Raw genomic sequence first — 107835 nt, 5'->3', positions numbered from 1 at the left:
CCTGCATGCGCAAACTGCTCATCACGCTTAACGCAATGGTTCGCTCCAACACTCCCTGGCAGTCGGACTTCCATGACGCGTGACATTGCTCGTCTCAAGATAGTTGCTGTCGACGGCAGTTAGCGCTTCAGGCTTGCTGCCGTCCCATACAAGATGGTTTCTGTTTGCTTGCCTCTGCCACGACCAGTCGGTCGCGGTGGGCTCGTTGGTCCGGATTGTAGGGCGCTTTTTTCGGAATCTCCAATATGTGAGTGGTTGACTCATATATTGGGAATTCAGTATTTTGCCGTTCGCGGCCCTCTGCGCCGCGCCAAAGAAAAAGGGCCGCGTCAGCGGCCCTCCTGGGGTTAGCCGGTCAGTGCCGGCCTATCGCGACTATCGCGATCTCGGGATCGAACGCGTCACGCGCCGGCCGGCGCCTTATACGCCACGCAGTCCACTTCAACCCTGCAATCAATCACCATGCTCGACACCACGCACGCGCGCGCCGGCGGGTTGTCGCCGAAGTACTCGCGGAACACCTTGTTGAACGACGCGAAGTCGCGCGGATCGTCGAGCCACACACCACAGCGCACGACGTGTTCGGCGCCGTAGCCCGCTTCCTTCAGGATCGCGAACACGTTCTGGATCGCCTTGTGCGACTGCTCGACGATGCCGCCGTTGATCACCTCGCCGTTCTCCATCGGCGTCTGGCCCGACACGTACAGCCAGCCGTTTGCCTCGACCGCGCGCGCAAACGGCATGTGCTGTCCGCCCGTACCCTTTCCGCCTTCCACGCCATATCGCTTCATCGTTTTGCTCCTTGTGTTCATGAGTTCATGACGCCGCGCACGGGCCGATCCCGCTGCGCGGCTTCGATTGCTGTGACGGTTGTTGTGATAACCGCTGTGATCAATGCCGCGCTCAGAATGCGCCGTGCGCGTCGCCCTGCGAAGGCGCCCCGCGCGCGACGAAATGTCCTGCGCGCTCGCCGGTCGGCTGGCCGTCGCGATACGACAGCACGCCGTTCACCCACACTGCGTCGATGCCGTCGGCGGGCTGCTGCGGCTTGTCGAACGTCGCCACATCGCGCACACGCGCCGGATCGAACAGCACCAGATCCGCGTGATACCCGATGTGCACTTCGCCACGCTGCGCGAGCCCGAAGCGTCGCGCGGACAGCCCGGTCATCTTGCGCACCGCTTCCTCGAGCGGAATCAGCGCGACGTCGCGCGCGTAGTGGCCGAGCACGCGCGGAAACGCGCCCCACAGCCGCGGATGCGGCAATGGGTCATTCGGCAGGCCGTCGGAACCGACCATCGTCGCGGGATGCGACAGGATGCGCCGCACGTCGTCCTCCGACATGTTGTGATACACCGCGCCCGCCGGCTGCAGACGCTTCGCCGCTTCCTGCTGCGTGATGCCCCACTCCGCAGCGATCTCCTTCACAAGCTTGCCCGCCACCTCGGGATGCGGCTCCGACCACGTGATGGTGATGTCGATGTCGCCCGTCACCTGCGCCAGAGAGAGCGTCGACGAACTGCGGTTGTACGGATAGCAGTCGCACCCGATCGGCTGCAGCCGGCGCGCGCCTTCCAGCGCTTCGAGCACCTCGCCGCTGCGGCCCCAGTTAGACGGCCCCGCGCATTTCAGATGCGAGATCACGACCGGCACATGTGCATGCCGGCCGATCCGGTACGCCTCGTCCATTGCATCGAGAATCGCGTCGAACTCGGTGCGCATGTGCGTCGTGTACAGCGCGCCTGCGGCAGCGAGCGGCTCCGCAAGTGCCATCACTTCTTCGGTCGGCGCGGCGAACGCCGAGCCGTATGCAAGCCCCGAACTCAAGCCAAGCGCGCCGTGCGCGAGCGCTTCCTCGAGCTGCGCGCGCATCCCGTCGATTTCGTGCGGCGCCGCCGCGCGATCGAGCCGGTCCATCTGGTTGTTGCGGAGCGCCGTGTGACCAATCAGCGCGCCGACGTTGACCGCGGGCCGCGCCGCGTTCACCGCGTCGACGTAGGCGGCGAAGGTCGGATAGGCGAATGCGCTGCGATCGCCGAGCAGGTTCATCGGATCGGGCGGGTCGCCCTTCAGCGACACCGGCGAAGCACTGATCCCGCAGTTGCCGACGATCACCGTCGTCACGCCCTGCGAGATTTTCGGCAGCATCTGCGGCGCGCGGATCACGTGGGTGTCGTCGTGCGTGTGCACGTCGATGAAGCCCGGCGCGAGCGCGCGACCGTTCGCCTCGATCACTTCTTCGGCAAGCCAGTTCGACAGGTTGCCGATCGCGGCGATGCGGCCATCGCGCAACGCGATGTCGCGCTCGACCGGCGGCGCGCCCGTGCCGTCGTACAACTGGGCGCCGACGATCAGCGTGTCGGCAGCTTCGGGATGCGAATGCATGGGTCAGTCTCCTATCGGTTGTCGATCGCCGCCGCCGCGATGCGCGTCGAGCGCATGCTTCATCCGGCGCAGCAATTCGCGGCTCTCGTCGCCAAGACTGACGGCGAGTTCGGTGACGAGCACGTCGAGCGCCATCATCATCGCGTAACGCGATGATGATGGTTTGTAGATGAAATCGGTTTCGAACGCGACGATCGGGATCAGCCAGTCGGCGAGCTTCGCGAGCGGCGACGCGGGGGCCGTCAGAGCGATCAACGTCGCGCCGTAGCTCCGCGCGATCCGGCAGCTTTCGAGGATCTCCGGCACGTGCCCGGTCGCGGACAACGCGATCACAACGCAGTCGCGTGACACCGTGCTCGCGACCATCCGCTGCAGCAGACCGTCCTGGTACGTCGCGACCGGCCGGCCGAGGCGCACGAGCCGGAAGCGCATTTCGTCGGCGAGCGCCGTCGACCCGCCGCCCATCCCGAACACGTAGATCATCCGCGCATCGCGCAACGCGGCGGCGGCGCTCGCCAGCGGCGCGTGACACAGCACTTCATGATTGCGCGCGAGCGCGGTCTGCAATTCGTCGAAGACACGGGTCGCGAGCGGTTCGGGTGCATCCGCGGCCGTGCCGGTTTTCAGGAAGCGCTGACCGACCGCGGCCGCCTGCGCAAGACGCAGCTTCAGTTCGCGCACGTCGCGACAGCCGACCGCCTTCGCGAACCGCGTGACCGTCGCCACGCTGACGTCCGCCTGCTGCGCGAGCGCGCCGATGCTCGCGCGCGACGCGGCCGTCAGGTCGTCGAGGATCAGCGCCGCGACCTTGCGTTCCGCCGAGCGCAACTCAGGCGCGCGGGCGGCAATCCGCGCGACGATGTCGAAAGCTAGCGGCTCGGTGGTGGAATTCATCGTGCGGGGATAGAGTGGACTGCCCGAAGCCGACTGTCCGCGGCGCGATGCCTGCGAACGGGGTTCCGTACGACCGTGGTACTAAATAACATTTCGCAGACAATCGTACTTTCTGTACCATATTAAAGTCAACTTCGAATCGATTTAACTGCATGATGGAGCGGGATTACATGAAAGTTACAAACTATCAGGGCGCGACGATTGATCCTTATAGCAAGGGCTTGGGCATGGTTCCCGGCACCAGCATCCAGTTGACCGACGCGGCGCGCCTCGAATGGAATCTGCTCGACGAAGATGTGAGCCTGCCGGCCGCGGTGCTGTACGCCGAGCGCATCGAACACAACCTGAAATGGATGCAGGCGTTCGTCGCGGAGTACGGCGTGAAGCTCGCGCCGCACGGCAAGACGACGATGGCGCCGCAGCTGTTCCGCCGGCAGATCGAAACCGGCGCATGGGGCATTACGCTTGCGACCGCGCATCAGGTACGCGCCGCGTATCACGGCGGCATCTCGCGCGTGCTGATGGCGAATCAACTGGTCGGCCGGCGCAACATGCTAATGGTCGCCGAGCTGCTCAGCGATCCGGACTTCGAGTTTTTCTGCCTGGTGGATTCGGTTGACGGCGTCGAGCAACTGGGCCGTTTTTTCAAGTCAGTCGGCAAGCAGTTGCAGGTGCTGCTCGAACTCGGTGTGTCGGGTGGACGCACCGGCGTGCGCGACGATGCGCAACGCGACGCGGTACTCGACGCGATCGCGCGCTACCCTGATGCACTGAAGCTCGCGGGTGTCGAACTGTACGAGGGTGTACTCAAGGAAGAAGGCGAAGTGCGCGCGTTTCTGCGCGGCGCGGTGCAGACCACGCTTGAGCTCGCCGACGCGGGCCGCTTCGCGCGCACGCCTGCGATCCTGTCGGGCGCGGGGTCCGCGTGGTACGACGTGGTCGCGGAAGAGTTCTCGAAGGCAACCGACGCGAGCCGCGTCGAAATCGTGCTGCGGCCGGGCTGCTATCTGACACACGACGTCGGCGTCTATCGCAAGGCGCAGACCGACATCTTCGCGCGCAACCCGGTCGCGAAGAAGATGGGCGAAGGGCTGCTGCCCGCGTTGCAACTATGGGCGTACGTGCAGTCGATTCCGGAACCGGACCGCGCGATCGTCGGCCTCGGCAAGCGCGACTCGGCGTTCGACGCGGGGCTGCCCGAGCCTGCGCGCCACTATCGGCCGGGCAGCGACGCGCCGCGCGACATCGCGCCGGACGAAGGCTGGGAAGTGTTCGGTCTGATGGACCAGCACGCGTACCTGCGGATTCCCGCGGGCGCAGATCTGAAGGTCGGCGACATGATCGCGTTCGACATTTCGCATCCGTGCCTGACGTTCGACAAGTGGCGTCAGTTGCTGGTCGTGGATTCGAAATATCGCGTGACGGAAGTGATCGAAACGTTCTTCTGACGTTAGCCGGCAGGCTGCGGTGCAGCAGCGGCCACCTCGCCGATGCGCGCCTCGAGCAGCCCGAGCGCGCCCGACAGCGCGACGAGCGCATCGTCGGGCAACGCAGCCATTGTGTCCTGCAGAAACGCATTGCGACGCGGCAAGCTCGCTTCGGTCTGCTCGCGGCCGATGTCGGTGAGCTTCACGTTGGTCACGCGGTTGTCGCGTGTGTCCATGCTGCGCACGATCCAGCCCATCTGTTCGAGCGTCTTCAACTGACGCGTGAGCGCGCCCGGATCGATTCGCAGCCGCTCGACGAGCCGCTTCTGCGACGACTCTCCATTCTGCTCGTGCAACGCGAGCAGAATCCGCCAGCGCGGCATCGGGTGGCCGACGTGCAATTCGAACGCCGACATGAACGCCCGATACGTGCGGCCGAACTGCTGGACGACGGCGACGTGGTCGTGTTCTTCCATCTGCGTCAGTCCACGTGAACCGTCGGTTCGACCTGACGGTGAAGTTTGACCGGCGGCACGCGCCGGCTTTGCCAGACCGATGCGACCGCGACCAGCGCGGCAAGCGCAAGCCCCAGATGAATCGCGGCGACGAGCGCCTCGCGCGCCGCTTCGAGCAGCATCGCGCCGTTGTGGCCGGCATGCGCGAGCTGGCCGAGCAGCGTCTGCTGCGCGTCGCGGTTGATCAGGATCTGCGGGTCGCCGAGATCGCTCGACCAGTGCGTCGCGTGATCGCGTTCGAGCGCGTCGCGCACGCCGCTCGCGTACATGTGCGTGATGAGCGTGCCGGTCAGCGCCGTGCCGAGCATCCCGCCGATCATCCGCAGCGACTGCAGCAGCGCGGTCGCGATGCCGAGGTGCTCGCGGCCCGCGGTCTGCTGCGCGAAGATCGTCAGATTCGGCATGACGAAACCGAGACCGAGACCGCCGAGAATCATGAACGACATCAGCATCCACTGCGGCATCGAGCGGGTCGCGACGACTGTGCCGAAACACGCGAGGGCGACGAGCGCGAAGCCCACGTAAAGCATCAGATTCGGATTGCGCACCCGCGACACGATCCGCCCGTTCGCGATGCTGCCGATCGTGATGAACACGACGAGCGGCGTAATGACAAGGCCCGCTTCCTTCGGCGACATGCCGAAGCCGCCTTGAAACAGCAGCGGCGCGTAGAACAGCATCGAGAACATCGTGAAGCCGCCGAGCACCGAGAGCGTGAAGAGTGCGGAGAGGCTGCGGTTGCGGAACATGTCGATTGGGAGGATCGCCTGCGGGAACTGCTTTTCCCAGCGCCACAATCCATAGGCGGATGCGACGCTGACCGCCAGCAGCGCTGCGGCGCCGACGGTTACGCCGTGCTTCGGCAGCATTTCGACGAACAGTTGCAGGCAGCCGAGCGCAACTGCGATCAGCAACGCGCCCGGCCAGTCGAGCCGCATCTTGCCTTTATGCTCGACGTGCCGCAGATGCGGCAGATAGCGCCACACGAAAAACAGCGACAGCAGACCGACCGGCAGATTCACGTAGAACACCGACCGCCAGCCGTAGTACTGCGTGAGAAAACCGCCGAGTGAAGGTCCGACCGCGTTCGCGATACCGAACGCCGAACTCATCAGCACCTGCCAGCGCAAACGCACGACCGAATCGGGGAACAGATCGGGAATACACGCGAACGCCGTGCCGACCAGCATGCCGCCGCCGATCCCCTGAAGGCCGCGCGCGAGTACGAGGAACAGCATGTCGTTGGCGGCGCCGCACAGCACCGACGCACCGGTGAACACGACGATCGACGCGATCACGAACGGCTTGCGTCCGTAATAGTCGCCGAGCCGCCCGAAGATCGGCACGGTGATGACGGAGGTCAACAGATAGGAGGTTGCGACCCACGCGTACAGCTCGAAACCCTTGAGCTCGGAGACGATGGTCGGCAGCGCAGTGCCAACGACGGTCTGATCGAGCGCAACGAGCATCGTCACGAAGGACACGCCGAGCATCGCGAGCAGCGATTCCCGGAACGGTAGGACTTGCCCACTCGAATGGTGGGCGGCGGTATGGACGGGCATTTTTGATCGTGCAACAGTTGACGCGTCAAACAATTGGGAATCATACCACAGCGTTGCGCTCTAAACTGGCTTGGCCGGCGGTTAGTGCCGCCGTACGTTACTGTCGCGCATCGGCCAGATTGCGCGGCGCAAGACAACGACCGGGAGGTCCATGGAGTCGAATCCGCTCGCATCGTCCACGCTGTCGCCGGACGATCTGAAGGCGCTGCGGCGCGCGAAATACGAGCTCGAAAGCCCTGCGCTGACGATGAAACTCGCGGGCATCGTCGGCGCGCCGGTCGAGAAACTGATGGCGAGAATACCGACCTTCGCGCACGAGAAGGTCAGCGACGCGACGCAGCTTGCGTTGCGTAAATGTCTGCAGCTCGCGCTACGCACGCTCGGTCGGTCGAACGTGGCAGGTTTGTCCGCGCCTTCGCCCGACAAACCGAGCAACCTGCTGCACAAGTTCGCCGTCGCGACAACCGGAGCAGCCGGCGGCGCGTTCGGGTTGTTTGCGCTGCCGGTCGAACTACCGGTCACGACGACGCTGATGTTCCGCTCGATCTGCGACATCGCGCGCAGCGAGGGCGAGGATCTGTCTTCAGTGGAAACGCAGCTGCAGTGCCTGACGGTGCTCGGCATGGGCAGCGCGTCGAAGGCCGACGACGACGCCGATCTCGGCTATTTCATCGCGCGCGGCGCGCTGGCGCAGGCGGTGTCGAAAGCATCGTCGGAGATTGCGAGCAAGGGCTTCGCGACGCACGGCTCGGCCGCGCTGCTGCGGCTCGTGAATACGATCGCCGCCCGCTTCTCGGTGCAGGTCAGCGAACAGGTCGCGGCGAAATCGATTCCGGCGATCGGCGCGGTGCTCGGCGCAATGGTCAACACCGTGTTCATCGACCACTTCCAGCAGGTCGCGCACGGCCACTTCACCGTGCGCCGGCTGGAGCGCCAGTACGGCACCGACGCCGTGGAGGCCGCGTATCAGACCATCGACATCGCGCTCGACCGCTGATCGTCGCGCACTCGCGTGACCTGCCGCACGAAGTCCGCGGCACGGTCGAGCGCGCGGCCGGCCTCGGGAATGAACGGTGCCCAGATCTGCCACACGTGCGGCATATCCGGCCAGATCTCGAACTCGACCGGCACATTCACGGCGCGCGCCCGCTCCGCGACGCGCCGTGAATCGTCAAGCAGCACTTCAGTGCTGGCCGCCTGCATGAAGAGCGGCGGCAGCTCGCTCAGATCGGCGTAAAGCGGCGACGCATACGGATTCGTGGACGGCGTGTCGCCGAGATAGAGCTTCGCGGCCCGGCCGATCGCAGGGCCGGCGAACATCGGATCGGCGCCGTCGTTGGTGCGGATCGTCGCGCCGGTTGCAGCCAGATCGGTCCAGGGTGAAAACAGGATTGCACCAGCCGGCAGCGTGTCGCCGGCATCGCGCAGCGCGACCAGTGTGGCGAGTGCGAGGCCGCCGCCCGCCGAATCGCCGGCAATCACGATCGATTCCGCCGACGTCCCCGCAGCAAGCAACCGACGGTATGCGGCGAGCGCATCGTCGAGCGCCGCCGGAAAGCGATGCTCGGGTGCGAGCCGGTAATCGAGCGAGAAGACTCGCGCGTCGGCGCGTGTCCCAAGGCCGAAGACGATCGATCGATGAGTGCGCGGCGAGCAGAAGTAATAGCCGCCGCCGTGCAGATAGAGAATGACCGGAGTGGGCGCGAGCGCGGCGGGTCCATCACGTTCGAACCACTCGCCGAGCATCGGTGCATCGTCTGGCGCGTATTGCTCGCGCAGCGTCCAGCCGGCGGGCACACGCGGCGTCCATGCGCGTTTCGTGGTCATCGCGCGGGCGTGCTCCGCGCTGATCGTCGGCCGCAAGGTCTGCGGACGAAATTTCCTGCGCATGAACCAGCAGGCGACGGTGCTTTGCCAACTCATCGGAACGTGCTCCCTGAACGGCGAATCCGTCATGGTACGTGCGTTCCGCCAGGCACCGGTCGACAGCCCGCTCTAAACGCGGCCGCAGCCGCGACGCAGCCTGGCTAGTTGGCCGGCAGCACCTGCCCGCGGATCTCGCCCGACGGGTTTTGCGCGGTATGAACGTTGAAGTACCACTGGCCGGCCATCAGGTCCGTCACCTGCGGGTCGGTCAGCGTGGCCGAGCCCTTGATCGGACTGGCGAGCGCGTTCTTCTCGATCGGCACCTGCACCTTCGCGTTCTGGCCGACCGGCGCCGGTCCATGGAAATGAGCCATCGTCGCGGGACCAGACAGTCCGTCGTAAGTCACGTTCCACTGCAGCGTTTTCGTCGACGTGTCGAACGATGCATTGAGCATGCCGTGCCCGTGACTCACGCGCGGCGGCACTTCGCTCGACGGTTCGAGATCAGCCTTCAGCGCCACGGTATCGGCGAAGGCCGCGCCCGCCGCGAGCGCCCACACGACGACAGCCAGATTCAGCTTGCGAATCGCATTCATCCTGTTCTCCTGACGGTACCAACGATGTCGCGCCGTACGGGCTGTTGCCCGCACGGGGTTCCCCATACTAGGGCAAATCGGTGACAGCCGCGAACGTGGATACCACTGGACCGCGACAGCATGGTTCGTGCGCATACGGTGCGATCTCTGCCGATTCGCCAATAATCAATTGCGCGATTCGTATGCAATTGATCGCAGTTGCCCTGCTACCCTTCAGGTCGCGAGAAGTGACTCCTTCATCGAAGGATGTCTCCAAGCTTGAACGCGGCTTCGGCCGCGTTTTTTTTCGCCCCCGTTTTGTACTTGTTGGTACCTTTCCGCGTTTATTCCGCCAGTTGCGCGACTTGCCGCTCGATGCCGTCGAGCATCACGTCGCACTGCCCGGCCAGCGCGAATCCGTCCACCCGCAGCCGCTCCGCCGGCTTTGTCGCGATATCGCGGCGATAGGCATCGAGCGCGGCAAGCAGCGGTGCGTGTTGCAGCACGCTCGCCGCGCCCGCGACCCGGTGATGCCACGCGAGCAGGCGCTGCGCATCGGGATGGTCGAGCAACGGCCGCAATGCACGGATATCGTCACGCACCGCGACAACGAACGCCTCCAGCAGTGTCTTCACGATCGATTCGTTGCCCCAGGACTGTTTCATGCGCGTCAGATCGAGTGCGTGCATCGCCGGTCGCCTCGCAACGTTATCGCCGCCCAGATCGAACCAGCGGCTCAACGACGCGCGCAACGACTCGACGCCAACCGGCTTGACGATGCAGTCGTCCATGCCCGCCTCCCGACACGCTCGCAGAACGCCGCGATCGAGACTCGCCGTGATACCGAGGATCGGTATCCATTGAATATCGCCCGCAGCGGAGCGCTCGCGCACGCGCTTCGCGAGTTCATAGCCGGACAGACCCGGCATCTGGCAATCGGAAATCAGACATCCGTAACGCGTGCGATCGAGCGCGGCGAGCGCCTCGATGCCGCCGCTCACGACGTCGCAGGCAAGACCCAGCGCCGCCAGCCGATGACGGATCAGCATCCGGTTGACGGGATGATCGTCGGCGACCAGCACGAGCAAGCCGTCGGCGACTGCGCGATCGCGGCTCGGGAGCGAGGACGGTTGCTGCGTCGGTATGCTTGCTGGCGGTTGTTCGATCCGCAGCGCTGCCGCGCATGCGTCGCCGAACGCACGCCACGACAGCGGATTCGTACCCAGCCGAAGCGTCCCATCGACGATCCGGTAACCGGCCGGCGTCGGCTGTCGGGTCACGCGAACGACGCGCCTGGATTCACCATACGACAGCGCAGTATCAGCTTCGTCGATGAAGCATAGATCGGTGTCGGTCGGCGCATGTGCGCACGATGCCCCACGCGGGACGCACGTCACGTCGAGGCCGCGGGCCTGCGCGAAGTGCGTCAGCGCGGCGGCGGTCGCGGGGTCGTCGATTGCAATCAGCGCACGCCGGCCGTGCAGTTCGTCGTGCGGATGACGCAGTGTGTCGATCGGCATCGTCACACCCAGCGTCACGCAGGTTCCGATGCTGGGCTCGCTACGCAGATCGAGCGTCGCGCCGATCCGCGCGGCGAGTTCGCGGCAGATCGCCAGCCCGAGACCGGTGCCCGTGCCACCGGAACGTCGCGCGGTAAGCGTCTCCGCCTGCACAAATGGCCGGAAGACTTGAACCTGCCGATGCGGCGCAATGCCGATGCCGGTGTCGCGGATCGCAATCGCGACGGTCTGTCGGTATGCATCGTCGTTGTCGACCGACACATGCACGTCGATCGAACCGGCCTCCGTGAATCTGATCGCATTGCCGACAAGATTGAAGAGCAGTTGACGCAGCCGCATGCCGTCGCCGGTCAACCGTGCCGCGACGTCCGGCTCGATATCAACGCCGACGCGCAGTCCCTTCCTGTGCGCGAGGTCGCTCAACACGCCGAGCACGCCGTCGATCAACTCGCGCGGACCGAATGGCGTGTTCGACGACGAGGCGGTCGCCACGGCATGCACCGCTTCGTGCTTCGCACGGTCGAGCATCGTGTCGATCGTTGCAAGCAATGCATCGACGGTGTCACTCATCGTGTGAACCATTGCGCGCTGTTCGGTATCGAGCGGCGTTCGAGCCAGCACATCGAGAAGGCCGAACACGCCGCTCATCGGCGTGCGCAGCTCGTGCGCCGCCACCGCGAGCGGATCAAGTGGATCGTCTGGTGCAGCGGAAGCTCGCCACGCCGCGTCTTCAATCTCTCGCCGCTCATCCCGCTTCACCGTCCGACCTCCGCTCGACGTACCGCACGCAAGTGGTCCCGCATGCGTCGTCTGCCAGAAATAGTCGGAAGCCCAATCGATGGCAATTCAAGCGTCGTATCCGCAGCCTTCCTACGGAAGCCGAAGCCGCGCGTTACACGAGGCCGATCTGCCGCGCGTAATCGATCAGATCGGTGCCGGTCTCGAGACCCAGCTTGCGCAGCGCACTGCGCTTCTGCATGCTGATTGTTTTCGTGCTGCGGCGCAGGCGTTCGGCGATCTGCGAGACCGTGAATCCGCGCACGCAGTAACCGAACACCTCCCACTCACGAGCACTGAGCACACCGACATGCCTCGGCCTCGCGGACCGGCGAGTGCGCAGCTCGACGTGCCGTGACAGATAACGCCTGTGCCGCACCGCGGCTTCGATCGCGTGAATGAGCGCCTCGACGGTATCGCGCTTGTCGACGATCGCCGCGGCGCCGAGCAGCAGCAGCGCGTTCAGCACCGGCGGATGACGCAGCATCGTCAGAATCACGACGGGTGGACACGCGGGATGCCGCATCAACCGGCCCAGCATCGTCACGGCGTTGTTTTCGCCGTCGAAGCCCGGCATGCCCAGGTCGGCGACGATCACGTCGCACGGACGCGATTCGAACAGCGCCGCGAGCGACGGCGCATCGATGGCCGTGCCGACGAGCGACATATGCGGTTCGGCGGCGAGCAGATACGCGACGCACACACGGATCACGCTGTGATCGTCGGCGACGATGACGCGGATGTTCTGTTTCATATTGGTGTTCTGCCGATGACGCCCTGCACTACGTGCTCCCCAGGGCGTGAATCATTTGCGGCGACGCGCCACACAGCACGTCCCGCCGACGACCGTCACACAGGCAAACGGCAGCAAGCCGCCGCGGCCACGCGATCCGGCCGGCTCGTCCGATCCATGAAGGACGAGTCCGGTCGCGAGCATGACGCAGCAACCGGCCCAGCGACATCAGATAGTTCCGAAAATGGATGCCACGGGCGGGCGACCACCTGCCTAACGTGTGCCGGGCTCACGCACAGCAAGTTGACGCACGGCGGGCGGGCCCGCGGCAGGCATATGCGCCGCCGACACTAGAGCAGCCCGTTTGCACGCACGTAGATGAAGAGCCCCGCGTCGTTGCGGACGCCGAGCTTCACCATCGCGTCGCGCTTCTGCCGGCTCACGGTGCGAATGTCGCGGCCGAGCGTGCGCGCGATCCCCGAGATCGACTGGCCGTCCGCGAACAGCCGGACCACTTCCGCCTCGCGCGGCGAAAGTGGACGGCGCGCCGCCGTGCCAGGCGCGTCACCGCTCGTGGCGGCGATCGCATCGAGGATCGACTTGCCCAGATAAGCATGCCCGCATGCCGCGCGGCGGATCGCGACGATAAGTTCGTCCATCGGCTCGATCTTGTTGAGGATGCCCGTGACACCCTCGGCCAGAATCGCGCGCAGGATCGCGGCATTCGTCAGGCCGGTCAGCACGACGATGCGCAGCGCCGGCCAGCCGTGACGCACGCGCGTCAGCAGACGCAGACCGTCGGCGGTGCTGCCGTCCGCTTCGGGCATCGTGAGATCGGTGACCAGCACGTCGCACGGCGTGCGGCGCAGCAGATCGAGCAGCGCCGCGGGGCTGCCCGCCTCGCCGACGACCGCGACGTCAGCGTGCGCCGCGAGCGACACTCGGGTTCCGAGCAGGACGAACGGGTGGTCATCCGCCAGGATGACGCGAAGAATCACAAGGAGGTCCCCTCGCATTGCTTGATCTGAAATCACACCATTCGCCGCGCCGAATGCCCATCAGAGAATTCCGAATCGCGTGATCCGGTTGATTAGCGCAGCTCCGGCACTGAAGCCTGACGGGTCTCCCGTGCGACGCGACCACCGGACCGCGTCCGCGCCGCTTCCTCCACGAGCGCGGTCGTCGCGGGACGCGGAAATACCGGCAGCGCGATCAGCGCGAACAAACTCGCCACGGCCCACACGGCGGGCCACGAACCGATCGACAGCAGCGCCGGGATCGCGAGCGGCGTCAGGAACAGCGTCAGGAACGCGCCGGTGTTGCCCATCGCGAGCGCGGTGCCGGCGCGGTTCGTGCCGGCGAGTGTCGCAAGTTCCGTGAACGCGACGCCGTGCCACGCCGACGCGCACGCGCCGCCCACGACGATCATACCGGCGAACACCACGGTCATCGCGCCGTGCCGCATCCCAAAGCCGGCGACGATCAGCGCGAGCAAAGCGAACAGCACCGCCGTGATCACGCTGCACGCCCGCATGTACGCACGGCGATTGCCGTTGCGGTCGGTCCATCGGCCGCTCAGCACCCGGGCGACCGCAGCGCCGGTCTGCACGGCGGCCATCGTCGCGCTGATCGTCACGACGCCCGCATGGCCAAAGTCGTGCAGGAACACCGTGCCGAATGTGATGACCGCCAGCTGCGGCACGCACAGTGCGCCGATGCCGAGCGCGACCCGCCATACCGCGACGTCGCGCAGCGGGGATCGCGGCACCGACGCCGCGTCGCGATCGCGCGTCGCCATACCGGCAGCCGACGTCGCCAATTCGGCCGGCGGCTCGCGCAGCCAGCGATACGCAAACACGGCCGTTACCGCGCACAGGATCGCCAGCACGCCGTACACCGCAGCAAAACCGCCGTGCGCGGCCAGCGCCGGCAACGCGAGCGCGCCGAGGCCGCCGCCGGCGGGTACCGCGGTCTGCCGGATGCTCATCGCGAGGCCGCGTTCGCCCTCGCGAAACCACGCCATCACTGCGCGGCCGCTCGACCCGTTGACGCTGCCGCCAAGTATCCCGACCAGCAGCAGCCACAGCGCGAGCATCGGTACACCCGGCACTGCGGCCGGATGGGGAACGACGAGCAGTGTCATCGCGGCCAGCGCCGCCGCGGTCGCACCCAGTCCGAGCAGCAGCACGCGCCGGTCACCCCAGCGATCGGTGAGCAGCCCCCACGGCAGCTCGCTGAGCGCGATGCCGAGTCCGAGCATGCCGAGCACCAGCCCCAGCGCACCGTTGTCGAGGTGATAGCCCGAGCGCAGAAACACCGCGGTCGTCGGGATGCCGGAGAAGGCGGCGGAAAAGCTCGCGTTCGCGGCGAAGCCTACGCCGAGCACCTTCCACCGGTGATTACGCGCCGGGGCGCGGGACAGGTTCGATTCCATGACGACGGACTCCAGATCCAGAAGAAATTGAAGCCATCGTAGAAGTAGACCTTCCATCGGAAAAGCGGGAAGATATGATGGTATCCATCGATATCTCCGAATCATGAATCAGCGTGCTTTCGATCTGAACCAGTTGCGCACCTTTGTCGTGGTCGCCGAGGCGGGCAGCGTGTCGGCGGGGGCGGAGCGGGTTTTCCTGTCGCAGTCGTCGGTTAGCGAGCAGTTGCGCAAGCTCGAGGAACGCGCCGGCCAGCCGCTTTTCGTGCGCAGCAAACAGGGCGTCACAGCGACACCCGCGGGCGCGAAGCTGCTCGATCATGCGCGACGCATTCTGGCGATGAGCGAGGCGGCGCTCGAGGATCTGCAGGGCCGCTCACTCGACGGCGAGCTGCGTATCGCGATCACCGACTACTACCGGCCGCACGACATCGCGCGTGTGCTGAAGACGTTCTCGGAACAGCATCCACGGCTACGGCTGCACGTAACGGTGATGCCGAGCGCAGTGATCGACAGCGGCGCCGATGACAACGCGGCGTTCGATATCGGGCTGTCGCTGCGCCTCGTCACGCCGGGTAACCATCGCGTCGCGGTCGGCGCGCGCACGACGGGCACGGTGGTCCGGCGCGAGAAGCTGCTGTGGGTGAGCGCGGTCGACGTCGGTTCGCACGTGACGGCGCCTTATCCGCTCGTGCTGCTGCCGTCGACGTGCCAGCTGCAGCGCTTCGTCGTGAAGCTGCTCGACCAACGCAAGGTGCCGTATCTCATTTCACATTCGGCATCGGGGGTCGCGGGGTTGCAGCTCGCGCTGAAGGCTGGGCTCGGCATCTCGTGTCTGAACGAATCGTCGATCGGGCCGGGCGTTGTCGCGTGTCCGCCGGGCATCGGGCTGCCGCCGCTACCTGCCGTCGAATTCCATCTGCTGCCAGGCCGGGCCGGCGAGAGTCCGCTTGTTGCCAATGCGCGCGATGCGTTGACGCGTCTTTTCGGTTGAGCGTGTTTTGTGCCGCATCGACCGCTGTCATCGTTTTAACAAGCGTTTTCTGCACACTGCTGCGGATCGACAGCCGCAGAGGTGATGGATGAAAGTCAGCGTCCGGAGCTACGTCTCCCCGACACTCGTATTGCTCGCGTTCGACTGGCCCGAAGGCCACGCACGCGACGACTTCCTCGGATTCGCGATCCGGCGCACGCCGGGTTTTCTGCAGGCGGACGGACGCACGCGCGAAGCGAGCAGCTGGCTGCCGAACCGCGTGACGTTCGCCGGACCGGCCGCCGACACGCAGCACGATGCGCCGACCAGCGAAGCGCCGATCCAGAAGTTCATGTGGTGGGACGCGCGCATCGATCCGCCCGATCGCCGGAAGACGTTCGCCTACGAAGTGTGGCCGGTGGTCGGTACACCGGCGAAGCTGCAAAGGCTGGACGACGATGTCGGGCATGTTTCGGTCACGCTGCCGGCGCACGTCGAGGACGGCATCGGCACGTGGTTCAACCGGGCGGTCGTCAGTTCTCAGGCGTTCTCGCGGATGGTGAGCGCGATGAAGCTCGGCCGCGGCGAAGCGCCTTCGCCGGAGCAGGCGCTGACGCTGCGCACGTGGCTCGCGAACGATCTGGAACAGACCTTCGGGACCGTGTTCGACGGTGCGGCGCGGGCCGCGTCGGCGGTGTATCACCTGACCGATTCGCTGTGGGCGATTCCCGCGTTCGAAGCGTTCGGTCACGCGCACGGCAAGGACGCGCTCGCCGTGGTCTACGACGCGCACACGGTGCAGGAGAAGGGCAAGCCGCCGCAGCCGTCGCCGAACCAGCCGGCTGTCGATGCGCTGCGCGATCTCGCGCGCTGCCTGCCGCGCGACAAGACGCACATCATGCACGACAAGTTCATCGTGGCCGGCGACGGGGCGGCGAATACGCCACCCGACCGTGTGCTGACCGGGTCGGCGAACTTCACGACCGAGGGCATCACCGAGCAGGCGAACGTACTGCATCTGTTCGAATCCGCTCAGCTTGCGCAGCACTACAGCGATCGTGCGGCGGCGCTCGCCGGCAATCCGACGATTGCGGCGACGGCGGCACTCACGCCGGGCTGGTCGGACAGCATGCAGGTGGGCAGCGCGCAGGTGCGCGTGTGCTTTTCGCCGGAGCCGAAGAACCAGCGCACGCAGATCGACACGATCGTCGAAGCGATCGGACGCGCGAAGCATTCGGTCATGTTCTGCCTGTTCATGCCGACCGACGCGCCGCTGCGCGATGCGTGCTTTCAGGCCGGCGATCGCGGGCTGATGATGTTCGGGCTCGTCAATCACATCAGCGCGAAGTCGGCCACCGACGCCGAAGCCGCGCAACGCGACGGCAAGATCGTGAACACGACGCAGCTCGCGAATCTCGAGCTATATCACCGCAGCCGCGACCAGCGCGACGTGATCGACGCGAACTACTTTTCACCGGCCACGGTACCGGACGGCTTCGCCCCCGAAATGCAGGTGTTTCCCGGCGAGAAGGCACCGCCGTACGCGCCCGTCATCGTGCATCACAAGTTTCTCGTGATCGACGCGGAAGGCGCCGACCCGATAGTCTATTCGGGCTCGGCGAACATGAGCCAGAACTCCGAGCACTACAACGACGAAAACCTGCTCGAGATTCGCGACAAGCGGATCGCCGCGATTTATCTCGCGGAATTTCTGCGTCTGTACGAACACTATCGCGCACGTGCGATAGCTATCGAAGAACAACGCAGCGGCACGACGCATGAACGGTTGATCCTGCAACCGGACAGCGGCTGGTCGACGAAGTATTTTGTCGACGGCAGCGCTGAGGCGAAAGCTCGCGTGGCGCTCGCACACGACGCGCAATAGCCGTTCGTCGGATCACCGGCATCGGAATGGAGCGGCGACTTGCGCCTCGACGGCGCGTCGTCGCGGGACACGCTCGTCCTCTCTCGAGAATTCCGATTGCCCATTGATATTGTTATGTTATAACATCTCTCAACAATAGCGATCCGCCTGCTGGGCGGCATCGCTGTGCGCGGCTTCGATGTGATATCGACGCCGCGCGCGCATCGCATTTCCACCCGCTCCCAATCAAACATGAACCACCGCACGTTGATCGCGCGCGCCAGCATGCTGCTGTTCGCTCAGGCGCTTTCCGCTCATGTCTTCGCAGCCGGCCCGTCGACCGGACTATCGGGCGTCGTCACCGATGGACAAGGACATGCCGTCGCCAATGCGCAGGTGTCGATCCAGAATGCGCAGGGCGATACCGTCGGGCGCACGCAGACGGGCAGCGACGGCCACTTTGGTTTGCCCGGCATCGAGGCCGGCACCTATGCGGCAACCGTCGATGCGAAGGGCTTCGGCACCGCGACCAGCGTCGCGACGATCGGGAGCGGCGAGACACCGACGCCGTTGAACGTCGTGCTCAAGCAGGACAGCACACTCGACGTGACCGTCAACGCACAGCGCCTCGACCGCGCGCGCAACGGTCTGCTGCCCGAGGTCGGCGCGACCGTGTACAGAATCACGCAAGCCGACATCGACACGCTGCCGCAAGGCTCCAGCACGCCGTTCAACCAGGTTCTGCTGCAGGCACCCGGCGTCGCCAACGATTCATACGGCCAGCTTCACGTGCGCGGCGATCACGCGGATCTGCAGTACCGGATCAACGGCATCATCGTGCCGGAGCCAATCAGCGGATTCGGCCAGTCGTTCGATACGCGCATCGTCGACCAGGTCAACCTGATCACCGGTGCGCTGCCCGCGCAGTATGGGTACCGGACCGCCGGCGTCGTCGATATCCGCACGAAATCGGGCGACACCGGCAACGGCGGCTCGATCGACGTCTACGGCGGCAGCCACCAGACGTTGCGGACGAGCGCCGATGTCTTCGGCTCGCAGGGACCGTTGAGCTACTACTTCGCCGGCACGCTCGGCGTGAATAATCTCGGCATCGAGGCGCCGACGTCCGACGGCAGTCCGCTGCACGATCACACGCGGCAGGGCAACGGCTTCGGCTACATGTCGTACATCATCAACCCGCTCACGCGCGTGAGCGTGATGTTCGGTACCGCGAGCAACCAGTTTGAACTCCCGAACACGCCCGGTCTCACGCCCTCGTTCGCGCTGAACGGTCGCACCGCATTCAATTCTGCAGACCTGAACGAAACACAATCGGAGCTGAACAACTTCGCGTTGATCGCACTGCAGGGCACGAACGGCGGCGCGCTCGACTATCAGGTTGCGCTTTTCACGCGCTACACGCGTACGCAGTTCAATCCCGATCCGGTCGGCGATCTGATGTTCAACGGCGTTGCGTCGAAGGACTTTCATAGCAACCAGGCGAACGGCGTGCAGGCGGACACGACCTGGCGCCTGAACGACAGGCACACGCTGCGCGCGGGCGTCATGCTTCAGCAGGAGCACGCGGTATTCAACGACGACGTGTCGGTCTTCGCCACCAATCCCGATGGCAGCCAGGCATCGGATCAGCCGTTCACGATCCACGACTCGAACAGCAAAACCGGCTACCTGTACAGCGCTTACGTGCAGGACGAATGGAAACTGACGAGCACGGTCACGCTGAACTACGGTTTGCGCTACGACCGGATGGACGAATACGTGCAGGCAAGCCAGCTGAGTCCGCGTATCGGCATCGTCTATCAGCCGACCAACGCGACGACGATCCACGCCGGCTACTCACGCTACTTCACGCCACCCGCGTTCGAACTCGTTTCCGATTCGACAGTGGGCCTCTTCAACGGCACGACGAATCAAAGCCCGAACGCGCAGAACAGTCCGGTCAAACCTGAGCGCAGCCATTACTTCGACGTCGGCATCACGCAGCGCCTGACGCCCGCGCTCACCGTCGGTCTCGACGCGTACTACAAGAAGGCCTCGGATCTGCTCGACGAAGGACAGTTCGGTTCGGCGCTGATCTACACGCCGTTCAACTATCAGTACGGTCATGTCTACGGACTCGAACTGACCACGAGCTACCGGCAGGACAACGTCTCGGCATACCTGAACATCGCGTACAGCCGTGCGCAGGGCAAGAACGTCGAATCCGCGCAGTTCAATTTCGACCCGGCCGAGCTTGCGTACATCTCGAACCACTGGGTCTGGCTCGATCACGATCAACGCATCACGGCATCGTTTGGCGGCTCGTACACGATGGGCAGAACGACGCTGACCGCGGACGGCATCGTCGGTAGCGGGCTGCGCAGCGGCTTTGCGAACACCGACAAGCTGCCGTGGTACGCGCAGATCAACCTGGGCGTGATCCAGCGCTTCAACGAGCCGATGATCGGCAAGTTCGATGCGCGCCTCGTTCTCGTGAATGCGTTCGGACGCGTGTACCAGTTGCGCGACGGTTCGGGTATTGGAGTCGGTGCGCCGCAGTTCGGTCCGCAACGCGCGATCTACGCGGGCATCACGAAGCACTTCTGAAGGACCGACGATGAACGACTGGACGAATCTCGGCGACGCTGTTCGCCTCGGCGGCTGGGTAATCTATCCGCTGACGCTGCTCGCCGTGTTCGCGCTCGCGATCGTGCTCGATCGCGCGTACGTGCTGTGGCGATTCGCGCGTATTCCGCGAATGGACGTGCGCGAAGCCGCAGGCGGCCGCATGGATCGGCTGTCGGCGCAGCACGCGCTGCGTAGGGTCGCTGCGCTGTTCGAACACCGCGCGCCGTTGTGGCAAGTCGAGGCACGTCTTCAAAGCACCGCCACCACGATCGAACGCGATATGAGCCGCGGTCTCTGGCTGCTCGAGACGATCGTTACGGCGGCTCCGCTGCTTGGGTTGCTCGGCACGATCGTCGGCATGATGCATTCGTTCCGGTTGATTGGCGGCGATGGGCTCGTCAATCCGTCTGGAGTGTCGGGTGGCGTCGCACAGGCGCTCGTTGCGACCGCGATCGGTCTCGTCATTGCACTGGTCGCGCTGTTCGCGTTCAACTATCTGTCGCGTCGCATCGACCGACTGATGGATGAGCTCGAATCGTTCGCGAACGAATGCATCGGTGAACTCCGGCTCGCCGAAGAACGCGCGAACGCGCAAGACGAACGGATAGCGCAACCGTGAAGCTGCGTCGCTCGCGCGCGTCGAAGCGCGGTCGCATCGAGATCATTCCGATGATCGACGTGATGTTCTTCCTGCTCGCGACGTTCATGTTGACGTCGCTCGCGCTGCAACGACTCGACGCCGTGCGCGTCGACCTGCCGCAGGGCCGCGCGCAGACAATGTCCGAAACGGCGCCACTAACGCTTGCTGTCACGCGCGCAAACCAGATCTACGTGAACCGGCAACCTGTGCGGCTCGATCAGGTGACGGCAGCGGTTGCAAAGCTGCTACCGCGCGATCACGACATCGTCGTCGCGGCGGACGACGCCGCATCGCACGGGATCGTCGTTCAGGCGATGCTGGCCGCGCGCAACGCGGGCGCAGAACATTTTCTGGTCGCCGTGCATCGTGAATAGCGACGCGCAGCAAAGCGGTACGCGGCGCATGCTCGCTGTATTCGACGGACCCTCGCCGCGTTTTGCCGTTTCGTTCGGCATTGCCGCGATCCTATGCGCGCTGCTGTTGATGCGGGCGGGCGAGTGGCTGGCAAGTAGTCCCGTGCCGGCGAAACCGCCTGCACCGCTTCAGATGCAACTCGTCGAACTGGTTCCGCCGACGCCGCCAGTGCGCTCGCCAACCGAACCTGCCCGGCCGCAGGCACCTGTGCCAGTGCATACGTCGGTGCCTACCGCCGCACGGGAACAGAAGCACGAACGAGCACAGGCCGCGCCGCCGCGTCCTCAGGCAAGCGCACACACGGAGCCGCCCAGCACGCCAACCACGGCGGCGCCCTCCGCAGCGCCTGACCAACCAACCACCGCCCCCGCCACGAACAACGCGACCGTATCGTCACCACCGAGCGCATCGACAGGTTTCGCCGAAGCGAGACTCTTGTCGCAACCGCTACCCGACCTGCCCGACGACCTGCGTGAGCTTGCTTATCAAGCAGTAGCGGTCGCGCGCTTCACGATCCGCCCGGACGGCACCTGCAGCGTCGAACTGATCAAACCCACCGCTAACCCTCGGTTGAACCAGATTCTGCTCGACGCGCTGCGCAACTGGCGCTTCTTTCCCGCGCTCGACAACGGCCATCCGGTCGAAAGTCGCCGCGACGTGCGGGTCCATTTCAACGTTCAGTAAGCACACGCAAAGAATAGTTGCAACGCTAACTACATTGCACTATGCTTTGGCCATGTTCGATGAATGCCTTTATTTCAACACGTCCGCACTCGCTCGCCGCCTGGAGCGCGAATGGACCGACGCGTTCGCGCCGTTCGATCTGACGCCGCCGCAAGGCTTCATGCTGCGGGCGATCATCAATCGGCCCGGCATGCTGCAGCGCGAGTTGTCCGATGAGCTGGTCATCGCGCGGCCCACCGCCACGCGTGCACTAGATGGGCTTGAGGCACGCGGTTATATCGATCGTCGCCGTACCGACGGCGATGGTCGCGAGGTAGCGATTTTCCCGACATCGAAAGCGGCCGACATCAAGGTGGCATTGAACGCGGCAAGCGCCGCGGTGACAGCTCGGCTCAAGCGAGTGCTAGGCGGCACTGAATTCGGCGAGACCGTTTCGAAGATTCGAGACGCTCGTTCGGCGCTCACCTGAGTTTTTTTACCCTGATAGTTGCAACGCTAATTAATTTGAGGTCGTAAAATGCCTATTCTCAACGTCAAGGTCAGTGCGAAGAAATCGCGTGAAATGACCGAGAGCATCGCAACGCTACTGCTGGATCTGACTACTCGCATTCTCGGGAAAGACCCGAAGGTGACGGCCATTGCGATCGAATATGTCGATCCGGACGACTGGATCGTCGGTGGACGGTCGCTGAGCGCACAAGGCAAAAGCAGCGTCTATTTCGACATCAAGATCACTGACGAAACCAACACGAAAGCCGAGAAGGCGCGCTACATCGACGCTGCGTTCGCCGGGTTTTCGGAGCTACTCGGCAATCTGCACGAGGAGAGCTACATCTATGTGCAGGACGTGCGGGCGGCGTCTTATGGCTATGGCGGTAAAACGCAGGAGTATCGGTATCAGCACGCGTGACAGACGGCATCGACACCGCGCAGACGAAACGGAACACATCATGAAACGACTAGGCGCATTCTTTATCGCAAGCTGGCTGGCCGCCGCGATTCTTTACTTCGGTCAGCACTCGGTCGCGCTAATCGCGTTGAGCGGCGTGGTCGTGCTCGGTGGGTACGATCTGCTTCGTCCGTAGCGTTCGCCGGAAACAGGAAACCCCGCGCACGCGGGGTTCTTCATGTGCTGCGGCACCTGCTTTCAGGTCAGCCGTAAACCAAACGTCGGCAAGATCTGTTGAATGACCACGAAACGGTGTTCCTTCGTTGCGTCGTGGAATTTTCGGTAGTCCGAGTCCTCGAAATGCTGCGACCAGACCGGCGCAACGTTCCCGTCGTCTTTCACCGTGATACCGGTAGCAAGGTGCTTCCACGAGTCGGGACCCTTCGGAATATAGGCCGGCAATGCTTCCATCAGACCAGGAATCTCGCCGGCAGCGATCGCACTGCTCACACGTTCGAGGCGCTCGTCCGGATTGTGACTGCGACTCTCGCCGAGCAACGTGCGAAGAGCCGTCTTCACATCGGCCGACAAACCGGGTTGGGTTTCGAACTCCTGTGTCCTGGCCTTAAAGGCCTGCACGACCTTGCAGGTCATGTCCGCAGCCTCGATGTAGGCAGGCAGATTGTCGCGCTCGACGAAGTCGTGCGTAGCCCTGCATTGGTACCGCCATTTCACCCAGGGCATGTCCGGGAAATGCAGCGCTGCGCCGTGCCCCTGACCCGAGACCAGGTCGATGCTGACACTAGCCACGTCCAGACCGAACTTGACCAGCATGCGGTTCAGTTTGCCGCGCCAGGTGTGATGATCGTAGTCGTCGCCTTCGAGATGCGTAATGCGGTTGTAGTCGCTCTCGATCCCGCTGAAGCCCTGGTGAGCCCACGTGTCCACATAGACGTGCAGCGTCACGCCCAGTCTGTGCAGCGCGTTGTAGGCATCGTGAGCCCCGAGCGCGTGTCGGACCATCAGCTTGGCGACATCGCTGTTGGGTCGACACACGGCGCGCTTGTCGAGCGTGTCGCCCTGCGCGCCGGGCAGGAAGTGAAACGGCACCCAGATGCGGCGATTCTCGTCGTCGTCCTCATTCCTGTAGTCGATCATCTCGTGGGCGCTGGCGATGCGCTCGAACGTCTCGCCGCCTGCAAACCTCAGCAGCCCTTCAGTTGTCGCGTCGTCGACGTACTGACAGGCATGCGCGACCGTTTGCGCTTCGTCCACGTCCATGCCGCCCAGGCGGGCGATCGCGTAGACGACCCCATAATGAAAATCGATGTTCATGGTTGACCCACGTTTTTCGGTCGTTATCCTGTCTGCCCGACGCATCGTGCGGTTCGGGAGCGGGCGTCTTCTTCGCGCGCGCGGCAGATAGATTGCCGTCGGCTACCAGCGTCGTGTCACCGCGCGACGCATTGGAAACGCTGACTATTCTCTTTGAAAACGAATGCACCAGGATGACAGAAAGCCCATTCCGGCAAAACGGCGCGAAGGCGTGACTACGCTTCGTTTCTGGAAACACCTGCACGAACGTTAATAAAAACGAACGAGATACAGCCAATGTTCAACGCATTCGTCGCTTTGCACTGCGTCCAGCTCTCCTGCCTCATACCGCCGGATCGATACGTGAACCGCCGAAACCGGCATCATTCAAGGCGCCTGCTCACCCGACATATGTGCCCTGAGAAACGCTACATAGCCATCCTGAGCCTTGAGAATTTTCCCGGCGCACTCGTCATAGTCGGAACCTTTCGCCTCGTCAGGTCCGTACATTCCGCGGCACTGTGCAAAGAGAGCCAGCGTTGCGCCGGACCCTTTCGCGACCCGGGTCGCTGAGAGGGAGACCTTGCCTGACCTGAAGGGCACATCGGTGTCGATTGCGTCCGCGTCCGCGCGTATCACGGCGGTGTCGGAATGCTGCTGGACGTAGCGTTTGGTGAGCGCCCATGCGGCCTCGCAGTTTGCCGGCTTGCAATCGACCGCGGCATTGCGCTGCGCGGCCGCGAGACTGCTTTCATCGTGAACAAACTGCTGGGCCTGCTGCTCCTGCTTTTCGGCAGACGAGCAACCCGCGAGTACAAGAGCAACAAGCGCAACGAGCGCAACGGCGGTGATCTTTCCCACGGTAAAACCTCCCTGGCCATGTTCGGGCGAAATTATAACGGCGCGCCGAAAGTGTCTACAGGTAGGTTGTCGCCCTTTTCTCTTCTGACTTCCCTATCCAGCAGGCGACTGGAATTTGTCCTCGAGCCGACGAGTGTTCCGACACGAGCGAACAATCTCATCGAGTCCCACGGTCCCCGACGCCAGCATCGCCCTCGACTTTTCGCACGGCAACCTCAAAAGCGTCGGACATGTCCTGATCAAGCGAGTCTTCGTCGAATCGCGACGGCGGTATCTGCGGCGCCTTTGCGCCCGCCTTGCGCGCATCACCGCCGTGCAGCGCGAACGTACGCCGCGTTTGAGCGTCATAGCAGAGCACGGCCGCGATTGGCACATTCTGATCGCCGCGCCCTGTGCCAACACGCTGCGCGTCCCCTTCTCCCGAGGACAGCACGATCTTCACCGTCGCGTCCGGCTTGCCGAACACCTGGCCGGCGATCCGGACGATGGCGTCGCGATGCTGCATGACGTCCACGCGGGTTCCGGGAGAAGCCGGCGTCACGTCGGCAATCACGCGCCGCCTCGCCTCCATCACCTTGCGTTGCATCTCGCTCGACGACGAATCGGTCTTGCCGGAGAAGTTTTGATAGAGCGCATGCAGCATCGAGTCGAGACCGGGCGTGCCGGCATTGGCGATCACGTTCACGCGGAGGTCTTCCAGATCGCGCCGCCAGGTGAGCGGTTCGTCGGCGCTCGCTTGATGGACAGGCATGTGTTCGACTACGGCCGACGCGTTGTCCCGGCCGCCCTGATCGAGCTTTTGCGTCGAGAAACGGCGACGAAGGTCCTCGCCGAACAGGTGGCGATCCAGCCACGTCCACGCGTCCTTTTTGTCCATTTTCTGCAGCTGCCCGATCTCCGTTTCGCTGAAACGGAAATCGCGCAACATGTTGCGCGCAGCCACCGCTGGCTCGCCGCCGCTCACCAGGTCCGTGACGAACAGCCGCGTTGCAAACCATGGATTGTCGTTTGCGAAGCGCTGCTGCAGATCTAGCGGCGACTTTCCCTCGGCGCGCGTCTTGTCGATTCCGTAATCGTCGATCGCGGTGCCGGCCGATAGCTTCTGAGCCAGCACGGCGAGTCCAGCCGACGGGTTGAACGACTCGTTATCGATGAAATGTTCCCTCAACGCCGCGAACGTCTTGTCCGGATCCGACAGATTGTCGATAGCTTGAAGCGACGCACTCCCCGAAGCGGCAGCTTCGGTCGCGATGAAACTCGGTGTGTTGCGTTTCGCCGGATTCGAACAGTTGTCTGCGCTCTCCTCTGCGAGCACGCGAAGCGCAATCAGGACGTTCGCCTCGGGATTCTTCTGCGCAAGCATCGCGCGGGCTTCGGGACCTTTGCCGGAACGCTCGAGCATGTCTACCTTGCGAATGTCGGCGTCGCTGAGCCCGAACGTGTCGCGCAGAAATCCTCGTCGATCGGCCAGGCGGCTCGTATTCGAGCCGCCTGCCGCAATCAGTTCGTTTACCTGAGGCAGCGCGTAACGCAACGCTTCATCGCGCATCAACGCATCGATGGGTTGTGCGTTCCGATGGTTAATTTCGGCGACGATCCCGCGAAGCCCGTTGTACGCGTAATACAACGGAGCCAGGACTGCACGCGACGCACTGACGCCCGCTGCGGCACCCGGATTTATCGCAAGCTCCGCAATGCCCGCCGCGATGTTCACCGTGCCATAAGCGACCTGAATCTTCGCGTTTTGCTTTTCTTCCTTGAGCGTATCGAGCGCGCCGTCCTGATACGCGAGGATGTGCCTGCGCATCGCATCGGCCGGCTCCTGTCGCGGATGCGTACGTCCCGTCTGCAGTGGCAGCACCTTCTCGTTGTAGCGGATCTTCATCGCGTCCAGGCGGTCGAGGGTCGCCCCGTTCATAAACTGCCTGATGAGTTCCGCACGGATATCCGAGCGCTGATACTTCGTAGTGGGCAGCGTGGCATCGGCCTTCCAGAAGCGCCACGAGCCGAAGTGCAGAATCGATTGCAGATGCTTCCGGTCCTCTTCTCGCGGGAGCGCCTTGTAACGGTTCACGAACTCCTGCGGGTCGACGGATTGCGCGACGGCCTTCAGCACGTTTGCCGTCAATTCGTCCGGCTCGAACCCGGCTTTGCTCAACATCTGCTCGAGGGCAACCACCTCGGGCGAGGTTTTCGCACCGAGGGCCTCGCTTCTTACCTTCTTCAACGCGTCGAAGAGCCCGGCCGTATCGGCTGCGGTGACCTTTTTTTCGATGAACGCATCGATCACTTCTTCGCGCGCCGCCCGGCGCGTGCTGGCCGTGTTCAGGTTGGTCGCGCGGCCCATGTTCAGAACCTTCATGGCGTTCTGCACGCCCGGAAAGTGAAGCAGCTTCAGCAAGCGTTGCCGGCCGTCCGGGTTCAGCGCCGCAAAGTTGCCGAGAAACCCATCCACTTGGGTGTCGCTGCGGGTGCGCAGAATCGAGTAGACGTTCGCGCTGAAATCGCTCCTGGCGAATGCCTCGTCGAGCTTCTGCATGGCCTCGCTCTCCGAGTCCGTGCGGCCGCTCGCCGGTCGCAGCACGGACGAACGCAATGCCTGTGCGCGGTCCACCCCGCGGTCTACCTTCGCGCTTTGCAGCAACCCACCGACGATGTACGTAACACCCGACCCGATTGCGATGGCACCATCCGCATGCACCGATGCCAGTTTGTTGCCGTACATCGAATGCCCCGGGTTTTGTGCGGTAAAGATACGTCCCGCCTCATTCACCGATCCCACACCGACGTTGCGTATCGCGGTCGGGATCGCACGTAACAGATTCCCTTTGGCTTGTCTGTGCGCACTCGACGCGTCTTTACCTTCGAGGGTTACAGGATCCGTCACCTTCACTTTCTTGCCGGCATCGATCAGTTGCAACGACGTGTCGGCGAAGGCGACGGCCGTCGAAGCGATTTCGAGCCCTTGAGTTGCCACACCGGCATCGTTCGTTGCGGCGGACACCTTGCCGGTCACAGCATTCGCCCCGTGAAAGGTACTGACAAGGCCGTTGCCGGCCGAGATCGCGTTGTTCACGGCCCAGACTTCATAGCCTGCGGCCATCGTGGGTTTCAGTTCCGCGTTGGTTTTATCGAGGCCCCTCCGGTTCTCTTTCATCGCCTTCTCGCCCGCGCGTTCCATGCGCTTCGCGAGCTTGCCGAGTAGCGAATGGTTCGCCGCCCCCGAGGCGGGCGTTTGCGACTGGCCCTGCGCGTGCGTCGCTCTGTCAGGCGCATTGCCCGTGCTTGTCGCATCCGTGTCCTGCTGCGTAGGATGCTTCCGTAAACCACTGATAGGCGTCGACGACATGGCGTGCTCTCCCGCGAGCTGAGGTCCGTCGTATGGCACGTGCGTCGCGCACGCGACACGAGCGTTTGGACTTGCATTTCACCCGTGATCGAGATGTACGTCTGCGGAAAAGGCGAGTTCCTGTCGCGCGGCGCGAAGTTGCACGCAAAGTACGTCTATGACGAAACTGAGGGCGAGCCAGGGCAGAGCCGAAAGCCCGACGCCATTGCTTACGGTATTTGAGGACACACAGACGGAACCGTTTCGCCGAACAGTACGGCGAGGCCACACACCGACGTAAACATCCCCCGATTGTCGTGCCCAATACCCGGTACTTCCACGACTCGCTGCTTAAGCGCTGACGCATCGCGACGTTTCAGATAGTCGAAATAAGCCAGTCCGCGTGCGAACCGATAAGGACCCTGAGCCATCGCAGCACATGATCGATCGATGAAATGCGTGTACGGATTGGTATCGGCCGTGCCGAGCAGGTACACGACATTTCGGCGCACATACCGCGCTTCGAGCTCATCGACGTGCTGCGAGGCGACATACGCCGGCGCGTCGGTCATGCCATATAGCCATCGGTTCACGTCGGGGCACGAGGCAGCATCGGCGGGCTGGAGAGCACCCTGGGTCGGCCTGCTTTCGTCGAAGTAAAGGTAGATCGATGGATTGGCGACCACGTATTGAACGCTGACACCGTTATCGGCCAGCATCGCTTCGCCGTGGCCCACCACGGCGTAATGCTGAACGACCTGGGCCCCCGCCGAATGGCCAGCCACCACGACGGTCTTCAGCGCAGGATAGAGACTGCGGTTGGCGAAGTGCTCGAGCAACCCGTCCAGTGCCGCGAACGAACTGATCGGCGCCGGACTGCGGGCAGGTTCTCCACCGCGCCATCCCGACCCGGCCCATACCAGCGTATCGGGCGACGGCTTGAATTTCCCGGCATCGACGGATGTCAGAAATTGCGGGGCAACCACCATGCTGTCTCGACCTGCCTGCTTCGCGGCCTGGACGGCCTCTTGCCCCGACTGAAAGTAAACGTCGGCGTTGCGCAGTATTCCGTGCACGATGATCAGTACACGTCGAACGTCAGGCGCTGCGGCATCGATCGGACGATCCGCATAGACGGGTAATAGTCCCGTCCCTTCCGGCGTCTTGATGACGACGTGCTGATCCGCAATCTGTTTGACAGGGGCGTGAGGTCCCGTCGGCTGCCCGCTGTCCGCCGCATTGGAACTGCCGCAGTAAAGTGCCGCAAGCCCCGCGAAAGCCCACAGAAGCGGCAAGATCCGATTCGTCGACATAGACCGGAGCCCTTAACAAAACGACCAAGACTATTGAACGCAATGAACGTTGCGTTCCCGTCTGTACAACGGGTGAGACACCGTCCCGACAACGTCACTAACGAAGATGCGTTGGTTCACGCGAAGAAACGGCTCCGGTCGAACCGGCATAGTCGCTCGCGGACACAGCATAGCTTCCCCGCTCCATGCGATCCTCCCGCAACACCCGCCGCCCGGTACGTGTCAGCAGGACGAGCGTGATCGCCATCAGGCTCGTGCCGAACAGATAGCTCGGCGGAATGAAGTGGGCGTCCGTGAACCGGGCGACCACCGAGATATAGAAAGGCGCGAAGCCGCCGAACAGCATCACGGCGGTGTTATACGAGATCGCTACGCCGGTCGAGCGGCCCTGCACCGTGAAGATCTTCACCAGCATCCCCGGATGCGCGGCCCCTTGCAACGTCAGGAACAGCATACCGATCAAGTGAACCACCATCAGTCGTGTCGCTGTCGGCGCGGCCAGCAGATACCAGAACAACGGAAAAACACACAACAGCCAGCTGGCAATAAAGACGCAGAACAGCCGGTACGGTCCGACGCGGTCCGCCAGCTTGCCGAAAAGGGGTGACAGCACGCACGACATGATGCTCGTGACGAACACCGCCTGCAGCGAGGAACTCAACGGCAAATGCAACTGGGATTGCGCATAGTTCGGCAAGTACGCATTCCAGACGTAGTTCAGCGATGTGCCCGCCATCATCACGCCTATCGCACAGACGAGGGCATCGCCGTTCTCGCGGACGAAATCGCGCATACGCGTGCCCACGGGCGCACGCGCGGCCGGGCGCGCCTGCATCCGGTGAAACTCCTCCGACTCCCCGATGTGATGCCGGATGTAAAAGCCGATCGGCCCAACCAGGACGCCGATCAGAAACGGCACGCGCCAGCCCCATTCCGCCATCTCGGCATGCGACAGGTGACGGGACAGCAAAAAGCTGCACCCCGAGGACAACATCGCGGCGAGACCCAGCGACAGCATGTTGAAACTGCCGTAAAACATCTTCTTGTCCGGCGGCGCTACTTCGTAGATCGTCACCGACGAAAGCGCAAACTGCGCACCGACCGCGAAGCCCTGCACCAGCCGACCGGCCACCAGCAGTATCGGTGCGGCGAGTCCCAATGTCGCAAAGCCCGGCGTCAGACCGAGCACCAGCGAGCCCACCGACATCGCCACCATGATCCACGACAGCGCCTTGACTCGACCGGCACGGTCCGCGTACATCCCCATCACGACGCCACCGATCGGCCTCACCAGAAACCCGACGGCAAACGTCGCGAACGTCAGCAGCAACGATTCGCCGCGATTGACCCCGGCGAAGAACGTCCGCGCGATCATGCTCGAGAAGTAGCCGTACACCATGAAGTCGAACCACTCGAACGTGCCGCCGATCACGGTCGAGAAGATGACTTTCCGGATCCGCCTGGCCTCGCTGTCGGTACGCATGTGGCTAGTCTCCAGCGCGTCTCGTGCGCAGTACCTGGGCAAAAAAGTCCTGAACCACCTCGACGACCTGCATACCGTTGTGGGCGATATTGTCCAGCTCGTCGAAGCGCACCTTGATGCCCGCCGCTTCGAACGATGCCTTGAGCGTGCGCAGCCGATCCGGCCGCGTCGCCCCTGCGTCGTTAATGCCCGGGATGTACATCGGACTGTCGTCGCGCACCGTGATTTCCCAGGTTTCCAGATCCGCCCGGCCGACGATCATCTGCACGGGGACCCGCTGCAACGCTGCCGCATCGAACGGCTTGCCGAAGTGCCGCTCGAAACCGCCGGTTCCCAGCCACCAGTCTTTCGTTCGATCGAGCACGGTGACGTTGCCCGGCGCGCCGATCGACGCGGCCCACAAACGCTCCGGATGCACATACGCGAACCGGTTGACGAACTGTCCTCCCCCCGAATAGCCGAACAGTGCGAACCGGTCGAAGCGCTTGCGATAGCGCTCGCCGACTTCGCTCACCATGTCTAGCAGCACCTTGTCGTAGCGGATATCGCCTTCGATCAGACGCTTGAAACCGCTGCGATTGCCGTCGCCGAGTACGCCCACCGGAAAGAGTGGGCACAGAACGATGCAGCGATTCCAGCGACCGAATGGCGCAAACGCATCGCGGTACTGCGTGAATTGCCGCCCCGTGCCGTGCATCACTACGACGAGTTCGACATCGTTGCCGGACGCGAGTATTTCGTTCGGCACATACAGCACGTAAGGGAAACGCGGATCGCACCGACTGGCGTAGACGGTGGTCGAGCCCATGTCGTACAACGCCTGTCCTTTGTCCTGACCGGGACTGGGCGCCTTCTGTGCAATGTCGGACATCTGTGACTCCTCCGGGACGAACTCAATCATGTATGTCGTGGGCGCCCTGCAGCATGCAGGCCACGTGGGCAACGGCTCTTCACACCGCCTCATGCAGCGGCTCGTGGTGCAGGCTGTAACGCGTGAAGATCCGGTTGAGCGCGGGCATCGGCGCGACGTCCATCTCGCCGTTGCCCGGTTGCATGACGATCATGGCGACCGTCGCCGACATCGTGTGCCGAATGCCCAGGCGTGGCGGACGGCATACCGAATACGGCGTGCCGAACGCGTCGAACAACGCGGCCTTGACCGCATCGCGATCCACCTTGGGCGACGCGTTCAGCAACTGGCGCACGCGCCAGTCGCGGTAATGACTGTCCGGCGAATTCTCGCAACCGGTGTCGCGCAGCTTCGTGCGCGCAACCGGGCTGACCCAATGGTTCGCGTGCACGATCAACTGATCTTCGCCTGGATAGATCGGGAAAGCTTCATCCGGTGCACACTCGAAATCGATACCGAAGCCCTCGGCCATCCCGAGCATGATGTTGTTCGAACACGACTTCGGCGTCGTCGCGATCACGCGCAGCGCATTGGCGAACACCGGCTCTTCGAGTACGCGCCGGCGCAGCAGCGATAGCGGCACCCCGAGCTGCGTATAGTCGCGATCCGACTCGAGGTAATTCGCGGTGATCGACACACCGGCCGCGTTCAGCCCGCTGCGCGCGAGGCCGCCGGCCTCGACGAAGGTCAGAAAGTCGGGGCCGTCTTCGCTGTGCACGCGCAGGACAATGCCCGTATCGACGCAATCCGCTTTCCAGTCCCAGTTCTGTGCGTGGATCAATTGCCCGGTCGCCGAACGCGACGGCAGCACGAGCACCCCCGTACAGCCGTCCTCGTCCCCGACGTCGGCCGCCGCTCTCTGTTCGACACGCGCCTTGGCCAACACCTCGGTACGCGCGTTGATCATCACGATGTCTTCGTACGACACCTCGGCTCCGACGGCGATGCCCCGCATTTCATCGAGATACGCCGGCTGAAACTCGCCGATCGCCTGTTCGAGCGAGCGGATCAACGCCATCTGCGACGCCTCGCTGTAGCCGAGGTTGCGCAACGTCTGCCCGTATCGGGAAGCGCTCAGGCGCACGCGCGCGGCGACCGCGCGACCGTATTGCAGCCCGCGGTCGTACGGCTTGCCGGACACGCTGACAAAGGGAAATGGCTGGATTTGCGACATCGTGAGGCTCCTCACCCTGGAAGGCATTGCGTCGATACCGATACCGCCGGTTCGACTGGATGAACCGATTCTGGAATGACGAAAACCAAAGAAAAAGCGTTATTTTCTTTCTTCAAAGGAAAGATTTTTTTGTGCTTCATGCGATCATCATAGCGTGTGGCGATAGCGGGCAGACACGTCGTCGGAGCGCGCTGCCCCGTCGCCTTTCAGGAGATTTCGCATGAGTGAAATTCGCATGCTCCGCACGTTTCTGGCGATCGAGAAACACCGAACCATGGCCGCCGCAGCCGATCGCGTGGCGCTGACGCACGCGGCTGTCGGGGCACAGATGCGCACACTGGAACGCTTATGCCAGCGTCAGTTGTTCGACCGCAGCGGACGAAGCATCCAGTTGAACGACGCCGGCCGCTCGATCCTCGAGCAGGCGCGCGCGGTGGTCGCCGCGTACGATTCGCTGCTGCGCGGCGTGGCCGACAAGCAAAGCTTTGAAGGGTCGATCAAGATCGGCGCGACGGTTTCATCGATGGGCTTTCTCGCGGCCAACGTGATCCGGCTCAAGACGCCGTACCCTGGCCTGAACGTGCACCTGACGCACGGCAGCAGTCCCGAACTGGAACGTCAGGTGCGCGCCGGCGAGATCGATGCAGCAGTGCTCATCGGCGAGCCGCACGCGACCCACTTGCCGGAGTTGTGGGAGCGTCTGTACGACGAGCCTCTCGTGCTGCTGGCCAATCCCGCGGTGGCGCCGGCCGACGCATCGGTGGCCTCGCTGCTCAAACGCTTTCCGTTCATCGGCTTCGAAGCGGCATTGCCTACCGGCAGGCAGGTGACGAGCCTCTTGCGCCGCTTGCGCGTGGAGGTCAACCCGGTGCTGGAAATGAATTCGATTGCCGCGATTGCCGATCTGGTACGACAGAACGTGGGCGTCTCGATTGTGCCGCGCCTTCGGCACGCCGCATGGAACGACGATCCGCTGCTGTTCGTGAAGCCGATCCCCGGCGCTGCGTGGCGTCGGCACGTCGGATGGTACGAGTTCGGCCGCCAGCCGCTGGCTACTGCGATCGTCAAGAATCAGTTGCTGCTGGCGCTCGCGGAGTAGGTTTGGGCAGAGGCGTCATGGCGCTCACCTAGATGAAATTCAAGGCAATGCCGCCAAGCGGACCGTAATCGACGTGGAAAGTATCGCCGGCGCGGGCAGGGATCGGCCTTGTGAAAGAGCCGCTCAGGATCACGTCGCCAGCATTCAGTTGTTCGTCGTATGGCGCGATCTTGTTCGCGAGCCACGCGACACCCGTCGCGGGATGATTCAGAACCGCAGCGGCCAAGCCGCTTTCTTCGACGACTCCGTTCTGGTACAGCAGCGCGCCGACCCAGCGCAGATCGACATCCAGTGGCCGCACGGGACGGCCGCCCAGCACGATGCCCGCGTTCGCCGCGAAGTCGGAAATCGTGTCGTACACCTTGCGCGGCGCCTGGGTGTCGCGGTCGAACTGCTCGATCCGGGCATCGATGATTTCCACCGCGGGTGTCACATAGGCCGTTGCATCGAGGACGTCGAATAGCGACACGCCCGGCCCCTTCAACGACCGGCTCAGCACGAACGCCAGCTCGACCTCGACGCGCGGCGCGATGAAACGGTCCGCGCGGATGTCCCGGCCGCTCTCGATGAACATGCTGTCGAGGAGGGGCGCATAGTCAGGCTCGTCGATTTGCGACGAACGCTGCATCGCACGCGACGTCAACCCGATCTTGCGCCCCTTGATCACGTGACCCTCGGCCAGTTTCAGCGCCACCCATTCGCGCTGGATCGCGTAGCCATCCTGAACGGTCATCTCGGGAAACCGCGTGGAGAAATGCCTCACCTGCGTGCGGGTCTTCTCGGCTTGATCAAGTTCCTCTGCAAGCGCACGGATGGTCTGTTTGTCTAGCATGTGGTTTCTCTTCGAGTGATGCTCAGGCTTTCAGCCGTGCGTGCAGGTTGTTGTGCTTCCACGTCCCTGTTTCGCTGAATTCGCTGATTTCCATCGAAAGCGCCAGCCCCTGCGCGTCGAACTCGGTGGCAAAGTGCTGCTTGATCAGTTCGAACAGCGCGTCGCCGGTCGCTTTCTTTACCGACTCTGAACGACCCGAGCCGATCTTCAGGTTCGCGTGCAGAAACGCGGCGTCGGGACGACCGTCGGCGATGAAGTATTGCTCGCAGCGAAGTGCGCGCACGCGAATGCCGCCGAGCGGATAGACGTGCGCGTCGCCATCGCGTTGTGCGTCGAGGCAACGCGTGAGTTTCTCGCACAGGCGGCGAATGCTGTCTTCGTCGGCGAGATTGCTGCTGTATTCGAGCGTCAGATGCGGCATGACAAACTCCTTGTGAGTCAGACGGGCAGAGGCGTGACGGGAAAGATCGCGTTGATCTGGCCGGTGCCCGAACTACCGAAGTATGGCGTGATGACTTCGGCGCGGCCGTCGTAGCGATCCCAGCCGAGCGCGCCGAGCAGCATCGCGGTATCGTGCATGCCGCCTTCGCCCCAGCATTTCTCGCTGTAGAGCGGCAGCATCGCGCAGAACGTCGGCCAGTCGCCGGCTTCCCATAGCTCGACGACCTTGCGGTCCATCTGTTCGAGAAACGGGCTCCAGACTTTGTGCATGAACCGGTCCGCGGTGCCGTTGTCCGCGAAGTGATGACTGAGCGAGCCGCTTGCGAGAATCGCGACCGTGCCATCGTAGCGTTCCTCGATCGCCTTGCGCACCGCGAGGCCGAAGCGCGCACTGGTGGCGAGGTCGTGCCACATGCACCAGCCCGCCACCGATACGGTGCGGAAATGCTGGTCCGCATTCATGTAGCGCATCGGCACCAGCGTGCCGTATTCAAGTTCGAGCGTGGTCTCGCTATGCGCGCGACTTTTCACGCCCATCTCGTTCGCGACGTCTGCGATCAGATGGCCGAGCTCGACGTTGCCGGGGTACGCATACGACATGTTCCTGATGAAGTGCGGCAGCTCATTGCTCGTGTAGCACCCTTCGAAATGCGGTGCGCAGTTCACGTGATATTCGCTGTTCACGAGCCAGTGCACGTCGAACACGACGATCGTATCGACACCGAGTTCACGGCAACGACGACCGATCTCGCGATGACCGTCGATCGCCGCTTGCCTGCAGCCCTTGTGCGGGCCATCCAGTTCGGACAGATATAGCGACGGCACATGCGTGATCTTGGCCGCCAGTGCGAGTTTTCCCATAGCGTTGACTCCGTGCGCCTTAAGCGCCCCAGCGCGGAATATGATGCGAGCCGAGCGACACGCAGACGTTCTTCGGTTCGAGAAACACTTCATAGCTCCACGTGCCGCCTTCGCGCCCGACACCCGATGCCTTCGTACCGCCGAACGGCTGACGCAGATCACGGACGTTCTGGCTGTTGACGAAGCACATGCCGGCCTCGATCGCCGCCGCAACACGATGCGCGCGACCCGCGTTCTCGGTCCACACGTAGCTCGACAGACCGTATGCGATGTCGTTCGAGAGCCGCACCGCATCGACTTCGTCGTCGAAAGGAATCAGGCACGCGACCGGGCCAAAGATTTCTTCCTGCGCAATTCGCATCCGGTTGTCGACGTCGACGAATACGGTAGGCGGCACGAAATTGCCTTGCCGCAACGCATCCGGCAACCCAGGCACGTCGATGCCGCCACACGCGAGCGTCGCGCCTTCCTTCGGCCCGAGTTCGATATAGCTGCGTACTTTTGCGAGATGTCCCGGGCTGATCATCGGCCCGACGATCGTGCTGTCGGCCATTGGATCGCCGACCGTGAGCCGTTTCGCACGCTCGATGAAGCGTTCGGCAAAACGCGCGTAGATCGAACGCTGCACGAGAATCCGCGAACCGGCCGTACAACGCTCACCGTTGTTCGAGAAGATCATGAAAACCGCGGCGTCGAGTGCGCGCTCGAAATCGGCGTCGTCGAAAATCACGAACGGCGATTTGCCGCCCAGTTCCATCGAGAATTTCTTCAGGCCCGCTGTTTGCACAATGCGATTGCCGGTCGCGGTAGAACCCGTGAACGACACCGCGTGCACGTCCGGATGCGCGACCAGTGGCTCGCCGGTCTCCTGGCCGAAGCCGTGCACGACATTCAGCACGCCTGCGGGAATCCCCGCTTCGAGGGCGAGATTTCCGAGCATCGAAGCGGTAAGCGGCGACAGCTCGCTCATCTTCAACACCGCCGTGTTGCCAAACGCGAGGCACGGCGCGACCTTCCATGTCGCGGTCATGAACGGCACGTTCCATGGAGAAATCAGTGCGCAGACGCCGACCGGATGAAACAGCGTGTAGTTCAGATGCGTATCGGTGGGATAGGTATGGCCGTCGACGCGCGTGCACATCTCCGCGAAGTAGCTGAAGTTGTCGGCGGCTCGCGGCACGAGTTGCTTGCGCGTTTGAGAAATCGTCTGACCGGTGTCCCGCGTTTCGGTTTCCGAGATCTCCGGCACATGCTTCGCAATCAATTCGCCGAGCTTGCGGACCAGCTTCGCGCGTTCCGCTGGGGCCTTGCCGGCCCATGCAGGGAACGCATCTTTGGCCGCTTGCACGGCGGCGTCGACTTCTTGCGCACCGCCTCGCGCGACTTCGGCGAGCACCTCTTGAGTGGCCGGATTGACGGTTTCGAAATAGTCTCTCGCGGTGCCCGCTTTACCGTTGATCAGATGCTCGATTCGCATTGCTTTGTCCTTTCTCTTGCACGGTCGGTCAGGCTCGGCCGAAGTCCGCATCGGATGCAATCGTGTTGACGAGACGGCCAAGGCCGTCGATTTCGCAGACCACTTCGTCGCCCACATTGACGTTGACGATACCCTCCGGCGTGCCCGTCAGGATCACGTCGCCGGGCGCGAGCGTCATGAAGCTGCTCAGGTATTCGATCAGCGCGGGAATATCGGTGACAAGGTCACGCGTATTCCCATGCTGTTCACGCACACCGTTGACGAATGTGCGCAGCTCCAGTTGCGTGACGTCTTCGACATCGGCAGCGTCGACGAACCAGGGGCCGAGCACCGTGCAGCCATCGCGATTCTTCACGCGCAGGTTGGGGCGGTAGTAGTTTTCGAGGTAGTCACGGATCGCGTAGTCGTTGGCAATCATGTAGCCAGCCACATGCTGCATCGCGGTTTCGCAGCCGACCTTCTCCGCGGTTTTCCCGATCACAACAGCCAGCTCGCATTCGTAGTGCATGAACGTGACATCGGCAGGCCGGCGCGTCACGCCGCGATGGCCGATCACACTGCCCGGCCCTTTAAGGAACACGAGCGGCTCTTCCTGCTTGCCAAACTGTAGTTCCTTCGCGTGCTCCGCGTAATTGAGGCCAAGCGCGAAAATCGTGCCGACCTCGATGGGCGCAAGCCACACGACTTCATCTTCACGACGTATGCGCCCGTCGGCGAGACGAACGCCGCTTGCGTCCGGATACGCTTCATGAATCGCGCCTGCGTAAGCAACGCGGCCGCGCATCATGGCTGCTCTCCGGTCGCATCTTGCATGCCGATGAACGACACACTGAGTGGCGGCAATGCGCCAATCGAGAGAATGGCTGTGTCCCCTGCATGCGCAACCGGTGAGGCGTGCGGCACGCCGAGTGTAAGCACATCGCCGGGGGAAAGCGTCATGAAGTCGGTAACGTCGACGAGTAGTCGCGCAACTTTGCGCACGCACGTGGATGTGTTCGCGATAAACGAACGTTGTCCGCTTAGCGTGACGGTGATCGCCAGTTCGTCGGGCAGCGCGACATGCCGTGCGGCTACAACGGCAGGTCCGACGACGCAGAAGTTATCGCGCGCCCGGAAGCGGACCGAGGGCCGGTACACGCTGGCGTGCGGCACGCTGAGATCGGCAACGATGGTGAAGCCTGCAATGTAATCGAACGCCTGTTCGATACTCACGCGCGTAGCGGTGGATCCGATCACAATCCCGAGCGATGCGCCCACTTCTACGCCTGTGTGGTCCGGCACGACGACGTGCGCCCGATGCCCGGCCAGCGTATTGCGCGGCTTCAGGTACAGAATCGGCGCCCGGGGCGGCGCTTTGTACGGCGCGGCGTTGACCGCGTCGCCGAGCGCATCGAGTGCGGCGCGATCGTTGAGCAGCGTGCCGTAGACCGCGCCATTGACGGGCGCGTGGCAGGCACTGCCGCGTTCGAGCAGCGCGGCTGCCGTGCGAGCATCAACGTCACGCGGCAGCGCATCGCCGACGGGATGCAGCAGATGATCGGTTAAGGCGAACATGGATCGGCGGTCTCTCGATTAATCGCTAACATGTTAGTATATGTTGCACTCGATATGATCCATGGTCAATGGCCTGCCAGTTGATCGAGTGTTTTCCCCTAAGGCCGGTCGCAGGCCAGCCAGCTCATTTTTCTTTTGCTATGCCCGCAAAGACCTCCAACCGTGTGTTACACCGCAATCTGCCGATGTTGCTGCTTCGCGCGCGGGAAAAAATGATGGAGCGGTTCCGTCCGCTTATCACCGCGCACGGACTGACAGAACAGCAGTGGCGGGTGATTCGGGCGTTAAATGAACATGGGCCGATGGAGCCGCGGCAGATTTCAGATATCTGCACCATTTCGAGCCCGAGCATGGCTGGTGTGCTCGCGCGAATGGAGAGCATGGAACTGGTGACGAAGGAACGTTTTGCCGAAGATCAGCGGCGCGTGATGGTGTCGCTAACCGACACTAGCATTGATCTGGTACGCGTGATTTCAAAGGACCTCGAAGCACATTACCGCGAGATCGAACGCAAGGTCGGGCCGGAGATCGTTGAGCGTGTCTATCACGCCGTTGACGATCTGATCGCCGGGCTGGATGAAGGGATGTAAGAATCCGCTGAGTCAGTTGCGTGTCAGATGAATGCTCGGCACGCCCTTCCCAGATCAGCGCCTCCAAAAAGAAAAACCCCGCCAAAAAAGCGGGGTTGATGTTTCCAATCTGCGGTTGCGAAACCTCAGAACGGAATATCGTCATCCATTTCATCGAAGCCGCCACCTGCCGGCGCGCTCGGACGGCTAGAACCACCGCCACCACCGCCGCTACGCGCGCCGCCACCGCCGCCCGACGCCGCACGGCCACCACCACCGCTGCTGCGCTCAGACGGTTCGCCGCGGCTATAGCTGCCGTCATCGCCACCCGCACCACCACCGCCCGCACCACTGCGACCGCCCAGCATCTGCATCTGATCGGCGACGATTTCCGTCGAGTAACGGTCGGTGCCGTCCTGTGCCTGCCACTTGCGCGTACGGATGCGGCCCTCGATATACACGGACGAGCCCTTCTTCAGATATTCCGACACGATTTCCGCGAGCCGGCCGAAGAACGACACGCGATGCCATTCGGTCACTTCCTTGAATTCGCCGGACGCCTTGTCTTTATAACGATCGGTCGTGGCAAGGCGAATGTTCGCCACTGCGTCGCCGCTCGGAAGATAACGAACTTCCGGATCGGCGCCGAGATTGCCGACGAGAATGACCTTGTTCACGGATGCCATGATTTTCTCCTGTTGATTCCGTTTCAGGCGGCCAGACCGATATACCGCAGCCCGCCGCCGATGAGTCCTGTTAAACCTTGCGCGGCGGCGGCTTCATGTTTGCGGCGATTATAAGCCAGCAAAATACCAAAGCCGAACACGCATAGAAGACCGTGCTCGCCCCATCCGTCTTCAGCAGCCAGCCGCCCAGCACGCCGCCGAGCGCGAGGCCGATCGACTGGGTCGTGTTGTACACGCCCACCGCCGCGCCCTTGCGGGTGCCCGGCGCCAGTTTCGACACGAGCGACGGCTGCGACGCCTCGAGAATGTTGAAGCCGAGGAAGTACACGAAGAGGATCGCAGCCACGCTGAGAATCGTATGCGGAGCGGCGCCGAGCAGCAATTGGCCGATCAGGATAAGACCGATGGCGGAGACGAGCACGGCTTTCATTTTTCCGCGCTTCTCGGCGGCGATGATCGCAGGCACCATCATCACGAACGAAAGGCCCATCACCGGCAGGTAGATTTTCCAGTGCGAGGCGACCGGCAGGCCGCCCGCCTCGAGAATGCGCGGCACCACGAGAAAGAGCGCGGTCTGCGTTGCATGCAGCACCAGCACGCCGAAGTTCAAACGCAGCAGTTCGACGTTGTGCAGCACCTCAGCGAACGGCGCGCGCACGTGCACCGGTTTCGGTGCATCGGGCACGATCCACAGCACGACGCCGACAGCGAGAATCGAGAACACGCCGACGAGCGCGAACAGCCCGCTCATGCCGAGCCAGTGGAACACGATCGGCGCACCGATGATCGCCACCGCGAACGATGCACCGATACTGCCGCCGACCATCGCCATCGCCTTCGTGCGATGCTCCTCGGCGGTCAGGTCGGCGATGAACGCGAGTACCGCCGACGACACCGCACCCATCCCCTGAATCACCCGCCCCACGATGATCCAGGTCATGTCGTGCGCGCCTGCCGCGACGAAGCTGCCGAGCGCGAAGATCAGCAGGCCGGTGGCGATCACCGGCTTGCGGCCAATCCTGTCGGAAATCCAGCCGTAGAAGATGTACAGCATCGACTGCGTGACGCCGTATGCGCCGAGCGCAATGCCGACGAGCAGCACGTTGTCGCCACCGGGTATCGTCTTCGCGTAGATCGAGAAGACCGGCATGATCATGAAGAGGCCGAGCATGCGCAGCGCGAAGATGGCGGCCAGTGACACGGTCGCGCGCAATTCGGGCGCGCTCATGCGTGTAGAGAGGGCGGACGGATTGGACATCGGGGATGATTTTCGGATGATCTGGCAGCGTGCAGGCGACGCCCCGGCGGCAGATTCGTCGTCGCCTTGCAGTCGCGCGAAATGACCGCAAATACCGGCAGAACGCTCCGCTCGCGATGGTTGCGCGCGACGCTGGACCGTTGCCTCGCCGCCCCCGCGCCGCGCCTTGTGCGCGCCGTCAGGACGCCGTAACGGCGGTCTGGAAAAGTCGTTATAGTAGCAGGTTTGGTTTCCTCCTCTTTCCGCCAGCTCATGGAATAAATGCGTGGAACAAATCCGTATCCGTGGGGCCCGCACCCACAACCTGAAGAACGTCAATCTTGACCTGCCGCGTCACAAGCTGATTGTGATTACCGGCCTGTCCGGCTCGGGGAAATCGTCGCTCGCGTTCGATACGCTGTACGCGGAAGGCCAGCGGCGCTATGTCGAGAGCCTGTCGGCGTACGCGCGGCAGTTTCTGCAGCTGATGGAAAAGCCGGACGTCGACCTGATCGAGGGGCTGTCGCCGGCCATTTCGATCGAGCAGAAGGCGACGTCCCACAATCCGCGCTCGACGGTCGGCACGGTCACGGAAATCCACGACTACCTGCGGCTGCTGTACGCGCGGGTCGGCACGCCCTACTGCCCGGACCACGACATTCCGCTCGAAGCGCAAAGCGTGTCGCAGATGGTCGACGCGGCGCTCGCGCTGCCGGAAGACACGAAGCTGATGATCCTCGCGCCGGTGGTGGCGAACCGCAAGGGCGAGCACGTCGAGCTGTTCGAGGAAATGCAGGCGCAGGGTTTCGTGCGCTTTCGCGTGCGCTCGGGCGGCGGCACGGCGAACGAAGGCGTCGCGAAAATCTACGACGTCGACACGTTGCCAAAGCTGAAAAAGAACGACAAGCACACGATCGACGTCGTGATCGACCGCCTGAAAGTGCGCGCCGACATGAAGCAGCGTCTCGCGGAATCGTTCGAAACCGCGCTGCGCCTCGCCGACGGTCGCGCAATCGCGCTCGAAATGGACACCGATGCCGAGCATCTGTTCAGCTCGAAGTTCGCGTGCCCGATCTGTTCGTACTCGCTGCAGGAACTCGAGCCGCGACTCTTCTCGTTCAACAACCCGATGGGCGCGTGCCCGGAGTGCGACGGCCTCGGGCAGATCACGTTCTTCGATCCGAAGCGGGTGGTCGCGCATCCGTCGCTGTCGCTCGCGGCCGGCGCCGTGAAGGGCTGGGACCGGCGCAACCAGTTCTATTTCCAGATGCTGCAGAGCCTCGCGGCATTCTACGAATTCGACATCGACACCGCGTTCGAAGACCTGCCGGAAAAAGTCCGCAAGATCCTGCTGTACGGCTCGGGCAAGCAGGCCATTCCGTTCTCGTACATCAACGAGCGCGGCCGTACGTCGGTACGCGAGCACGTGTTCGAAGGGATCATCCCGAATCTGGAGCGGCGCTACCGCGAAACCGATTCGGTCGCGGTGCGCGAAGAACTCGCGAAGTATCAGAACAACCAGGCGTGCCCCGCGTGCGAAGGCACCCGGCTGCGGCGCGAAGCGCGCTTCGTGCGGATCGGCAAGGACGGCGACGCGCGCGGCATCTTCGAAGTCAGCGGCTGGCCGCTGCGCGACACGCTCGGCTATTTCCAGACGCTGCGGCTCGAAGGCGCGAAACGCGAGATCGCCGACAAGGTCATCAAGGAAATCGTCGCGCGCCTCACGTTCCTGAACAACGTCGGGCTCGACTATCTGTCGCTCGAGCGCAGCGCGGAAACGCTGTCGGGCGGCGAAGCGCAGCGCATCCGCCTCGCGTCGCAGATCGGCTCGGGCCTGACTGGCGTGATGTACGTGCTCGACGAGCCGTCGATCGGCCTGCACCAGCGCGATAACGACCGGCTGATCTCGACGCTCAAGCATCTGCGCGATCTCGGCAACTCGGTGATCGTCGTCGAGCACGACGAGGACATGATCCGGATGGCCGACTACGTCGTCGACATGGGGCCGGGCGCCGGCGAACACGGCGGCATGATCATCGCGGAAGGCACGCCGACGGAAGTGCAGGCCGATCACGCGTCGATAACCGGCCAGTACCTGTCGGGCGCGCGCACCATCGAATACCCGGACGAACGCAAATCCCCCGACGAGCGCCATCTGCGCATCGTCGAGGCGTACGGCAACAACCTGAAGCACGTCACGCTCGATCTGCCGGTCGGGTTGCTCACCTGCGTGACCGGCGTGTCGGGCTCGGGCAAGTCCACGCTGATCAACGACACGCTGTATCACGCGGTCGCGCATCACCTGTACGGGTCGTCGGCGGAGCCGGCACCCTTCGAGGCGATCGAAGGGCTTGAGCATTTCGACAAGGTGATCAACGTCGACCAGTCGCCGATCGGCCGCACGCCGCGTTCGAACCCGGCCACCTACACCGGCCTGTTCACGCCGATCCGCGAGCTGTTCGCCGGCGTGCCCGCCGCGAAGGAACGCGGCTACGATCCGGGCCGCTTCTCGTTCAATGTGAAGGGTGGCCGCTGCGAGTCGTGCCAGGGCGACGGCGTGCTGAAGGTCGAGATGCATTTTCTGCCGGACGTCTACGTGCCGTGCGACGTGTGTCACGGCAAACGCTACAACCGCGAAACGCTCGACGTTCAGTACAAGGGCAGGAACATCAGCGAAGTGCTCGACATGACAGTCGAGCATGCGCACGACTTCTTCAAGGCGGTGCCGGTCATCGCGCGCAAGTTGAAAACGCTGCTCGACGTCGGGCTCGGCTACATCCGCCTCGGCCAGTCGGCCACGACGTTATCCGGTGGCGAAGCGCAACGCGTGAAGCTTTCTCTGGAACTGAGCAAGCGCGACACGGGTCGCACACTATATATTCTGGACGAACCGACCACCGGCCTGCACTTTCACGACATCGCGCTGTTGCTCGAGGTGATTCACCGGTTACGCGATCAGGGCAATACCGTCGTGATCATCGAGCATAATCTCGATGTAATCAAAACCGCCGACTGGGTCATCGACCTCGGTCCGGAAGGCGGCGCGGGAGGCGGCCAGATCATCGCGCAAGGCACGCCGGAGCAGGTGTCGAAATCGAAAGCAAGTTTTACCGGTCAATATCTCGCGCCGTTGCTCGGGCGCGCGGCGGCCACGGCAAAATAAACACGCGGTACAGAGGTAGGAGACGGGAAGGAGCCATGACCAAGCGTAACGAGGCACCCGACGAGGGGCAGGTGCAGGACCTGCGGCCGCGCCAGGTCAGGCTGACCAGCGACATGAGCCTGCCGAAACTGTCGGCCGTCGAGATCGGCAGTTACATCGTCGCGCTGTTCGCGATGTGGGCGGTGCTGCATCTGAAGCTGCTCGGCGCGCTGCTCGCGGGCATGCTGGTCTATCAGCTCGTACACACGATAGCCCCGCGGATCGAGCGGCATATGTCGAGCAAGCGGGCGCGCTGGCTGTCGGTCGTGCTGGTGTCGATCGTGATCGTCGGAGTATTGGCCGGCTTCACGATCGGCATCATCGAGCACTTTGAAAACGACGTCCCGAGCGTGCAGAAGCTGCTCGACCAGGCGATGCAGCTGATCGACGAGGCGCGCGGCCGGCTGCCGGAATTCATCGCAACCTACCTGCCGGTCGACACCGACCAGATGAGGCAGAAAGCGACCATGCTGATGCACGCGCACGCCAGCCAGCTGCAACAGGGCGGCAAGAGTGTCGCGCGAGTCTTCACGCACGTGCTGATCGGGATGATCATCGGCGCGATCATCGCGATCGGTGCACAGAAGCAATCGCAGCGGCTGCCGCTGTCCACCGCGTTCGTCACGCGGGTGAGCCGGTTTGCGGACGCGTTCCGCCGCATCGTGTTCGCACAGATCAAGATCTCGGCGTTGAACGCCACGTTCACGGGTCTGTTCCTGCTGGTGCTGTTGCCGTTGATGCATGCGAGTCTGCCGCTGTCGAAGACGCTGGTGCTGGTGACGTTCATCGTCGGATTGCTGCCGGTGATCGGCAATCTGATCTCGAACACGCTGATTGTCGCGGTGGCTTTATCGGTGAGTTTCCCGGCTGCGATCACGTCGCTCGTGTTCCTGATCGTGATTCACAAGCTCGAATATTTTTTGAACGCACGGATTGTTGGTGGACAGATCGAAGCGCGTGCCTGGGAGTTGCTGGTCGCGATGCTGGTCATGGAGGCTGCGTTTGGGATTCCTGGGGTGATAGCAGCGCCTGTTTTTTACGCTTATATCAAGCGTGAGTTGATTTATTTAAGACTGGTTTAGGTTTTCTTGGTTTGTGGTTCTTGCGCTTGCAGGGTGGCTGCGATTTAGCGCCTCGCGGCGCAGGCGTTGCCCCTGTGCGGGGCGGCACCTCCTTTCTTTGCCGCGGCAAAGAAAGGAGGCAAAGAAAGCCGCTCGACACGTTACCAGGTCCTTTCCGCGCGTAGCCAGCGATGGCCCGCACCTAAGTGTCGCCCTCGCAGGGATGAGGCAGTGGTCCGAGACGAGACCGTCCCTCGCGTGGCAAACCGGAGTGACAAAGCGCCCGCCCACCCCGCGGCGCACTGGTGTGCGCGCGGCCGGGTCTGCGTGGGAAACCAGCAGGGAAGCGTGAGGACGCGGTGCAGAACAGCGACCGCGTAGACCAGAGGCATTGACCGGGGGTGTTATGCCCGTCGGCGGCGAAGCCCGCCGGAACGAATGACGGCCTTGTCACTAACGTGGGTGATGCGAGATCGGATCTCGTCTCGAACCACTGTGCTGTGTGAACGAGGTGCCCACTTAGGCGAGGGCCATTCCCGGCATCACGCGGAAAGGACTCGGTAACGTCTCGAGCGGCTTTCTTTGCCTACTTTCTTTGCCGCGGCAAAGAAAGTAGGTGCCGCCCCGCACAGGGGCAACGCCTGCGCCGCGAGGCGCCAATAAGCACCCGCCTGCAAGGTCAAGAACAACAAAGCAAACCAAACCAAACCCTTATCTGAATACAACGGTCTTGCTGCCATTAAGCACAACCCGATGCTCGACGTGCCACTTCACCGCACGCGCCAGCGTCACACACTCCACGTCACGTCCAATCGCAGTCAGTTGCTCCGGCGTCATGCTGTGATCAACGCGTTCGACCTCCTGCTCGACAATCGGTCCTTCATCGAGATCGGTCGTCACATAGTGCGCAGTCGCACCGATCAGCTTCACGCCGCGATCGAATGCCTGGTAGTACGGCTTCGCGCCCTTGAAGCTCGGCAAGAACGAATGGTGAATGTTGATCGCTCGGCCAGCAAGCCGCTCGCACATTTGCTGCGACAGGATCTGCATGTAGCGCGCGAGCACCACGAGGTCCGCACGATGCTCGTCGATCACTTCCAGTACCCGCGCTTCCTGCGCAGCCTTCGCGTCAGGCGTACCGCCCAGCAGCGGAAAATGATGGAACGGAATGTCGTAGCTAGCGGCGAGCTGGTAAAACTCCTTGTGGTTCGAAATGATCGCGGGAATTTCGATGCCCAGTTGCCCCGTGCGATAACGGAACAGCAAGTCGTTCAGACAATGCCCGATCTTCGACACCATGATCACCACACGCGGTTTCACCGTCGCGTCGTGCAGTTCCCAGCCCATGCCGAACTGCTGCGCGAGCGTGCCGAACGACTCACGCAACGCGTCGAGCCCCGGATCGCCGCCAACCTGCTGAAAATGCACGCGCATGAAGAACTCGCCGGTGCGGCTGTCGCCGAACTGCGCGGAATCGAGAATGTTGCTGCCACGCTCGAACAGAAAACCCGATACCGCATGGACGATGCCGGGCCGATCGGCGCACGACAGTTTCAGAATAAAGCTGTGATCGGTCGACATGACCCGGTGACTCCCTTCCAGTCGCTGATTCGTTTCAATGTGCGGTCGTGCGGTGTCGCGTAATCCGCGTTGTCGCACTACCCGTGAGGCGGCGGCGCGAACAGCGTGTCGATGCCTGCGCACGCGTCTTCGTCGATCCATCGGCGGCGCAGCAGACAATCGAGCGTCGCGAGGCTCGCATCCACCGTCATCGCGCCGTCTTCGATCCAGCGCGCGACTTCGTCGATGCGCGCAAGCCGGTGCTCGCCCACTTCGCCGTCCTGATTGCATGGCGTGAAATCGGGCGGCAGCGCGAGATCGTAGATGAAGATCTGCTCGGCCTGCGTGCCTTCGGGCAACGATTGCAGCACGTGCGCGGTTCGGCCGGGTGTCGCGCACGCGGCGATGTCGCGTTCGATGCCCGCCTCTTCCCAGCATTCCTTGACGATCGTCTCGCCGATCCCGAAGCCCCAGCCGATCCCGCCCGCGACGACGTTGTCGAGCATGCCCGGATCGGTTGCCTTCGTGTCGCTGCGACGGGCAATCCATAGCTGCGGCGCGCCGTTCGCGTATTCTACGACGCCGTTCAGGTGCACCGCGTAGGTCATCGTGCCGAAGAAGCGCGACGCGGCGCGTTCGATGCAGGCGAGCGGCGGCGCATCGAACGCATTGCGGATCGCGTAGGTCTCGTCGCGCCAACCAGGAATCTGGCCGTCCGCAGCCAGCGCGCCGATCACGGCGCCGAGCGCCGCGCTGCGCGCATCGGCGGTCGCAAGCTGCGGCGTCAGCACGACGCGCGCGGCGTCGATCTCGAACACGTCGGGCCAGCGGGCGAGCAACGCCACATCGCTCGCGCGAATCCAGCCGACCCGCTGCCCGTCGATCACGAACGGCCGGTGCGCAGCCGGATCGAAGCGGCGCGCGGCGACGATGCTGGGCAGGCTCATGCGAATTCCCCTCGTCCGTCCATCAATCGCGCAGCGCGACGCGAATGCCGATGGCGATAAACGTCGCGCCCGCCAGCCGGTCGAGCCACACGCCGACGCCTGGACGCCGCTTCAGCCAACCCCCGATCATCCCTGCACAGACGCCGAACACCGAGAACACGGCGACGGTCTGCAACATGAACAGCCCACCCAGTTCGAGCATCTGCAGCGTCACGCTCTGCACGCCATGCGGGTCGACGAATTGCGGCAAAAACACGATGAAGAACAGCGTGACCTTCGGATTCAGCATGTTGCCGAACACGCTCTGGCGGAACACGGTCCACAGCGGCTGCGGCGCGCGCTCATGCGCAGTCGCTAGGCCGCGGCTGCGCAGCGCCTTGATGCCGATCCAGACCAGGTACGCGGCGCCGGCGAGCTTGATCGCCTCGAACGCGACCGGCGACGAGCGCAGTACCGCTGCGACGCCCAGCGCCGCGAGCGTCGTATGGAACGTGATGCCGGCCGTGAAACCGAGCGCCGCAACGAAGCCCGCCGCGCGGCCCTGCGAGATGCCGCGCGCGAGCACCTGCAGATTGTCGGGGCCAGGCGCAAACGTGATCGCGATCGACGTCACGAGAAACAGCATGAAATTGGGCATGGGCGTGTCCTCGTTGAATGAACGTTGGCGGCTCAGTGGCCACTGAATTCGGTGACGGTGTACAGCGGCAGACCCGCGCCACGCAGCAGCGTCGAACCGCCGAGTTCGGGCAGGTCGATGATCGCAGCGCCTTCGACCACGACAGCACCCAGTCGCTCGAGCAGCTTCTTGCCAGCCATCATCGTGCCGCCGGTCGCGATCAGGTCGTCGACGATCACGACGCGGTCGCCAGGCCTGCATGCATCCTCGTGAATCTCCACGGTCGCGGAGCCGTATTCCAGCGCGTATGACTCGGACACGGTCCGGAACGGCAGCTTGCCGACCTTGCGGATCGGAATGAAGCCGAGATTCAGCTCGTACGCGAGGATCGGCCCGATGATGAAACCGCGCGCATCGAGACCGGCGATGTAATCGAGCTTCGCGTCGATGTAGCGCTGCACGAACAGATCGACCAGCACGCGCAGCGCCTTCGGGTGCTGCAGCAGCGGCGTGATGTCGCGAAACTGCACGCCCGGCTGCGGCCAGTCCGGTACCGTGCGGATCTGGCTGTTGACGAACGCGGCTGCATCGAACGGTGCGTTCGCTGGCACGTTGGACATGATCTCTCCCTGACGATGATGCGGATGATGCGTGCGGCCTACGCGGTAGTAGCGCCGGCCCGGCGGTGTTTCGACAAGCGTTCTTCGGCCTGCGCGAGCGCTTCCGGCAAACCGCGTAGCACGACGATGTCGCTCGCGCGCAGCTTCGTCGATGGGTCCGGCTCGACGCCGCGAATGCCATGCCGGCGGATCGCCGTCACTTCGACGCCGACATCGAACAGGCCCAGCTCGGCAAGCGTGCGGCCGACCGCATCCGCCTTTTCGTCGACCGGCACCGATTGTAGCCGCACCTGTTCGTGGCCGTCGTCATCGTCGACGTCGTCGGCGCCGTGAAAATAGCCGCGCAGCAAGCTGTAGCGCTCGTCACGCATTTCTTCGACACGCCGCACCACGCGCCGCATCGGCACGCCCATCAGGACGAGCGTATGCGACGCGAGCATCAGGCTACCTTCGACGATTTCCGGAATCACTTCGGTTGCGCCCGCGGCGAGCAGCTTCTCGAGGTCGGCGTCGTCGACGGTGCGGACGATCACCGGCAGCGTCGGCTCGAGTTCGTGGATGTTGTGCAGCACGCGCAGCGCCGACGGCGTGTTCGCGTAGGTGATCGCGATCGTGGCCGCGCGGTGAATACCGGCCGCGAGCAGCGACTCACGCCGCCCTGCGTCGCCGAACACGACCGATTCGCCCGCCGCCGCCGCCGCGGACACGCGGTCCGGATCGAGGTCGAGCGCGACGTACGACAGCCCTTCGTGCTCGAGCATGCGCGCGAGGTTCTGACCGGCGCGGCCGTACCCGCAGATGATCACGTGGCCGCTCTGCTTGAGGCTCTGCGTCGCGATGCGTGTCATTTGCAGCGACTGCTGCATCCATTCCGTCGACGACAGCCGCAGCACGATGCGGTCCGCGTTCTGGATCAGGAACGGCGCGGCGAGCATCGACAGCAGCATCGCGGCAAGAATCGCCTGCAGCAGGGTCGGGTCGACCAGATGTTTGTCGAGAATCAGGTTCAGCAGCACGAAGCCGAATTCGCCTGCCTGCGCGAGGCCGAGGCCGGTGCGCATCGACACGCCCGGCGACGCGCCGAAGAGCCGCGCGAGCGCGGTGATCATCACCGTCTTCAGCAGCAGCGGCCCGATCAGAAAGCCGAGCACGATGAACGGATGCTCCCAGACCACTCGCGGATTGAGCAGCATGCCGGTCGTCACGAAGAACAGGCCGAGCAGCACATCGCGAAACGGCTTGATGTCCTCTTCCACCTGATGCCGGTACGGCGTCTCGGCGATCAGCATGCCGGCGATGAACGCGCCGAGTGCAAGCGACAGGCCGAACTTGTCGGTGATGAACGCAGCGCCGAGCGTGACGAGCAGCAGGTTCAGGATGAACAGTTCCTGCGAGCGGCGCCGCGCGACGACGTTGAACCAGCGCGTCATGAACTTCTGCCCGACGATCAGCAGCACCGACAGCGCGACGACGATCTTCACCGACGCAAGCCCGAGTGCCACGACCAGATCCTTCGAATCGCCGCCGAGCGCGGAGATGATGATCAGCAGCGGCACCACGGCGAGATCCTGGAACAGCAGCACGCCGAAAATATTGCGGCCGTGCTCGGTCTCGATCTCGAGCCGCTCCGCGAGCATCTTGCTGACGATCGCTGTCGACGACATCGCGAGCGCGCCACCCAGCGCGACGCTCGCCTGCCAGGTGATGTGCACCCAGCGCTCGAGCAGGAAGCCGAGCGCGACCGCTACCGCGACGGTACCGAGCACCTGCAACAGCCCGAGACCGAACACGAGACGGCGCATTGAGCGCAATTTTGCGAGCGAAAATTCCAGCCCGATCGAGAACATCAGGAACACGACGCCGAATTCCGCGAGATTCTGTGCGCCAGCCGAATCCGGCACGATGCCGGCCGCGTGCGGACCGACGACGATCCCGACGCTCAGATAGCCGAGCATCGGCGGCAGATTCAGATAACGAAACACGACGACACCCGCCACTGAAGCCAGCAGCAGGAACAGCGTCATTTCGAGCGGGGAAATCATCGGGAAAAACGCATCGGAAAAGCGTCCTCGTTCGTCAGCGGAACCACCGCGCGGCGCCCGGCATCCGGGGTGCGCACAGCAGGATCGAGAGGCCCTTGCGGGCGGCCGCCGGGCAGGTCCGGCCCGGCGCGGCGAACAAACGCCTTTGCTATACTCCGCGAATGATAGCGAAAATCAATGGCGACCGGGCACTTGCGCTCGCTCGCGAGGTGCTCGACACCGAAGCGGACGCCGTGCGCGCGCTTCGCGATCAGCTCGACGACGGATTCGTCGAAGCGATCGATTTCATCCTCGGATGCCGCGGACGCGTGGTCGTCTCCGGCATCGGCAAATCAGGTCACATCGCCCGCAAGCTGGCAGCCACGTTCGCCAGCACCGGCACCCCCGCGTTCTTCGTGCATCCAGCCGAAGCGAGCCATGGCGACCTCGGCATGGTGACCTCCGACGACGTGTTCGTCGCGATGTCGAATTCCGGCGAATCGGAGGAACTGGTCGCGATCCTGCCGCTGATCAAGCGGCTCGGCGCGAAGCTGATCAGTATCACCGGCCGGCCGCAGTCGAGTCTCGCAAAACTGGCCGACGTGCATCTGAACGCCGGCGTATCGAAAGAAGCCTGCCCGATGAACCTCGCGCCCACCGCGAGCACCACGGCCGCGCTCGCGCTCGGCGATGCGCTCGCGGTCGCCGTGCTCGACGCGCGCGGCTTCGGCGCGGACGATTTCGCGCGCTCGCATCCGGGCGGCGCGCTCGGCCGGCGCCTGCTGACCTACGTGCGCGACGTGATGCGCACCGGCGACCAGGTGCCGAAGGTCGTCGGCGCCGCGACCGTGCGCGACGCGCTGTTCCAATTGACCGCGAAGCGGATGGGCATGACCGCGATCGTCGATGAAGACGATCGCGTCCAGGGTATTTTCACCGATGGCGACCTGCGCCGCGTGCTCGAGCGGGCCGGCGATTTCCGCGATCTGCCGATCGCATCGGTGATGACGCACGGACCGCGTACCATCGGACCGGACCAGCTCGCCGTCGAAGCGGTGGAACTGATGGAGCGCCACCGGATCAACCAGATGCTCGTCGTCGACGATAGCGGCACACTCATCGGCGCACTCAACATGCACGACCTGTTTTCGAAGAAGGTGATCTGATGACTTCCTCGCCCGCCTCCTCCCTGAGCGCGACCGAACGCGCGAGCCGCGTCCGGCTGATGATCTTCGACATCGACGGCGTACTGACCGACGGCGGCCTGATGTTCACCGCCGAAGGCGACACGATGAAGTCGTTCAATTCGATGGACGGCCACGGCGCGAAGCTGCTGCGCGAAGCCGGCATCGATACCGCGATCATCACCGGCCGGAAGTCGGGCATCGTCGCCGTGCGTGCGCAGGAACTGCGTATCAAGCACCTGTATCAGGGCATCGAGCACAAGATGATCGCGTTTCAGCAACTGCTGAACGAGACCGGCATCGCGCCGGAAGAATGCGGCTATATGGGCGACGACTGGCCCGATCTCGCGGTGATGCTGCGGGTCGGCTTCGCGGCCGCACCGGCCAATTCGCATCCGGAAGTGATCGCGCGCGCCCACTGGGTCAGCAAGGCGCGCGGCGGCCACGGCGCGGTGCGCGAAGTGTGCGACACGCTGATGCGCGCGCAGCACCGCTACGACGCGCTGCTGCAGGCCGCATGCGAAGGGTGAACGGATGAATCAGTTTCGTCTGACCTCGCTGCTGCCGCTCGTCGCGATGGCTGCGCTCGCCGGGATCACGTGGTGGCTGCTGCAGGCCACGCTGCCACCGCCCAACGAGGGCGAAATCAAGCCGAAAACCCATACGCCGGATTATTTCGCCGACAATTTCTCGGTATCCGAGCTCGACCAGTCGGGCGCGACGCAATACCGTCTCACGGCGAAACACCTGGTTCACTACGAGGACGACGAGGACAGCGACCTCGTGCTGCCCGCCCTCCGCGCGTTCCAGCCGGGCAAGCCCATCGTCACGGCGACGGGCGACACCGGCAAGGTGAACGGCGACGTATCGATCGTCGATCTGTACGGCAACGCGCAGATCCTGCGTGCGCCGGGCGAAGGCGACCCGCAGATGCAGGCCAATTCCGAACATTTCCGCGTGCTCGTGAACGACGATGTGATCGAGACCGAAAAGCCGGTTAAACTTCAGCGCGGTCTGTCCGTCATGACGGCCAGCGGCATGAACTACAACAACGTCACCCGGGTCATACAGCTCTTCGGCAACGTCCGCGGCGCGATCGCCCCGTCAGACTCGTCCGGCGGCTCCCTGAGGCAACCCGGGTAATCCATTCCAGGCGTGACTGCATGAACGAATCGCTCCTCCGCTTTGATACCGGCTGTCCGCGCGTGCTCGCCGCGTGCCGCACCGCGTTCGCCGCCCTGCTCGTCGCGTTGCCGCTCGCCGGCTTTGCGCCTGCGGCGCACGCCGACCGCGCCGACCGCGACAAGCCGATGAACATCGAATCGGACAACATGACCTACGACGACCTGAAGCAGGTCAACATCTTCACCGGCCACGTGGTGGCGACGAAAGGCACGATCGTGATCAAGGCCGACCGCGTCGAGGTGCACCAGGACCCGCAGGGCTACCAGTACGCGACCGGCACGTCCACCGGCAAGGATCTCGCCTATTTCCGCCAGAAGCGCGAGGGGCTCGACGAATACATCGAGGGAACCGCCGAACGGATCGACTACGACGGCAAGCAGGATCTGACCACGCTGACGACCCGCGCGACGGTGCGCCGCCTGCAGGGCCTGTCGACGGTCATGGACGAAGTGCACGGCAGCGTAATCACGTACGACGGCCAGAACGATTTCTATACGGCGAAGGCCGGCAAGGACGTCGCGGGTCCGGGCAACCCGAACGGCCGCGTCCGCGCGATGCTGGCGCCGCGTAACGGCGGTCCCGCGCCGCTGAACGGCGCGTCCGCAACACTCACGCCGGCGACGCAATTCCCGGCGCCGGGAGCGACGGCACCATGAACGCACCGGCCCTTCCCCATCGCAAACCGGCTGGCACCAGCAGCTCGCTGGTCGTGCGCAACCTGAAGAAACGCTACGGTTCGCGAACGGTTGTCAAAGACGTGTCGCTCGACGTGAAAAGCGGCGAGGTGGTCGGCCTGCTTGGCCCGAACGGCGCGGGCAAGACCACGTCGTTCTACATGATCGTCGGCCTCGTGCCGCTCGACGCGGGTGAAATCGATCTCGACGGCAAGTCCATCAGCCTGCTGCCGATTCATAAGCGCGCGTCGCTCGGTTTGTCGTATCTGCCTCAGGAAGCCTCGGTGTTCCGCAAGCTGAGCGTCGAGGAAAATATTCGCGCGGTGCTCGAGCTGCAACTGGACGAAGAAGGCAAGCGCCTCACCAAGGACGCAATCTCGCAGCGCACCGAAGCGCTGCTCGACGAACTGCAGATCGCGCATCTGCGCGGCAATCCGGCACTGTCGCTGTCGGGCGGCGAACGCCGTCGCGTGGAAATCGCGCGCGCGCTCGCGACGAACCCGAGCTTCATTCTGCTCGACGAGCCGTTCGCGGGCGTCGATCCGATCGCGGTGCTGGAAATCCAGAAGATCGTGAAGTTCCTGAAGCAACGCAATATCGGCGTGCTCATCACGGACCACAACGTGCGCGAGACGCTCGGCATCTGCGATCATGCGTACATCATCAGCGACGGCAGCGTGCTCGCAGCCGGCGCACCCAGCGACATCATTGAAAACGAGAACGTGCGGCGCGTCTATCTAGGCGAGCACTTCCGCATGTAACCGCGTCGCTCCCGCCTTCTGTCCGCGGCAGTGCGTCACACTGCCGCGGCGGTCTTCTCGTGCATACCCGGCATTTTTGACGGATCGTACACGGCACCGGTCGCACCGGAACCGGGCACGCGCGTTTCCGCGAATGGCTCCAGGTATCGCGGTCGTGGCAAACTCTCTACAATGAATCTCACATTGCCATGAAAGCCAGCCTCCAACTCCGCCTGTCGCAGCATCTTGCGCTGACACCCCAACTGCAGCAGTCGATCCGGCTGCTGCAGCTGTCTACGCTCGAACTGCAGCAGGAAGTGGCGATGGCCATCTCGCAGAATCCGCTGCTCGAAAACGAGGACGACTGGATCGCGAGCCCGCTGCGCGTCGCCGCCGACGGTTCGCTGATTGCGCAGACGCCGGGCTCACAATCACAGCCCGTCGAATCGATGAGCAGCAACGTGTCGTCGTCGACCTCGTCGAGCGAGCGCCGCGAAGAAGGCGATCCGCAGGGCGTCGACGAATACAATGGCCTCAGCAGCGACAGCAATTCGGACGCGAGCCAGTGGAATCTCGACGACTACGGCCGCTCGGGCAACGCATCGGACGACGACGATCTGCCGCCGCTGCAGATCCACGAATCCAGCACGTCGCTGCGCGATCATCTGATGGCGCAGCTGCGTGTTACGCAGGCCGGCCCGCGCGACCGCGCGCTCATCACGTTCTTGATCGAATCGCTCGACGACGATGGCTATCTCACTGCCACGTTCGAAGAAATTCTTGCCGACCTGCCCGAAGAACTCGAGGTCGACGTCGACGAACTGAACGCGACGCTCGCGCTGCTTCACAGCTTCGATCCTGCCGGCGTCGGTGCGCGCTCGGCATCCGAGTGTTTGCGGCTGCAACTACTGCGACTATCGGTCACGCCGACCCGCACGCTCGCGCTCGACATCGTCGCGCATCATCTCGAACTGCTCGCCGCACGCGACTTCACGCGTCTGCGAAAACAGCTGAAGGCAAACGACGATGAACTGCGCGACGCACATGCATTGATCCGCTCGCTCGAACCGTTTCCGGGCGCCGCATACGGCAAGGCCGAAGCGGACTACGTCGTGCCCGACATCATGGTACGCAGGACAGCACATGGATGGCAGGCCGAACTGAATCCGGAAGTGGTGCCGAAGCTGCGCATCAATCATCTTTACGCGAACATCCTGCGCAATAACCGCGGCGATCCGGGCAGCGGTTCACTGCGTCAGCAACTGCAGGAAGCACGCTGGCTGATCAAAAATATTCAGCAGCGCTTCGAGACAATCCTGCGTGTCGCACAGGCCATCGTCGAACGTCAGAAGAATTTTTTTGTGCACGGCGAAATTGCCATGCGCCCCTTGGTTTTGCGGGAAATAGCTGATACGCTGGGGTTACACGAGTCGACGGTTTCGCGTGTAACAACCGGCAAGTACATGCTCACCCCGTTTGGGACGCTTGAATTTAAGTACTTCTTTGGATCGCACGTTTCGACCGACACCGGGGGCGCGGCCTCTTCAACGGCCATTCGCGCACTCATCAAGCAACTGATAGGAGCGGAAAACCCGAAATCTCCTCTTTCAGACAGCCGCATAGCCGAACTGCTGGCAGAACAGGGTTTCGTGGTCGCACGGCGTACCGTCGCGAAATACCGCGAAGCGCTCCGCATTCCAGCAGTCAATCTGCGTAAGTCTCTGTAGCCTGCTGCATGTTGCGGCGGGCATTTTCCGGCCGCACCGTGGTGAGCGGAGCAGGTCGGCCGATACGGCCCGCCAGCAGTCAGTCGCCGGGGACGACGCGGACGGACCAGCAGATCGACCGGTGCTGCCTCACACGCGGATACGTGGCCACTCGCTTGGAGAAGCACTATGAATCTGAAGATCAGTGGACACCACCTCGAAGTAACACCTGCGTTGCGAGAATACGTGATCACCAAACTGGATAGGGTGCTAAGGCACTTCGATCAGGTGATCGACGGCAGTGTGGTCCTCTCGGTCGACAATCATAAGGAAAAGGACAAGAGACAGAAGGTTGAAATCAACCTTCATCTGAAGGGCAAGGATATTTTTGTCGAGAGCGCGAACGGCGACCTGTACGCAGCGATCGATCTGATGATCGACAAGCTCGACCGGCAAGTGGTGCGTCACAAGGATCGTTTGCAAGGCCATCAGCACGACGCGATCAAGTACCAGCCGCTCGCACCGCAGGCGGAAGTACCGCCGCAATAGCCGTTATTGGAGAGGAATTTCCTCACCCGGAAAAGAAGAATTTCCTCGCCTGTAAAAGCCGCCCGCAAGGGCGGTTTTTTATCGTGGTGCCCGCGGCCAGGTGTGGCTGGCGCAGCGTTCGCACAGGCCGCGAAACGGACCCGCGACGAGCGATGGCGCGCCGCACCATCCGCTGCTGCGCTGTTCTATAATGTCCCGGTCACTTACCGGTCGTATATCGGGGTCGTTTAGCTGGCGCCCAGCGCTCGACAGGCTCAACCGTACACCGCTGAGAGCCTCCGACTGGCGCAATATGCCACTCGAACGCCACAGCGAGGAGAATCCAGGCCACGTTTTTCGCCTGCCAACATGAATCGTTTAGCCAAATTTCTTCCCCTCGAGAACGTCGTCCTCGGTCTTACCGTCACCAGCAAGAAACGCGTCTTCGAGCAAGCGGGCCTGATTTTCGAAAACCAGAACGGCATCGCCCGCAGCACGGTCACCGACAATCTGTTCGCGCGCGAGCGCCTCGGTTCGACGGGTCTCGGCGAAGGCGTGGCGATTCCCCATGGCCGGATCAAGGGCCTGAAGCAGCCGCTCGCCGCGTTCGTGCGCCTCGCCGAACCGATCCCCTTCGAATCGCCGGACGGCCAGCCGGTCTCCCTGCTGATCTTTCTGCTGGTGCCGGAACAGGCCACCCAGCAGCACCTCGAAATCCTGTCGGAAATCGCCCAGCTGCTATCCGATCGCGACGCCCGCGAACGCCTGCATACCGAAGAAAACCGCGAGGCATTGCACCAGTTGCTCACTCAGTGGCAACCTTGATGCATGATTGGCAGCCCGCAATTGCGCGGGCCTCGCTCCCCAGCTCATCCGGCGCGAGCCGGCCGCGTCTGCCGCGCTAGCGCGACAGGCACGGGGAGCAGGCAGCCCCCACTGGAGTCACGGACTCATGGACACGTCCAGCATCAACGCCCAAAGCATCTTCGACGACAACGCCGCCATGCTGAAACTCAGCTGGCTGACGGGGCATGAAGGCTGGGAACGCGGCTTCTCGGCCGAAACCGTCACCACGGCGACGTCGAGCGCCGACCTCGTCGGCCACATGAACCTGATCCACCCGAACCGGATCCAGGTGCTCGGCGACGCCGAAACCAACTACTACCAGCGCCAGAGCGAAGAAGACCGTTCGCGCAACATGGCCGAACTGATCGCGCTGGAACCGCCGTTTCTCGTCGTCGCCGGCGGCGTCGCCGCGCCGCCCGAACTGGTTCTGCGCTGCACCCGCTCGTCCACGCCGCTATTCACGACGCCGATGTCGCCGGCGGCAGTAATCGACAGCCTGCGCCTCTACATGTCGCGCATCCTCGCGCCGCGGGCGACGTTGCACGGCGTATTTATCGACATCCTCGGGATGGGTGTATTGCTGACCGGCGACTCCGGTCTTGGCAAGAGCGAACTCGGTCTCGAACTGATCAGCCGGGGCCACGGCCTCGTCGCCGACGATGCCGTCGACTTCGTGCGTCTCGGGCCGGACTTCGTCGAAGGCCGTTGTCCGCCGCTATTGCAGAATCTGCTTGAAGTGCGCGGCCTTGGCCTGCTCGACATCAAGACGATCTTCGGCGAAACCGCGGTGCGCCGCAAAATGAAGCTCAAGCTGATCGTCCAGCTCGTGCGACGCCCGGACGGCGAATTCCAGCGCCTGCCGCTCGAAAGCCAGACCGTCGACGTGCTCGGCCTGCCGATCAGCAAGGTCACGATCCAGGTGGCCGCCGGCCGCAACCTCGCGGTGCTGGTCGAGGCGGCGGTGCGCAACACGATCCTGCAACTGCGCGGCATCGACACGCTGCGCGACTTCATGGACCGGCAGCGCCTCGCGATGCAGGACCCGGACAGCCAGTTTCCCGGCAAGCTGATCTGACGGGCGTGCATCAACCGCCCGATAAGGCTGGTGCTATGATGAACCGAACGGATTTCACCACTCCATGCGCATCATCCTGATCACCGGCATTTCCGGCTCCGGCAAATCGGTTGCGTTAAACGCACTCGAAGATGCTGGCTATTACTGCGTCGACAATCTGCCGCCGCGGTTCCTGCCCGAACTCGCCACCTACCTCGCCAGCGACCGCCAGGACAAGCTCGCCGTCGCGATCGACGCGCGCTCGAGCGCATCGCTCGACGAAATGCCCGCGATGATCCGCGACCTCGCGCGCGAGCACGACGTCCGCGTGCTGTTCCTCAATGCGAGCACGCAATCGCTGATCCAGCGCTTCTCCGAAACGCGGCGTCGACATCCGCTATCCGGATCGACCGCGCACGATGCGGACGTCGGCCTGCTGACGTCGCTCGAAGAAGCGATCGAACGTGAGCGCGAGCTGGTCGCGGGCCTTGCGGAATTCGGCCATCAGATCGATACGAGCAATCTGCGCGCGAACGCGTTGCGCGCGTGGGTCAAGCGCTTCGTCGAACAGGAGCGCACCGGTCTCGCGCTGACGTTCGAGTCGTTCGGCTTCAAACGCGGCGTGCCACTCGACGCGGATTTCGTCTTCGACGTCCGCACGCTGCCGAACCCGTACTACGATCGCGAGTTGCGTCCGCTCACCGGTCTCGACAAACCGGTCATCGATTTTCTCGATGCGCTGCCCGTCGTCCATCAGATGATCGGCGACATCGAAGCCTTTCTCGTGAAGTGGCTGCCGCATTTCCGTGACGACAACCGCAGCTATCTCACCGTCGCCATCGGCTGTACCGGTGGGCAGCATCGGTCGGTGTTCATCGCCCAGACGCTCGCCGCGCGTCTCGCGAGCGCGGCAAACGTGATCGTGCGGCACCGGGACGCGCCGATCGACATCGGCGAATCGTCGAAGCTGGTCGCTTAACCGGCCGTATCGCGCGGCCCTTAACCGAAGCGGTGCGCCATGCCTACTTCATCCGTGCTTGCCGATTTGCCGCTGTTTCCGCTGCATACGGTGCTGTTTCCCGACGGGCTGCTGCCCCTCAAGATCTTCGAAGCGCGTTACCTGGACATGGTGCGGGACTGTCTGCGCGAGAAGACGCCGTTCGGCGTGTGTCTGCTGAAGAGCGGCGGTGAAGTGGCGAAGCCCGATGAACCCGCCGTACCCGAACCGATCGGCTGCCTCGCGGAGATTTCGCAGTGCGACGTCGAGACGTTCGGCATGCTGCTGATCCGCGCGCGCGGCACGCACCGTTTCCGTCTGCTGTCGCACCGCGTCGAAGCGGCCGGTCTGCTCGTCGGCATGGCTGAACCGATCGGCAACGATCAGCCGCTCGAGGGTAACGAGCATCTTGCGAAGTTCGGCGCGTGCGCGGAAGTGCTCGAGCGGATCATCGAAGCGATCCACGAAAAGGACCCTGGCAATCTACCGTTCGTGGAGCCGTTCAGATTCGACGATCCATCGTGGGTGTCGAACCGTCTCGCGGAAGTCCTGCCGATCGCGCTGCGTGCACGGCAAAAGCTGATGGAACTGGAGGATGCCGGCGCGCGTATCGACGTCGTTCATCACTACATGCAGCAGCATCAGCTGCTCTGAGCGCAGCCGTCACAGCAAACCGCTACAGCAACGATCCCTGCAGTCCGTCCAGCAGCTTGCGCACCGGCGCGGGCACGCCGTACGCATCGATATCGCGCAACGCGACCCATGCAGTCTCAGCATCGCCGAGCACGGCACCGCTGCTCGCCGCGCGCGACAGATCGGCGATGCGTGGCTCGATGTCGAGCTTGAAATGCGTGAACGTATGCGTCAGCGGCGCAAGCGGCGACACCGCGCCGTCCGCGCCGAATGCCTGCGCGCGTTCGGCGAGCGCCGTTTCGTCGGCGGCTTCCGGCAGACTCCACAGACCACCCCAGATGCCCGACGGCGGTCGCTTCTCGAGCATCACCGTATCCCCGTCGCGCAGCACGAGCATCCATGTGCGGCGCGTCGGCACCGCCTTCTTCGGACGCGCCACCGGCAATTCGCGCTGACGACCGGTCGCGTTTGCAACGCAATTGCCGGCGAACGGACATCTCGCACATTCGGGCTTGCCGCGCACGCAGAGCGTCGCGCCGAGATCCATCAAGCCCTGCGTGTATGCGCTGACATCAGCGTCGTTCGCGGCGGACGGCAGCAACGATTCGGCGAGCACCCACATCGCGTTCTCGACGCGCTTCTCGCCGGGAAAACCTTCGACGCCGAACACGCGCGCGAGCACGCGCTTCACGTTGCCGTCGAGGATCGTCGCCCGCGCACCGAACGCGAACGACGCGATCGCGGCCGCCGTCGAACGACCGATGCCGGGCAGCTCGGCAAGCGCATCGACCGACGCGGGAAACGCGCCACCATGCAATTCGACGACGGCCTGCGCGCAGCGATGCAGGTTGCGCGCGCGCGAGTAATAGCCGAGGCCGGCCCATAGCGCCATCACGTCGTCGAGCGGCGCAGCAGCCAGTGCCGCGACATCAGGAAAGCGCGCGAGAAACCGCGCGTAATACGGAATCACCGTCGACACCTGGGTCTGCTGCAGCATGATTTCCGACAGCCAGATGCGATACGGATCACGCGTGTTTTGCCATGGCAGGTCGTGACGGCCGTGCTGCCGTTGCCATGCAACGAGGCGCTCGGCGAAATCCGGACAGGTGGCTGCGGTCACCGCGGTTGCATCGGCGGCGGAAGACGAACGCGAAGAAGAAGCCGGAACGTACATGGAGACTCGGTTAGCGCTGGCAGGTCGGGCAGTAGTAAGTGGAGCGCTGCCCCTGAACGATCTGTCGGATCGGCGTGCCACATACGCGGCACGGTTGCCCGGCGCGATCATAGACGAAATAGTCGAGCTGGAAATAGCCGCTCTCGCCGTCGCTGCCGACGAAATCGCGCAGCGTGCTGCCGCCCTTCTCGATCGCGGCGGCGAGCGTCACCCGGACCGCATCGGCCAGCAGACCGTAACGGACGAGCGAGATCCGGCCGGCGGGCGTCGTCGGCCGGATGCCGGCGCGAAACAGGCTTTCGGAAGCGTAAATGTTCCCCACACCGACGACGACCTCGCCCGCCAGCAGCACCTGCTTGACGGATACCTTGCGGCCGCGCGTCAGCCGGTGCATCAGCGCGCCGCTGAAGGCCGGCGCGAACGGCTCGATGCCGAGCCCCGCGAGCAGTGGGTGCCCGAGCACATCGCCGTCGGCGCGTGCGTGCCACAGTACGGCTCCGAAGCGCCGCGGATCGCGATAGCGCAGAATGAACTCGTCGAAGATCCAGTCGACGTGGTCGTGTTTCGCCGCGGCGGGCGGATGCGGCACGTTACGCAGTACGCGCAGCGTGCCGGTCATGCCCAGATGCACGATGAACCAGCCCTCGTCGACTTCGAACAGCAGGTACTTGCCGCGCCGCTCGACCTTATGGACGAGCCGGCCGTGCAGCGTAGCGGCAAGGCCGGCTGGAATCGGCCAGCGTAGCGCGGGCGTGCGCACGTCGACGCGTTCGACACGGCGCCCGGCGACGTAGGGTTCGATTCCCCGGCGGGTAACCTCAACTTCTGGCAACTCTGGCATGTCTAACTGGTCTGCAACTTGCGTGAGTGGTTGTGCGCGTATTGTAGCGAGCGCGTTACAATCGTCCGAAACATTGAACGGATTTCCATGAACCTGTCCTTCGTGAAGCTGCTTTTGATGAAGCGCCCCGCTCGCGCGTCGCGCGTACCGCCAGCCGTATCTCCGCGCCAGCTCCTCGCCGCCGCCGTGCTCGCCGCCTGGACGCTCGTCGCAATGCCCGTGCACGCGCAGGATTCGTCGTCCGATTCGGATGACACGTCGGTGACATTGCCGGACGCGCTCGGCCCGGCGACAGCCGACGAGGCGAAGGATCTGCCCGACGTCCCGCTCTCCAGCCAGATCGTGTTCCAGGTGCTCGCAGCCGAAGTCGCGCTGCAGAGAGGCCAGCCGGCGCCCGCTTACCAGACCTATCTCGCACTCGCGCGCGACACGCACGACCCGCGGATGGCGCAGCGCGCGACCGAGATCGCGCTTGCCGCGCAAAGCCCGTCGGACGCGCTGGCCGCCGCGCAATTGTGGCAGCAGTATGCGCCCGGCTCGGAACGCGCGGCGCAGCTCGACGCGTCGTTGCTCGTGCTATCCGGCAAACCGGACGACGCCTCCCCGCTGCTTGCGCGCGAACTCGCGAAAATCCCTGCCGACAATCGCGGCAACGGCATCCTCGCGCTGCAGTTACTGCTGTCGCGCGGACCGAATCGTGTCGGTGGCCTGCACGTGTTGCAGGATCTGCTGAAGAACGACATGAACCGGCCCGAAGCGCAACTGGCGATCGCCCGTCAGCAGATCGCTGCCGACGACGCGCCGGGTGCGCGCAAGTCGCTCGAACAGGCGCTCACGCTGAAGCCCGACTACCTGCCCGCCGCGTTGACGCTCACGCAGATGGGCCCCGACGAGCGCAAGGAAGGCACCGCGGCGGTCGAGAGGTACGTCCAGCAGAATCCGAAGTCGCACGACGCGCGGCTCGCGCTCGCGCAAGTCTATCTGTCGAGCGACCGCCTCGACGACGCGCAGAAACAGTTTGAGGTAATGCACAAGGACAACCCGAACGACCTCACGCCGCTGATGGCGCTCGGGCTGATCAAGATCCAGCAGAAAAAGCCGGCCGAAGCGCAGACCTTTCTGACGCAATACGCGCAGAAGGCCGACGCGACCCCGGGCGCGGATGCAGGCCAGGCGTACATCTATCTCGCGCAGCTGTCGCTCGAGCAAAAGGACGAGGCCGGTGCCGCGAACTGGCTCAACAAGATCTCGCCGGCGAGTCAGCAGTACATCCCCGCGCAGATCACGCGCGCGCAGCTGCTCGAAAAGCAGGGCAAGCCCGATGACGCGCGCAAGCTGCTCGCAAACATCAACGCCGGCGATCCGCGCGATCAGGCGCTGATCGCGCGCACCGACGCGGCAATCCTGTTCGACACGAAGCGCTATCCGGAAGCGGAAGCGCGGCTCGCGCAGGCCACGGCGGATTTCCCGGACGATCCCGATCTGACCTACGACTACGCGATGTCCGCTGAAAAGAACGGCCATTACGAAATCATGGAAGGGCAACTGCGCAAGCTGATCCGCTCGCAGCCGGACAATCCGCAGGCGTACAACGCGCTCGGCTATTCGCTCGCCGATCGCAATCAACGTCTGCAGGAAGCGGACAAGCTCGTCGAGAAAGCGTCGGCGCTCGCGCCGAACGACGCGTTCATCATGGATAGCGTCGGCTGGGTGAAGTACCGGCTTGGCGATACGTCGGACTCGATCAAGCTGCTGCGCAAGGCCTACGAACTGCAGCCGAACGCCGAGATCGGTGCCCACCTCGGTGAAGTGCTGTGGAAGAGCGGCGACCAGGACCAGGCACGTGCCGCGTGGCGCGAAGCGCGCAAGCTGGAACCCGACAACGACACGCTCGTCAACACGCTCAAACGCTTTCAGGTGAACGATCTCTGATGCCGGTTTCCCGTCTCGCCCGCTTCATTCCCTCCGCCGCGCGCACCGCGTCCCGGCGCGCTTCGTTCGGCGTCGCGCTGTGCGCGGCGGCCGTCGTCGCGCTGTCGGGCTGCGCATCGGTGAGGCCGCAGGGGCCGTCCACGTCGAACGCCGCGACGTCGCTGTCCACGCAGACGAGCCGCGCGTACCACGGCCGCTTTGCGGTTCAGTACGACGACCAGAACGGCCAGCAACGCAACGCGTACGGCAACTTCGACTGGCAGGAAACTGGCGATACGGTCACCGTGCAGTTGCGCAATCCGTTCGGGCAGACGCTCGCGATCATCACGTCGTCACCGGCTTCGGCGTCGCTCGAACTGCCGAACCGTCAGCCGCTCACCGCCGACAACGTGTCGACGCTGATGCAGAATGCACTCGGCTTCACACTGCCGGTCGAGGGGTTGCGGTACTGGCTGCAGCCGTCGGCCGCGCCGACTTCGCGCGCGAAAACCGTCGACGATCCGCAGCAGCCGGGCCGTCTTAAGGAAATCGAACAGGACGGCTGGACCATCGACTACCTCGCCTACGCCGACGCACCCGCCACCGGCATCAAACGCGTCGACCTGAACCGCCAGCAACCGCCGCTCGACATCAAGCTCGTGCTGGATCAATAACGGCACGCCTCGTTTTTCCGCTCATGATCGAAACGACCGATTCGCTGCGCGACTGCCTCGCACCGGCGAAACTGAATCTCTTCCTGCACATCACCGGGCGTCGCCCGGACGGCTACCACGCGCTGCAGACCGTGTTCCAGCTGCTCGACTGGGGCGACACGCTGCACTTCACGCGCCGCGCCGACGGTCAGGTGCTCCGCCGCACCGAGGTCGTTGGCGTGCCGCCCGAACACGACCTGACGGTGCGTGCCGCAATGCTGCTCAAGGCGCATACCGGCACGGCGGAAGGCGTCGACATCGAGATCGACAAACGCCTGCCGATGGGTGCGGGGCTCGGCGGCGGCAGCTCCGATGCCGCGACGACGCTGCTCGCGCTGAATCGACTGTGGAAGCTCGACCTGCCGCGCGCCGAATTGCAGACGCTGGCGCTCAAGCTTGGCGCGGATGTGCCGTTCTTCGTCTTCGGCCGGAATGCGTTCGCGGAAGGCGTCGGCGAGGCACTGCAGGCGGTGTCGTTGCCGTCACGCCATTTCCTCGTCGTCACCCCGAAAGTGCACGTTCCGACCGCGGTGATTTTCGCCGAGAAAGCGTTGACAAGGGACTCAAAGCCCCTCACAATCACGGTCTTTCTTGCACAACAAAGCTGTAATACGGGTTGGCCTGACAGTTTCGGCCGAAATGACATGCAGCCGGTTGTCGTGGGAAAATACGCGGAAGTGGCGCAGGTGCTTGAGTGGTTTGATAACATCGCACCCGCGCGGATGACCGGATCGGGCGCCAGTGTCTTTGCAGCGTTCCAGAGTCTCGGCGAAGCGCAGATGGCACAAGCCAGACTGCCAGCCGGCTGGAACAGCGCAGTCACCGCAAGCCTGGATACGCATCCACTCTACGGCTTCGCGTCATAAAGTTTTGCGTCGTCGGATGGTCGTGCACATCCGGCGGAGCTAAAAGTTAGTGTAGGGGAGTCGCCAAGTTGGTTAAGGCACCGGATTTTGATTCCGGCATTCGAAGGTTCGACTCCTTCCTCCCCTGCCAAAATTTCTCGCATTTCCTCGCCCCCAGCCTGAAACAGGTGCACGATGAGCAGCCATGACGGCCTGATGGTTTTTACTGGCAACGCGAATCCCGCGCTTGCACAGGAAGTCGTCAACATCCTCGGTATTCCACTCGGCAAGGCGATGGTCAGCCGGTTCTCGGACGGCGAGATCCAGGTCGAGATCCAGGAAAACGTGCGCGGCAAGGATGTCTTCGTTCTGCAGTCCACCTGCGCACCGGCGAACGACAACCTGATGGAACTGATGATCATGGTCGATGCGCTGAAGCGCGCATCCGCAGGCCGGATCACCGCTGCCATCCCCTATTTCGGCTATGCCCGCCAGGACCGCCGGCCGCGCTCGGCGCGCGTCGCGATCTCGGCGAAGGTCGTAGCGAACATGCTGGAAATCGCGGGCGTCGAGCGGATCATCACGATGGATCTGCACGCGGACCAGATTCAGGGTTTCTTCGACATCCCGGTCGACAACATTTACGCGACGCCCGTGCTGCTCGGCGATCTGCGCAAGCAGAACTACGAAGACCTGCTGGTCGTGTCGCCGGACGTCGGCGGTGTGGTGCGAGCCCGGGCGCTGGCGAAGCAGCTGAACTGCGATCTCGCGATCATCGACAAGCGTCGGCCGAAAGCGAACATCGCCGAAGTGATGAACATCATCGGTGAAGTCGACGGCCGGACCTGCGTGATCATGGACGACATGGTCGACACCGCCGGCACGCTGTGCAAGGCCGCGCAGGTACTGAAGGAACGCGGCGCGAAGCAGGTATTTGCCTACGCGACGCACCCGGTGCTGTCGGGCGGCGCAGGCGAGCGCATTGCGGCATCCGCGCTCGACGAACTGGTCATCATGGACACGATCCCGCTCGGCGAAGAAGCGCGGTCGTGCGCGAAGATCCGCTCGCTGACGAGCGCCGGCCTGCTGGCCGAAACGTTCTCGCGGATCCGTCGCGGCGATTCGGTGATGTCGCTGTTCGCAGAGAGTTAAAGCATTTGCAGGTGTGCAGCAGGTTCTTTGCTGCATGCCGGCACAATCGGCACGAACGGACGAAAATTCGTGCCGTAGAGTCTGGGGCCTCCAGCCGAAAGGCGAGTGGCCCCGTTTTACTGCCTGGTCGCGGGCAGCTAATGGAGAATCAAGATGAAAGTAGTCGCTTTCGAGCGCAATCTGCAAGGTACGGGTGCGAGCCGCCGCCTGCGTATCACGGGTAAGACCCCGGGTATCGTTTATGGCGCTGGTGCTGAACCGCAACTGATCGAGATCGATCACAACGCGTTGTGGCACGCCCTGAAGAAAGAAGTTTTCCACTCGTCGATCCTCGAGCTGGAAGTGGCCGGCAAGGAACAACAGGTCCTGCTGCGCGACGTGCAATACCACCCGTTCCGCCAGCTCGTGCTGCACGTTGACTTCCAGCGCGTCGACGCGAAGAAGAAGCTGCACACGCGCGTTCCGCTGCACTTCATGAACCAGGAAAGCAACCCGGCCGTGAAGCTGTCGAGCGCAGTCATCTCGCACGTGCTGAACGAAATCGAAATCGAGTGCCTGCCGGCCGACCTGCCGGAATTCCTCGAAGTCGATCTCGCAACGATCGAAGCCGGTCATACGCTGCACGCGAAGGACATCGTTCTGCCGAAGGGTGTCGCGCTGGTCCCGCACGTCGACGCGGAAAACCCGGTGATCGCCTCGGCGACGATTCCGGCTGGCGCCGTCTCGGATGAAGCTGCTGCAAGCGAAGGTGAAGGCGAAGGCGAAAAGCCCGCGGCCTGACCGGTTAAAGCAAAGCTATCCTCTCGATCCGTTTCAATGAAACGGTCGACGTGACCCGCCGAGGTTCGCCCCGGCGGGTTTTTTTTCGACTTTTCCGGCACAGTGGCTCCTTACCACTGACCGTTCCATCATGATCAAGCTGATCGTCGGGCTCGGCAATCCGGGCGCCGAATACACCGCGACGCGCCACAACGCCGGCTTCTGGCTGGTCGATCAACTCGCGCGCGAAGCCGGTACGACGCTGCGCGACGAACGCCGCTTTCACGGCTTCTACGCGAAGGCGCGACTGCACGGCGAAGAAGTGCATCTGCTCGAGCCGCAGACCTTCATGAACCGCTCGGGCCAGTCGGTCGTCGCGGTCGCGCATTTCTTCAAGGTCCTGCCCGACCAGATTCTCGTCGCGCACGACGAACTCGATCTACCGCCCGGCACCGTAAAGCTGAAGCTCGGCGGCGGCAGCGGCGGTCACAACGGACTGAAGGACATCTCCGCACACCTGTCGACCCAGCAGTACTGGCGTCTGCGCATCGGCATCGGCCATCCGCGCGATCTGATCCCCGAAAGCGCACGGGCCGGTGCGAAACCGGACGTCGCGAACTTCGTGCTCAAGCCGCCGCGCAGGGAAGAACAGGACGTCATCGATGCGTCGATCGAGCGCTCGCTCGCGGTGATGCCGCAGATCGTGAAGGGCGAACTCGAACGCGCGATGATGCAGCTGCACCGCAACGCGTAGCGTTACCATCGACACACCGTCGCCGGCTTTTTATCGCTGGCCATCACTGACCATTCACGGGAGGCACACTTGAGCCGTTACTGGAGCGACATCGTCAGCCGTCTGACGCCTTATACGCCCGGCGAGCAACCCGCGCTCGTGCATCCGGTCAAGCTGAACGCCAACGAGAACCCGTACCCGCCGTCGCCGCGCGTGGCCGATGCGATCCGCGACGAACTCGGCGCGACCGGCGATGCGTTGCGGCGCTATCCCGACTCCAGCGCACGCGCGCTGCGCGAGGCGGTCGCCGCGCATCACGGCATTCGGGTCGAGCAGGTGTTCGCCGGCAACGGCTCCGACGAGGTGCTTGCGCTCGTCTTCCAGGCGCTGCTGAAGCACGACTATCCGATCCTGTTCCCCGACATCACGTACAGCTTCTATCCGACCTACGCACGTCTGTACGACGTCGCATACCGTACCGTCGCGCTCGATGAAGCCTTCGCGTTGCACCTCGACGACTACCGTTCGCCGAACGGCGGCGTGCTGTTCCCTAATCCGAATGCGCCGACGGGCCAGCCCCTGCCGCTCGCGGCGATCGAACGTTTCGTTGCGGCGAACACGGAATCCGTTGTCGTGATCGACGAAGCGTATGTGGATTTCGGTGCGGAATCCGCGGTCAGGCTGATCGATCGCTATCCGCATCTGCTCGTCGTACAGACCGCGTCGAAGGCGCGTTCGCTCGCGGGCATGCGCATCGGCTTCGCATTCGGCGACCCGGCATTGATCGACGCGTTGAACCGGGTGAAGGACAGTTTCAATTCGTACCCGCTCGACCGCCTTGCGCAGGTCGCCGCGCGCGCCGCTTACGAGGACGACGCGTGGTTCCGCGACACCTGCGCAAAGGTGATGGCGACGCGCACACGGCTCGCCGCCGAACTGACGGCACTCGGCTTCGACGTCGTGCCGTCAGCGGCGAACTTCGTGTTCGCGCGACATCGCACGCAAGACGCGGCAGTGCTCGCGGCGAACCTCAAGGAACAGGAGATTTTCGTGCGGCACTTCAACGTGCCGCGTATCGACCAGCATCTGCGCATCTCGATCGGCACCGACGCCGAATGCGACGTGCTACTCGGTGCGTTGCGCGAGATGCTCGAGGACGAGTAAGCGTCTCGCGGGCCGGCCGCAGAACGCTACCGGCCCTTCGCCGCCTGCAGTGCGTGATACTTCGCCATCAGGCCTTCCGGCGTCTCGACGTGCTGCGGATCACGTGGAATACATTCGACCGGGCACACCTGCTGACACTGCGGCTCGTCGAAATGGCCGACGCATTCGGTGCACTTGCCCGGGTCGATCACATAGATCTCCGCGCCCATCGAAATTGCGTCGTTCGGGCACTCGGGCTCGCATACGTCGCAGTTGATGCACTCGTCGGTAATGATCAGGGCCATGCTGCTTCCAGAACATCGATAAAAGTGGGACGGCTCGCTCCGCTTCTCCGGGCGCGCGCCAAAGCGCCATTTTACGCCTCGCACACCATCGACGTAGCCGCTCAACCGGTTCAGGTAGACTTTGAACCCGCCATGAAACGGGAACCTCAATCGTGAACGTACCGGACACGCCACATATGGACGAAGGCGGCCTCGCCGCCTTCACGGAACACATCGAGGGCATCGACACCTATCTCGAGTACGGATGCGGCGGCAGCACCGTGTTCGCCGCGAGATCGGGTGTGAAAAATCTGATTGCGGTCGACACGTCCAGCGCGTGGATCGACGCCGTCCGCGAGGGAACGCAACAGTACGGCACTCACGTCCGTCTCGTTCACTGCGATCTCGGTGAAGTCGGTGCGTGGGGGCGTCCGGTCGACGATGCGCGCATCGCGGACTATCACCGCTACGCCGTGATGCCATGGGAGGCGGCGAAGGAAAGCGGCCTGGTCCCGCAGCTCGTGCTCATCGACGGCCGGTTTCGTGTCGCGTCGTTTCTGTACACGCTGATCTGCGCACGCCCGGGCACGACGATCCTGTTCGACGACTATCTCGATCGCCCCGAGTATCACGTCGTCGAGCAATTCTGCGGGATGAAGGAAGCGCACGGCCGCATGGGCATCTTTATCGCGAACCAGCAGTTTCAGTTCGCCGATCTTGCGCAGGCGTTCGCCAGGTATTCGATCGTCGTCGACTGACTCCAGCGAACCGGTCGCCCTCGCGTTCGCTCAGCCGTTGTCCGGCCCCAGCGCGGCCACTTTCTCGTGCAGCCATTTTTCGACGGACGGGAAGACGAACTTGCTGACGTCGCCGCCCAGCTGCGCAATCTCGCGCACAATGGTCCCGGAGATGAACTGGTACTGGTCCGACGGCGTCATGAACATCGTCTCGACGTCGGGTAGCAGATAGCGGTTCATGCCGGCCATCTGAAACTCGTACTCGAAATCGGATACGGCGCGCAGGCCGCGCACGATCACGCGCGCGTTGTTACTGCGAACAAAGTCTTTTAGCAGCCCCTTGAAGCTCATCACCTGCACGTTCGGATAATGGCCGAGCACTTCGCGTGCGATGTCGAGGCGCTCTTCGAGCGTGAAGAACGGCTTCTTGTTGCGGCTGTCCGCGACACCCACCACCAGCGTGTCGAAAATACTCGACGCGCGCCGAACGAGGTCTTCGTGACCGCGCGTCAACGGGTCGAAGGTACCCGGGTACACGGCGACTACCATGCGACTTCTCCTGTCTTCAGACAAATGGGCACGCCAACGCGCATCGGGAAGACGCGCCTGCCGCCTGATGCGTCCGTGACGGCGGCCCGCCCGGCGCTTGTTTTGGAACGCGCATTATTCCTGAATTTTGAGCGCGCCGGTCAGCGTTGTGAGTGCCCGTTGCCAGACCTTGGCGGCTTCGCCACCTTCTAGCGATGCTTCGACTTCCGCCACAGTCTTGAAGATCGGCAGTTCTGCCATCTCGGCCAGTTGTGCAATCTGCGTAGCGTCCGGTTTGAATTGTCCGCTCTTCCATTGCGACAGCCTTGATTGATGCAAGTTGAGTTCAAGCGCTACGGCACCGAGCGTGCGCTTTTTGCGCTTTGCGGCGTCCAGAAGTTCGCTGATATCCATAAATACCTCTTGACTGTTTTTGCTGAAATGTGCAAAGTTCGATTTTGCGTGTTTCAGCAAAATTTTGCGGGAACAGCGCAAAGCGCAGTCTACCAGCTTCTACGAGAGGAACAACGGGGTTATGCGAGTGCCGGAGCTGCTGTTCCTGTTGGTCACATGCTGCCTGGCTGCACAGGCGGCGTTCTCTGCTTCACACCTTTCAACCGATTTGTCGTTACGCGTAACGGTAAGTCCGGCCACTCTGGCGAGCGCTCAATGAGCCGCCGTCGATCGACTGCTACCCCGAAGGCTGGATGGTCGCTAGGCGGCTCAGAGCCCGCCGCACCGCACGCGCCCGTGGGCGCGCCGGAGCGCCGGGCGGCGGAGCCGCCTTCCCCCCGTCCGGTAATACGGGGGGAAAGTCGTCAAACGGAGACGCGGGCCATTGTGGACTGGCTGACGTTCACTTTTCTGCCTGCCGGGTCGGTTCCGGACGGTCTGGAACAGGTGCGACGCTACGTGAAGCTGTTGTCGGACATGCCGATGAACCTGGTTCCGGCGAAGAAGGGGCTGCGGGGCTACACGGACAGTCTGGACGTGGTGACCTTCGTGCATGGCAGCTGGGAGCAGATTGGCATTGTGGCGTGGGGTCGTGGCAACGGTGCCGAGGGCCGCATATGCGTGGATCTGTCAGGCCGGGGCTGCGCGGTTGTGACGGACTGGCCCGCTGTGTTCGCGACGATGCAGGAGCTTGATGCACGGATCACGCGCTGCGATCTGGCGCTGGACTTCCTTGAGGGCGAGCTGAGCATTGCGCAGGTTGAGCAGATGTATGAGGCGCGGGAGTTTCACTGTGGCGGGCGCATTCCTGAGTATCGCAGGATCGAGAGCGGGACGATTGAGGCGAGAGGCTGCGGAGGCACGACGTTTGAGATCGGGCGACGCGTGAACGGCAAGATGCTGCGGGCGTATGAGAAGGGGCGGCAGCTGCGCGACCGTGAGAGCAAATGGGTGCGCACCGAGATCGAGTTCCGCAACAAGGATCGCGTGATACCGCATGAGATCGTTGTGAAGCGCGATGAGTATTTCGTCGGCGCGTACAAGGCACTGGAGCCGTTTATTGACGTGGCGGCGCTGCGGTGCCGCACCGATCAGGTTGAACGCGAGACGACGATCGAGGCGGCGAAGCACTGGCTGAAGAGACAGGCCGGGAAGTCGATCAACCAGATGCTAATCGAGAACGGCGAGAATTATGCTGCATTGGTGGCGGACGTGCGCCAGCCTGGCACACCCCCACGGATGCTCAAGAGTGCATTGGCAGTGCACGTGCATGGCGCGCACGAACCTGCGCCGTATCCGAGGGAGTGACGTAATGGAAATGCTGGCAAGAGTAACGGTTCGTGGTGCGAAGTATTTCATCGGCAACATCGACGGCAAGGAACTGGACAGTGCCGCGATCTTTGTCGATGTTGAATTGCGTGGCGAAACGGCGAGCGGGATGTGTACGAACGAGTTGAAGGTCGAGAAGTCGGAGATCGTCAAGGGCATTCTGCACAACCCGATGCCGTTCGTTGCGGAAGTGACGATGATGCAGACGACCAACGGCAAGGTGAATGGTGATCGCAACATCGTGACGAGCATCAAGCCGGTGGCGCTCGAAGCGAAGGGCGCGAAGGTGGCGGCGTGATCAAGGTGCGCGTGGGTGTGTTCATCATCGGCAAGGCCCGGGGCATGATGGCCGCGCGGCAGATGGCGGCGATGCACGTGATGGGGCTGGTCATGAACGAACAGCTTGCAAGCGGTCAGTCGATTGACGTTGAGTTTCGGTGCGACGGCCAGGTGATCGAGAGATCGGAGATGATTGGTCCGGATCTCGATGGCGGTCTGTTAGTTCTCTGAACCATTTTTCGTTACGGGGGTTGCGATGGTGGAGTTAAATCCGGATACGCCGTACCTGAACATCAAGCGGCTGGTGATGCAGTTCGAGCAGTTCAATTGTGAGATTGAGGAATCGCAGGACCCGGCGATACGTCGCATGCGTGCAAATCAGGCGCTGGCGTTTGCGATGCTCGTGATGTGCGAGCGCATAACCGAGGCGATGCGTGGAACGCTGGAACCGTTGTCCGATGAAGAACTTTCGCATGCGAAGGCAGATGGAGTTTCGCATGCGGGTGGGTTGCGACTGGTGACGAGCTGACGCAGTTCGATGGTTTCGGTTGTCCCCTTTTGCCGGTCCAAGCGACCGGCTTTTTTTCGTCTGCGCTCATGATATTTGAGCGCTCATGGGGAGATGTACACTCTCTTACGAGGAGTTCCGCAGTTTCAGGGTCGACAGGATCAGCTAGTCAGGTTTGTCAATGAAAAGAATTTATCGATACAAGGGCTTTGAGGTTGCCGTCGAGCTTGAGCCCCAATGGGAAGTCTCCGGGAACATCTGGTCATTGCCTCCGAAGGGCTTCTTAGCTGTCGTGTCCGTCTGCATCTCGGGCGCGACGCGTCCCATGGTCGCGCCGATACGCCTCGCAGCAGATGGCCAGCAACTTTTCGCGACGGAAGGTGATGCGCTCATGGCAGGGTATAGCGCTGGACAGCGGATAGTGGACGACACTCTCGTGCGCTGACAACAACTCTGTAGATCACATTCGCCGAAATGTGTGCAGGTGGCAATTCGTATGGCTGTAAGTGTCTGTGCGGGCCTCGCGATTACGTCGGATTCCGTCAAGTCGCCGCGCAGCGGCCCCGAAGGGCTTGGACTTGACGGTCGCAGGAAAAGGTACGCTCGGCACTGGGGAAGGGGCTGGCCGCACCTGCCCCTTCCCCATGCCATACGCGGGGCTACAGCAGCTTTGGTTGCTCGTCTTGGACTAGATGCTCTATCACACGCGAAACAGTGCTTCTGTGGACGTTATAGAGCTTGGCGATGGTCGTGTAGCTGTAGCGATTGGTTCGCCAGAGTCGGAGCGCTTCTGTTTCCTCTGGCTTCGTCAGCTTTCGCGGTCGCCCGAGCTGCGCACCTCGATCACGCGCAGCGCGTATGCCGACGATGGTCCTCTCTCGAATCAACTCGCGCTCGAACTCAGCGAACGCACCGAGCATCTGGAGCATGAGGCGTCCAGCTGGGCTGTTCGTGTCGATGTGTTCCGTGAGGCTTTCGAAGTCGCAGCCGCGGCTGTGCAATAACTCGATGACGGCCAACAGGTGCTTGAGCGACCGCGCGATGCGGTCGAGCTTGTAGACGACCAGCGTGTCGCCTTTTCGAAGATTGCGGAGGATGTTTTCGAGGATGGGCCGGCGCATCGTGGCGCCGGATTTTTTTTCTTCGTGAACTACTTCGACGCCGGCCCTGCGCAGTGCGTCGAGTTGCCCGAACGTTTCTTGGTCCTGTGTGGAGACTCTGGCATAACCTATTTTCATTTTTGCTCTCATGGCGGATTGGTCCGCCGCCAATTAAGCAAATCTGAGTGAAGCTTTTCCCGGCGTGCTAAAACCCTCATTTTCACACGGGTGGAAAAACTATCCGGCAATCCTCGTCATAGACTTCAGGCTCGACCGCCTTCCGCGCATGGCGCCTTCACCGGACAGGAACGAAAGATCATACGCGAACGCCCCGCGCCAACGATCGGCGCAACCATCCGCAATGGGGCGCGCATCGGCTTGGCGCTACCGCCCGCGGCCCGCGTAGAATTTGCGTTATCGACCACCGTCCCATGACCGCTCCATGCAGGTACGTCACCACGCCGCGTTCACGGCACTCGTCGCGGCCGCGCTGTTCGGCGTCACCACACCGCTCGCCAAAGCGCTGCTCGGCTCGCTGTCTCCTTTCATGGTCGCGGGCCTCTTTTATCTGGGAAGCGGTATCGGGCTTGCCGTCGGGATTCTCGTCAAGCGCACTCGCAGGACGGCGGGCGAACGTCAAAACGAAAGCCGCATTCAAGTTGCCGAGATACCCTGGCTACTGGGTGCGATCGCCGCCGGCGGCGTCGTCGGACCCGCGCTGCTCATGCTCGGTCTGAGCACAACGTCTGCCGCGACAAGCTCACTATTACTCAACCTCGAAGGCGTATTGACCGCGGTGATTGCGTGGGTCGTGTTCCGGGAGAACGTCGATCTGAGGATATTCCTCGGCATGGTCGCCATCGTCGCCGGTGGCGTGATGCTGTCCTGGCAACCGGGTACGGCAAGCGTATCGCCCGGTGCACTACTGGTCACGGGAGCCTGCGCCGCGTGGGCCATCGACAACAATCTGACGCGCAAAGTGTCGACCAACGATGCGATGGTCATTGCCTGTCTCAAAGGACTGGTCGCCGGCCCGGTCAATCTCGGCATCGCGCTCATGCTGGGTGCTCATCTTCCCGGCGCGGTCGGAATCGCAACGGCGATGCTGACCGGCTTCGCGGGCTATGGCGTGAGCCTGGTTCTCTTCGTCGTGGCGCTACGCAATCTCGGCACGGCCCGAACCGGGGCCTATTTCTCGGTAGCGCCGATATTCGGTGTCGCACTCTCGATCGTTCTGTGGCCAGAGATGCCGTCGTGGCGCTTCGGGGTAGCGGCCGCGCTCATGGGCGTAGGAATCTGGTTTCACATCCGTGAACGGCACGAACATCCGCATACTCACGAAGCGCTGGACCACAACCATCGACATAGGCACGACGAACATCATCAGCATGTTCACGACTTCGAATGGGATGGCGAAGAGCCGCATACGCATCCGCATCGACACGCGCCGATCACGCACGCTCACGCACATTTTCCCGACATCCATCATCGCCACGTGCACTAACCCGCTCGTGCAAGGCGCGTTCGCATGGCTCAGGGTTGGTAGCGCGCGGAGCGCGGTGCGGGCGATATGCGGCCGCCCCACGCTTTCCCCAGCGCCCCCATCCGATAAACGAGATCTTCGCCGCGATGCTCGCGAGTACGCCCAGTGCTCCGATCGTTTCAAGAAGGGCCGACATCATCTACACCTCCCGTAGTTGCATCGGTTCAGCTATTCCAGAGCTATCCCAGGAAGGGGCGCCGTCATCCCGCCAGCCCCGGAAAGTACGCTCTCACGAAGAACGCCACGGTGATGCACGCCGTGACCAGCAAGGTCCCCGCGCGAATCAGTTTCGCAGGCATCCGTCGACCGATCTGCGCGCCGCCGTAACCGCCGACGATTGCCGCGACCAGCATCACCAGCGTCTCGCGCCACTGAACGACACCGGCCGCGATGAACGTGAGCACCGCCATCGTGTTCGCCGCGCTGACGAGCAGCGTCCGCGGCGCGCTCAGGCGCTTCACGTCGCTACTGTCCAGCAAGCCCCAAACCGCAATCATCATGATGCCAACGGCGCCGCCAAAGTAGCCGCCGTAGATCCCCAGCGCGAACTGGACGATCAATACGGCCCATGGCCGGATGGTCCAGCGTCGACGCAACCGCTCGCCGACCGTACGCCCAAACCCGAGCGCGAGGCTCGCGAGCAGAAGCAGCCAGGGGAGCACGAAATTGAATGCGGCCGACGACGTCACGAGTAACAGCGCGGCGCCAATCATGCCGCCGACGAGCGTCGACAGCAGCAGCGGGCGCAACCCGACGGCGCCGACCGGGCCAAGTCCGTCGCGATAGGCCCACGCACTCGCGAGGCCGCCCGGATACAACGCGACCGTACTCGAAGCGTTCGCCTGAACCGATGGCACGCCGGCGAGAATCAGTGCCGGCAAGCTCACGAACGAGCCGCCGCCCGCTAGCGCATTCATCGCTCCGGCAACGAGACCTGCGGCAAAAAGGAAGAAAAAGGAGTGCATGCCCGCATGCTAGGAACAAAGCTCACGTTCCACAATCTGGCATTTCCAATGCTAGACTTCGCGAAAACCGAAGGGAACGAGAATGCGGTTCGACCTGACCGACATGCGGTTATTCCTCACCGTCGTGGAGCACGGCAGTCTCACGAAAGGCGCACAGGTGACCAATCTGGCGCTCGCATCGGTGAGCGCCCGCATCTCGGGGATGGAATCCGCGCTCGGCACGCCCTTGCTCGCCCGCACCCGCCGTGGCGTCACGCCAACCGCCGCGGGTAAGGCGCTGATCCGCCATGCGCGGCTGATCCTTGGTCAAGTCGAGCAGATGCGCGGAGAATTGCGCGCGTATGGAACGGGGCTCAAGGGGCGCATCACGCTTCTGTCGAATACTGCGGCGCTAGCAGCGTTCGTCCCACAGAAACTCTGCCGGTTTCTGGCCGCGTATCCGGATCTCTCGGTTGATATCGACGAGCGCCCAAGTAGCGAGATCGCGCTCGCTATCGCGGAAGGGCGCGCGGAAGTCGGCCTCGCCGCGGATATCGCCGATATCGCGACGTTGCAAACCCGCTGCGTCGCCGCCGATCAGCTCGTCGTCGTCGCGAGCCGGACGCATCGCATCGCATCGCGGATCAACAGCAGGTCGCGTTCGCCGATATCGTCGGCGACGCGTTCGTCGGTCACAAGGACGCGGCGCTGGAGATTCATCTCGGCGATCGTGCCTCGCGCCTCGGGCACAAGATCAACTATCGCGTCCAGCTGAAAAGCGTCGAAGACGTCGGCATGCTGGTCGAAGCCGGTATCGGCATCGCGGTGTTGTCGCGGGCGTCCGTGGCGCAGCTGGGTCGCCCGAGCCTGATCGTTCTGCCGATCGCGGACCCGTGGGCGTCGAGGCGCCTTCATCTGTGCGTTCGCGACTTCAGCGCGCTGACACCGCTCGCGGATCTGCTCGTTCGATATCTGACGGACACCGACTCACTGCCGGATTAGACGACAGGAGCGTTCTGCGAACCGTCCCGTTGCAGCAGATGATAATGAACCGCCCCCGCCTTGCCCTGCCGCACGACGCTCCAGCCCCCCAGCGTCTCGTTCTGCGCGACGTCGAGCGGATCTCCAGCCTCGACATAGAGCATGCCATCGGCACTGACGAGCGGCACCGCAAGTGCGAGCGCACGGCCAAGCAGATCGTCGCCGAACGGCGGATCGAGGAACACGACGTCGAACGAACCCGGCGCGAGGCTCGCGGCAAGACGCAGCCCGTCGGCTTCGGCGATTTCGATCGTCGTCGCGGACAGACGCGCCTGGTTCGCACGCAGCTGCGCGGCGACGCGCGCGTTGCGCTCGACCATCAGCACGCGCGACGCGCCGCGCGACGCGGCCTCGAAACCGAGCGCGCCGCTGCCCGCGAACAGATCAAGACAGCGCTGCCCTTCGAGCCGCTGGCCGAGCCAGTTGAACACCGTCTCGCGGACGCGATCGGGTGTCGGCCGCAGGCCATCGAGATCGAGTACCGGCAGCGGCGTGCGCTTCCAGTCGCCGCCGATGATACGGATCGCGTGCGGCTTGCCGCGACCAGACGATGCGCTGCGCGCGCGGGGAGGAGATGAACGGGACATGCGAATCGATTGGATGGACAAGACCAGAACGCGGCGCCATGCAAGCCTATGCGGGCGGGCCGGAGCGCCCACGTTACCACACGGACCATACGGGGCTGAGGGCGCCACCGTCACGACGAGGTAGGGCTGGCCTGATAAAATGACGGGCTTTCAGCGCGTTGCATCCCGCATCGCCGCGCCGCACCCGCCGTCGAGCCACGCCAGAACATGTTCAGCTTTTTCAAACGATTCAAGGGCTCGAAAGGGTCCGATACCGCCGCGGAAGAAGCTCAGGCGACAGAACCCACCGCAACGGATTTGCCCACGACCGAAGCGGGCCCGGAAACGGCACCCGAGCCGGCACCCGTTGCGTCGTCTGCGTCTGCATCCGCGGAACAACCAGCGCTCGCTCCGCACATCGATACCGCCCCGGCGGCCGAAGCCGCGCAGCCCGACGACATCGAACCGGAAGCACTCGACTCTGCCGCCCCCGAGTCCGTCGAGATCGTCCCGCCACCCCAGCCCGAACCCGCCGCGAAAAAATCCTGGCTCACGCGGCTTAAAACCGGACTGTCGAAAACGAGTTCGAGCCTCACCGGCATTTTCGTCGGCGCGAAGATCGACGAAGACCTGTACGAAGAACTCGAAACAGCGCTGCTGATGTCCGACGCGGGCGTCGAGGCCACCGAATTCCTGCTCGAAGCACTGCGCGAAAAAGTGCGCAGCGAACGGCTCACCGATCCGCAGCAGGTCAAGGGCGCGCTGCGCACGCTGTTGATCGATCTGCTGCAGCCGCTCGAGAAATCGCTGATGCTCGGCCGCGCGCAGCCGCTCGTGATGATGATCGCGGGCGTCAACGGCGCGGGCAAGACGACCAGCATCGGAAAGCTCGCGAAGCATCTGCAGCGCTTCGATCAATCCGTACTGCTCGCGGCCGGCGACACGTTTCGCGCAGCCGCGCGCGAGCAGCTCGCGATCTGGGGTGAACGCAACAACGTGACCGTCGTGTCGCAGGAAAGCGGCGATCCGGCCGCGGTGATCTTCGATGCAGTCGGCGCCGCACGCGCGCGCAAGATCGACGTGCTGATGGCCGATACCGCCGGCCGTCTGCCGACGCAGCTTCATCTGATGGAAGAATTGCGCAAGGTGAAGCGCGTGATCGGTAAGGCGCTCGACGGCGCGCCGCACGAAGTGCTGCTCGTGATCGATGCGAACACCGGCCAGAACGCGCTCTCGCAGGTGAAGTCGTTCGACGACGCGCTCGGTCTCACCGGCCTGATCGTCACGAAGCTCGACGGCACCGCGAAGGGCGGGATTCTCGCGGCGATCGCGCGGCAGCGTCCGGTGCCGGTGTACTTCATCGGCGTCGGTGAGAAGGTCGAGGATCTGCAGCCGTTCAGCGCGGAAGAATTCGCGGACGCGCTACTCGGCAGCTAGCGGCAGACACGCGCCAAGTCGCTTATTCGGCGTCGGGCTGCGCACCCGGCGCGGCCCGCGCGAATGCGTCGATCTGCGCCGCGTGATCGACGATGCGCTGGATGGTCGGGTACGCCGTCGTGTCGATCTTGAAGCGCTGCGCGTTGAACACCTGCGGCACGAGGCACGCATCGGCCATCGTCGGCGTATCGCCAAAACACAGCTTGCCGGTGCGCGGATCGCTCGCCAGATGCGCCTCCAGCGCGGCGAAACCGGACTCGATCCAGTGCCGGTACCACGCGTCTTTCGCCGCATCGTCCACACCTAGCGTGTGCTTCAGATACTTCAGCACGCGCAGGTTGTCGACCGGATGAATCTCGCACGCGATCTGCAGCGCGACCGATCGCACGTACGCGCGATCGCGCGGCGCCGCGGGTAGCAGCGGCGGTTGCGGATGCGTCTCCTCGAGATACTCGATGATCGCGAGCGACTGCGTGAGCACGTCGTCGCCGTCCACGAGCGTCGGCACGACCGAATCATGATTCAGCCGGCGATACTCCGGCTTGAACTGCTCGCCGCCGTCGCGCAACATGTGGATCGGCGCGTAGTCGTACGACAGCCCCTTCAGGTTCATCGCGATCCGCACGCGGTATGACGCCGAGCTGCGGAAATAGCTGTATAGCTTCATCTTGATGTCTCCTCCTCGCACCGCTCACGCGACGCGCACGCTGAATTCGCCGAGCCCCTCCACGCCGCCCGTCATCACGTCGCCCTTCGTCACCGCGCCGACGCCTTCGGGCGTGCCGGTGAAGATCAGGTCGCCGGGCTGAAGCTCGAACAGCGTCGACAGATAGGCGACCGTTTCGGCGACCGACCAGATCAGTTGCGACACGTCGGAGCGCTGCTTCGGCTCGCCGTTGACCGACAGCCAGATCGCGCCGGCGCCGATATGCCCGACCGCCGACACCGGATGAATCGGCCCGAGCGGCGCCGAATGATCGAAACCCTTCGCGGTATCCCATGGACGACCGAGCTTCTTCGCTTCGGCCTGCAGGTCGCGGCGCGTCATGTCGAGACCGAGCGCATAGCCGTACACGTGATCGAGCGCGTGCTCGACCGGAATGTCCTTGCCCGCCTGGCCGATCGCGGCGACGAGTTCCATCTCGAAGTGCACGTTCTTCGATTGCGACGGATACGGGAACACGCCGGTCTCGCCGGGCGCGACGTAGACCACCGCATCGGCCGGCTTGCCGAAGAAGAACGGCGGCTCGCGATCGGGATCGTGTCCCATCTCGCGCGCATGCGCTTCATAGTTGCGACCGACACAGTAGATGCGGCGCACCGCGAAACGATCGCCGGACCCGGCGACCGGCACCGCAAGAACCGGCGGTGGGGCAAATACGTAAGTCATCCGATTCTCCGTCGTGAACGTGAGCGTGATTTTCTAACGCGGTACTGGGCAGGCAGCACCGGAGGCAACGAGTGTAACGCGCGAACCGGACGATGCGCACCTCGCCCGGCGTATTGGCGCACCGGCACGCCGGGAACGCAATTCGCGATGGCCCTACAATGCAGGTTCGGCGTCTTCCAGCGAGCTTCAACGCTCCCTCCCGATGTCCGCCCTTGCCACATCCATTCGCACCACCGCTCATGACCGATTCCGCCACCTCGTCCGTTTTTCCGTGTGCCCGCTTCATCAAGGAGATCGGCCGCGGGTCGAACGGCGCACGCGCACTGACGCCCGAGGACACCCATGCGCTGTACAGCGCGATGCTCGACGGCCGCGTGTCCGATCTGGAACTCGGCGCCGTGTTGCTCGCCTATCGCGTGAAGGGCGAAACCGCCGACGAACTCGCCGCGATGCTGGCCGCCGCGCATGCATCGTTCGAGCCGGTGCGGCTCGCACAGGGCGCGTCGCAAGACACACATCAGGCGGTCTCGATTCCGAGCTACAACGGCGCGCGCAAACAGCCGAATCTCGTACCGCTCCTCGCGTTGCTGCTCGCACGCGAGGGCGTCCCGGTGCTCGTGCATGGCGTCGTCGTCGATCCCGGCCGCGTCACCAGCGCGGAAATTTTCGCGCAGCTCGGCATCGCGTCCGCACAGACGCACGACGACATCGAGAACAGTCTCGCGGCACGACGCGTCGCGTTTGCACCGATCGCGACACTCGCACCGAAACTCGCACGACTGCTCTCACTGCGCGCGCGCATGGGCGTGCGCAATTCCACTCACACGCTCGTCAAGATTCTCCAGCCGTTCGCGCCGCCCGCGCTGCGTCTCGTGAACTACACCCATCCGCCGTATCGGGAGAGCCTCACGCAGTTGTTCAATGCGCATCCCGACGCGGCGGCGGGCGGCGCACTGCTCGCGCGCGGCACCGAGGGCGAGGCGGTTGCGGATACGCGTCGCCAGGTGCAGGTCGACTGGCTGCACGACGGTATCTGCGAAACGCTGCTCGCGGCGGAACGCTCGTCTGCGGATGCGCCGCCCGTCGATCTGCCCGACGCGCGCGACGCGCAGACAACTGCTGCATGGATCGATGCCGTCCTGCGCGGCGACGCACCGGTGCCCGATGCGATCGCGCGGCAGGTGGCAGTCATCGCGGATATCACGAAGCGCTAGCGGCCACCCTCCGCCAGGTTGACAGCTCGCGCCGCGCTGACATACAGTCGATCCCATGCGTTTCATTCCGAACACCCTCCGAATTACTTCGGGCCGCCTGGCGCGGCCCCTATCGCTACGTCTAGCGTAAGTCGCTGACGTAGCGCCGCGCATTCCAGTTGTTCGCGCGGTCCTCCTGAGTTTCCGCATCACCGCTGTCACTCCGTTTCACCCCAACCGTAGTTCCTTTTACAACCTGTAAGTCGTTACCTTTCGTCCGCTTACCCCGCGGACAAAGTGCGAAGGTCGGGTGCGTGTCGCTCCATTGGCTTCGGCCACAGCAGCGCGCACCGACAGCGTCGAGCCAGCCGCCCGATGCTGTACCCTTCGCAGGCGACGAGACGAACGAGGCTCGCCATGTTGCGCAATCCTGCTGAAAAGTACCGACCTTTCCACGCTGTCCGCCTGAATGGCCGACGATGGCCTGGCCGCACGATCGACCGTGCGCCGATCTGGATGAGCACCGATCTTCGCGACGGCAACCAGTCGCTGATCGAACCGATGAACATCGCGCAGAAGCTCGAGTTCTTCGAGACGCTGGTCGCGATCGGCTTCAAGGAGATCGAGGTCGGATTTCCGTCCGCGTCGCAGACGGATTTCGACTTCGTGCGCAAACTGATCGTCGAGCGGCGCATTCCCGATGACGTGACGATCGAAGTGCTCGTGCAGTCGCGCGAAGACCTGATCGCGCGCACGTTCGACGCGCTCGAAGGTGTACCGCGCGCGATCGTCCATCTGTACAACGCAATCTGTCCGTCGTTCCGGCGGATCGTCTTCAACCAGTCGCAGGCTGACGTGAAGGCACTTGCCGTCGAGGGCACGCGCCTGATCCGGCAGTTCGCCGATGCCCGACCGCAGACACACTGGGTCTACCAGTACTCCCCCGAAACCTTCAGCATGACGGAGCTGACATTCGCGCGCGAGGTATGCGACGCGGTCGCGCAGACGTGGCGCCCGACGCGCGATCATAAGATGATCGTCAACCTGCCGGCCACCGTCGAAGCGGCGACACCGAACGTCTATGCAGACCAGATCGAATGGATGGACCGCAATCTCGGCTATCGCGACAGCATCGTGCTGTCGGTTCATCCGCACAACGATCGCGGCACCGCGGTCGCCGCGGCAGAACTCGCGCTGCTCGCCGGCGCGGACCGCATCGAGGGCTGCCTGTTCGGCAACGGCGAACGGACGGGCAACGTCGATCTGGTCACGCTCGCGATGAATCTCTACACGCAAGGCATCGACCCGGGCCTCGATTTCTCCGATATCGATGCGGTACGCGGCGTCGTCGAGCGCTGCAACCGGCTGCCGGTGCATCCACGTCATCCGTATGCGGGCGATCTCGTGTACACAGCCTTTTCGGGATCGCATCAGGACGCGATCCGCAAGGGCCTCGCGCAGCAGGCGCCGGACGCGATCTGGGAGGTGCCCTACCTGCCCGTCGATCCCACCGACGTCGGTCGCAGCTACGACGCGGTGATCCGCGTGAACAGCCAGTCGGGCAAGGGCGGTACGACGTTCCTGCTTGAGCGCGGCATGGGTTTCGCGCCGCCGCGGCGCGTGCAGATCGAATTCAGTCGTGCGGTGCAGGCGGTCGTGGATCAGTCGGGCGAGGAGATGACCGGCGACGCGATCTGCGCGCTGTTCGCGAGCGAGTATCTCGAGACGGTTGGGCCGGCGGCTCGTGACGCGGGAGGTGGTGTGCGCTGGGAGAGCCGCGACGTCGACGTGTCGACGCAGGCTGGCGCGGACGAAACGGAAGGCCAGCGCATCGACGAAGCGCGCGCACGGCGTATCGCACGGGCCATCGCCGCGGCGTCGGGCGAAAGCGTCGACGTGACGTCGTGCGAAAGCATGCAGACGGCCGATGGGCGCACGGCCGTGTTCGTCGGCTGCCGGGTCGGTGGACAGGCGGTGCGATATGGCGTCGGGATTGGCCATGCGCTGGAAGTAGCCGCGCTCGGCGCGGTCAATCGCGCGGCGTGGCAAGCGGTCGACCAGCGGGAGGCGGCCTGAAGCGTCGCCGGGATCCGCGCCACCGTTGAAAGGAAGAACAACAGAAGGAAACCCCACCCACGGGACGACGTCGGCCGCACAACAGGCGGCCGGCGCAGGCAATCCGCCCACGAGGCGGAGCGGGTGATGGAGCCGACCAGCTCCAGCCGCAGTCCCACCCTCAAAGATACGGGGTCATCCGGTCATTCGATTGCGCAACGCGTTGCCTGCCATGCGACCAGCCGCCACTGACCGCCCTCCTGCGCCTGGATCGCCGTGTACGCGATCGGAAACAGCAGCGCACCGTTGTTCGCTTCCATCTCGATCAACGCACGGCCGGTGACGACGCAGGTTTCGCGTCCGACCGGCATCACGTCCTGCGACTGGATCTCGATCTGCCGGTAACGACGGCGGCCCGCGGTGATCGCGTCGATGAACTGCCGCTTGGTCTCGCGCTTGCCGTTCGTGTGCACGTAGCTCACGCTGTCGGAAAGCAGCGAGTCCAGCAACGACCCATCGCCGTCGACCATCGCCCGAAAGCGGTCGCGCTCCAGTTCACGGATCGCGTCGATCACCTTTGCCGCCATTGCTCAGCCCCTTTGCACCGACCGAGGCCGACATTCGGCCGCGGTCGTCAGAAGTTATATTGCAAATATAGCTGGCTGAAATTTATACCAGGATTCGGCTCTTTGATACTGGCGTTCGAGACGTGCTGGAAGCGGTAGCCGACCTGATACTGCTGACGATTGCCGAACTGCGCGCCCACGCCGACCATATCGGCAAACTGGAACGCCGATCCGAGGCTGTAGTGACTGGAGATCGTCGGGCTCGTCAGCAGCCGCACGCCGGCACCGGCCTCGAAATACGGACGGATCGCGCCCGACCCCTTGATGAAACGCAGCACCGGCGTGAAGCCTATTTCCCCGACGTTCTCGTGGACGTTGCCTTCGTCGGTATGCCACCACGCGACGTGCCCCTCGCCAACCACCGTGAAATGCCAGTCCCCGATGTACCACCAGTTGAGCCCCGGATCCCAGACGACGCCGAGATCGAGCTTGTGCACGTGGTGATCCGCAACGCCACCGGCTAGCTGGACGCCAAACTGGTCCGCATTGGCGACACCGGATAACGCCAGCATGCCCGCAAACAGGGAAATTTTCAGTGCCAGACCACGTGTTACGTAGTTCTTTTTCTTCATGAACACCTCTTGTTACCCGGTGGACCTATAAGCCGCCGGGGGGAAGGAAGCCGTTATTCCGGAGCGTCGACAAGGAACGGTCGGCCCAAAAATAGACCGAATCCGGCAAATAGCTACTTCAAATTCAGAAAAAATCGCAGGTTATTGAAAGGTCACCCGCCCTTCGCGGGTAAATGCTACGCCTAACCCGGAAAAGCTGCAGAAGGGGTACAATGCTATTGAATCTTGAATTTCAATAGGAAGCCGGGAACCTCGATGACCCCACGGACTCTAAGTGTTAGCACTCAAATATCGAGAGTGCTAACATCCAGCGTGAAGTCGTTTTCCGACTGAGCTTTTTTGCTGTTTTCAAAGGAGTTACCTACGTGAGCAACGCAATGACCCTTCCGAGTACTCTGAGCCCGTCGTCGGCTAAGGCCGCTCCGGCAGGTGCACTGGCGCTCGCGCAATTTTCGATGTTGCCCGGCCAGCTGGGCAACATCGACGCCTACATCCAGGCCGTCAACCGGATCCCGATGCTGACGCCGGCGGAAGAACGCCAGTTCGCCACCGAATTTCGCGAGCAGAACAACCTCGACTCGGCCCGCAAGATGGTGCTGTCGCACCTGCGCCTCGTCGTGTCGATCGCGCGTAACTACCTCGGCTACGGGTTGCCGCATGCCGACCTGATCCAGGAAGGCAACATCGGCCTGATGAAGGCCGTGAAGCGCTTCGATCCGACGCAGAACGTTCGCCTCGTGTCGTACGCCATGCACTGGATCAAGGCCGAGATCCACGAATACATCCTGCGCAACTGGCGCACGGTGAAGGTCGCGACCACGAAGGCGCAACGCAAGCTGTTCTTCAACCTGCGCAGCCACAAGCAAGGGTTGCAGGCGTTCACGCCCGAAGAGATCGAAGGCCTCGCCAAAGAGCTGAACGTGAAGCGCGAGGAAGTCGCGGAGATGGAAACGCGGCTGTCCGGCGGCGACGTCGCGCTTGAAGGCCAGATCGAGGACGGCGAAGAATCGTACGCGCCGATCGCCTATCTCGCCGACTCGCACAACGAGCCCACGGCCGTGATCGCCGCGCGTCAGCGCGACCGGCTGCAAAGCGAAGGCATCGCCACCGCGCTCGAGTCGCTCGACGCACGCAGCCGCCGCATCATCGAGGCACGCTGGCTGCACGTCGACGACGACGGTTCGGGTGGCTCGACGCTGCACGAGCTCGCGGATGAATTCGGCGTATCGGCGGAACGCATCCGTCAGATCGAAGCCAGCGCGATGAAGAAGATGCGCAGCGCGTTGAACGAATACGCATAACGCATTACCGCATCAGCATTTCTGCGGTGCGACACAGCGCCGCACACAAGCCCCGCCCTCGCAAGACGGCGGGGCTTTTTTCTGCGCGCGCGGCCGTACCGTTCCGTCGCTCGATTGACTTGGCTCGACAATACTTGTATTAGTTTCACCGCAGACGTCCGCTCGCGACGCTGCTCCTGGAATCAGTCATGCATACCGTGCCGGCGACGATCGCCGGGCTTCGCAGATGTCCCTGCCAGGTAGTCGCCGTCACCGACCATGACCTTTTCGCTCGATCGCCGCCCTTCCCCCCGCCTCGCGTTGCGTGGCCGGATTGCCGCATGGGCCCGCGGTCCGACCTTCGCACGCGACATCGTCATCGTGCTCATCATCAAGTTCGCGTTGCTGATGATCCTCAAGTACGCGTTCTTCAATCATCCGCAGGCCGAAAACATGTCGTTGCCGCCCGCGCAGGTCGCGCAGGCGCTGCTGTCCGTGCCCGCCCCCAATCCGCCTCAGGGAGATCAGCATGCCCGCTAGCGAAGTCGTCGATCTTTCGCGCCTCCAGTTCGGCGTCACCGCGCTCTACCACTTCCTGTTCGTCCCGCTGACGCTCGGCCTGTCGTGGCTGCTCGTCATCATGGAGTCGGTCTACGTGATGACCGGCAAGCAGATCTACAAGGACATGACGCAGTTCTGGGGCAAGCTCTTCGGGATCAACTTCGCGATGGGCGTCACGACCGGCCTCACGCTCGAATTCCAGTTCGGCACGAACTGGTCTTACTACTCGCACTACGTCGGCGACATCTTTGGCGTGCCGCTCGCGGTCGAAGGGCTGATGGCGTTCTTCCTCGAATCGACGTTCGTCGGGCTGTTCTTCTTTGGCTGGAACCGGCTGTCGAACGTCAAGCATCTGATGGTCACGTTCCTCGTCGCGCTCGGCTCGAATCTGTCCGCGCTGTGGATTCTCATCGCGAACGGCTGGATGAACAATCCGGTCGGCGCGGAGTTCAACTACGAAACGATGCGCATGGAGCTGTCGAGCCTCTATGCGGTGATCTTCAATCCAGTCGCGCAGGTGAAGTTCGTGCACACGGTGTCGGCCGGCTACGTGACGGCGTCGATGTTCGTGCTCGGCGTGTCGTCGTGGTATCTGCTGAAGCGCCGCGACACCGAGTTCGCGCTGCGCTCGTTCGCGATCGCCGCCGGCTTCGGCCTCGCGTCGACGATCTGCGTGATCGTGCTCGGCGACGAATCCGGCTACCGCACCGGTGAAGTCCAGCAGGTGAAGCTCGCCGCGATCGAGTCGGAATGGGATACCGCGCCGGCGCCCGCGCCGTTCACGATCATCGGCATCCCGAACCAGAAGGAAGAGCGCACCGACTACGCGATCCGCGTGCCGTACGCGCTTGGCATCATCGCGACGCGCTCGCTCGACGAACCGGTCGCGGGGCTGAAGGATCTGATGGCGCATGCCGAAACGCGGATCAAGAGCGGGATGATCGCGTACGGCGCGCTGCAGAAGCTGAAGGAAGGCGATACGTCCGACGACACCCGCGCACTGTTCGACGCGCACAAGAACGATCTCGGCTACGGACTGATGCTCAAGCAGTTTACGTCGACGGTCACCGACGCGACGCCCGACCAGATCCGCCAGGCCGCGAAGAAGACGGTTCCACCGGTCGCGCCGGTGTTCTTCTCGTTCCGTCTGATGGTCGGACTCGGCTTGCTGTTTCTCGCGACGTTCGTGCTCGCGTTCTGGTTCTGCGCGCAGCGTTCGCTGCTGCTCGACAACCGTCGCTGGTTCCTGCGCTGCGCCGTGTGGTTCATTCCACTACCGTGGCTCGCCGCCGAGTTTGGCTGGATCGTCGCCGAAGTGGGCAGGCAGCCGTGGACCATCGCGGGAATCCTGCCCACCGCGCTGTCGGCATCGAGCCTCACCGCGCACGATCTGTATCTGAGCCTCGCGGGGTTCATCGTGTTCTACACGGTGCTCTTCATCATCGAGATCACGTTGATGTTCAAGTACGCGCGCCTCGGACCCTCGTCGCTGCACACGGGACGCTATCACCATGAGCAGATCGCGGCCGAAGAACTGGCGCGTGGTAGCTCGCCGGCCTGATCCAACGCGGCACGTCACTCGGGAAGGTCATCATGGACTACGCAACGCTCAAAGTGATCTGGTGGGTGCTGATCGGCGTGCTGCTGATCGGCTTCGCGCTGACCGACGGCTTCGACATGGGCGCTGCTTTCCTGCTGCCCATCATCGGCAAGACCGACGCGGAGCGGCGCATTATCGTGAACACGGTCGGCGCGACGTGGGAAGGCAACCAGGTGTGGTTCGTCACCGCGGGCGGCGCGATGTTCGCCGCGTGGCCGCTCGTCTACGCAGCGTCGTTCTCGGGCTTCTACTTCGCGATGCTGCTCGTGCTGTTCTCGCTGTTCTTTCGACCGGTCGGCTTCGATTACCGCAGCAAGCGCGACGATCCGCGCTGGCGCCATGCATGGGACTGGGCGCTCTTCATCGGCGGCTTCGTGCCGGCACTGGTGTTCGGCGTCGCGTTCGGCAACCTGCTGCAGGGCGTACCGTTCGCGTTCGATCACGATTTGCGCGTCACGTATCACGGCAGCTTCTTCGGGCTGCTGAATCCGTTCGCGCTGCTGTGCGGCGTCGTGAGCCTGTCGATGCTCGCCGCGCACGGCGCCGCGTTCGTGCGGATGAAAACCGACGGCGTCATCGCGCGACGCGCATCGATCGCGCTACGCATCGCCACGCTCGTCACCCTGGTGTGCTTCGTGATCGCTGGCGTGCTGATCGCGACGATCATCGGCGGCTATCAGATCATCGATGCGGCGCCCACCGACACCGTCGCGAATCCGCTGCTGAAGAACGTCACCGGTGCGCCCGGTCTGTGGCTGTCGAACTATTCGACCTACCCGTGGACGATGGCCGCGCCCGTCGCGGGCCTTGTGGGCGGTGTGCTCGCGCTGCTGCTCGGGGGATCGCGCTTCGAGAAGAGTACGTTCCTGTCGACCGGGCTGATGGTGGCCGGCGTGATCCTCACCGCGGGATTCTCGATGTTTCCGTTCATCATGCCGTCGTCGCTCGACGGCCGCAGCAGCCTCACCGTGTGGGACTCGACGTCGAGCCGGATGACGCTGCAGATCATGCTGATCGCGGTGGCGATTTTTCTGCCGCTCGTGCTGCTGTACACCAGCTGGGTGTATCGCGTGATGCGCGGCAAGATCACCGCGGAGTCGGTCGAGCAGAATACGCATTCGATGTATTGATCGCTCGTCTCTGACAAGAAGAAGCCCTGGGAACATCTGTACCCAGGACCTGGAAGCAGTGATCGCCGTGAGGCAAGCCAGGTACGGAACCCGTCCGCACCTCGTCGCCTCAGTCAAACCAGGCTCAAGCCGGCAGTGGCGCCGCACCAGCCCCACCTGCCGCGGGCAAACGTGTCGACAGTTGTTGAGCGTAGCGCTGCGCCGCATCGCCTACAACGATGTGGAATGTATCGGCCGACACCCACGCGACGTCGAGCGCCGCGAGCCGTTGACGATCGACCGCGGACGGATCGCGCACGACGATCCGCAGACGCGTCGCCGCCACCGCATCAAGCGACACGAGATTGGTCGCGCCGCCGAACACTGCTAGCCAGCGCAGCGGATCCGGATCGAGTGGCCCGCTGCCTGCCGCAGGCGTCGCCTTCTCTGCCGATGCAGCAGGTGCAGCAGGCGAAGCAGCAACCGCACCACCCTGCGCGAGCGTCGTGCGGATCTCATCGGCGATCATGTCCGCTTCCGGTCCGATGATCACCTGCACGCTGTTACCGCCGCGCTTCAGCACGCCGCGCGCGCCAATCGTCTTCAGGTCGGCCTCCGACACCTGCGCCGGATCCACCACGGAGAGCCGCAGCCGCGTCGTGCACGCATCGACGAGCGTCAGATTCGACGCGCCACCCAGCGCCGCGATGTACTGCACGGCACGCGGCACGCTCGCGCTGGCCGTCGGTGCGACGTAGCCGCCGGTCGCGAACGAATCGGCCTGCGCTTCGGCAGCGGCTGGCTCGCGGCCCGGCGTCGCCATATTGAAGCGGCGGATAAAGAAGCGGAACAGCCCGTAGTACGCGATGGCATACACGATGCCGATCGGAATCGCTTCCCAGCCCTTCGTCGACAGGCCGTAGTTCAGCACGTAGTCGATCGCGCCCGCCGAGAACGTGAAGCCGAGCTTGATGCCGAGCGCCGAGCAGATCGCAAGCGACAGCCCCGTCAACACCGCGTGGATCACGTACAGCACCGGCGCGAGAAACATGAAAGTGAACTCGATCGGCTCGGTCACGCCGGTTAGGAACGATGTGAGCGCCATCGAGAACAGCAGGCCGCCGACCACCGCGCGGCGCTCCTTCGGTGCCTCGTGAAACATCGCGAGACACGCGGCGGGCAGGCCGAACATCATGATCGGGAAGAAGCCCGTCATGAACGTTCCAGCGGTCGGATCGCCGGCGAAGAAGCGGTGCAGGTCTCCGGTCACCGCGACGCCGCCCGGCGGCGTGAACGAGCCGAACACGAACCACGCGAGCGAGTTCAGGATGTGATGCAGCCCGGTCACGAGCAGCAGACGGTTCAGCAACCCGAACACGAATGCGCCGATCGCGCCGGCCGTCGTGAGCCAGTGACCGGCCAGGTCGATCGCGCCTTGAATTGGCGCCCACACGTAGCCGAACACAATGCCGATCGCGAGACACGCTACCCCCGTGATAATCGGCACGAAGCGTTTGCCGCCGAAGAACGCGAGGTATTCCGGCAGCTTGATGTCCTTGTAGCGGTTGTACAGCATCCCCGCGACGATCCCTGCAACGATCCCCGACAGCACGCCCATGTTGAGCTTGTCGTTGATGTCCTTCATCACCGCGACTTCGACCAGATAACCGATCGCGCCGGCAAGCGCCGCGACACCGTTATTGTCCTTCGCGAAACCGACCGCGACGCCGATCGCGAACAGCAGCGGCAGGTTGTCGAAAATTGCGCCGCCCGCGTCGGCGATCATCTTGATGTTGAACACATCGGGCTGGCCGAGGCGCAGCAGCAAACCGGCCACCGGCAGCACTGCGATCGGCAGCATCAGCGCGCGGCCGAGCCGCTGCACTTTCAGAAACGGATTTCCATCCATCGATACCTCCACTCCTTTGTCTCTTGGTCGAGTCGTTGTGTTGCGTTAAATGTTGCTGCGCTTGTTGTGGTGCTTGTTGTGGTACTTACTCCACCGGCCAGATTTCGCGGCTGGCCGCTCTCACCGCCTGCGCCGAATCGAGCGCGAGCACGTCCTGCGCGCGTTGACGGCACAGCGGGTAGTCGAGGTTGCGCACGCGCGCCTTGATGCCCGGCACCGAGACCGGATCCACCGACAGCTCCGTGACGCCGAGGCCGACGAGCAGCGGCACCGCGAGCGGATCGCCCGCGAGCGCACCGCATACGCCGACCCACTTGTTGTGCTTCTGCGCGCCGCGCACCGTCGCATCGACGAGCCGCAGCACCGCCGGATGCAGCCCATCCGCCTGCGCGGCGAGATCGGCCTGGCAACGGTCCATCGCGAGCGTGTATTGCGTGAGATCGTTGGTGCCGATCGACAGGAAGTCCGCATGTTGCGCGAGCTGGTCGGCGAGCAGCGCAGCCGACGGCACCTCGACCATCACGCCGACTTCGATCGGCTCGGTACGGCCCGCTGCGTGTGCAAGTTCGTCGATGCGTTTGCGCAGCCGCACGAGTTCACCCGCATCGGTGACCATCGGCAACAGAATGCGCACCGCGCCGAACGGCTGCACCGCGAGTAGACCGCGCAACTGGTCGTCGAGCAGATCGGGGCGCACCTGCGCGAGCCGGATGCCGCGCAGACCGAGCGCGGGATTCGGCTCGGGCGGCAGCGTCAGGTAATCGACTTCCTTGTCCGCGCCGACGTCGAGCGTTCGGATGATCGCCGTGCGTCCCTGGAGCGCGTCGACGATCGTCTGATAGCTCGCGCGATGCTCGTCGACGGTCGGTGCCGTCTGACGATGGATGAACAGCAGCTCAGTACGCAGCAGGCCGACCGCGTCGGCGCCGTTGTCGACGGCGACCTTCGCATCGTCGAGCGTCGCGATGTTCGCGGCGACTTCGATCGCCCGGCCATCGCGAGTCGATGCGGCAACCTGCGACGTGCGGCGGTCCGCTTCGCGTACGCCGGCCAGACGCGTGCGCTCAAGCCGCGCACGTTCGACGTCGAGCGCCGTGGGCGCATGTTCGAGCCGGCCCGCGGATGCATCGACGACGACCTCGGTGCCTTCCGGAATCGCGTGCAGCGCATCGCCGACCGCGACGAGCGCCGGAATGCCGATCTGCCGCGCGATGATCGCCGCGTGCGACGTGGCACCGCCGCGCGCCATCACGAGCGCGGTCACGCGTGTGCGATCGAGCGACGACAGATCCGACGGCGTGAATTCCTCGGCCGCGAGCACGGCTTCTTCGGGCAGCGTACGCGTCGCCGCGTTCGCGTAGCCGAGCGCGCGCAGTACACGTTTTTCGATATCCCGCAAATCGGCGGCACGTTCGGCGAGCAGCGCATCGTCGAGCTTCGCAAGCACCGCGATCTGTGCGCGGATCGCTTCGCGCCATGCGAAGCCCGCGCTCTTGCTGAGGCTGATCAGATCGCGCGCGGCGTCGATCAGCGTCGGATCTTCGAGCAGCACGCGATGCACGGCGAAGATGCCCGCTTCACCCACCGCGCCGCGTTGCGACGCGTCGCGCACCGTCGTGTTCAACTCCGCATCGACGACAGCGAGCGCCTTGTCGAGCAGCCGGCTTTCAGCGGCGGACGTACCGCTCGCCTGCTCCGGCGGATCGATGTCCGCGTCGTCCCAGCGCACCAGCTTGCCGACCGCGACGCCGGGCGCCGCGCACACGCCGGCGAGCATGTTCGGGGCGAGCGCAGACACAGCATGCGATACAGGCGCCGGCGAGCGCAGCCGTGCCGGGGTCTCTTCGACCTCACCGTGCGCATCGCGCAGCAGTTCCTGCGCAACCGCATCGACCGCGGCCTGCGCCTGCGCGCCGACACCGAGAATCTCGATGGTCGCGCCTTCGCCAGCACCTAGGCCGAGCAGCCCGACGACGCTTTCGAGCGGCGCCTTGCGGCCGTCGTAACGCACCTCGACGCGCGCATCGAGGCCGCGCGCTGCTTCGCGCGCACGCGCCGCGGGCCGTGCATGCAAACCGCCCGCATGCGTGAGCGTCACGTGACGACGCGCTTCGTCGACGATCACGCTCGCTTCACGCGATGCCTGCGCGGCGGCGCCTTCGCGTGCGCGCAACACGAGCAGCGGCGTTTCACCCGCGACGACCATGCCGCCGTTCGCGCGCTCGACGACCTCGAACGCATCCGAATTGGCGATCGCGATCACCGACACGAGGCTCGGTGCCGCACACGCAATCTGGTCCTGGTCGAACTCGATCAGCACGTCGCCAGTCCGCACTTTTGCGCCCTGTTCGACCATCGGCGCGAAGCCCTTGCCGTTCAGCTCGACCGTATCGATACCGATGTGCAGCAGGATTTCGGCGCCTTCGTCGGTGCGCAGCGTGACCGCATGACCCGTGCGCGCGAGATGCGTCACGACGGCGTCGCACGGCGCGACCAGCTTGCCGGCGAGCGGATCGATGCCGATGCCATCGCCGAACATACCGCCCGAAAACACCGGATCGGGGACTTTCTCGAGCGGCACGACCGGACCGGTCAGCGGCGCGAGCAGAACAATGTGGCCTTGAGCAGGGCTCGTCAAAAGGGACTCCTCGGCACGTCGCATCCGCTATCTCGATCAGTGAGTTTCAGTGACTTTGTTCAGATGGCGCGGCGCATCGGGATTGCGTCCGCGAGCGGCGGCGAGCGCCGCAGCCATCACGTAGAAGGACAGGATCGCGGCGATCGGATCGAGCGCCGCATGCGCGGTCTGCACGACCGGCAGCACGATGTCGGCCGCATCGGCGACGTCGTCCGGTGCTGCGAGCAGCACGCGTGCGCCACGCGCTTTCATGTCGTGCGCGAGCTGCACGAGGCCCTGCTGTTCGGGTCCGCGCGGCGCGAACACGAGCAGCGGGTAGTCGCGATCGATCAGCTCCATCGGACCGTGCCGTACTTCCGCACTAGAAAACGCTTCGGCCTGAATGCCCGAGGTTTCCTTCAGCTTCAGCGCGGCTTCCTGTGCGATCGCGAGGCCGAGGCCACGGCCGATCACGATCATCCGCTCGATGCCGCGCAGTGCGTCGACCGCGGCGGACCAGTCGAGCGTGCCCGCGCGACGCAGCGCGTCGGGCAGCGTATCGAGCGCACCGAGCAACGCGTCGTCGCGCTGCCAGTGCGCGACGAGCTGCGCGGACATCGACAGCATCGCGATGTAGCTCTTGGTCGCGGCGACGCTCAGTTCGGGGCCGGCCGCGAGCGGCAGGTGCCACTCGCACGCGTCAGCGAGCGGCGAATCCGGCGCGTTCACCGCGGCGACAGTCAACGCGCCCGCATCGCGCAGCGCGACCATCGTGCCGACCAGATCAGGGCTCTTGCCCGACTGCGAGAAAGCCAGCGCAAGCTGGCCGCGCACGCGCAGCGGCGCCTGCTGCAGCGTCGCGACCGACATCGGCAGCGACGCAACCGGCACGCCGAGCCGGCTCATCGTCAGGCTCGCGAAGTAGCTCGCCGCATGATCGGAGCTGCCGCGCGCGACGGTCAATGCAACATCGCGTGGTGCTTCGGCGAGGCGCGTTGCGAGCGCCTGCACGCGCGACGGATCGGCAAGTTGCGCGGCGACCGTATCGGCGGACGCCAGCGCCTCTTTAAGCATATTCGACAATCGATTCTCCTTCGACGTAAGTCGCGGTCAGCGCCAGTTCGCGATCGAACACGACGACGTCGGCCCACGCACCACGCGCGAGACGGCCGCGGTCTTCGAGACCGAGGTAGTCGGCGGCATAGCGCGACAGGCGGTTGGACACGTCGGCCATCGGCAGGCCGAGCGAGACGAGGTTGCGCAGCGCCTGATCCATCGTCAGCGTGCTGCCTGCGAGCGTGCCGTCGGCGAGACGCACGCCGCCGAGGCACTTCGTGACGTGCTGGCTGCCGAGCCGGTATTCGCCGTCCGGCATGCCGGTCGCCGACGTACTGTCGGTGACCACGTAGAGGCGCGGAATCGCCCGCATCGCCGCACGGATCGCGCCCGGATGGACGTGCAGCAGATCGGGAATGATTTCCGCGTATTCGGCGTGCGCGAGCGCCGCGCCGACAAGCCCCGGATTGCGGTGATGCAGCGGCGACATCGCGTTGAACAGGTGGGTGAAGCCGCACGCGCCGTGCTTCAACGCGGCGACCGCATCGTCGTAGGTGGCGAGCGAATGACCGAGCTGCACGCGCACGCCGCGCGCCGCCATCTCCGAAATGATCTCGATGTGGCCGGCGATTTCCGGCGCGAGCGTGACGACGCGGATCGGCGCGATCGACAGGTACTTCAATACTTCGTCGAGTACCGCCGACACCGCCGCGTCCGGCTGCGCGCCGAGCTTGCCGGGATTGATGTACGGCCCTTCGAGATGCACGCCGAGCACGCGCGCGCCGTTCGCGGTGCGGTTGCGCGTCACGTCGCCGAGACCGGCGACGACCTTCATCAACTCGTCGCGTGGCGCGGTCATCGTCGTCGCGAGCAGGCTCGTCGTGCCGTAGCGTGCATGCGTGCGCGTGATCGTTTCGATCGCGCTGCCCGCTTCCATCACGTCCGACCCGCCGCCGCCGTGCACGTGCAGATCGATGAAGCCAGGCAGGATGTACGGCGCGTCGTTGTTCGCGGGATCCGTGGCAGTGCCCGTGAGCGACGTGATGCGGCCGTTCTCGAATTCGAGCGTGCCGTGGATCCAGCCTTCGGGCGTCAGTATGTTTCCGGTCAGCATGAGTCTCTCTGATGATGCGTGATGCAATGCATGACTGTTCGTATGGCGCCCTGTTCCGCGCCGGACGAAAAATTCCGCGTGGCTAGCCAGGCTAGCGGCGCAGTTCGGCGACGAAGTCGTAGTAGTCGTCGCGGCAGTAGGTGTCCGTCAGTTCGATCGCGCGTTGATCGACGCTGAAGCCGATGCGCGTGATCACCAGCAGCGCAGTGCGCGGCTCCATGTCCATCAACGAGGCGATCTCGCTCGTCGCGTTGACCGCACGGAAGTGCTGCAATGCGCGTACCACCGCGCAGCCCCGCTGCTCCAGAAAACCGTACAGCGAGGTGCCGACCGCCTGCGGGTCCGGCACGATCGATATCGGCAAGGTGGAATGCTCGACCGCCATCACGATGCCGTCCGCGCGACGCAGCCGTCGCAGGCTCGCGACCGCCGCGCCCGGCGACAGCCCTAGATGCACGACCTCGTCGCGATTCGCCGTGCGGATGTCGCGCTCGAGCCAGATCGAATCGGGGCGAAAGCCGCGCTGTTCCATCTTCTTCGTGAAGCCCGTCAGACGCGACAGCGGATCCTCGACGCGCGGCGTAATGAAGCTGCCCGCGCCGCGTGCACGCCGGATCAACCCCTGCTCGACGAGCAGCGCGATCGCCTTGCGCGCGGTGATGCGCGACACGCCGATCGCATCGGACAGCGTGCGCTCCGACGGCAGCGCCTCGCCCGCCGACCAGACACCGCAATGGATCGCGGTCGCCAGATTGCGTGCGAGTTGCAGGTAGAGCGGCGTGATGTTGCGCGCGTCGGGCATCAGCGCAGACCAGCGTGTTTCCATGGGGCTCCGGCGAATCCGTTCAGAAGAGCGTGGCCGAGAAAAAAGCGATGGCGTGGGCCCATCGATGTGAGCCCATTATATAACCAACATAATACCAGTAAACAAACTGGTATCTACCCATGAGAAACGGCTGAAAGCCTTTGCCGACAAGGCATTGAAGGCCAATGAAGCGCCACCCCGTGGGCTCTGAGCAGCCCAGGATTTACCCGTATTCGGGTCAATGAAGAAGACCACTCCGGGTGACTGGTCCTCACCAGCTGGCCGCTGTTAGCACCAGTTACGAGACCTCTCTAGTACCAGCGCTTGTCCGGCGCGGCCGTCTGGCCCGTTTCAATTATGGGATGCAATGCCATATAGTGCTGCCTTGATCCGCAAGATTCCCGGGGGCACGCGTTTTGAACGATTCCGAAGCGCAGCGGCGCGCCGAGGCCGTCCGCCACTTCAACCGTTTCTATACCCAGCACATCGGCGCGCTGCACGAATACCTGCAGAAAAGCGTTTTCTCGCTGACCGAAGCGCGCGTGCTGCACGAACTGGCACACGGACACGCGCAGACCGCAGCGGCGCTCGCCCGCAATCTCGGGCTCGACACCGGCTATCTGAGCCGCCTCCTCACCAGTTTCGAACGCCGCAACCTGCTCACGCGCCGCCCGTCGGAGAGCGACGCACGGCAGTCGCTGCTATCGCTGACCGATGCGGGCATGACGATCTGGCAACCGCTCGACGAGGCGGCGCGCGCGGAAGTCGCGGCCGTGCTCGCGCAGATTCCGCCCGATTCGCAAGACTGGTTGATCGAAGCGATGCAGCGCATCGAATGGTTGCTCGATCCGCAGCAGCGGCACGGCACCGTGTCGCTGCGCTCGCCGGAGGCCGGCGAATACGGCTGGCTCGTGCATCGCCAGGCGCAGTGGTTCGCCACCGAATACGACTGGGATCCGAGCTTCGAAGGAATGCTCGCGCGCGTGGTCGCCGATTTTCTGCGGCATCGCGACCCGCTGCGGGAGACCGGCTGGGTCGCCGAACAGGCCGGGACGATCGTCGGGTCGGCGATGGTGGTATGCGTGTCGACGACGGTCGCGCGCGTGCGGCTGTTGTACGTCGAACCGGAAGCGCGGCACTTCGGCGTCGGCATGCAGCTGCTCGACGAATGCGTGCGCTTCGCGACGCGCGCCGGGTACACGAAGCTCACGCTCTGGACCACGCCGTTTCTGCACGACGCGGGGCGGCTATGCAGGCGCGCGGGCTTCGTGTGCGCGGCGAACACATCGGAGTGGCGCTTCGGCCGCGATCTGCGGCTCGAGCATTGGGAGCGCGATCTGTAGCTTGTGGTGCGTCGGTGACGCAACACGTGTCGTGCACAAGAAAAAGCGCCGCGGTCTCCCGCGGCGCTTCGCATCGCGACCGGTGCGGCAGAGCGCCGCTTACCGGAACGACATCAGGGCAACATCAAGGCAGCATCAGAACGACGGCACGACTGAGCCCTTGAACTGCGTCTTGATGAACGCGCGCACGTCTTCCGACTGATACGCCGCCACCAGCTTCTTCACCCACGGCTTGTCCCTGTCCTGCGCGCGCACCGCGATCAGGTTCGCGTACGGGCTATGCACGTCTTCGAGCGCGATCGCATCTTTGGTCGGCTGCAGACCGGCAGCCAGCGCGTAGTTGGTGTTGATCGCGGCGGCGTCGACGTCCGACAGCGAGCGCGGCAGCTGCGCCGCGTCGAGTTCGACGAGCTTTAGCTTTTTCGGATTGCCGGCGATGTCGAGCGGCGTCGCGCTGCCGCCGCTCGTGCCCGCACCGGCCTTCAGTTTGATCACGCCCTGCGCCTGCAGCAACAGCAGCGCGCGGTTCTCGTTCGACGGATCGTTCGGCACCGCGACCTTCGCGCCCTGCGGCAGGTCCTTCAGCGACTTCAGCTTCTTCGAGTAGATGCCGAGCGGCGAGATGTACGTGAGTCCTGCGTTGACGATCTTGTAGCCGCGCTGCTTCACCTGGCTGTCGAGGTAGGGCTGATGCTGGAAGCTGTTCGCATCGAGGTCGCCGGCATCGAGCGCGGCGTTCGGCTGCACGTAGTCGTTGAACTCGATGACCTTCACGTCGAGGCCTTCGCGCTTCGCAACCTTCTGGACGACGGCCCAGATCTGCGCGTCAGGGCCGCTGATCGTGCCGACCTTGATCGGTTTGTCTTCGGCATGCACGCCGACGCTGGTGACGAATGCGGCGGTCGCCGCGACTGCCGAGAGGGCTTTCAGGATATGTCTGCGCTGCATTTCTTTCTCGCTTTTCCGCTCAGTGTCGGATTCGGGTGAGACGCCGGCGGCATGCTTGCGATACGTTGCAGTGCCGTCAGCTCGGGCGCCGATAGTCGCACAGGCCTGCTGCGAAGTGAAATATCGCGATCTCATATCGGTATGCCCCCGGGCCGGTGAAGCTTATCGAGCGGAGCCCCCGGCGCGGCGCCCGCTGACCGATAATGTTGAACCGTGAGCGCGCACGCTCCGCTCTTTCATCACGAGGCCCACACCATGTACGTCATTTCGATCACCTACACGGCTCCGCTCGAGCGCGTCGACGACGCGCTCGAAGCACATCGCGCGTTTCTCACGCAGCATTTCGAAACGGGCGTGTTCATCATGGCGGGGCCGAAGGTGCCACGCGGCGGCGGCGTCATCATCGCCATGGGGATCGAGCGCGATGAGCTCGACGAGATTCTCGCCACCGATCCGTTCGCGCAGCAGCAGCTCGCGCGTTACGACATCACCGACTTCAAGGCGACGCGGCTCGCAGCGGGGCTCAACCTGCCGGAGCGGGTATAGAAACGGGAAGGGAAGCGCGCACGGACCGAACGCCGTGCGCTTGCAAGGACAACGCTCAGTCGAGCAGCAACTTCAGATCGTGCACCCACGGGCCAGCGCCCTGGCCGTCACGCGCGAACAACCGCAGCTTGCCCGACGGATCGAACACGTAGCTCGCGGCTGTGTGGTCCATCGTGTAGCTATCGGGTGTCTTGCCCGGCACCTTCGCGTAGTACACGCGGAAGTCCTTCGTTATCTTGACGAGTTGCGCATCGGTGGGATGCAGTCCAACGAACGACGGATTGAACGCCGCCACGTACTGTCCGAGCAACGAGGGCGTGTCGCGCTGCGGATCGACGGTGACGAATAGCACCTGCACCCGCTTCGCGGCATCAGGCCCGAGTTGCTGCAGCGCCTGCGACAGCTCGGCCATCGTCGTCGGGCAGACATCCGGACAATGCGTGTAGCCGAAGAACAGCACGACGGCCTTGCCCTTGTAGTCAGCGAGCGTGCGGACCTTGCCATCGGTGTCCGGTAGCGAGAAGTCGCTGCCGAACTGCGTGTTGCCGGTGATGTCGAGATTCTCGAACGCGGGGGGTTGCTTGCCGCAGCCGGACACAAGCGCTACGCCGCCGAGCGCGCACGCGACCAGAGCGACGCGCGAGGCCCGCGCAAACCAGGATGTGAGCATGGTGTTACGCGCCGATCACGACGCGCGCATAGTGATCGATTAGCAGCGCCATGAAGAGCAGCGACAGATAGACGATCGAATAGCGGAAGGTGCTGCGCGCGAGCGCGTCCGAATACTCGCGGTAGATCTTCCACGCATACGCGAGGAACACCGCGCCGAGCAGCACCGCCGACGTGAGATAGAAAATCCCGCTCATCCCGGAGATGAACGGCATCAGCGAAACGGCGAACAGGACCACCGTGTACAGGAAGATGTGCAGCCGCGTGTACTGCTCGCCGTGCGTGTTCGGCAGCATCGGCAGGCCGGCGTTCTCGTAGTCCTTGCGGCGATAGAGCGCGAGCGCCCAGAAATGCGGCGGCGTCCACACGAAGATGATCAGCACGAGAATCCACGCATCGCCCGGTACGTGACCGGTCACCGCAGCCCAGCCGAGCGCCGGCGGCATCGCACCCGACGCGCCGCCGATCACGATGTTCTGCGGCGTGGCCGGCTTGAGCAGCAGCGTATAGATGACCGCATAGCCGACGAAGGTCGCGATGGTGAGCCACATCGTCAACGGGTTCGCGAACGTGTAGAGCGTCCACATGCCGAGCGCACCGAGCACCGTGGAGAACAGCAGAATTTGTCGGGTGGTGATCTCGCCGCGCGCCGAAGGACGCCAGGCGGTGCGGCGCATTTTCGCGTCGATCTTCTGTTCGACGAGGCAGTTGATCGCGAACGCGGCGCCGGCCAGCAGCCAGATGCCCACGGTGCCGCCGACCAGAACCGTCCACGGCACCATGCCGGGCGTCGACAGGAACATGCCGATCACCGCACAGAACACCGCAAGCTGCGTGACACGCGGCTTGGTCAGCGCGATGTACTGGGAGATCCGGCTTCCGGGTGATTGGGAGAGTGTTGTGCTGTCCATGTGGGTCACGCTGGCGCGGCATCGCGCGCGGGCAACACGGCGCGGCCGGGACGGCTATAAGCGATTCGAAAGTTTAGCATAACGAGTAGCAGCAACAGGATCGCGGCGCCGCCGTTGTGCGCTACCGCGACCGGCAGCGGCCATTGAAGCACGATATTCGACAGGCCGGTTGCGAACTGCACCGCGACCACCAGCAGCACGCCGTTCGCGGGCCGTCGTAGCGACTCGAAACGGCGCATCTTCGCCGCGAACCACACGAGGTACGCGATCACGACGAACGCGAACGTGCGGTGCGTCCAGTGGATCGCGACCAGCGCGTCCTGGGTAATCGCGTCGCCGTCGCCGGTCATGCCGAGCGCGCGCCACAGATGGAAGCCGTGCGCGAAATCCATCGGCGGTATCCACTGGCCGTTGCAGGTCGGGAAGTCGGTACAGGCGAGCACCGCGTAGTTCGTACTGACCCACCCGCCGAGTGCAATCTGTACGACTAGCAGCGCGAGTCCCGCGAGCGCGGCCGTGCGCCAGCGGGCACTGTCGGGATCGTGGGCGGGCAATGGTGTCAACCGCGCGGCAAGCCAGCCGAGCGCGCCGAGCAGCGCGAGCCCGAGCAGCAGATGGGTCGTGACGATTACCGGTTGCAGCTTCATCGTCACGGTCCATGCACCGAATGCGCCCTGCACGAGAATCAGCAGCAGCAGCGACGTCGGCCACCACGGCGATACGTGCAGCGGCCTGCGCCGCAATCGAGCGCTCCACGCGATCAGCGTCTGCGCGACGATCAGCACGCCGATCGCCATCGCGAAGTAGCGGTGGATCATCTCGATCCATGCCTTGCTCATGCTGACGGGACCGGTCGGCAGCGCTGCGTGTGCGGCGGTGATCGCCGCGTGCGCGATGAACGGCGACGACGTACCGTAGCAGCCGGGCCAGTCCGGGCAGCCGAGCCCCGAATCCGTCAGCCGCGTGAAGCCGCCGAACATCACGAGGTCGAGCGTGAGGAACGTCGTGACCCACACGAGCTTGCGAAACTTGTCGTCGTCGGCCTTGACCCACACGTAGGACAGCGGCAGCAGCGCGATGCACACGCCGATCAGGCCCAGTTGCAGTACGAACATCTCTTTACCCTTCTCGCAACGCGCCGCACCCGTCGCGCCGCGCGTCGAACCCTGTATGTGCCCGCATCAACCGATGCTCGACCACTTCAGCAGCTTCGTTACGTCGACCTTGATCTTGCTCGGGTTCGGATCTTTCGGGAAACGCATCATCAGGTTGCCGTTCGGATCGACCACATAGATGTGGTCGGTCAGTTTTGTGCCCGCGTCGACCGGCAGCCATGCGGCAATCGCCGCCGGGTCGGCCACCAGCATCCCGGTGTCGGGATACGCTTTCTGGATCACGTCGGGCACCGGGTTCGCATCGGTGCGCAGCCACACGCTGACCACGCGTTCGCGCTCGCCGCCCTGCGCGACGCGGATCTGGCGCATGAAATAGAGCTTCGTCGCGCAGGCTTTATCGCATGCGCTGCTGTCCACCGCGATCATCAGCCAGCGGCCGTGCAGCGATGCGAGCTTCAGCGGCTTGCCGTCCTCGCCGGTGACGACGAGCGAGTCCGGGATCGGACGCTGCGGATCGATCAGCGTGCCGTAGCTAGTCGTGCCGCCGGCCGGCTTGATGATGTAGTAGGTCACGTACGACCCGACCACCGGCGCCGCGCAGATGAGCGCGAGCAGCAGCATCATCCAGCGGCCGCGCTGCCATGAGCCCTTGCTGCTGCCGTTGCCCGGTTGACGGGTGCCGCTGCCGGCCGGTTCGCCGGACTGCGGCGCACGGGAAGTTCGTATCGACACTGCTGACCTCTTTCAAAAATAAACGATGCGTGCGCTGCCGCGCCGCGTGTGGCACCGCGTGTGGCACATCAAACACCCGACACCCGCTGCTCTTTCTTCGCCGCGCGCCGCGCCGCGTACAGCCCGAACGCGACGGCTGCAATCGCCATGCCCCACCACTGCACCATGTAGCCGTAGTTGCGCTCGACGCCAGTGGTCGGCGCGGGCCACTCGCGCACCAGCCGGTCGCCGTCGTCGCTGATCTGCTGGATCACGAACGGCTGCAGCGGCAGACCGGTTTCCGTCGCGAACGCGGTCACGTCCAGATTCTGGCGGATCTTCTGATGCACGGCCGACCCGCCCTGACCGAGTTCGAACGCCTTGCTCGCATCGGCGCGCGCGATACCTTCGATCTCGACGTCGCCCTTCGGCGTATCGAACGGTTCGATCGTCGCGCGGTCGTTCGCGTTGCGCGGCAACCAGCCGCGATTGACGAGCACGTAGCCGCCGCTCGCGAGTTTAAAGGGCATCACGACATAGAAGCCCGCCTGATCGTTATACGGGCGATTGTCGAGATAGACCGCGAAGTCCGGCATGAATTGCCCGAGTGCGCGCACGCGACGGAATTCGATGTCCTTCAACTCGATACGTTGCGACCCTACCGGAACCGGCGTCGCATGCTCGAATTGCACGATGTGCGCCTGCAGCGCTTCCTTCTGATGCGCGCGGTCGCGCTGCCAGAAGCCGAGCCGCACCGTCAACGCGACCACGACCAGAATCAGCAACGCGGGAAGCCAGCGGATCTTCATCGTACACAGCGCGGAATGTGCGGTGCGATAATGACCGCATCGCTTCCACGCTTCCGATTCAAAATGGGTTTCATGCACATACTCGTTCCCATCGCCTTTGTCCTGATCATTGCCAGCATGGCATCGGCGCTCTACTTCATGATGCACGACCGGGGCCGCACGAAGCGGATGGTCTGGTCGCTCGCAACGCGCGTGGGACTGTCGATCTCGCTGTTCCTGTTCATCCTGTTCGCGCACTGGATGGGCTGGATCCAGTCCACCGGCATTCCGTACGGACGCTAGGCCGCAAGGCCGGGGCTTCGTCGCACGCTACGCGACTCTACGCCGCATCGCGGATGCGTTGCTGCGACAGCGTGTCACGCCCCCTCGGGCGTAGCGTGCCTGTCGCGACCGCATGCGGTGCCGCAAAACAAAACGCCGCCCGGACTCAATCGAGGGCGGCGCAGGTCACTCTGTAGCTTGTGCCGTGCGCGGCGCCTCGCCACGCACGGACCAACGGTTCTTACAGCCAGTAGACGACGACGTACAGCCCCAGCCACACCACGTCCACAAAGTGCCAGTACCAGGCTGCGCCTTCGAACGCGAAGTGGTGCTCGGCGGTGAAGTGTCCACGGATCAGCCGCACCAGTACCACCGTGAGCATCGTGCCGCCGAGGAACACGTGGAAGCCGTGGAAGCCCGTGAGCAGGAAGAACGTCGAACCGTACACACCCGATGCGAGCGTCAGGTTCAGTTCGTTGTACGCGTGGAAATATTCGAAGCCCTGCAGGAACAGGAAGCTCATGCCGAGCAGGACCGTCGCGGCAAGCCAGGCGATCGCCTTGTTGCGATGATTTTCGCGCAACGCGTGGTGCGACACCGTCAGCGTCGCCCCCGACGACAGCAGCAACGCCGTATTGATCGTCGGCACCGGCCACGGCTGCATCGACTTGAAGGTCGACACGAGCGCCGCCGGCCCGTTGTTCGGCCACACCGCCGAGAAGTCCGGCCAGATCAGCTTGTAGTCGAGGCTACCGAGTTCGTGGAGCGCGATCTGACGCGCGTAGAACAGCGCGCCGAAGAACGCGCCGAAGAACATCACTTCGGAGAAGATGAACCAGCTCATGCTCCAGCGATACGACGCATCGACCTTCTTGCCGTACATCCCGCCTTCGGATTCGGAGATCGCGTCGCCGAACCAGTGATACAGCACGAACAGCAACCACAGCAGACCGGCAAGCGCGGTGAACGGCGCCCACGTTTCACCGTTCACCCACCCCGCCAGCGAACCGAGAATGACCAGCAGCCCCAGGGCTGCGCTGATCGGATGCCGCGACGGGTGCGGTACGAAATAGTACGGGCTCTCGTTTTGACCGCTCATGCTTGATTCTCCACTTCAGTCCAGTT

The 107835-nt window shown here is 63.8% G+C and carries 107 protein-coding genes and 1 tRNA gene; 53 read left to right on the top strand and 55 right to left on the bottom strand.

Annotation, left to right across the window (positions count from 1 at the left end; translation table 11 throughout):
* Window positions 1–401: 401 nt before the first annotated feature.
* The 3 genes from ACREXZ_RS17725 to ACREXZ_RS17715 form a co-directional block, all read right to left on the bottom strand.
* Complete coding sequence (locus tag ACREXZ_RS17725; protein ID WP_431765400.1) at window positions 402–791, bottom strand: RidA family protein; 390 nt, start codon at window positions 789–791, stop codon at window positions 402–404.
* A gap of 112 nt (window positions 792–903) precedes the next feature.
* Window positions 904–2385 (bottom strand): N-acyl-D-amino-acid deacylase family protein, encoded by a 1482-nt coding sequence (locus ACREXZ_RS17720; protein WP_431765399.1) that lies wholly within the window; start codon window positions 2383–2385, stop codon window positions 904–906.
* A gap of 3 nt (window positions 2386–2388) precedes the next feature.
* Window positions 2389–3279: a MurR/RpiR family transcriptional regulator gene (locus ACREXZ_RS17715; protein ID WP_431765398.1), complete on the bottom strand. Its 891-nt coding sequence runs from the start codon at window positions 3277–3279 to the stop codon at window positions 2389–2391.
* A gap of 170 nt (window positions 3280–3449) precedes the next feature.
* On the opposite strand from ACREXZ_RS17715, the gene ACREXZ_RS17710 reads away from it, so the two are divergent.
* On the top strand, window positions 3450–4727 hold the full coding sequence (locus ACREXZ_RS17710; protein WP_431765397.1) for an amino acid deaminase: 1278 nt from the start codon (window positions 3450–3452) through the stop codon (window positions 4725–4727).
* Window positions 4728–4729: 2 nt separating this feature from the next.
* On the opposite strand, the gene ACREXZ_RS17705 is transcribed toward ACREXZ_RS17710, so the two are convergent.
* Window positions 4730–5182: a MarR family winged helix-turn-helix transcriptional regulator gene (locus tag ACREXZ_RS17705; RefSeq protein ID WP_431765396.1), complete on the bottom strand. Its 453-nt coding sequence runs from the start codon at window positions 5180–5182 to the stop codon at window positions 4730–4732.
* A gap of 5 nt (window positions 5183–5187) precedes the next feature.
* Window positions 5188–6783: an MDR family MFS transporter gene (locus ACREXZ_RS17700; RefSeq protein ID WP_431765395.1), complete on the bottom strand. Its 1596-nt coding sequence runs from the start codon at window positions 6781–6783 to the stop codon at window positions 5188–5190.
* Between the two features lie 151 nt (window positions 6784–6934).
* Between ACREXZ_RS17700 and ACREXZ_RS17695 the strand changes: the two genes are divergently transcribed.
* Entirely contained in the window at window positions 6935–7780 is an 846-nt protein-coding gene (locus ACREXZ_RS17695) for an EcsC family protein (RefSeq protein WP_431765394.1), read from the top strand.
* On the opposite strand, the gene ACREXZ_RS17690 is transcribed toward ACREXZ_RS17695, so the two are convergent.
* The 6 genes from ACREXZ_RS17690 to ACREXZ_RS17665 form a co-directional block, all read right to left on the bottom strand.
* On the bottom strand, window positions 7750–8706 hold the full coding sequence (locus ACREXZ_RS17690) for an alpha/beta hydrolase (protein ID WP_431765393.1): 957 nt from the start codon (window positions 8704–8706) through the stop codon (window positions 7750–7752). The two genes, ACREXZ_RS17695 and ACREXZ_RS17690, sit on opposite strands and share 31 nt — an antisense overlap.
* 104 nt (window positions 8707–8810) lie before the next feature.
* Window positions 8811–9245: a CHRD domain-containing protein gene (locus tag ACREXZ_RS17685; RefSeq protein WP_431765392.1), complete on the bottom strand. Its 435-nt coding sequence runs from the start codon at window positions 9243–9245 to the stop codon at window positions 8811–8813.
* 323 nt (window positions 9246–9568) lie between these two features.
* Window positions 9569–11503 (bottom strand): ATP-binding protein, encoded by a 1935-nt coding sequence (locus tag ACREXZ_RS17680; protein WP_431765391.1) that lies wholly within the window; start codon window positions 11501–11503, stop codon window positions 9569–9571.
* Between the two features lie 133 nt (window positions 11504–11636).
* Window positions 11637–12275: a response regulator gene (locus ACREXZ_RS17675; RefSeq protein WP_431765390.1), complete on the bottom strand. Its 639-nt coding sequence runs from the start codon at window positions 12273–12275 to the stop codon at window positions 11637–11639.
* A 329-nt stretch (window positions 12276–12604) separates the two neighbouring features.
* Entirely contained in the window at window positions 12605–13252 is a 648-nt protein-coding gene (locus tag ACREXZ_RS17670; protein WP_431765389.1) for a response regulator, read from the bottom strand.
* A gap of 92 nt (window positions 13253–13344) precedes the next feature.
* Entirely contained in the window at window positions 13345–14688 is a 1344-nt protein-coding gene (locus ACREXZ_RS17665; protein WP_431765388.1) for an MFS transporter, read from the bottom strand.
* A gap of 103 nt (window positions 14689–14791) precedes the next feature.
* Here ACREXZ_RS17665 and ACREXZ_RS17660 point away from each other — a divergent pair, with 103 nt between their 5' ends.
* The 9 genes from ACREXZ_RS17660 to ACREXZ_RS17620 all read left to right on the top strand — a co-directional run bounded on the left by ACREXZ_RS17660 (window position 14792) and on the right by ACREXZ_RS17620 (window position 22973).
* A complete protein-coding gene (locus tag ACREXZ_RS17660; protein ID WP_431765387.1) occupies window positions 14792–15679 on the top strand; it encodes a LysR family transcriptional regulator in 888 nt (295 codons plus the stop codon).
* A gap of 88 nt (window positions 15680–15767) precedes the next feature.
* The gene (locus tag ACREXZ_RS17655; RefSeq protein ID WP_431765386.1) at window positions 15768–17543 is read left to right on the top strand and encodes a phospholipase D-like domain-containing protein; all 1776 of its coding nucleotides are present in this window, start codon (window positions 15768–15770) and stop codon (window positions 17541–17543) included.
* 264 nt (window positions 17544–17807) lie between these two features.
* Window positions 17808–20129: a TonB-dependent receptor gene (locus ACREXZ_RS17650; protein ID WP_431765411.1), complete on the top strand. Its 2322-nt coding sequence runs from the start codon at window positions 17808–17810 to the stop codon at window positions 20127–20129.
* Window positions 20130–20139: 10 nt separating this feature from the next.
* On the top strand, window positions 20140–20769 hold the full coding sequence (locus tag ACREXZ_RS17645) for a MotA/TolQ/ExbB proton channel family protein (protein ID WP_431765385.1): 630 nt from the start codon (window positions 20140–20142) through the stop codon (window positions 20767–20769).
* Window positions 20766–21164 (top strand): ExbD/TolR family protein, encoded by a 399-nt coding sequence (locus tag ACREXZ_RS17640; protein WP_431765384.1) that lies wholly within the window; start codon window positions 20766–20768, stop codon window positions 21162–21164. Before ACREXZ_RS17645 ends, ACREXZ_RS17640 begins: the two co-directional genes overlap by 4 nt.
* Window positions 21165–21639: 475 nt before the next feature.
* Entirely contained in the window at window positions 21640–21888 is a 249-nt protein-coding gene (locus tag ACREXZ_RS17635; protein ID WP_431765383.1) for an energy transducer TonB, read from the top strand.
* Between the two features lie 52 nt (window positions 21889–21940).
* Window positions 21941–22357, top strand: a complete 417-nt coding sequence (locus ACREXZ_RS17630) for a MarR family winged helix-turn-helix transcriptional regulator (RefSeq protein WP_431765410.1) — start codon at window positions 21941–21943, stop codon at window positions 22355–22357.
* Window positions 22358–22405: 48 nt separating this feature from the next.
* The gene (locus ACREXZ_RS17625; protein WP_431765382.1) at window positions 22406–22798 is read left to right on the top strand and encodes a tautomerase family protein; all 393 of its coding nucleotides are present in this window, start codon (window positions 22406–22408) and stop codon (window positions 22796–22798) included.
* 40 nt (window positions 22799–22838) lie between these two features.
* Window positions 22839–22973, top strand: a complete 135-nt coding sequence (locus tag ACREXZ_RS17620) for a hypothetical protein (protein WP_431765381.1) — start codon at window positions 22839–22841, stop codon at window positions 22971–22973.
* 62 nt (window positions 22974–23035) lie between these two features.
* Here ACREXZ_RS17620 and ACREXZ_RS17615 read toward each other — a convergent pair whose 3' ends face one another.
* From ACREXZ_RS17615 to ACREXZ_RS17585, 7 genes are all read right to left on the bottom strand, one after another.
* Window positions 23036–24112, bottom strand: coding sequence for a DUF6765 family protein (locus ACREXZ_RS17615; RefSeq protein WP_431765380.1), 1077 nt, complete (start codon window positions 24110–24112; stop codon window positions 23036–23038).
* Between the two features lie 366 nt (window positions 24113–24478).
* Window positions 24479–24952 carry a hypothetical protein gene (locus ACREXZ_RS17610; RefSeq protein WP_431765379.1) on the bottom strand — a complete coding sequence of 158 codons (474 nt, stop codon included), beginning with the start codon at window positions 24950–24952 and terminating at the stop codon, window positions 24479–24481.
* A 157-nt stretch (window positions 24953–25109) separates the two neighbouring features.
* The gene (locus ACREXZ_RS17605; RefSeq protein WP_431765378.1) at window positions 25110–28301 is read right to left on the bottom strand and encodes a hypothetical protein; all 3192 of its coding nucleotides are present in this window, start codon (window positions 28299–28301) and stop codon (window positions 25110–25112) included.
* A 209-nt stretch (window positions 28302–28510) separates the two neighbouring features.
* Window positions 28511–29593: an alpha/beta fold hydrolase gene (locus ACREXZ_RS17600; protein ID WP_431765377.1), complete on the bottom strand. Its 1083-nt coding sequence runs from the start codon at window positions 29591–29593 to the stop codon at window positions 28511–28513.
* Between the two features lie 97 nt (window positions 29594–29690).
* On the bottom strand, window positions 29691–31076 hold the full coding sequence (locus tag ACREXZ_RS17595) for an MFS transporter (protein ID WP_431765376.1): 1386 nt from the start codon (window positions 31074–31076) through the stop codon (window positions 29691–29693).
* A 4-nt stretch (window positions 31077–31080) separates the two neighbouring features.
* On the bottom strand, window positions 31081–31833 hold the full coding sequence (locus ACREXZ_RS17590; RefSeq protein WP_431765409.1) for an alpha/beta hydrolase: 753 nt from the start codon (window positions 31831–31833) through the stop codon (window positions 31081–31083).
* Window positions 31834–32026: 193 nt separating this feature from the next.
* Window positions 32027–33160, bottom strand: a complete 1134-nt coding sequence (locus tag ACREXZ_RS17585) for a C45 family autoproteolytic acyltransferase/hydolase (RefSeq protein ID WP_431765375.1) — start codon at window positions 33158–33160, stop codon at window positions 32027–32029.
* A gap of 220 nt (window positions 33161–33380) precedes the next feature.
* Between ACREXZ_RS17585 and ACREXZ_RS17580 the strand changes: the two genes are divergently transcribed.
* Complete coding sequence (locus ACREXZ_RS17580) at window positions 33381–34259, top strand: LysR substrate-binding domain-containing protein (protein WP_431765374.1); 879 nt, start codon at window positions 33381–33383, stop codon at window positions 34257–34259.
* 28 nt (window positions 34260–34287) lie between these two features.
* Here ACREXZ_RS17580 and hpaH read toward each other — a convergent pair whose 3' ends face one another.
* From hpaH to ACREXZ_RS17550, 6 genes are read right to left on the bottom strand one after another with little or no spacing between them, the layout of a single operon-like run.
* Window positions 34288–35091: a 2-oxo-hept-4-ene-1,7-dioate hydratase gene (gene hpaH, locus ACREXZ_RS17575; RefSeq protein ID WP_431765373.1), complete on the bottom strand. Its 804-nt coding sequence runs from the start codon at window positions 35089–35091 to the stop codon at window positions 34288–34290.
* Between the two features lie 22 nt (window positions 35092–35113).
* Window positions 35114–35512 carry a 5-carboxymethyl-2-hydroxymuconate Delta-isomerase gene (locus ACREXZ_RS17570; RefSeq protein WP_431765372.1) on the bottom strand — a complete coding sequence of 133 codons (399 nt, stop codon included), beginning with the start codon at window positions 35510–35512 and terminating at the stop codon, window positions 35114–35116.
* 17 nt (window positions 35513–35529) lie between these two features.
* Window positions 35530–36393 (bottom strand): 3,4-dihydroxyphenylacetate 2,3-dioxygenase, encoded by an 864-nt coding sequence (gene hpaD / locus ACREXZ_RS17565; RefSeq protein WP_431765371.1) that lies wholly within the window; start codon window positions 36391–36393, stop codon window positions 35530–35532.
* Between the two features lie 19 nt (window positions 36394–36412).
* Window positions 36413–37870, bottom strand: coding sequence for a 5-carboxymethyl-2-hydroxymuconate semialdehyde dehydrogenase (gene hpaE, locus ACREXZ_RS17560; RefSeq protein WP_431765370.1), 1458 nt, complete (start codon window positions 37868–37870; stop codon window positions 36413–36415).
* 28 nt (window positions 37871–37898) lie between these two features.
* Window positions 37899–38657, bottom strand: coding sequence for a fumarylacetoacetate hydrolase family protein (locus ACREXZ_RS17555; RefSeq protein WP_431765369.1), 759 nt, complete (start codon window positions 38655–38657; stop codon window positions 37899–37901).
* On the bottom strand, window positions 38654–39424 hold the full coding sequence (locus tag ACREXZ_RS17550) for a fumarylacetoacetate hydrolase family protein (RefSeq protein ID WP_431765368.1): 771 nt from the start codon (window positions 39422–39424) through the stop codon (window positions 38654–38656). Before ACREXZ_RS17550 ends, ACREXZ_RS17555 begins: the two co-directional genes overlap by 4 nt.
* A gap of 185 nt (window positions 39425–39609) precedes the next feature.
* Between ACREXZ_RS17550 and hpaR the strand changes: the two genes are divergently transcribed.
* Entirely contained in the window at window positions 39610–40014 is a 405-nt protein-coding gene (gene hpaR / locus ACREXZ_RS17545) for a homoprotocatechuate degradation operon regulator HpaR (protein ID WP_431765408.1), read from the top strand.
* 125 nt (window positions 40015–40139) lie between these two features.
* On the opposite strand, the gene ACREXZ_RS17540 is transcribed toward hpaR, so the two are convergent.
* Both ACREXZ_RS17540 and ACREXZ_RS17535 read right to left on the bottom strand, forming a co-directional pair.
* Window positions 40140–40679: a single-stranded DNA-binding protein gene (locus ACREXZ_RS17540; RefSeq protein WP_431765367.1), complete on the bottom strand. Its 540-nt coding sequence runs from the start codon at window positions 40677–40679 to the stop codon at window positions 40140–40142.
* Window positions 40680–40749: 70 nt separating this feature from the next.
* The gene (locus ACREXZ_RS17535) at window positions 40750–41937 is read right to left on the bottom strand and encodes an MFS transporter (protein WP_431765366.1); all 1188 of its coding nucleotides are present in this window, start codon (window positions 41935–41937) and stop codon (window positions 40750–40752) included.
* A 265-nt stretch (window positions 41938–42202) separates the two neighbouring features.
* Here ACREXZ_RS17535 and uvrA point away from each other — a divergent pair, with 265 nt between their 5' ends.
* Both uvrA and ACREXZ_RS17525 read left to right on the top strand, forming a co-directional pair.
* Complete coding sequence (gene uvrA, locus ACREXZ_RS17530; protein ID WP_431765365.1) at window positions 42203–45079, top strand: excinuclease ABC subunit UvrA; 2877 nt, start codon at window positions 42203–42205, stop codon at window positions 45077–45079.
* 35 nt (window positions 45080–45114) lie between these two features.
* Window positions 45115–46200 carry an AI-2E family transporter gene (locus tag ACREXZ_RS17525; RefSeq protein ID WP_431765364.1) on the top strand — a complete coding sequence of 362 codons (1086 nt, stop codon included), beginning with the start codon at window positions 45115–45117 and terminating at the stop codon, window positions 46198–46200.
* A gap of 690 nt (window positions 46201–46890) precedes the next feature.
* Here ACREXZ_RS17525 and purU read toward each other — a convergent pair.
* The 5 genes from purU to ACREXZ_RS17500 all read right to left on the bottom strand — a co-directional run bounded on the left by purU (window position 46891) and on the right by ACREXZ_RS17500 (window position 51964).
* The gene (gene purU, locus ACREXZ_RS17520) at window positions 46891–47760 is read right to left on the bottom strand and encodes a formyltetrahydrofolate deformylase (RefSeq protein WP_431765363.1); all 870 of its coding nucleotides are present in this window, start codon (window positions 47758–47760) and stop codon (window positions 46891–46893) included.
* Window positions 47761–47837: 77 nt separating this feature from the next.
* Window positions 47838–48686, bottom strand: a complete 849-nt coding sequence (locus ACREXZ_RS17515; protein WP_431765362.1) for an NUDIX hydrolase — start codon at window positions 48684–48686, stop codon at window positions 47838–47840.
* Window positions 48687–48708: 22 nt separating this feature from the next.
* On the bottom strand, window positions 48709–49323 hold the full coding sequence (locus ACREXZ_RS17510; RefSeq protein WP_431765361.1) for a LysE family translocator: 615 nt from the start codon (window positions 49321–49323) through the stop codon (window positions 48709–48711).
* A gap of 32 nt (window positions 49324–49355) precedes the next feature.
* Complete coding sequence (locus ACREXZ_RS17505) at window positions 49356–49922, bottom strand: adenine phosphoribosyltransferase (protein ID WP_431765360.1); 567 nt, start codon at window positions 49920–49922, stop codon at window positions 49356–49358.
* 38 nt (window positions 49923–49960) lie between these two features.
* Window positions 49961–51964 (bottom strand): cation:proton antiporter, encoded by a 2004-nt coding sequence (locus ACREXZ_RS17500; protein ID WP_431765359.1) that lies wholly within the window; start codon window positions 51962–51964, stop codon window positions 49961–49963.
* Between the two features lie 161 nt (window positions 51965–52125).
* Between ACREXZ_RS17500 and kdsD the strand changes: the two genes are divergently transcribed.
* The 11 genes from kdsD to ACREXZ_RS17445 all read left to right on the top strand — a co-directional run bounded on the left by kdsD (window position 52126) and on the right by ACREXZ_RS17445 (window position 61511).
* On the top strand, window positions 52126–53109 hold the full coding sequence (gene kdsD / locus ACREXZ_RS17495) for an arabinose 5-phosphate isomerase KdsD (RefSeq protein WP_431765358.1): 984 nt from the start codon (window positions 52126–52128) through the stop codon (window positions 53107–53109).
* On the top strand, window positions 53109–53657 hold the full coding sequence (locus ACREXZ_RS17490; RefSeq protein ID WP_431765357.1) for a KdsC family phosphatase: 549 nt from the start codon (window positions 53109–53111) through the stop codon (window positions 53655–53657). Before kdsD ends, ACREXZ_RS17490 begins: the two co-directional genes overlap by 1 nt.
* 4 nt (window positions 53658–53661) lie before the next feature.
* Complete coding sequence (lptC, locus tag ACREXZ_RS17485) at window positions 53662–54270, top strand: LPS export ABC transporter periplasmic protein LptC (protein ID WP_431765356.1); 609 nt, start codon at window positions 53662–53664, stop codon at window positions 54268–54270.
* A gap of 20 nt (window positions 54271–54290) precedes the next feature.
* A complete protein-coding gene (lptA, locus tag ACREXZ_RS17480; protein ID WP_431765355.1) occupies window positions 54291–54968 on the top strand; it encodes a lipopolysaccharide transport periplasmic protein LptA in 678 nt (225 codons plus the stop codon).
* Complete coding sequence (gene lptB, locus ACREXZ_RS17475) at window positions 54965–55747, top strand: LPS export ABC transporter ATP-binding protein (protein ID WP_431765354.1); 783 nt, start codon at window positions 54965–54967, stop codon at window positions 55745–55747. Before lptA ends, lptB begins: the two co-directional genes overlap by 4 nt.
* Before the next feature lie 188 nt (window positions 55748–55935).
* A complete protein-coding gene (locus ACREXZ_RS17470) occupies window positions 55936–57453 on the top strand; it encodes an RNA polymerase factor sigma-54 (RefSeq protein ID WP_431765353.1) in 1518 nt (505 codons plus the stop codon).
* 168 nt (window positions 57454–57621) lie between these two features.
* A complete protein-coding gene (gene hpf / locus ACREXZ_RS17465) occupies window positions 57622–57981 on the top strand; it encodes a ribosome hibernation-promoting factor, HPF/YfiA family (RefSeq protein ID WP_133650069.1) in 360 nt (119 codons plus the stop codon).
* A 348-nt stretch (window positions 57982–58329) separates the two neighbouring features.
* The gene (gene ptsN, locus ACREXZ_RS17460; protein ID WP_133650068.1) at window positions 58330–58785 is read left to right on the top strand and encodes a PTS IIA-like nitrogen regulatory protein PtsN; all 456 of its coding nucleotides are present in this window, start codon (window positions 58330–58332) and stop codon (window positions 58783–58785) included.
* A 127-nt stretch (window positions 58786–58912) separates the two neighbouring features.
* Complete coding sequence (hprK, locus tag ACREXZ_RS17455; protein ID WP_431765352.1) at window positions 58913–59881, top strand: HPr(Ser) kinase/phosphatase; 969 nt, start codon at window positions 58913–58915, stop codon at window positions 59879–59881.
* A gap of 64 nt (window positions 59882–59945) precedes the next feature.
* Complete coding sequence (rapZ, locus tag ACREXZ_RS17450; RefSeq protein ID WP_431765351.1) at window positions 59946–60839, top strand: RNase adapter RapZ; 894 nt, start codon at window positions 59946–59948, stop codon at window positions 60837–60839.
* 39 nt (window positions 60840–60878) lie between these two features.
* Window positions 60879–61511, top strand: a complete 633-nt coding sequence (locus tag ACREXZ_RS17445) for an LON peptidase substrate-binding domain-containing protein (protein WP_431765350.1) — start codon at window positions 60879–60881, stop codon at window positions 61509–61511.
* 22 nt (window positions 61512–61533) lie between these two features.
* Here the strand turns inward: ACREXZ_RS17445 and mutY are convergent, their stop codons facing one another.
* Complete coding sequence (gene mutY / locus ACREXZ_RS17440; protein ID WP_431765349.1) at window positions 61534–62664, bottom strand: A/G-specific adenine glycosylase; 1131 nt, start codon at window positions 62662–62664, stop codon at window positions 61534–61536.
* A 10-nt stretch (window positions 62665–62674) separates the two neighbouring features.
* Window positions 62675–63505 carry a bifunctional DNA-formamidopyrimidine glycosylase/DNA-(apurinic or apyrimidinic site) lyase gene (gene mutM, locus ACREXZ_RS17435; protein WP_431765348.1) on the bottom strand — a complete coding sequence of 277 codons (831 nt, stop codon included), beginning with the start codon at window positions 63503–63505 and terminating at the stop codon, window positions 62675–62677.
* A gap of 87 nt (window positions 63506–63592) precedes the next feature.
* Here mutM and ACREXZ_RS17430 point away from each other — a divergent pair, with 87 nt between their 5' ends.
* From ACREXZ_RS17430 to hisC, 8 genes are all read left to right on the top strand, one after another.
* Window positions 63593–65437, top strand: coding sequence for a tetratricopeptide repeat protein (locus ACREXZ_RS17430; RefSeq protein WP_431765347.1), 1845 nt, complete (start codon window positions 63593–63595; stop codon window positions 65435–65437).
* On the top strand, window positions 65437–66090 hold the full coding sequence (gene lolB, locus ACREXZ_RS17425; protein ID WP_431765346.1) for a lipoprotein insertase outer membrane protein LolB: 654 nt from the start codon (window positions 65437–65439) through the stop codon (window positions 66088–66090). The genes ACREXZ_RS17430 and lolB overlap by 1 nt, the downstream gene beginning before the upstream one ends.
* Window positions 66091–66113: 23 nt before the next feature.
* Window positions 66114–66995, top strand: coding sequence for a 4-(cytidine 5'-diphospho)-2-C-methyl-D-erythritol kinase (gene ispE / locus ACREXZ_RS17420; RefSeq protein WP_431765345.1), 882 nt, complete (start codon window positions 66114–66116; stop codon window positions 66993–66995).
* A 53-nt stretch (window positions 66996–67048) separates the two neighbouring features.
* A tRNA-Gln gene (locus ACREXZ_RS17415) sits at window positions 67049–67125 on the top strand.
* A 44-nt stretch (window positions 67126–67169) separates the two neighbouring features.
* On the top strand, window positions 67170–68126 hold the full coding sequence (locus ACREXZ_RS17410; RefSeq protein ID WP_431765344.1) for a ribose-phosphate pyrophosphokinase: 957 nt from the start codon (window positions 67170–67172) through the stop codon (window positions 68124–68126).
* Between the two features lie 153 nt (window positions 68127–68279).
* Window positions 68280–68906, top strand: a complete 627-nt coding sequence (locus ACREXZ_RS17405) for a 50S ribosomal protein L25/general stress protein Ctc (protein ID WP_431765343.1) — start codon at window positions 68280–68282, stop codon at window positions 68904–68906.
* A gap of 130 nt (window positions 68907–69036) precedes the next feature.
* Window positions 69037–69639 carry an aminoacyl-tRNA hydrolase gene (gene pth, locus ACREXZ_RS17400; protein ID WP_431765342.1) on the top strand — a complete coding sequence of 201 codons (603 nt, stop codon included), beginning with the start codon at window positions 69037–69039 and terminating at the stop codon, window positions 69637–69639.
* 69 nt (window positions 69640–69708) lie between these two features.
* Complete coding sequence (gene hisC, locus ACREXZ_RS17395) at window positions 69709–70782, top strand: histidinol-phosphate transaminase (protein ID WP_431765341.1); 1074 nt, start codon at window positions 69709–69711, stop codon at window positions 70780–70782.
* A 26-nt stretch (window positions 70783–70808) separates the two neighbouring features.
* Here hisC and ACREXZ_RS17390 read toward each other — a convergent pair whose 3' ends face one another.
* Entirely contained in the window at window positions 70809–71066 is a 258-nt protein-coding gene (locus ACREXZ_RS17390) for a YfhL family 4Fe-4S dicluster ferredoxin (protein WP_431765340.1), read from the bottom strand.
* A 152-nt stretch (window positions 71067–71218) separates the two neighbouring features.
* Between ACREXZ_RS17390 and ACREXZ_RS17385 the strand changes: the two genes are divergently transcribed.
* Complete coding sequence (locus tag ACREXZ_RS17385; RefSeq protein ID WP_431765339.1) at window positions 71219–71803, top strand: class I SAM-dependent methyltransferase; 585 nt, start codon at window positions 71219–71221, stop codon at window positions 71801–71803.
* Between the two features lie 30 nt (window positions 71804–71833).
* Here ACREXZ_RS17385 and coaD read toward each other — a convergent pair whose 3' ends face one another.
* The gene (coaD, locus tag ACREXZ_RS17380; RefSeq protein WP_431765338.1) at window positions 71834–72331 is read right to left on the bottom strand and encodes a pantetheine-phosphate adenylyltransferase; all 498 of its coding nucleotides are present in this window, start codon (window positions 72329–72331) and stop codon (window positions 71834–71836) included.
* 114 nt (window positions 72332–72445) lie between these two features.
* Complete coding sequence (locus ACREXZ_RS17375) at window positions 72446–72724, bottom strand: hypothetical protein (RefSeq protein ID WP_431765337.1); 279 nt, start codon at window positions 72722–72724, stop codon at window positions 72446–72448.
* 426 nt (window positions 72725–73150) lie between these two features.
* On the opposite strand from ACREXZ_RS17375, the gene ACREXZ_RS17370 reads away from it, so the two are divergent.
* The 5 genes from ACREXZ_RS17370 (at window position 73151) to ACREXZ_RS17350 (ending at window position 75324) form a co-directional block, all read left to right on the top strand.
* A complete protein-coding gene (locus tag ACREXZ_RS17370) occupies window positions 73151–74071 on the top strand; it encodes a replication initiation factor domain-containing protein (RefSeq protein ID WP_431765336.1) in 921 nt (306 codons plus the stop codon).
* Between the two features lie 4 nt (window positions 74072–74075).
* A complete protein-coding gene (locus ACREXZ_RS17365; RefSeq protein WP_431765335.1) occupies window positions 74076–74390 on the top strand; it encodes a hypothetical protein in 315 nt (104 codons plus the stop codon).
* The gene (locus ACREXZ_RS17360) at window positions 74387–74602 is read left to right on the top strand and encodes a hypothetical protein (RefSeq protein WP_431765334.1); all 216 of its coding nucleotides are present in this window, start codon (window positions 74387–74389) and stop codon (window positions 74600–74602) included. Before ACREXZ_RS17365 ends, ACREXZ_RS17360 begins: the two co-directional genes overlap by 4 nt.
* Window positions 74603–74627: 25 nt before the next feature.
* Window positions 74628–74900, top strand: a complete 273-nt coding sequence (locus ACREXZ_RS17355) for a hypothetical protein (RefSeq protein WP_431765333.1) — start codon at window positions 74628–74630, stop codon at window positions 74898–74900.
* Window positions 74901–75060: 160 nt separating this feature from the next.
* The gene (locus ACREXZ_RS17350; RefSeq protein ID WP_431765332.1) at window positions 75061–75324 is read left to right on the top strand and encodes a hypothetical protein; all 264 of its coding nucleotides are present in this window, start codon (window positions 75061–75063) and stop codon (window positions 75322–75324) included.
* 214 nt (window positions 75325–75538) lie between these two features.
* Here ACREXZ_RS17350 and ACREXZ_RS17345 read toward each other — a convergent pair whose 3' ends face one another.
* The gene (locus tag ACREXZ_RS17345; RefSeq protein ID WP_431765331.1) at window positions 75539–76117 is read right to left on the bottom strand and encodes a recombinase family protein; all 579 of its coding nucleotides are present in this window, start codon (window positions 76115–76117) and stop codon (window positions 75539–75541) included.
* Window positions 76118–76421: 304 nt separating this feature from the next.
* Between ACREXZ_RS17345 and ACREXZ_RS17340 the strand changes: the two genes are divergently transcribed.
* Window positions 76422–77483, top strand: a complete 1062-nt coding sequence (locus ACREXZ_RS17340; protein WP_431765330.1) for an EamA family transporter — start codon at window positions 76422–76424, stop codon at window positions 77481–77483.
* 239 nt (window positions 77484–77722) lie between these two features.
* Here ACREXZ_RS17340 and ACREXZ_RS17335 read toward each other — a convergent pair whose 3' ends face one another.
* Window positions 77723–78487: a sulfite exporter TauE/SafE family protein gene (locus ACREXZ_RS17335; RefSeq protein ID WP_431765329.1), complete on the bottom strand. Its 765-nt coding sequence runs from the start codon at window positions 78485–78487 to the stop codon at window positions 77723–77725.
* A gap of 82 nt (window positions 78488–78569) precedes the next feature.
* Between ACREXZ_RS17335 and ACREXZ_RS17330 the strand changes: the two genes are divergently transcribed.
* Entirely contained in the window at window positions 78570–79241 is a 672-nt protein-coding gene (locus ACREXZ_RS17330; protein WP_431765328.1) for a LysR family transcriptional regulator, read from the top strand.
* Window positions 79136–79468 carry a LysR substrate-binding domain-containing protein gene (locus ACREXZ_RS17325; RefSeq protein WP_431765407.1) on the top strand — a complete coding sequence of 111 codons (333 nt, stop codon included), beginning with the start codon at window positions 79136–79138 and terminating at the stop codon, window positions 79466–79468. Before ACREXZ_RS17330 ends, ACREXZ_RS17325 begins: the two co-directional genes overlap by 106 nt.
* Here the strand turns inward: ACREXZ_RS17325 and rsmD are convergent.
* Window positions 79465–80094, bottom strand: coding sequence for a 16S rRNA (guanine(966)-N(2))-methyltransferase RsmD (gene rsmD, locus ACREXZ_RS17320; protein WP_431765327.1), 630 nt, complete (start codon window positions 80092–80094; stop codon window positions 79465–79467). The genes ACREXZ_RS17325 and rsmD overlap by 4 nt on opposite strands.
* Window positions 80095–80301: 207 nt before the next feature.
* Between rsmD and ftsY the strand changes: the two genes are divergently transcribed.
* Complete coding sequence (gene ftsY / locus ACREXZ_RS17315) at window positions 80302–81510, top strand: signal recognition particle-docking protein FtsY (RefSeq protein ID WP_431765326.1); 1209 nt, start codon at window positions 80302–80304, stop codon at window positions 81508–81510.
* A 22-nt stretch (window positions 81511–81532) separates the two neighbouring features.
* On the opposite strand, the gene maiA is transcribed toward ftsY, so the two are convergent.
* Together maiA and ACREXZ_RS17305 are read right to left on the bottom strand one after the other, a co-directional pair.
* Window positions 81533–82177, bottom strand: coding sequence for a maleylacetoacetate isomerase (maiA, locus tag ACREXZ_RS17310; RefSeq protein ID WP_431765325.1), 645 nt, complete (start codon window positions 82175–82177; stop codon window positions 81533–81535).
* A gap of 24 nt (window positions 82178–82201) precedes the next feature.
* Window positions 82202–82900: a fumarylacetoacetate hydrolase family protein gene (locus ACREXZ_RS17305; protein WP_431765324.1), complete on the bottom strand. Its 699-nt coding sequence runs from the start codon at window positions 82898–82900 to the stop codon at window positions 82202–82204.
* A 239-nt stretch (window positions 82901–83139) separates the two neighbouring features.
* Between ACREXZ_RS17305 and ybiB the strand changes: the two genes are divergently transcribed.
* Window positions 83140–84114, top strand: coding sequence for a DNA-binding protein YbiB (gene ybiB, locus ACREXZ_RS17300; RefSeq protein ID WP_431765323.1), 975 nt, complete (start codon window positions 83140–83142; stop codon window positions 84112–84114).
* Window positions 84115–84510: 396 nt separating this feature from the next.
* The gene (gene leuA / locus ACREXZ_RS17295) at window positions 84511–86169 is read left to right on the top strand and encodes a 2-isopropylmalate synthase (protein ID WP_431765322.1); all 1659 of its coding nucleotides are present in this window, start codon (window positions 84511–84513) and stop codon (window positions 86167–86169) included.
* Window positions 86170–86351: 182 nt separating this feature from the next.
* On the opposite strand, the gene ACREXZ_RS17290 is transcribed toward leuA, so the two are convergent.
* Together ACREXZ_RS17290 and ACREXZ_RS17285 are read right to left on the bottom strand one after the other, a co-directional pair.
* Window positions 86352–86735, bottom strand: a complete 384-nt coding sequence (locus tag ACREXZ_RS17290; protein ID WP_431765321.1) for a nuclear transport factor 2 family protein — start codon at window positions 86733–86735, stop codon at window positions 86352–86354.
* A gap of 47 nt (window positions 86736–86782) precedes the next feature.
* The gene (locus tag ACREXZ_RS17285) at window positions 86783–87346 is read right to left on the bottom strand and encodes an acyloxyacyl hydrolase (RefSeq protein WP_431765320.1); all 564 of its coding nucleotides are present in this window, start codon (window positions 87344–87346) and stop codon (window positions 86783–86785) included.
* Between the two features lie 365 nt (window positions 87347–87711).
* Here ACREXZ_RS17285 and rpoH point away from each other — a divergent pair, with 365 nt between their 5' ends.
* From rpoH to cydB, 4 genes are all read left to right on the top strand, one after another.
* Window positions 87712–88647 carry an RNA polymerase sigma factor RpoH gene (gene rpoH / locus ACREXZ_RS17280; protein WP_431765319.1) on the top strand — a complete coding sequence of 312 codons (936 nt, stop codon included), beginning with the start codon at window positions 87712–87714 and terminating at the stop codon, window positions 88645–88647.
* A 258-nt stretch (window positions 88648–88905) separates the two neighbouring features.
* The gene (gene cydP / locus ACREXZ_RS17275; protein ID WP_431765318.1) at window positions 88906–89166 is read left to right on the top strand and encodes a cytochrome oxidase putative small subunit CydP; all 261 of its coding nucleotides are present in this window, start codon (window positions 88906–88908) and stop codon (window positions 89164–89166) included.
* Window positions 89156–90748 (top strand): cytochrome ubiquinol oxidase subunit I, encoded by a 1593-nt coding sequence (locus ACREXZ_RS17270; protein ID WP_431765317.1) that lies wholly within the window; start codon window positions 89156–89158, stop codon window positions 90746–90748. The genes cydP and ACREXZ_RS17270 overlap by 11 nt, the downstream gene beginning before the upstream one ends.
* A gap of 32 nt (window positions 90749–90780) precedes the next feature.
* Entirely contained in the window at window positions 90781–91917 is a 1137-nt protein-coding gene (cydB, locus tag ACREXZ_RS17265) for a cytochrome d ubiquinol oxidase subunit II (RefSeq protein WP_431765316.1), read from the top strand.
* Window positions 91918–92041: 124 nt separating this feature from the next.
* On the opposite strand, the gene nagE is transcribed toward cydB, so the two are convergent.
* The 5 genes from nagE to ACREXZ_RS17240 all read right to left on the bottom strand — a co-directional run bounded on the left by nagE (window position 92042) and on the right by ACREXZ_RS17240 (window position 99418).
* Complete coding sequence (nagE, locus tag ACREXZ_RS17260) at window positions 92042–93805, bottom strand: N-acetylglucosamine-specific PTS transporter subunit IIBC (protein WP_431765315.1); 1764 nt, start codon at window positions 93803–93805, stop codon at window positions 92042–92044.
* A gap of 85 nt (window positions 93806–93890) precedes the next feature.
* Window positions 93891–96467, bottom strand: coding sequence for a phosphoenolpyruvate--protein phosphotransferase (gene ptsP / locus ACREXZ_RS17255; protein WP_431765314.1), 2577 nt, complete (start codon window positions 96465–96467; stop codon window positions 93891–93893).
* Between the two features lie 12 nt (window positions 96468–96479).
* Entirely contained in the window at window positions 96480–97496 is a 1017-nt protein-coding gene (locus ACREXZ_RS17250) for an SIS domain-containing protein (protein WP_431765406.1), read from the bottom strand.
* A complete protein-coding gene (nagA, locus tag ACREXZ_RS17245; RefSeq protein WP_431765313.1) occupies window positions 97489–98592 on the bottom strand; it encodes an N-acetylglucosamine-6-phosphate deacetylase in 1104 nt (367 codons plus the stop codon). The genes ACREXZ_RS17250 and nagA overlap by 8 nt, the downstream gene beginning before the upstream one ends.
* A gap of 91 nt (window positions 98593–98683) precedes the next feature.
* Window positions 98684–99418: a GntR family transcriptional regulator gene (locus ACREXZ_RS17240; RefSeq protein ID WP_431765312.1), complete on the bottom strand. Its 735-nt coding sequence runs from the start codon at window positions 99416–99418 to the stop codon at window positions 98684–98686.
* A gap of 395 nt (window positions 99419–99813) precedes the next feature.
* Between ACREXZ_RS17240 and ACREXZ_RS17235 the strand changes: the two genes are divergently transcribed.
* The gene (locus tag ACREXZ_RS17235) at window positions 99814–100740 is read left to right on the top strand and encodes a bifunctional helix-turn-helix transcriptional regulator/GNAT family N-acetyltransferase (protein WP_431765311.1); all 927 of its coding nucleotides are present in this window, start codon (window positions 99814–99816) and stop codon (window positions 100738–100740) included.
* A gap of 135 nt (window positions 100741–100875) precedes the next feature.
* On the opposite strand, the gene ACREXZ_RS17230 is transcribed toward ACREXZ_RS17235, so the two are convergent.
* Window positions 100876–101688 carry a MetQ/NlpA family ABC transporter substrate-binding protein gene (locus ACREXZ_RS17230; protein WP_431765310.1) on the bottom strand — a complete coding sequence of 271 codons (813 nt, stop codon included), beginning with the start codon at window positions 101686–101688 and terminating at the stop codon, window positions 100876–100878.
* A gap of 255 nt (window positions 101689–101943) precedes the next feature.
* Between ACREXZ_RS17230 and ACREXZ_RS17225 the strand changes: the two genes are divergently transcribed.
* On the top strand, window positions 101944–102234 hold the full coding sequence (locus ACREXZ_RS17225) for a YciI family protein (RefSeq protein WP_431765309.1): 291 nt from the start codon (window positions 101944–101946) through the stop codon (window positions 102232–102234).
* Window positions 102235–102289: 55 nt separating this feature from the next.
* Here ACREXZ_RS17225 and ACREXZ_RS17220 read toward each other — a convergent pair whose 3' ends face one another.
* The 5 genes from ACREXZ_RS17220 to ACREXZ_RS17200 form a co-directional block, all read right to left on the bottom strand.
* Complete coding sequence (locus tag ACREXZ_RS17220) at window positions 102290–102904, bottom strand: SCO family protein (protein WP_431765308.1); 615 nt, start codon at window positions 102902–102904, stop codon at window positions 102290–102292.
* A gap of 4 nt (window positions 102905–102908) precedes the next feature.
* On the bottom strand, window positions 102909–103814 hold the full coding sequence (gene cyoE, locus ACREXZ_RS17215) for a heme o synthase (RefSeq protein ID WP_431765307.1): 906 nt from the start codon (window positions 103812–103814) through the stop codon (window positions 102909–102911).
* 5 nt (window positions 103815–103819) lie between these two features.
* On the bottom strand, window positions 103820–104929 hold the full coding sequence (locus ACREXZ_RS17210; RefSeq protein ID WP_431765306.1) for a COX15/CtaA family protein: 1110 nt from the start codon (window positions 104927–104929) through the stop codon (window positions 103820–103822).
* Between the two features lie 66 nt (window positions 104930–104995).
* Window positions 104996–105661 (bottom strand): SCO family protein, encoded by a 666-nt coding sequence (locus ACREXZ_RS17205; protein WP_431765305.1) that lies wholly within the window; start codon window positions 105659–105661, stop codon window positions 104996–104998.
* A gap of 68 nt (window positions 105662–105729) precedes the next feature.
* The gene (locus ACREXZ_RS17200) at window positions 105730–106449 is read right to left on the bottom strand and encodes an SURF1 family protein (RefSeq protein WP_431765304.1); all 720 of its coding nucleotides are present in this window, start codon (window positions 106447–106449) and stop codon (window positions 105730–105732) included.
* 72 nt (window positions 106450–106521) lie between these two features.
* Here ACREXZ_RS17200 and ACREXZ_RS17195 point away from each other — a divergent pair, with 72 nt between their 5' ends.
* Window positions 106522–106731, top strand: a complete 210-nt coding sequence (locus ACREXZ_RS17195; protein WP_431765303.1) for a twin transmembrane helix small protein — start codon at window positions 106522–106524, stop codon at window positions 106729–106731.
* A 220-nt stretch (window positions 106732–106951) separates the two neighbouring features.
* Here the strand turns inward: ACREXZ_RS17195 and ACREXZ_RS17190 are convergent, their stop codons facing one another.
* Window positions 106952–107809 carry a cytochrome c oxidase subunit 3 gene (locus ACREXZ_RS17190; RefSeq protein WP_431765302.1) on the bottom strand — a complete coding sequence of 286 codons (858 nt, stop codon included), beginning with the start codon at window positions 107807–107809 and terminating at the stop codon, window positions 106952–106954.
* Between the last annotated feature and the right edge of the window lie 26 nt (window positions 107810–107835).

Origin of the sequence: Paraburkholderia sp. (assembly GCF_050742655.1) — a bacterium.
GTDB lineage: Bacteria > Pseudomonadota > Gammaproteobacteria > Burkholderiales > Burkholderiaceae > Paraburkholderia.
This window is presented reverse-complemented; position numbering and strand designations above follow the sequence as displayed.

What these genes read in the sequence shown, in the direction of transcription:
- ACREXZ_RS17660 (WP_431765387.1), top strand. Translation starts at nt 14,792, where the DNA reads ATGAATCAGCGTGCTTTCGATCTGAACCAGTTGCGCACCTTTGTCGTG.
- ACREXZ_RS17230 (WP_431765310.1), bottom strand. Translation starts at nt 101,688, where the DNA reads ATGCAGCGCAGACATATCCTGAAAGCCCTCTCGGCAGTCGCGGCGACC.
- ACREXZ_RS17335 (WP_431765329.1), bottom strand. Translation starts at nt 78,487, where the DNA reads ATGCACTCCTTTTTCTTCCTTTTTGCCGCAGGTCTCGTTGCCGGAGCG.
- ACREXZ_RS17515 (WP_431765362.1), bottom strand. Translation starts at nt 48,686, where the DNA reads ATGAGCCTGCCCAGCATCGTCGCCGCGCGCCGCTTCGATCCGGCTGCG.
- mutY (WP_431765349.1), bottom strand. Translation starts at nt 62,664, where the DNA reads ATGTACGTTCCGGCTTCTTCTTCGCGTTCGTCTTCCGCCGCCGATGCA.
- ACREXZ_RS17505 (WP_431765360.1), bottom strand. Translation starts at nt 49,922, where the DNA reads ATGTCCAACGTGCCAGCGAACGCACCGTTCGATGCAGCCGCGTTCGTC.
- ACREXZ_RS17470 (WP_431765353.1), top strand. Translation starts at nt 55,936, where the DNA reads ATGAAAGCCAGCCTCCAACTCCGCCTGTCGCAGCATCTTGCGCTGACA.
- ACREXZ_RS17220 (WP_431765308.1), bottom strand. Translation starts at nt 102,904, where the DNA reads ATGCTCACATCCTGGTTTGCGCGGGCCTCGCGCGTCGCTCTGGTCGCG.
- ACREXZ_RS17375 (WP_431765337.1), bottom strand. Translation starts at nt 72,724, where the DNA reads ATGGATATCAGCGAACTTCTGGACGCCGCAAAGCGCAAAAAGCGCACG.
- hpaR (WP_431765408.1), top strand. Translation starts at nt 39,610, where the DNA reads ATGTTGCTGCTTCGCGCGCGGGAAAAAATGATGGAGCGGTTCCGTCCG.
- ACREXZ_RS17390 (WP_431765340.1), bottom strand. Translation starts at nt 71,066, where the DNA reads ATGGCCCTGATCATTACCGACGAGTGCATCAACTGCGACGTATGCGAG.
- ACREXZ_RS17350 (WP_431765332.1), top strand. Translation starts at nt 75,061, where the DNA reads ATGAAAAGAATTTATCGATACAAGGGCTTTGAGGTTGCCGTCGAGCTT.
- ACREXZ_RS17430 (WP_431765347.1), top strand. Translation starts at nt 63,593, where the DNA reads ATGAACCTGTCCTTCGTGAAGCTGCTTTTGATGAAGCGCCCCGCTCGC.
- ACREXZ_RS17340 (WP_431765330.1), top strand. Translation starts at nt 76,422, where the DNA reads ATGCAGGTACGTCACCACGCCGCGTTCACGGCACTCGTCGCGGCCGCG.
- ftsY (WP_431765326.1), top strand. Translation starts at nt 80,302, where the DNA reads ATGTTCAGCTTTTTCAAACGATTCAAGGGCTCGAAAGGGTCCGATACC.
- ACREXZ_RS17725 (WP_431765400.1), bottom strand. Translation starts at nt 791, where the DNA reads ATGAAGCGATATGGCGTGGAAGGCGGAAAGGGTACGGGCGGACAGCAC.
- ACREXZ_RS17580 (WP_431765374.1), top strand. Translation starts at nt 33,381, where the DNA reads ATGAGTGAAATTCGCATGCTCCGCACGTTTCTGGCGATCGAGAAACAC.
- ACREXZ_RS17655 (WP_431765386.1), top strand. Translation starts at nt 15,768, where the DNA reads ATGAAAGTCAGCGTCCGGAGCTACGTCTCCCCGACACTCGTATTGCTC.
- ACREXZ_RS17330 (WP_431765328.1), top strand. Translation starts at nt 78,570, where the DNA reads ATGCGGTTCGACCTGACCGACATGCGGTTATTCCTCACCGTCGTGGAG.
- ACREXZ_RS17570 (WP_431765372.1), bottom strand. Translation starts at nt 35,512, where the DNA reads ATGCCGCATCTGACGCTCGAATACAGCAGCAATCTCGCCGACGAAGAC.
- ACREXZ_RS17645 (WP_431765385.1), top strand. Translation starts at nt 20,140, where the DNA reads ATGAACGACTGGACGAATCTCGGCGACGCTGTTCGCCTCGGCGGCTGG.
- cyoE (WP_431765307.1), bottom strand. Translation starts at nt 103,814, where the DNA reads ATGGACAGCACAACACTCTCCCAATCACCCGGAAGCCGGATCTCCCAG.
- ACREXZ_RS17270 (WP_431765317.1), top strand. Translation starts at nt 89,156, where the DNA reads ATGCCCGCTAGCGAAGTCGTCGATCTTTCGCGCCTCCAGTTCGGCGTC.
- ACREXZ_RS17500 (WP_431765359.1), bottom strand. Translation starts at nt 51,964, where the DNA reads ATGATTTCCCCGCTCGAAATGACGCTGTTCCTGCTGCTGGCTTCAGTG.
- leuA (WP_431765322.1), top strand. Translation starts at nt 84,511, where the DNA reads ATGTTGCGCAATCCTGCTGAAAAGTACCGACCTTTCCACGCTGTCCGC.
- rsmD (WP_431765327.1), bottom strand. Translation starts at nt 80,094, where the DNA reads ATGTCCCGTTCATCTCCTCCCCGCGCGCGCAGCGCATCGTCTGGTCGC.
- ACREXZ_RS17720 (WP_431765399.1), bottom strand. Translation starts at nt 2,385, where the DNA reads ATGCATTCGCATCCCGAAGCTGCCGACACGCTGATCGTCGGCGCCCAG.
- lptA (WP_431765355.1), top strand. Translation starts at nt 54,291, where the DNA reads ATGAACGAATCGCTCCTCCGCTTTGATACCGGCTGTCCGCGCGTGCTC.
- hpaH (WP_431765373.1), bottom strand. Translation starts at nt 35,091, where the DNA reads ATGCTAGACAAACAGACCATCCGTGCGCTTGCAGAGGAACTTGATCAA.
- ptsN (WP_133650068.1), top strand. Translation starts at nt 58,330, where the DNA reads ATGAATCGTTTAGCCAAATTTCTTCCCCTCGAGAACGTCGTCCTCGGT.
- nagA (WP_431765313.1), bottom strand. Translation starts at nt 98,592, where the DNA reads ATGCTGACCGGAAACATACTGACGCCCGAAGGCTGGATCCACGGCACG.
- ACREXZ_RS17510 (WP_431765361.1), bottom strand. Translation starts at nt 49,323, where the DNA reads ATGCCCAATTTCATGCTGTTTCTCGTGACGTCGATCGCGATCACGTTT.
- ispE (WP_431765345.1), top strand. Translation starts at nt 66,114, where the DNA reads ATGATCGAAACGACCGATTCGCTGCGCGACTGCCTCGCACCGGCGAAA.
- ACREXZ_RS17595 (WP_431765376.1), bottom strand. Translation starts at nt 31,076, where the DNA reads ATGCGTACCGACAGCGAGGCCAGGCGGATCCGGAAAGTCATCTTCTCG.
- cydB (WP_431765316.1), top strand. Translation starts at nt 90,781, where the DNA reads ATGGACTACGCAACGCTCAAAGTGATCTGGTGGGTGCTGATCGGCGTG.
- ACREXZ_RS17210 (WP_431765306.1), bottom strand. Translation starts at nt 104,929, where the DNA reads ATGTTCGTACTGCAACTGGGCCTGATCGGCGTGTGCATCGCGCTGCTG.
- ACREXZ_RS17710 (WP_431765397.1), top strand. Translation starts at nt 3,450, where the DNA reads ATGAAAGTTACAAACTATCAGGGCGCGACGATTGATCCTTATAGCAAG.
- ACREXZ_RS17250 (WP_431765406.1), bottom strand. Translation starts at nt 97,496, where the DNA reads ATGCTTAAAGAGGCGCTGGCGTCCGCCGATACGGTCGCCGCGCAACTT.
- ACREXZ_RS17705 (WP_431765396.1), bottom strand. Translation starts at nt 5,182, where the DNA reads ATGGAAGAACACGACCACGTCGCCGTCGTCCAGCAGTTCGGCCGCACG.
- ACREXZ_RS17600 (WP_431765377.1), bottom strand. Translation starts at nt 29,593, where the DNA reads ATGTCGACGAATCGGATCTTGCCGCTTCTGTGGGCTTTCGCGGGGCTT.
- lolB (WP_431765346.1), top strand. Translation starts at nt 65,437, where the DNA reads ATGCCGGTTTCCCGTCTCGCCCGCTTCATTCCCTCCGCCGCGCGCACC.
- ACREXZ_RS17535 (WP_431765366.1), bottom strand. Translation starts at nt 41,937, where the DNA reads ATGTCCAATCCGTCCGCCCTCTCTACACGCATGAGCGCGCCCGAATTG.
- lptC (WP_431765356.1), top strand. Translation starts at nt 53,662, where the DNA reads ATGAATCAGTTTCGTCTGACCTCGCTGCTGCCGCTCGTCGCGATGGCT.
- ACREXZ_RS17625 (WP_431765382.1), top strand. Translation starts at nt 22,406, where the DNA reads ATGCCTATTCTCAACGTCAAGGTCAGTGCGAAGAAATCGCGTGAAATG.
- pth (WP_431765342.1), top strand. Translation starts at nt 69,037, where the DNA reads ATGATCAAGCTGATCGTCGGGCTCGGCAATCCGGGCGCCGAATACACC.
- ACREXZ_RS17240 (WP_431765312.1), bottom strand. Translation starts at nt 99,418, where the DNA reads ATGGAAACACGCTGGTCTGCGCTGATGCCCGACGCGCGCAACATCACG.
- ACREXZ_RS17675 (WP_431765390.1), bottom strand. Translation starts at nt 12,275, where the DNA reads ATGAAACAGAACATCCGCGTCATCGTCGCCGACGATCACAGCGTGATC.
- ACREXZ_RS17355 (WP_431765333.1), top strand. Translation starts at nt 74,628, where the DNA reads ATGGTGGAGTTAAATCCGGATACGCCGTACCTGAACATCAAGCGGCTG.
- ACREXZ_RS17190 (WP_431765302.1), bottom strand. Translation starts at nt 107,809, where the DNA reads ATGAGCGGTCAAAACGAGAGCCCGTACTATTTCGTACCGCACCCGTCG.
- purU (WP_431765363.1), bottom strand. Translation starts at nt 47,760, where the DNA reads ATGTCGACCGATCACAGCTTTATTCTGAAACTGTCGTGCGCCGATCGG.
- ACREXZ_RS17285 (WP_431765320.1), bottom strand. Translation starts at nt 87,346, where the DNA reads ATGAAGAAAAAGAACTACGTAACACGTGGTCTGGCACTGAAAATTTCC.
- cydP (WP_431765318.1), top strand. Translation starts at nt 88,906, where the DNA reads ATGACCTTTTCGCTCGATCGCCGCCCTTCCCCCCGCCTCGCGTTGCGT.
- kdsD (WP_431765358.1), top strand. Translation starts at nt 52,126, where the DNA reads ATGATAGCGAAAATCAATGGCGACCGGGCACTTGCGCTCGCTCGCGAG.
- hpaE (WP_431765370.1), bottom strand. Translation starts at nt 37,870, where the DNA reads ATGCGAATCGAGCATCTGATCAACGGTAAAGCGGGCACCGCGAGAGAC.
- ACREXZ_RS17550 (WP_431765368.1), bottom strand. Translation starts at nt 39,424, where the DNA reads ATGTTCGCCTTAACCGATCATCTGCTGCATCCCGTCGGCGATGCGCTG.
- ACREXZ_RS17345 (WP_431765331.1), bottom strand. Translation starts at nt 76,117, where the DNA reads ATGAAAATAGGTTATGCCAGAGTCTCCACACAGGACCAAGAAACGTTC.
- ACREXZ_RS17410 (WP_431765344.1), top strand. Translation starts at nt 67,170, where the DNA reads ATGAGCAGCCATGACGGCCTGATGGTTTTTACTGGCAACGCGAATCCC.
- ACREXZ_RS17525 (WP_431765364.1), top strand. Translation starts at nt 45,115, where the DNA reads ATGACCAAGCGTAACGAGGCACCCGACGAGGGGCAGGTGCAGGACCTG.
- ACREXZ_RS17200 (WP_431765304.1), bottom strand. Translation starts at nt 106,449, where the DNA reads ATGAAGATCCGCTGGCTTCCCGCGTTGCTGATTCTGGTCGTGGTCGCG.
- ACREXZ_RS17555 (WP_431765369.1), bottom strand. Translation starts at nt 38,657, where the DNA reads ATGATGCGCGGCCGCGTTGCTTACGCAGGCGCGATTCATGAAGCGTAT.
- hpf (WP_133650069.1), top strand. Translation starts at nt 57,622, where the DNA reads ATGAATCTGAAGATCAGTGGACACCACCTCGAAGTAACACCTGCGTTG.
- maiA (WP_431765325.1), bottom strand. Translation starts at nt 82,177, where the DNA reads ATGAAGCTATACAGCTATTTCCGCAGCTCGGCGTCATACCGCGTGCGG.
- ACREXZ_RS17405 (WP_431765343.1), top strand. Translation starts at nt 68,280, where the DNA reads ATGAAAGTAGTCGCTTTCGAGCGCAATCTGCAAGGTACGGGTGCGAGC.
- ACREXZ_RS17620 (WP_431765381.1), top strand. Translation starts at nt 22,839, where the DNA reads ATGAAACGACTAGGCGCATTCTTTATCGCAAGCTGGCTGGCCGCCGCG.
- ACREXZ_RS17490 (WP_431765357.1), top strand. Translation starts at nt 53,109, where the DNA reads ATGACTTCCTCGCCCGCCTCCTCCCTGAGCGCGACCGAACGCGCGAGC.
- ACREXZ_RS17630 (WP_431765410.1), top strand. Translation starts at nt 21,941, where the DNA reads ATGTTCGATGAATGCCTTTATTTCAACACGTCCGCACTCGCTCGCCGC.
- ACREXZ_RS17365 (WP_431765335.1), top strand. Translation starts at nt 74,076, where the DNA reads ATGGAAATGCTGGCAAGAGTAACGGTTCGTGGTGCGAAGTATTTCATC.
- ACREXZ_RS17685 (WP_431765392.1), bottom strand. Translation starts at nt 9,245, where the DNA reads ATGAATGCGATTCGCAAGCTGAATCTGGCTGTCGTCGTGTGGGCGCTC.
- hpaD (WP_431765371.1), bottom strand. Translation starts at nt 36,393, where the DNA reads ATGGGAAAACTCGCACTGGCGGCCAAGATCACGCATGTGCCGTCGCTA.
- ptsP (WP_431765314.1), bottom strand. Translation starts at nt 96,467, where the DNA reads ATGCGACGTGCCGAGGAGTCCCTTTTGACGAGCCCTGCTCAAGGCCAC.
- ybiB (WP_431765323.1), top strand. Translation starts at nt 83,140, where the DNA reads ATGACCGATTCCGCCACCTCGTCCGTTTTTCCGTGTGCCCGCTTCATC.
- ACREXZ_RS17690 (WP_431765393.1), bottom strand. Translation starts at nt 8,706, where the DNA reads ATGAGTTGGCAAAGCACCGTCGCCTGCTGGTTCATGCGCAGGAAATTT.
- ACREXZ_RS17305 (WP_431765324.1), bottom strand. Translation starts at nt 82,900, where the DNA reads ATGACTTACGTATTTGCCCCACCGCCGGTTCTTGCGGTGCCGGTCGCC.
- ACREXZ_RS17650 (WP_431765411.1), top strand. Translation starts at nt 17,808, where the DNA reads ATGCTGCTGTTCGCTCAGGCGCTTTCCGCTCATGTCTTCGCAGCCGGC.
- ACREXZ_RS17225 (WP_431765309.1), top strand. Translation starts at nt 101,944, where the DNA reads ATGTACGTCATTTCGATCACCTACACGGCTCCGCTCGAGCGCGTCGAC.
- ACREXZ_RS17700 (WP_431765395.1), bottom strand. Translation starts at nt 6,783, where the DNA reads ATGCCCGTCCATACCGCCGCCCACCATTCGAGTGGGCAAGTCCTACCG.
- lptB (WP_431765354.1), top strand. Translation starts at nt 54,965, where the DNA reads ATGAACGCACCGGCCCTTCCCCATCGCAAACCGGCTGGCACCAGCAGC.
- ACREXZ_RS17540 (WP_431765367.1), bottom strand. Translation starts at nt 40,679, where the DNA reads ATGGCATCCGTGAACAAGGTCATTCTCGTCGGCAATCTCGGCGCCGAT.
- nagE (WP_431765315.1), bottom strand. Translation starts at nt 93,805, where the DNA reads ATGGATGGAAATCCGTTTCTGAAAGTGCAGCGGCTCGGCCGCGCGCTG.
- rapZ (WP_431765351.1), top strand. Translation starts at nt 59,946, where the DNA reads ATGCGCATCATCCTGATCACCGGCATTTCCGGCTCCGGCAAATCGGTT.
- ACREXZ_RS17585 (WP_431765375.1), bottom strand. Translation starts at nt 33,160, where the DNA reads ATGTCGCAAATCCAGCCATTTCCCTTTGTCAGCGTGTCCGGCAAGCCG.
- ACREXZ_RS17665 (WP_431765388.1), bottom strand. Translation starts at nt 14,688, where the DNA reads ATGGAATCGAACCTGTCCCGCGCCCCGGCGCGTAATCACCGGTGGAAG.
- ACREXZ_RS17195 (WP_431765303.1), top strand. Translation starts at nt 106,522, where the DNA reads ATGCACATACTCGTTCCCATCGCCTTTGTCCTGATCATTGCCAGCATG.
- ACREXZ_RS17615 (WP_431765380.1), bottom strand. Translation starts at nt 24,112, where the DNA reads ATGAACATCGATTTTCATTATGGGGTCGTCTACGCGATCGCCCGCCTG.
- coaD (WP_431765338.1), bottom strand. Translation starts at nt 72,331, where the DNA reads ATGGTAGTCGCCGTGTACCCGGGTACCTTCGACCCGTTGACGCGCGGT.
- hprK (WP_431765352.1), top strand. Translation starts at nt 58,913, where the DNA reads ATGGACACGTCCAGCATCAACGCCCAAAGCATCTTCGACGACAACGCC.
- ACREXZ_RS17445 (WP_431765350.1), top strand. Translation starts at nt 60,879, where the DNA reads ATGCCTACTTCATCCGTGCTTGCCGATTTGCCGCTGTTTCCGCTGCAT.
- ACREXZ_RS17605 (WP_431765378.1), bottom strand. Translation starts at nt 28,301, where the DNA reads ATGTCGTCGACGCCTATCAGTGGTTTACGGAAGCATCCTACGCAGCAG.
- ACREXZ_RS17290 (WP_431765321.1), bottom strand. Translation starts at nt 86,735, where the DNA reads ATGGCGGCAAAGGTGATCGACGCGATCCGTGAACTGGAGCGCGACCGC.
- ACREXZ_RS17715 (WP_431765398.1), bottom strand. Translation starts at nt 3,279, where the DNA reads ATGAATTCCACCACCGAGCCGCTAGCTTTCGACATCGTCGCGCGGATT.
- mutM (WP_431765348.1), bottom strand. Translation starts at nt 63,505, where the DNA reads ATGCCAGAGTTGCCAGAAGTTGAGGTTACCCGCCGGGGAATCGAACCC.
- ACREXZ_RS17695 (WP_431765394.1), top strand. Translation starts at nt 6,935, where the DNA reads ATGGAGTCGAATCCGCTCGCATCGTCCACGCTGTCGCCGGACGATCTG.